This window comes from Azoarcus indigens (genome assembly GCF_004361735.1).
Classification (GTDB): domain Bacteria; phylum Pseudomonadota; class Gammaproteobacteria; order Burkholderiales; family Rhodocyclaceae; genus Azoarcus; species Azoarcus indigens.
Genome location: NZ_SNVV01000009.1, coordinates 112,416 through 209,221, shown reverse-complemented (window position 1 = coordinate 209,221; position 96,806 = coordinate 112,416). Strand labels below are relative to the sequence as shown.

Sequence of the window (96,806 nt, the reverse complement as noted above, 5' to 3'; positions counted from 1 at the left end):
TCTGCTTCTTCTTGGCGGCGTACTCCAGGTCGGAAAAGCTCGATTGCATCGGTTGAGGTCTCGTCGTGGCCCAGCAGCCGCCATTATCTCAAAGGTACTCCGCCAGCCGGGCTGGTGGCGGACGAATAAATCAGCGGTTCCTTAAGGTGTCTCCCGTGTCCCAGGATTCGCCAAGGTGGGCGGATAGATTCTTAATGTCGTTGACGGCATTAACTAGTTCGCCGGCGTTTGCTGTCGCGCTCATTTTATCTTCCCCCAATAATCATGATTATTCCAAAGGCCGAGATATTGCCGAATAAAGTGGTTAGTAGAATGGTGCATAAGATATATATGAGTTCTGATGAGGTCGGGTTTTGGGTTTGATGGATTCTTTTCAAGAGGATTTCTTTTTCATTTTTTTGTGGCGTTGCTGCAGGAATTTTTGCCGATTTTTTTGCGATCAGTCCTACTGCTGTAATGCCAGTAAAAAGGCTCATCGAAATGATGAACCCTCTTTGTATGGAGGCTAAATCTTGATGGAGCGCTGAGAGTGATGCAGCGAGTAATGCGCCTATGATCAAGAGGGAAATGTCTATGGCGTATTTATGGGATAGGAGAAAAAGGGCTGCTCTTGTCAGCGGTTTTGATGTTTTATGGTTTTTCATGAAGTGAGCTTGTCCTAGGTTGCTTGATGTTGTTTATGGGTTTCGGCATAAGCTGATGTCTGATTGGGCCGAGTTCATGTTTTCAGCGCTTCCTGCAATCGCGGTAAGCACATTTACAGTGTTAGAAGTAGTCATGGTTAAGCCCCTGAACTGGCGTTAAAGGCGCCCCAGAGGGAAATCAAAATTCCAATAGCGAGGAGAGCTTTTCCATGGTGGTATTTCTTCCATAAATCGGTTTTTTTAGCCCTTCTATAAACGTAATATAGTCAGTTTCTCGGTCCGATTTTTTCTTGTATGCACTTGATGCGCTGTACATCTGTACTCCACCAAAAATTGTGATCAGGTTTCCAAGAAATAGCGCTGCTAGCTCAATTGACATTTTTTTCTGAGTGGTTTGTGATTTAAGTTCGTATCCTTGGCTGCTTGCTGTTGTCTATGAGTTGCGGCATAAGTCACTGTCTCATTTAGCAAGCTGAAGCAAATTGCCGGCAGTATTGATGTCAACTCCCATTTGGTTTGCTAGCGACTTTCCTGCGCTCCAGGCGTCTCCCCCATTTGCAGCATACTCACCCACGGTAATTATCAGATTTCCCATTTTTTATCTCACTGGAAAAAAGGAGAAGAAGAAAAAAATCCTACTACTGCTGTGAGTAGGAAGTAGAGTAAATGCCCCGATATTCTTGAAAGCTGACCAAGTAGTACTTGATTGTTTTTTCTCTCTGCTATCGTCTTAATTAAGGCAAAGAGCGATGAGCAGGCGAGGGCTGCGCCGGTAATGAGGCGGCGCAATGTGTCTGTGAAAGATGCAGGAGGGCTTGATCCTGAAAGCCAATCGATATTGAAACGTATCGCAGCTATGAAAATTAAGGTGATCGATGTAATCAGAGTGTTGATAATGAATTTTTTCATGGCGGTCTTAGGGTGAAGGGGGCTTATTTCTTGTCTCCAGGGAAAACTAGTAGCTTTGAGACAAATAAGATTGCAGCGCCTAATGCCGCGGATGGAAGAAATCCAAACCTCATCGGCGGTGAAAGCCACAGTGCTAAAGCAGCTAAGGCTGCAAGTAGTATGGACAGCAGGGTGGCTCCAATCAGGTCGCCGCGCCGTATTTCTTTCCCGTCGCTGCTTGTCGGGCCTCCTCGCTCTGCTTTCTCGTTATGGAGTGGCTCGTCATCTACTTCTGTCTGATCGCTGTTCATTTATAAGAAAAATATAAATACGAGGTGTTTGCATCACCGCTCGCCCAGACTCTCATCGACGGTCTGCAGGACCGGGCTGAGGAAATACTCAATCACGCGCCGGTGCCCGGTCTTGATCTCGGCGGTGACCGCCATGCCGGCGGCCAGATTCACCGTGCGCTCGTCCACCTGCAGGGTGGCGCGCTCCAGTTTCAGCCTCACCGGGAACACCAGGCCGCGCTGCTCGTCGGCCACCGCGTCGTTGGAGATGAAGCTCACTTCGGCGGGGATCGTGCCGTAGCGGGTGAAGGGGAAGGTTTCGACCTTGATCTCGGCGCGCTGGGCTTGCTTGACGAAGCCGACGTCCTTGTTCTCCAGCACTGCCTCGATTTCGGCGGCGTAGTCGTGGGGGACGATGACCATCAGTTGCTGGGCGGGGGTGACGACGCCGCCTTCGGTGTGGATGGCCAGCTGCTGGACGGTGCCGGCCACCGGGGTGGTGAGGCGCATCAGGCGGGATTTGTTTTCGGTCTTGGCGACTTCGGCTTGCAGGCTGGCGGCTTGTTGTTCGGCTTCGGTGCGCTCGGCGCTGATGCCGCGCAGGAATTCGGCTTGCCAGGCGGCCCGGTTGGCCCGGCCCTGGGCGATGGTCTGGTCGAGTTCGAGGAGTTTGGCGCGCTGGTAGGCGAGGTCGCGTTCGATCTCGATGCGGGCTTGTTCCTGTTCGAGGTAGCCGTGCTGGGAGACGAAGGCGCGGTCGACGAGGTTCTTGTAGTCGGCTTCGCGGCGGCGGGCGATGGGCAGCGTGGCGTCCAGTTTGGCGACGAGTTCGCGGGTGGCGGCGTGTTCGGCCTGGGCGCGGGCGATTTCGCCGTCGAAGGCCTGGACGCGGGTGCGGTATTCGGCGAATTGGCGGGCGAGGAGTTGGGTTTCGGCGAGGTGGCGGCTGGCGGGGACGTCGTCCAGGGCGGGGAGCGTGGGCAGGCGGTTGCCGGCATGCGCGCCTTCGAGGCCGTCGAGCAGGCTCACGGCGCGGGCGGCCTTGAGCCGGGCGGTGGCCCAGGCTTCGCGGGCCTGGGCGTCTTCGGCGCCGGCGGCGGTGGCGTCGAGTTCGACGAGGAGGTCGCCGGCCTGCACGGTCTGGCCGTCGGCGACGTGGATGCGGCGCACGGCGGCGGTTTCGATGGGTTGGATGATCTGGGCGCGGGTGCTGGGGATGATCTTGCCGGTGGCGGTGGCCACGGTGTCGATGTGGCCGAAGATGGACCACAGCAGCAGCACGGCGAAGGCGGTGACGAGGAGGCCGATGAGCACACGCGGCAGCGGGCTGGGCGGGGTGTCCTGCAGTTCGAGGGCGGCGGGGAGGAACTGGCGTTCGAGCGGGCCGCGGGCGGTGGGGGCCAGTTGGTGGCGGGCTTGCCAGGCGGCGGCAAAGACGCGCTTGTAGCGACCGAGCAGGTCCAGGGTGGCTTGGGCACGCATGGTTCAGGCCTGCTGCAAGGCGTAGAGCTTGGCGTAGGTGCCGTTGGGGCGTTCCTTGAGTTCGCCGTGGTGGCCTTCTTCGATGAGTTCGCCGTGATCCATGACGAGGATGCGGTTGGCGTCTTTCACGGCGGAGAGGCGGTGGGCAATGATGATGACGGTGCGGCCGCGGCAGATGTCGCGCATGTTGTCCTGGATGATGCGTTCGGATTCGTAGTCGAGGGCGCTGGTGGCTTCGTCGAGGATGAGGATGCGCGGGTTGGTGAGCAGCGCGCGGGCGATGGCGATGCGCTGGCGCTGGCCGCCGGAGAGGGTGGCGCCGTGTTCGCCCACCGGGGTGTCGTAGGCCTGGGGGAGTTGCATGATGAAGTCGTGGGCGCCGGCGAGCTTGGCGGCGGCGATGACGTTCTCGAGGGGGGCGCCGGGGTCGGTGAGGGCGATGTTGTCGCGGATGGAGCGGGCGAAGAGCATGTTCTCTTGCAACACGACGCCGGTCTGGCGGCGCAGCCAGACCGGGTCGGCGAGCGCGAGATCGACGCCGTCGACGAGCACGCGGCCGCGCTCGGGGACGTAGAGGCGCTGGATGAGTTTGGTGAGGGTGCTCTTGCCGGAGCCGGAGCGGCCGACGATGCCGATGACGTCGCCCGGGGCGATGGTGAAGGAGACGCCCTTGAGGATTTCGGCGCCGTCGGCGCGGTAGCGGAAGCGCACGTGTTCGAATTCGATGCGGCCCTGCATGGCCGGCAGTGCCGCCCGGCTGGCGGGCAGTTCGGTGCGGGTGTTGAGGATGTCGCCAAGCCGGGCCATGGAGATGCCGGTCTGCTGGAAGTCCTGCCACAGGTTGGCGAGCCGCATGATGGGCTGGGAGACGCGGCCGGCGAGCATGTTGAAGGCGATGAGGCCGCCGACGGTGAGGGCGCCGTCGATGACCTGGTAGGCGCCCAGCCAGAGGATGGCGACGGTGGTGAGCTTGCCGATGAGGCCGACGCTCTCGGCGGCCCAGGCGCCCAGGCGGGTGACGCGGAAGCCGGCGGCGACGTAGCCGGCGAGTTGGTTGTCCCAGTGGCGGGTGAATTGGGGTTCGACCGCCATGGCCTTGACGGTGTGGATGTTGGAGACGGATTCGACGAGGAAGGCCTGGTTGTCGGCGCTGCGCTGGAATTTCTCGTTGAGACGGCCGCGCAGGATGGGGGTGATGCCGATGGAGAGCGCGGCGTAGATCGGCAGGGTGGCGAGCACGACCAGGGTGAGCCAGATCGAGTACCAGGCCATGACGGCGATGAAGACGATGGAGAAGAAGAGGTCCAGCACCAGGGTGAGGGCCTGGCCGGTGAGGAACTGGCGGATGTTCTCGAGTTCGCGCACGCGGGCCACCGAGTCGCCCACCCGGCGGGCTTCGAAGTAGGCGAGCGGCAGGTTGAGGAGGTGGCGGAAGAGGCGGGCGCCGAGTTCGACGTCGATGCGGCTGGAGGTGTGGGCGAAGAGGTAGGTGCGCAGCGCCGAGAGCAGGCTCTCGAAAAGGTTGACGGCGACCAGGCCGATGCCGATCACGGTGAGGGTGGCGTAGCCCTTGTGCACCAGCACTTTGTCCATCACCACCTGGAAGAAGAGCGGGGTGACGAGGGCGAAGAGCTGGAGGAAGAAGGAGGCGACCAGGACTTCGCCGAGCAGCCGCCGGTATTTGACGATGGCGGGGATGAACCAGGAGAAGTCGAAGCGGGCGAGTTCGGCGGCGAGCGAGGCGCGCGAGGCGAGCAGGACGAGGGTGCCGTCCCAGCGGGCGAGGAATTCGGCTTCGGGGAGGATCTGGGGCCGACCGCTGGCGGGGTCCTGGATGAGGACACAGCGCTCGGGCACGGGGGCGGTGCCGAGGGCATCGTTGCGGGCGTCGGTGCCGCTGTCGATGCGGGCGAGGATGAAGAAGCCGCCGTTACGGTCGCAGGCGATGGCCGGCAGTGGGGTGGTGGTGAGGGCTGCTGGCCGGAAGCGGCCGTGTTTGGCTTTGAGTCCGAGTTCCTTGGCGGCAAGCAGCACGGCGGAGAGGGGAAAACTGCCGTCCGCTGCGCCATGGCGATGGAGGAGCGCCTCCGTGTCCGCCGCCACGCCGTGCAGCCGCGACAGCATCGCCAGACACGCCAGCCCAGAGGCCGGCTGAAGGGTGTTCATGACTCTGGTTCCAGGATTTGAAATTCCAAAACAATATCCTATTCGAGTCGTTCGGGGCGTGATTTAGTCGCGCTTTTACCCCTTTGTTATAAGCCCGCGTGCATGATTTACACAGAGGGCGCAAGAAATCGCTTGCCTTGCCCATTAGGCTTCATTTTTAATTACTGACTGGTTAGTAATTAAATCCATGGCGCAGCCAGGGGGATGGTGTGGCGGGCACGGCGGGGAAGACTCTTCCGACGGCGGCGAAGGCTGGGGCTGAGGTCCGGCCGCGGCGTCGGCGCAAGGATGCGCGGCCGCAGGAGTTGACGGCGGCCGCGCTGGCCTTGTTCGTGGAGAAGGGCTTCGCGGCTACGCGGCTGGACGAGATCGCGGCGCGGGCCGGGGTTTCCAAGGGCACGCTTTACCTCTACTTCGACAGCAAGGAGGCCTTGTTCAAGGCGGCGATCGAAGAGGGCGTGCTGCCGGCGATCGAGGCGGGCGAGGCCTTGCTGGACGAGTACGGTGACGACCCGGTGGGATTGGTGCGCGGCTTTCTGCGCGCCTGGTGGGAGCAGATCGGTAGCACCGCCTATGGCGGCATTCCCAAGCTGATGTTCGCCGAGGCGGCCAATTTCCCCGAGGTAGCGCGCTATTACAACGAGGCGGTGATACAGCGCGGCGTGGCCTTGCTGCGCACGGCTGTGGCGCGGGGCATTGCCAGCGGAGTGTTCCGCCCGGTGGAGCTGAGCGTGATCTCGCCGCTGCTGATTTCTCCGCTGATCCATCTCGCCACCTGGCGGAACTCCATTGCGCCCTTGTGCGGCGCCGGCGTGGACCCCGACTGTTACCTGGAAACCCATATCGATCTGGTGCTGCACGGCCTGTGCGCCGGCAAGAAGCCCGACGGAGAACAACGATGACGAAGAAACGACTGCGGCCCTTGCTGCTGCCGCTGGCCCTGGCGATGCTGCTGGCGGGATGTTCCAGGCCGCCGGAGGCGGAGGCGCCGCCGCGCGCGGTGCTTGTGCGCACGCTGGACGGGGCCGTCGGCACGGCCGCTGCCGAGGTCTATACCGGCGACGTGCGGGCGCGTTATGAGACGGACCTGGGTTTCCGCATCGGCGGCAAGATCGTTACCCGCCTGGTGGATGTCGGCGCCCAGGTGAAACGTGGCCAGCCCCTGGCTCGGCTTGATCCGCAGGATGCCTGGCTTGCCGCCGGCGCCGCGGCGGCCCAGGTAGCGGCGGCGGAGGCCGACCTGGCGCTGGCGAAGGCGGAGTTCGACCGGGCGACCGGCCTGCGTGCGCAGAACTTCATCAGCGCTTCGGCGCTGGACAGCCGCCGCACCTCGCTGCAGGCGGCGGAGGCCAGGCTGCGGCAGGCGCGCGCCGAGGCAGCGACGGCGAACAACCAGGCCGGCTATACCACGCTGGAAGCGGATGCCGACGGTGTGATCACCAGCGTGACGGCCGAGGCCGGCCAGGTGGTGGCGGCTGGCCAGGCGGTGATGCGGCTGGCGCGACCGGGCGAGCGCGAAGTCGAAATCTATCTGCCGGAATCCCGCGTGGGCGGGGTGGCGCCGGGCGCGGAAGTGGAGGTGCGCTCCTGGATTTCTCCCGAGCGGCGCTACGCCGGCACGGTGCGTGAGGTGGCGCCGGCGGCGGACGCGGCAACCCGGACCTACGCGCTGCGGGTGAGCGTGCCCCAGGCGGACGACGCGCTGAAGCTGGGCTCCACCGCCAGTGTCGCGTTCCTGCGCGGCAGCGCCGGGCAGATGGTGCTGCCCTCGCCGGCGGTGACCCAGGTGGAGGGCCGCCAGGTGGTGTGGTTGGTGGGCGAGGGCGACGTGGTGCGGCGGGTGCCGGTGGAGGTGGCCAGTTTCCGTGAGGACGGCGTGGTGATCAGCGGCGGCCTGCCGCAAGGCGCGCGGGTGGTGGTGGTCGGCGTGCACAAGCTGATCGAGGGCCAACAGGTGCGGCCGGTGGCGGAAGATGCGCCGGTGGCGCTGGATGTACGTCGATGAGCGGCGGCAAGGCGCCGCTGGAGCGGCGGCATCGCTTCAATGTGTCGGAGTGGGGCTTGTCCCATCCGTCCATGGTGCTTTTCCTGCTGATCGCGCTGACGGTGATCGGCCTGGCGTCCTACACCAAGCTGGGGCAGTCGGAAGATCCGCCCTTCACCTTCAAAGTGATGGTGGTGCGGGCGGAGTGGCCGGGTGCCAGCGCGCGCGAGATGGAGCTGCAGGTCACCGACAAGATCGAGAAGAAGCTGCAGGAGATTCCGCAGCTGGATTTCGTGCGCAGCTTCTCCAAGCCGGGGGTGACGCAGGTCTTCTTCCTGGCGCGGGATTCCACCCCGCCCAGGCAGATGCCGGACGTGTGGTACCAGGTGCGCAAGAAGATAGGCGACATCCGCGGCACGCTGCCGGAGGGCGTGCAGGGGCCGTATTTCAATGACGAGTTCGGCGACACCTACGGCAACATCTTCGCGCTGGTGGGCGAGGGCGTTTCCCAGGCGGAACTGAAGCGCCACGCCGAGGCCATCCGCAGCGAACTGCTGCGGGTGCCGGACGTGGCCAAGGTGAGCTTCTTCGGCGAAGAGCCGCAGCGGGTCTACATCGAACTCTCCAACACCAAGCTGGCGACCTTCGGCCTGGCGCTGACCGACATCGTCGCCGCGCTGCAGGAGCAGAACGCCAAGGCCGGCGCCGGCTTTTTCGAGACTGCCGACGAGCGCATCTGGCTGCGCCCCAGCGGCCAGTTCGACAGCCTGGAGGCGATCGCCGGCACGGTGATCCGCGCCCGCGGCCGCGCCTTCCGCCTGGGGGATGTCGCCGAGGTGAAGCGCGGCTACGCCGATCCGCCTGGCGAGCGCATGCGCTTCATGGGCCAGGAGGCCTTCGGCATCGGTGTGTCCATGCGCGATGGCGGCGACATCGTCGCCCTCGGCCATCACCTGGACGAGGCGGTGAGCCGGGTGGACCGGCAGCTGCCGGTGGGCATCAAGCTGGAGCGGGTGGCGGACCAGCCGCGGGCGGTGCGCGTCTCGGTGGGCGACTTCGTCAAGGTGCTGATCGAGGCGGTGGTGATCGTGATGGCGGTGAGCCTGCTGTCGCTGGGCCTGCGCACCGGCATCGTGGTGCTCATCATCATTCCGGTGGTACTGGCGATCACCTTCCTGTTCATGCATCTCTTCGACATCGGCCTGCACAAGATCTCGCTGGGCGCGCTGATCATCGCCCTCGGCCTGCTGGTGGACGACGCCATCATCGCGGTGGAAATGATGGCCACCAAGATGGAGCAGGGCTGGGAGCGGGTGAAGGCGGCGAGTTTCGCCTACACCTCCACCGCCATGCCCATGCTCTCCGGCACGCTGGTGACCGCGGCCGGCTTCCTGCCCATCGCCACCGCCGCCTCGGCCACCGGCGAATACACCCGCTCCATCTTCCAGGTGACGGTGATCGCGCTGCTGGTGTCCTGGGTGGCGGCGGTGCTGTTCGTGCCCTACCTCGGCTACCACCTGCTGCCGGACTTCGCCGCCAACCGTGGCAAGCCCTCCTGGTTCGCCAAGCTGGTCGGGCGCTTTTCGCCGCGGCTGGGCGAGCGGCTGGCGGAGCGTTCCGCCCATGCCTTCGACCAGCACGACGAACACGCCATCTACCACACCGCCTTCTACGTGCGCTTCCGCTCGGTGGTCGACTGGTGCGTGGGCCACCGCTGGATCGTCATCGTGGTGACGCTGCTGCTCTTCGTCGGCTCGCTGGTGGTGTTCGGCCGCTTCGTGCCGCAGCAGTTCTTCCCGGACTCGACCCGGCCGGAACTGCTGGTGGACCTGCGCCTCACCGAAGGCGCCTCCCATCAGGCGACCGAGCGGGAGGTGAAGCAGCTGGAGCACTTCCTCGGACAGCAGCAGGGCATAGAGAACTATGTCGCCTGGCTGGGCACCGGCAGCCCGCGCTTCTACTTGCCGCTGGACCAGCAGCTGCCGCAGACCAATTTCGCCCAGTTCGTCATCCTCACCACCGGTCTGGCCGAGCGCGAGGCGCTGCGCACTGCGCTGATCCGCCACTTCGCCGAGCAGCCCGGCGGTGTGCAGGCGGTGATCAACCGGCTGGAGAACGGCCCGCCGGTGGGGTTCCCGGTGCAGTACCGGGTGAGCGGCTTCGATGTGGACAAGATGCGCGAGATCGCCCATCAGGTGGCCACGGTGATGCGGGCGGACAGCCGCCTCTCCAATGTGCAGCTGGACTGGGAGGAGCCGTCCAAGACCGTGCGCTTGCACATCGACCAGGACAAGGCCCGGCTGCTGGGCATCTCCAGCCAGGATATCTCCAACCTGCTGGCGACCTCGCTGCAGGGCACCACGGTGACCCAGTACCGCGAAGGCACCGAGACCATTTCGGTGGTGCTGCGCGGCGCCGAGTCCGAACGGGTGCATCTGGGCCTGCTGCCCGATCTTGCCATCCCCACGCCCGGCGGCCGCAGCGTGCCGCTGGCGCAGGTGGCGACGCCGGAGTACGGCTTCGAGGACGGCGTGATCTGGCGCCGTAACCGGGTGCCGACGGTGACGGTGCGGGCCACCCTCTACGGCACGGTGCAACCGGCGGTGATCGTCGCCCAGCTGCAACCCCGTATCGACGAGATCGCCAGGGCCACGCCGCTGGGCTTCCATGTGGACGTCGGCGGTTCGGTGGAGGAGAGCAGCAAGGGCGGTTCCTCGGTGGCCGCCGGCGTGCCGTTGTTCATCCTCACCGTGCTCACGGTGCTGATGCTGCAGCTGCAGAGCTTCTCCCGCACCGCCATGGTGGTGCTCACCGCGCCGCTGGGCATGATAGGCGTCACCGCTTTCCTGCTCGCTTTCAACAAGCCCTTCGGCTTCGTCGCCATGCTGGGCACCATCGCGCTGTCGGGCATGATCATGCGCAACTCGGTGATCCTGGTGGACCAGATCCAGCAGGACATGGCCGCCGGCCACACGCCCTGGCATTCCATCGTCGAATCCACCGTGCGCCGCTTCCGCCCCATCATGCTCACCGCGGCGGCGGCCATCCTGGCGATGATCCCGCTGTCGCGCAGCGCCTTTTTCGGGCCGATGGCGGTGGCCATCATGGGCGGGCTGACGGTGGCGACCCTGCTCACCATGCTGTTCCTGCCGGCGCTGTACGCCGCCTGGTACCGGGTGCGCAAGACGCCGGACGACGAGGCCGAGATGCGCGAAGGGGCGACGGCATGAAAGCATGCGCCGGAGGCCGTCGGAGGCAGGGGACTGCGCTAGAATGCGAAGGTTTTTCTTCAGATTCGCTATCGACTAGCGTGTCACCAGCCTGCGACGGGAGCCCAAGATGAATTTCGAGAAAGCGCGCTTCAACATGGTCGAGCAACAGATCCGCCCCTGGGAGGTGCTGGATCCGGATGTGCTGGACCTCCTGATGACCGTAAAGCGCGAGGAATTCGTGCCCGCGGCCGCCCGTTCCCTGGCCTTCGCCGATGTGGAGATCCCCATCGGCTGCGGTCAGGTCATGCTCAAGCCGGTGATCGAAGGCAAGATCCTGCAGGCGCTGCAGCTGCATCGTTCCGACTCGGTGCTGGAGATCGGCGCCGGCTCCGGCTACTTCGCCGCCCTGCTGGCCGCGCGTACCGAGTGGGTGCGCACGGTGGAGATCGAGCCGGCGCTGGTCCGCTTCGCCCATGAGAACCTCGCGCGCTATGGCGTGGAGAACGTGATCGTCGAAGAAGGCGATGCGGTGCAGGGCTGGGCCAGCCGCGCGCCCTACGACGTCATCGTCGTCTCCGGCGGCCTGCCGGAAGTGCCGAAATCGCTGCTGGAACAGCTCAAGGTTGGCGGCCGCCTGTTCGCCTTCGTCGGCAGCATGCCGGTGATGAAGGCGCGCCTCATCACCTGCGAGGCCGAGGGCCGCTTCCGCACCGAAGACGTTTTTGAAACCCTGGTGCCCATGCTGCGCAACACGCCGCCGCAGGACACATTCCGCTTCTGAAGGACGCCATGCGCCAGATCACGCCCGTCGAACTCGCCGACTGGATCGGCAACCCCGAAAAGACCCCGCCTTTGCTGCTGGACGTGCGTGAGCCCTGGGAATTCCAGCTGTGCCACATCGCCGGTTCCGAACCCATGCCGATGGGCACGGTGCCGGCCCGCATGGCGGAGCTGGACCCGGAGCGGGAAACCGTGGTGATCTGCCACCACGGCGGGCGCAGTGCGCAGGTGTGCATGTACCTGGAGCACCAGGGCTACGGCAAGGTGATCAACCTTGCCGGCGGCGTGGCCGGATGGGCCGCCCGCGTCGATCCCTCCATGCCGCAATACTGAGGCGGAGGCCGCGATGAAACGTGCGCTGGCTATCGGCCTGGCTGCTCTCTTTTCGTCCGGCGCAGGTGCGGCGGACCTGATGCAGATCTATCGGGAGGCGGTAGCGAACGATGCCAAGTTCGCCTCCGCCCGGGCCCAGTACGAGGCCGGGCAGGAGAAAGTGATCCAGGGCCGCGCCGGCCTGCTGCCCAATATCGGCGCCTCCGCCAACACCACCTGGAACGACGTCGAGGCCAGCACCAGCGCCGGCTCCGTCAGCCGCAACTACAACAGCAATGGCTATACGGTGCAGCTCACCCAGCCGCTGTTCCGCTGGCAGAACTGGGTGCAGTACAAGCAGGGCGAACTGCAGACGGCGCTGGCCGAGAGCCAGTTCGGCCAGGCGCGGCAGGACCTCATCCTGCGGGTGGCGGAAGCCTATTTCAACGTGCTCAACGCCCAGGACACGCTGGACTCGGTGGTCCAGCTGCGTACCGCCGCGGCGGAGCAGCTGGAGCTGGCGAAGAAGAGCTTCGAGGTCGGTACCGTCACCATCACCGACGTGCATGAAGCGCAGTCACGCTTCGACCTCGCCTCGGCGCAGGAGATCGCCGCCGGCAACGAGCTGGACGTGCGCCGGCAGACGCTGGCCCAGGTCATCGGCCGCGAGCCGGAACCGCTGGCTGGCCTGCGCGCCGGCGTTGGCCTGCAGCGGCCGCAGCCGGACGACATCGCTGCCTGGGTGCGGGCGGCCGAGCAGGACAGCTTCGGCGTGCAGGCGCAGCAGTTGAACCGGGAGATCGCCGGTCGGGAAGTCGAACGCGTGCGCGCCGGCCATCTGCCGACGGTGGACCTGGTCGCCACCCGCGGCAACAACGCCCGCCCCTCGGTTTCCACCGACCGCAGCGAAGGCACGACCATAGGCCTGCAACTCACCGTGCCGCTCTACCAGGGCGGCGGTATTTCCTCCCAGGCCCGGGAGGCGGCCGCGCTGAAGGTGAGGGCGGATGCCGACCTTGAAGACGCGCGCCGCAGCGCTGCGCTCGCTGCCCGTCAGTCCTACCTCGGCGTTACCAGCGGCATGGCCCAGGTGCGCGCGCTGGAAGCGGCGCGGGTGTCTTCCACCTCGGCGCTGGAGGCGAACAAGCTGGGCTACGAAGTGGGCGTGCGCATCAACATCGACGTGCTGAACGCCCAGACCCAGCTGGCAGACACCTTGCAGCAGCTGTCCCGTGCGCGTTATGACACGCTGCTCGCTCAACTCCGGCTGAAGGCCGCCGCCGGTTCGCTCGACGAGGCCGACGTGCAGGCGATCAACGCGCTGCTGGCGCAGTGATCGCTTCGGCCGGCTGAACCGGCTGGCCGCCTATCTTCCTGAAGCCTGTCCTGCTTGATGGGCAGGTTCCGCGCGGACGGTTGAATACCGGTTCCCGGTTACGCCTGTTCCACCTGTGCCGGCATGGTCTTCAGCACCGCCACGGTGCGTGCCGTCGCCCCGCGATGGGCCAACGAGAACTGGGCCCCGGCCTGGGCCATGCGGGCGCGGCGGTCCGGATCTCCGAGCAGGGCCAGTGCTTCCTTTACCCCACCTTCCGCATCCGGTAGCCGTTGCGCCGCGCCGGCGGCAATCGCCTGCTCCGCCACCTGCAGGAAGTTGTAAGTATGCGGCCCGAGCAGCACCGGCGTGCCGACCGCGCAGGCCTCGATCGGGTTCTGGCCGCCGAAGGGCAGCCAGCTGCCGCCGATGAGGGCGACGTCCGCCGCGGCGTAGTAGGCGAACATCTCTCCCATCGAATCGCCCAGCCAGACCCGGGTGTCGGCCGCGACCGGGGCGTTGTCGCTGCGGCGTTGCAGCTTCAGCCCGCGGGACTGGACCAGCCTGGCGACTTCGTCGAAACGCTGGGGATGGCGGGGTACGAGCGCCAGCAGCACGTCGGTGTTGGCGTGCTGCTTGAAGGCCTCCAGCAGCAGCGCTTCTTCCCCGTCGCGGGTGCTGGCGGCCAGCAGTACCGGGCGCTGGTCGAAGCCGCTGCGGAATTGCCGGGCGAGCTCCAGCTGTGCCGCAGGTGGTGTGATGTCGAACTTGATGCTGCCGGTGACGCGGGGCTGCGGTGCGCCCAGCGCGTTTAGCCGGCGGGCATCGTCTTCGGTCTGTGCCGCCACCGCCGACAGCGCGCCCAGGGTGAGTTCACTGAGCGCCGGCAGACGGGCGTAGCGTCGGGCGGAACGCTCGGACAGCCGGGCGTTGACCAGCGCCACCGGCACACCCTGCCGCCGGCAGGTGGCGAGCAGGTTGGGCCACAGCTCGGTCTCCATGATTACGCCGAAGCGTGGGCGGAAATGCCGCAGGAAGCGCGCCGACAGCCAGCCCAGGTCGTAGGGCAGGTAGGCGAGCAGCACCCGCGGCTCCTTGCCGAACAGCGCTTCCGCCGTCTCGCGGCCGGTGGGCGTCATCTGGGTGAGGAGCACGCCGTGGTCCGGCCATTGGGCCAGCAAGGCCCGCAGCAGCGGCTCCGCGGCGCGGGTTTCGCCCACGGACACCGCATGTACCCAGATCAGCTTCTCTGGCGGCTTGCCGGCGTAGCTGCCGAAGCGTTCGCCCCAGTGCCTCAGGTAGTCAGGCTGCCGCCGTGCCCGCCACAGCAGGCGGAGCAGCACGAAAGGGAGGGCGAGGATCCAGAGCAGGGTGTAGGGCAGGCGGGCGGACATCGGCAGCAACGGGAAAGGCGAGTGCAGAGTATAGCGGCGGGCCCGTTCCGGTACGGGCAGGGCGGCGGCGCCGGCGGACGCGGGACAGCGGCGGAACGGTGACGTGCCGGTCATGCCGCTGTGCGATAATCCCGTGCTTTCAACCTCCTGCGATGAATCGGTCATGAAAGTTCTCGTCACCGGTGCGGCCGGCTTCATCGGCATGCATACCTCGGAACGTCTGCTTGCCCGTGGCGACGAAGTCGTCGGTCTGGACAACCTGAACGATTACTACGATCCGCGCCTGAAAGAGAGCCGGCTCGCCCGCCTGTCGCCGAATCCGGCCTTCCGCTTCGTGCGCATGGACGTGGCCGATCGGGCCGGCATGGAGCAGCTGTTCGCCGACGAGAAGTTCGACCGCGTGATCCACCTCGCCGCCCAGGCCGGGGTGCGCTACTCGCTGCAGAACCCGCACGCCTACATCGACAGCAACCTGGTGGGCTTCACCAACATCCTGGAGGGCTGCCGCCACAGCAAGGTGCAGCACCTGGTGTACGCCAGCAGCTCTAGCGTCTATGGCGGCAACACCCGGATGCCCTTCTCCGAGCACGACAGCGTGGACCATCCGGTCAGCCTGTACGCGGCGACGAAGAAGGCCAACGAGCTGATGGCGCACACCTACAGCCATCTCTACGGCCTGCCGACCACCGGCCTGCGCTTCTTCACGGTCTATGGCCCCTGGGGCCGGCCGGACATGGCGCTGTTCCTGTTCACCAAGGCCATCCTGGAAGGGCGTCCGATAGACGTCTTCAACCACGGCAAGATGAAGCGCGACTTCACCTACATCGACGACATCGTCGAAGGCGTGATCCGCACGCTGGATCGCGTCGCCGAGCCGGATGCCGGCTTCAACGCCGACCAGCCGGACCCGGGCCGCAGCAACGCGCCTTATCGTGTGTTCAACATCGGCAACAACAATCCGGTGGAGTTGATGGGCTTCATCGAGGCGATCGAACAGACCCTGGGCAAGACCGCGGAGAAGAATTTCCTGCCGCTTCAGGACGGCGACGTGCCTGCTACCTATGCCGATACCGACGAACTCAACGCCTGGGCCGGCTTCGTACCGGCGACCAGCGTGAGTGAGGGCGTAGGGCGCTTCGTACGCTGGTACCGCGAGTATTACCAGGCCTGACCCCGCCTTGAAACCGTGCTGCCGGATGCTGGCTGGGGCCTTGGGTTGAGAGTCTGCACATGTTGAGTTGGAAGGTCGGCCTGGCGCTGGTCGTGGCTTTTCTGGCGGCATTGGGCCTGACTGGCCTGCTGCGGCGCTATGCACTGGCGCGCAGCCTGCTGGACGTGCCGAATGCGCGCAGTTCCCACTCGGTGTCGACGCCGCGGGGCGGCGGACTGGCCATCGTTGTGGTCTTCCTAGGTGCGCTGGTGTGCCTGTATCTGAGTGGCAGCCTGCCCCCTGCGCCGGCGCTGGCCATGCTCGGCGCCGGGGGCCTGATCGCCGCCATCGGCTTCTTCGACGACCACGGACATATTCCCGCACGCTGGCGCCTGCTGGTCCATTTCTCCGCCGCGGCCTGGGTGCTCTACTGCCTGGGTGGGGCTCCGACGCTGCAGGTGTTCGGGACGGCTGTGGAACTGGGCAACTGGGGCAGCGTGCTGATGGTGTTCGGCCTGGTGTGGCTGACCAACCTCTACAACTTCATGGATGGCATAGACGGCATCGCCAGTGTCGAGGCGATTTGTGCCGGGCTGGGGGGTGCGGTGCTGTGCTGGCTGGCGGGCCTGCCGTGGCTGGTGGCGCCGGCCCTGTTGCTGGTTGCCGCGGTCGCCGGGTTCCTGTGGTGGAATTTTCCACCGGCACGCATCTTCATGGGCGACGCCGGCAGCGGTTTCCTGGGGGCGATGCTAGGCGCGATGGCGCTGATCGCGGGCCATGCCGCACCGCAGTTGCTGTGGGCCTGGCTGATCCTGCTGGGCGTCTTCATCGTCGATGCGACATGGACGCTGCTGCGACGCCTGTTGCGCGGAGAGAAGGTCTACGAGGCGCACCGCAGCCATGCTTACCAGGTGGCTTCTCGACGGTATGGCCGGCATCTGCCGGTTACGCTGGCGGTGGGGGCGATCAATCTGCTCTGGTTGTTTCCGCTTGCAACCCTGGTGGCAATGGGCAGGCTGGACGGTATTCCCGGATTGGGGCTGGCCTATGCGCCGTTGATTGTGCTGGCTGTGTATTCTGATGCAGGCGGCGGGGCCGCCATATGATGTTTCAAGGCATGCATCCTGAATGGGCCGGTCCTGCCGTGGGTTAGAATCCACCGCTTCCGGTTTCCGATACGCGTGGCTGCCGCGCCCCAAATATGATCTCCACCGGTTCAAATCGCGTTGTGCTGGTGTTCCTTTTCGATCTGGCTGCAGCACTGGCTGCCTGGATCGGTGGCTTTCTGCTGCGTTTCAATTTCGAGTGGCCGGCCGGGTATGAGCAGGTGATTGCGCTCGGAGCGGTGGTGTTGCTGCCGGTACATGGTCTTGCGTGCTGGCGAGCGGGGTTGTACCGCGGGCTTTGGGTGTTTGCCAGCCTCCCTGATCTCAAGCGTGTGCTTACGGCGGTGGGGTTTTCGACCTGTATCGTGGTGCTGTACACCGCACTGTACCGGCAGTCGCCGGTGGTCCCCCGTTCTCTGGTGGTGCTTTACCCGCTGCTGCTTGTCGCCATCATGGCAGGCGGCAGGGCGGCCTACCGAATGTGGAAGGAACACCGTCTTTATGGCGCCTTGATTGCCCAAGGCAAGCCGGTGGTGGTGGTCGGCGCGGGACGTGGCGGAGCGATGCTGGTTCGGGAACTGGAGCGCAGCGCCGATTGGCGGGTGGTGGCGCTGGTGGATGACGATGCGTCCAAATGGGGGCGGGAACTGGGCGGGCACCGGGTGGCGGGCGCGGTGGATTCCCTGCCGGAGGTGCTGGCGGCGGAGAAAGCCCGGCATGTCATCCTGGCGATGCCTTCGGCTGCCCGCGAGACCAGCCGGCGTGCCGCGGACCTGGCGGTGCAGGCGGGCGCCCAAGTCTTCACCGTGCCTGGCCTGGAAGACGTCATGAGCGGCCGGGTCGCCCTGTCTGCGATGCGGCCGGTGGAGATCCAGGACCTGCTCGGTCGCGAGCCAGTGACGATAGATGCCGAATATGTGCAAGGCATGCTGGCTGGCCGCATGGTTCTCGTCACCGGCGCGGGCGGTTCCATTGGCAGCGAGCTTTGCCGCCAGCTGGCCCGTTTCCAACCCCGGCAGTTGTTGCTGTTCGAGGCAAGCGAGTTCGCGCTGTACACGCTGGAGCAGTGGTTTTCCACCCATTGCCGGGATGTCTCCATCGTGCCGCTGGCCGGGGACGTGAAGGACGCAGCCCGGCTGGAACAGGTATTTGCCCAGTATGCGCCGGAGGTGGTTTTCCACGCCGCGGCTTACAAGCATGTGCCGCTGATGGAAGTGGGCAATGCCTGGCAGGCGGTGCGCAACAATGTGTTTGGCACATATCGGGTCGCCGAATGCGCCGCGCGCCACCGGGTTGAGCGCTTCGTGCTGATCTCCACCGACAAGGCGGTCAATCCCACCAATGTGATGGGCGCGAGCAAGCGGCTCGCCGAAATGGTCTGCCAGGCGTTCCATGCCCGGGGAGAGAGCACCCGCTTCCAGGTGGTGCGTTTCGGCAATGTGCTGGGCAGTACCGGCAGCGTGATTCCCAAGTTCCAGGAGCAGATCGCCCGCGGCGGTCCGGTGACGGTGACCCACCCGGAGATCAACCGCTATTTCATGTCCATTCCGGAGGCGGCCCAGTTGGTGCTGCAGGCGGCGGCCATGGGCAGCGGCGGCGAGATCTTCGTGCTCGACATGGGCGAGCCGGTGAAGATCGTGGATCTGGCGCGCAACATGATCCGCCTCTCCGGGTATAGCGAGAGCGAGGTTCGCATCGAATTCACCGGTCTGCGGCCCGGCGAGAAACTCTACGAAGAGTTGCTCGCAGATGCGGAGGAAACCCTGGAGACCCCGCACCCCAAACTGCGCATCGCCCGGTCGCGGGCGGTGCAGGAGCGTTTCCTCGCGGACCTGTTGGCGTGGCTGGTACAGGAGGCTCCGGTTCCGGATGAAGGGGTTCGGCAGGCGCTGCAGGAGTGGATTCCGGAATACGTTCCCAGCGGCGGGGGCCGGCCGAATCTGAAGGTAATCGCCAACCCGGAAGCCGAACGGCGGAAGCGGGTGAGTTGAGACATGGCGACTTACGCGATTGGTGACATCCAGGGCTGTTACCAGCCCCTGCTGGCCCTGCTGGAACGTTGCGCCTTCGACCCTGCGCGTGATCGCCTGTGGGTCGTGGGCGACCTGGTGAATCGGGGCCCCGACTCACTGCAGGTGCTGCGCTTCCTTCGAAGCCTGGGGCCGGCCGCCACCGTGGTCCTTGGCAACCATGATCTCTACCTGCTGATGGTGGCGGCCGGCTATGCCCGACGAGAGAAGGACGACACCCTGTTCCAGGTGCTGGAGGCGCCGGATCGCGATGCCTTGCTGGCCTGGCTCGCAGCCTGCCCGCTGATGCATGTGGAGGGCGACTATGCGCTGCTGCACGCAGGTCTCCTGCCCGGCTGGACCGTGGCCCGGGCGCTGGCGCTGGCGGAGGAGGTCGGGCAGGCCCTGCGTGGGCCGGATATGCGAAAGCTGCTGCAGAACTTGCCGGGGAACCAGCCGGATGGCTGGCAGGAGAGTCTCAAAGGGTGGGATCGCCTGCGGGTGGTCGTCAATGCGCTCACCCGCATGCGCTTCTGCACCCCGGAGGGCGAGATGACGCTGCGCGCCAAGGGGCCGCCGGACAAGGCGCCACCAGGGGCGGTGCCCTGGTTCCGGGCGCCGGGGCGGCTGTCCCGCACCCATACGGTTGTCTGCGGACACTGGTCGGCGCTGGGCTTTCATCGCGGCGACGGGGTGATCGCCCTGGATTCCGGCTGTGTCTGGGGGGGCAAGCTGACCGCTGTCCGCCTGGAAGACGGCGAGGTGTTCCAGGTTCAGGGCTGAGCGGCAGCGGCCGCGCCGGGCGCTTCTGCTGCGGTAGCGGGCTCGGTGGCCGGTGGGGCGCTCAGGCCCGCCATCCGGATGATGTCGGCACGTGCTGTTTCTGCCAGATCCCGACGATGGCGTGCCGTGGTCTCCATTGGCGCGGCCGCGCATAGGCGGGCGGCGAGGCGGCGGTGGGCGAGGATGTTGGCCAGGCAGCCACCCAGGCTGAGGTCGCCGTCGTAGGCCGGTGCCGCCGTGGGATGCCCCTCGCCGTCGAGGTAGGAAATGGCGAGTGCTTGTACCGGCCGCCCGGCGGAGACTGCCGGCTGCAGCAGCGCGGCATGGAAATGGAGCACCTGGCTGCCATCGGTCGTCGTTCCTTCCGGAAACACCGCGACATTGCGCCCCATGGCGAGCACCTGGTCTATTTCCTGATTCACGATGCGGGCATGTCCGCGGCTGCCGCGCCGCAGGAAGATGGTGCTGTTGCGCGCCGCCAGCCAGCCGATCAGTGGCCAGCCCCGCACTTCCGCCTTGGAGACGAAGGCGCTGGGCGCCACGGCGTTGATGACGTAGATATCCAGCCAGGAGACATGATTGGCCACCAGCAGCGCGCCCGGCTGGGGTAGTCCGTCATGGCTGAGCTCGATTCCCAGGATGGTCAGCAGGCGCCGCGACCAGCGCTGTCGCAGCCGATCCTGCTGTCTCTCGGTGCAGAAGCGATAGAGCAGCGCGATCGTGAGTGCGCCCTGGAGGATATGCAGGCCCAGCCGCAACCCACGCCAGCCACGTAGCAGCGCTGGGCTGGCGTCGGAGGGGGAGGGCCGGCGGGCGGCAGCAGTGCTCGGGGCGGTATTCAGTCCTGGCGTCCCATGAAGTGTTTGGCGTAGCGGCCGTCCAGCTGAGCCATAGGCAGCAGGATGGGCAGGTCGGCGGTGTTGAAGTCCGGATCCCACGCGGGCTCGCCGCAGATCCACGCGCCGGCGCGCAAGTAGCCCTTGATCAGCGGCGGCGCATCGGTCGACAGGTCGGCGCGCAGGGAGGCCAGCGGCAGCGGGCAACGGGGGAAGACGCGATACTCCAGTGGCGAGAGGTGGGCGTCCTGCAGCCGATTATACAAGCTGGCCGCGGTATGCCCGCCGTCCGCCATGCTGATGGAGGCGCAGCCGATGAGGTAGGTGTAGCCGTTCTCACGCATATAGCGGGCGAGGCCGGCCCACAGCAGGGTGATGACCGCGCCGCTGCGGTAGTCCGCGTCTATGCAGGAGCGGCCGATTTCCACCAGCTGCGGGCGTAGGTGCTGCAGCCGGGTGAGGTCGAATTCGTTCTCGGAGTAATAGCCGCCCACCTTGCGCGCGGCGGCGGGCGACAGGATGCGATAGGTGCCCACGATGCGGCCGGCGTCTTCATCGCGCACGATCAGGTGGTCGCAGTAGGGATCGTAGATGTCGCGATCCACGCCCGCCGTGCGGCTGGGAAGGCGGGCGCCCATTTCCTCGCCGAACACCCGGTAGCGCAGCTTCTGGGCTTCCAGTATCTCGGTCTCGCAGGTGGCGATCCCGACATGCAGATTACGTCCGGGGCGTTGGGCGATTGACTGGCTCTTCTGCAGCATGGGGAGGTTCCTTTGCCTCTGTGGGTGCCGGCATTTTCGAAACTGCGCGTTGCGCCGCGGTGACGCGGTGATGACGCCGATGTGACACTGCCCCGCTCGTCCCGGCGTCACCGAAACGTCACTTCGCCGTCATGCCGCTGTCGCCACGGCGGGGCAGGCTGGCTGCATGGACGATCCGCTCACCCTGCAGCATCTCTCCAGTGCCGCCAGGCAACTGCGCGTTGCGGTGGTCACCGAAACCTATCCGCCCGAGGTCAACGGCGTGGCGATGACCACCGGCCGTCTGGTCGATGGCCTGCTCGCGTTGGGGCACCGGGTACAACTCATCCGGCCGCGCCAGGGGGCGGATGACCGTGCTGCGGTGGGCGAGAGCTTCGAGGAAGTGCTGGCGCGGGGGCTGCCGATACCGCGTTACAACCACCTCAAGATGGGGTTGCCGGCGCGCAGCGCCCTGATCCGGATGTGGTCGCTACGGCGGCCGGATGTGGTGCAGGTGGTGACGGAGGGTCCCCTGGGCTGGTCCGCGGTGGCTGCCGCGCGCAAGCTGCGGCTGCCGGTGGTGACCGAGTTCCACACTAATTTCCATACCTACAGCCGCTACTACGGCATTGGCTGGCTGAAGCAGCCGGTGGCCGCCTATCTACGGCGTTTCCACAACAAGGGCGGCCTGTGCCTGGTTCCTACGCCGGCGCTGGCGGAGGAGCTGAGGGCAGGCGGCATCCGCAGGGTGGAGGTGGTGGCGCGGGGCGTGGATACCACTCTGTTCACCCCGGCCCGGCGCGACGAGGCCCTGCGGCGCAACTGGGGTGCGACGCCGGATACGCTGGTGCTGGCGGTGGTGGGCCGGGTGGCGCCGGAAAAGAACCTTGGGCTGGCACTGCGGGCCTTTGCCGCACTCCGGGTACAGCAGCCCGACGCGCGCTTGCTCATCGTCGGCGATGGTCCGTCGAGGGCGGTGCTCGAGCGGGCGGAGCCGGATGCCATCTTCGCCGGCATGCGCAGCGGCGCTGATCTGGCCGCCCACTACGCGAGCGCGGATCTCTTCCTTTTCCCCAGCCTCACCGAAACCTTCGGCAACGTCACCACCGAGGCGCTGGCGAGCGGCCTGCCGGTGGTCGGCTTCGACTACGCCGCCGCTGGAGAGCGGGTACGCAACGGAGTGAACGGCTGGCTGGCCCCGCCGGAGGATGAAGACGCTTTCATCGCCGCTGTCTGCCGCCTCGGCCTGGACCGGCAAGCCTGCCAGGAGATGGCCCGGGCCGCCCGGGTCAGCGTGATGGATGCCGATTGGGCTGCGGTGAGCGGACGCCTGGCGAGTCTGCTGGAGGGGGAGGTGGAGGCCCACGAGAGCGGGGCGGCGGCTGGCGGACGGGTGGCAACTGCCTGAAAGGCGCGGGGTTGCGGTGAGCGCTCATCTCCGGCCGCCGCCTATAATGCCGGATCTTCACCTCAGCAAGGTCCGACATGTCCATTCTCGTCTGCGGCTCGATGGCCTATGACTCGATCATGGTCTTCCATGATCGCTTCAAGAATCACATCCTGCCCGAGCAGATCCACATCCTGAACCTCTCCTTCCTGGTGCCGGAGATGCGGCGGGAGTTCGGAGGCTGCGCCGGCAACATCGCCTACAACCTCCGCCTGCTCGGTGCCGATCCGCTGATCGTGGCGACGGTGGGCGACGATGCCGCACCCTACTTCAAACACCTGGACGAGCTCGGCCTGCGGCGCAACCACGTGCGCCAGGTGGAGGGCAGCTTCACCGCCCAGGCCTTCATCACCACCGATCTGGACGACAATCAGATCACCGCCTTTCACCCGGGCGCGATGATGCATTCCCAACTCAACCGGGTGGCCGACATCCCCGGTGCCAGCCTGGGCATCGTCTCGCCTGACGGGCCGGAGGGCATGCTGGCGCACGTCGAGGGCTTCGCTGCCGGCGGCGTACCCTTCGTCTTCGATCCGGGCCAGGCCCTGCCCATCCTCAGCGGCGAACAGTTGCTGCGCTGCTTGAAACTGGCCCGGTACTGCACGGTCAACGATTACGAAGCCCGCCTGATGAGCGAGAAGACTGGCCGCTCCATCGCCGAGATGGCGGCGGAAGTGAAGGCGCTGGTGGTGACCTTGGGTGGCGACGGTTCGCAGATCTACGTGGACGGCGAGTGCCTCCAGATCCCGGCGGTGAAGGCGGATGCGATTGCCGATCCCACCGGCTGCGGCGACGCCTATCGCGCAGGTCTGCTCTACGGGCTGGCTCAGGGTTGGGACTGGCCCCGCACCGGCCGTCTGGCGGCGGTGATGGGGGCGATCAAGATCGCCAGCCGCGGTCCGCAGAACCATCGTCCCTCGCGGGAAGACATTGCCGAGCGTTACCGCTCGGCCTTCGGAGAATTGCCATGGTAGTCGGGAAATCCGTCAGGAGCCGCGCCTTGCTGGGCGCCTTGATCGCAGTGCTGACGCTCTCGGGTTGCGCTTCCGGCCTGGGGGGCGGGACCTATTCACGCGGCGAGGCGCGGCGGACGATGGTGGTGCAGTTCGGCACCATCGAGTCGGTGCGCATGGTGCAGTTGGAAGGCACCAAGACGCCGGTGGGCACCGTTGCCGGCGCCGCGGTCGGCGGCATCGCCGGCAGCTCGGTGGGCGGTAACCGCGGTTCGGCCATCGGTGCAGTGCTGGGTGCGGTGGCCGGCGGCCTGGCCGGCTCCGCCGTTGAGGAAGGGGTGACGCGCACCCAGGGTGTCGAGGTGACGGTTCAGCTGGAAAGTGGCCAGTACCTTGCGGTGGTGCAGGAGGATGGCGGCGAGCAGTTCCGCCCCGGCGAGCGGGTGCGCATCCTGCGCGATGCCGGTACTACGCGGGTTACCCGCTGAGTCTGCCACCGCGGCTGGCTAACGTTGCCCGGCCGCGGTGTTCCTCCCGCGAGGCAATCTCCTTGCCCCGTCCGGGCATGCTCTCAGCCGAACAGGACCAGTCCCCACACCAGTGCCAGATTGAGCAGCGCCAGCAGCACAGCGGCGCTGCCGATGTCCTTTGCGCGTTTGGCCAACTGGTGACGCTCCAGCGACACCCGGTCCACTGTCGCCTCCACTGCCGAATTCAGCAACTCCACGATCAGCATCAGTAGCGTGCTGCCGATCAGCAATGCCTTGCCGGTGCCGTCGGTGGGCATGAAGAAGGCGAGGGGAATCAGTACCGCCGCGAGCAGGCATTCCTGGCGGAAAGCGTCCTCATGCCGAAGGGCGGCGCGCAGGCCGGCAAGGGAGTAATGGAAGGCGTTCCAGATCCGCTTGATTCCCGTCTTTCCCTTGAAAGGGCTTTCTGGCGGGAGAGGGGCGTGAGGTTCCATTGAGAGTGTTCTGTTCAGGGGACGGGCGTGGGCCGTGCAGTATCAGCCCTGGCGATTACGGCGGCTTGACGCCGTGGGTCTGCCGCATTTACGGGGGAGAGGGCTGGGCTCGTTCAGGGGTAGAAGAGATAGACCCGGTAGCCGGTGGGGACCAGCCCGGGGGCGTCAAAGGGCAGGCGCAGGCTGATGTCGCCGCGGCCGGGGAGGCCGCTGGGCAGGCGCTCTGGCGGAGCCCATTCTTCCGGCGCCAGAACGCGCCTGACTACCGGGTTATCGGCCGCGTCGGTCAGGGTGAGCTCCAGGTGCGGCCACGCCTGGGTATAGGCGGCGTGATTCTTCACGGTGGCGTAGAGGATGTAGCGCCCCGGGCGGCCGGGTTCGGACTGCAGTTCGGCGTTGATGTTGAGCTTGTCGGCGGCCTGCGGCAGCGGCATGGCGCATTCCAGGCGCTGGCAGGCGGCGACCAGCAGGGGGCGCAGGCCGGGCAGTTCGCGGGCGATGTCGAGGCGGAAAATGTAGATCGCCTGGGCGGCGAGCCCTATCGCCAGCACGCTGGAGAGGAGGCCGAGCGCCGTGCGCTGCACGCGCTGGCTGCCGGGGGCCGGGCCGTAGGCCTTGTCCAGGCGGTCGAGGTCGGGGCCAGAGTATCCGGGGGCTCCGTGCTCGTCTTGCGCTTGCTCCGGCGGTGGCTCCTTGTCTAGCCCGGGGGCTGGCGTTCCGTCCTCCGGATTTTCCGCCGGAGCGGCTTCGCCAGGCTCGGTGCGCAGGGCGGTGCGGCGTCCGGGGTAGGGGCGGCGTTCGCTACGGATGACTTCCGGTGTCGCCGGCGGTACCGCCGCTGTGGATTCGGGAGGCAGAGCAGGCGCGGCCTCTCCCAAGGTCGGCTCGATGAAATCCTGGAGCGGGGGAAAGGGCGGCACTTGATGGGGCAGGAAGCTCCGGGACGCTGGCGGTTCCTCCTGTGGCTCGGCAGGGAGGTCCACCGGCTCCAGGCGCAAGGCCTCGGGCTGATCCGCCCTCACGAGGGCCGGGGGGGCGTCAGGAGCCGGCGTGGCGGGTTGCCAAGCGTCGAAGGAGTCCTCCTCATGGAGTGGCGCGGCCCGCGTCCACACTGGCTCCTGGCGCTCTGGCAGCAGGGACTCCGGAACCTCGAAATCCAGATCGTTGAACGAGGTCTCAGCCGGCGTAAAGGGCGGCGTTGGCAGGGGCGTTTCGAGAGCCGTGCCTTCGGCCTTCACTTCTGCCGCTACGTCTGGTGGCGTTTCGGGGCTGTCGCCAATACGATGGGTGAGGGCATTGAAAGGGTTGAAGCAATGGCCGCAGCGGACTTCGCCACGCCGCGCCTGCACTTGCTCCGGCCGCAGCCGGAACACCGTCTGGCAGGCCGGGCAGCGCGTGAGCATCATGGTCGGCCGGCCCTTACCGCTGTCCTTCCAGGCGGACCCAGCCATCCAGGCTGGCGCCGACTTTCAGTTCGATGTAGGGCGCCCACGCGGCGATGACTTGCTCGGCCTGAGGTTCCAGCACGCCGGAGAGGGCAACCCGCCCACCCGGCGCCACATGGGCGGCGATCGCCGGTGCGAGTACGCACAGCGGATTGGTGAGGATATTGGCGACGACGATGTCGAAGGCGGTATCCAGCGGCTCCCGGGAGTGCTGCAGGCGCAGCCTTACCTGATTGCGGCTGGCGTTGTCCGCCGCCGCCTCGATGGCCTTGTCGTCGATGTCGACGCCGAGCACCTCGGCAGCGCCCAGTCGCGCGGCGGCGATGCCGAGGATGCCGGAGCCGCAGCCATAGTCCAGTACCGTCTGGCCGGGCTGCACCGCATCGCACAGCCACTCCAGGCACAAGCGGGTGGTGGGATGGGAGCCGGTGCCGAAGGCCATGCCGGGGTCCAGTTCGATATTGATCGCGTCACCGTCGGGGGCTTCATGCCAGGACGGCACGATCCACATCCGGTCGGTGATCCGTATCGGTTCGAACTGGCTCTGGGTAAGTTGCACCCAGTTCTGCTCGGCTACGGTCTCGGTGGTATAGGACGGCACGCTGGCCAGCCCGGCGGCGGCCGAGGCTGCCGCCAGCAGAGCGGGCAGATCGGCATCCGCATCCAGCAGCGCGATGACGCGGCTGTGGTCCCACAGCGCGGTCGGCAGATGGCCGGGCTCCCCGAACTGAGGTTTCTCGGCCTCGGTTCCCGCGTCCGCATCCTCGATGGAAACCGACAGCGCGCCGGCCTCCATCAAGGCGTCGGAGAGGGCTTCGGCCTTGGCGGCTTCCGCCTGCAGGGTTACCGAGATCCACATGATGCTAGGTCAGCTCTTTTTGACTTCGTTGCGGTCGGCGAGCTTGTGCTCCAGATAGTGGATGCTGGTGCCGCCCTCGATGAAGCGGGCGTCCAGCATCAACTCCTGGTGCAGCGGAATGTTGGTCTTGATGCCGCCGACCGCCATTTCCGACAGCGCAATCCGCATGCGGCGGATGGCTTGCTCGCGGGTGTCGCCGTAGGTGATCAGCTTGCCGATCATGGAATCATAGTGCGGCGGTACGGTGTAGCCGTTGTAAACATGCGAATCCACCCGCACGCCCGGGCCGCCCGGCGTATGCCAGTTGGTGATCTTGCCGGGGGAGGGAGTGAACTTGAACGGGTCTTCGGCGTTTACCCGGCACTCGATCGCATGGCCGCGGAACTCGAGGTCGCGCTGCTTGAACCAGAGCTTTTCGCCTGCGGCGACGCGGATCTGAGTCTGCACGATGTCGATGCCGGTGATCATCTCGGTAACCGGGTGCTCGACCTGCACCCGGGTGTTCATCTCGATGAAGTAGAACTCGCCGTTCTCGTACAGGAACTCGAAGGTGCCCGCGCCGCGATAGCCGATCTTCCTGCAGGCTTCAGCGCAGCGTTCGCCGATCTTGGCGATCAGCTTGCGGTCTATGCCCGGCGCCGGGGCTTCCTCGATCACCTTCTGGTGGCGGCGCTGCATGGAGCAGTCGCGCTCGCCGAGGTAGACCGCGTTGCCATGCTGGTCCGCCATCACCTGGATTTCCACGTGGCGCGGATTCTCCAGGAATTTCTCCATGTAGACGGTCGGATTGCCAAAGGCCGCGCCGGCTTCGGAACGGGTGGTGGTCACTGCGTTGATCAGCGCTGCCTCGGTGTGCACAACCCGCATGCCGCGACCGCCACCGCCACCGGCGGCCTTGATGATCACCGGATAGCCGATGCCGCGAGCGATCTTGACGATCTCCTTCGGATCGTCCGGCAGGGCGCCGTCGGAGCCGGGCACGCAGGGTACGCCGGCAGCCTTCATCGCATCCTTGGCGGAAACCTTGTCGCCCATCAGGCGGATGGTGTCCGGCCGGGGGCCGATGAAGACGAAGCCGGATTGCTCCACCCGCTCGGCAAAGTCGGCGTTTTCGGATAGGAAGCCGTAACCGGGGTGGATGGCTTCGGAGTCGGTAACCTCGGCGGCGGAGATGATGGCCGGCACGTTGAGATAGCTCAGCCCGGAGGGCGCCGGGCCGATGCAGACGGATTCGTCCGCCAGCTTGACGTACTTGGCTTCGGTGTCGGCCTCGGAATGGACCGCGACGGTCTTGATGCCGAGTTCCCGGCAGGCGCGCAGCACGCGGAGCGCGATCTCTCCGCGGTTGGCGATCAGGATCTTCTCGAACATGGCGGATCAGCCGATGACGAACAGCGGCTGGCCGTATTCCACCGGCTGGCCGTTCTCGACCAGGATGGCCTTGATCGTGCCGCTGGCGTCGGACTCGATCTCGTTCATCAGCTTCATCGCCTCGATGATGCACAGCGCCTCGCCTTCGGACACGCTCTGGCCGACATCGACGAAGGGCTTGGCGCCGGGGGCGGAGGAGCGATAGAAGGTGCCCACCATGGGCGACTTGACGACATGACCGCTGGGCAGCGCGTCGGCAGCGCTCTCCGCCGGAGCCACTGCGGCCACACTGGCAGCCGGGGCGGCCATCGCCTGGGGCGGCGGCGCGTAGCTCACCGGGGCCGGGGAGGCAAGATGCTTGGCGATACGGACCTTTTCCTCGCCTTCGGTGACCTCCAGTTCAGAAATACCCGACTCCTGGACGAGGTCAATCAGTTTCTTGAGCTTGCGCAGATCCATGCTGTTCTCCGGACATGACGGGGCGCCGTTGCCAGCGGCCGTCTTGGACGACTAGTTTTTGTGTTCCCGCAGCCGCGGGAGTAGGAATTCGAGGGCCGCCATATAGCCATATGCACCCAGTCCGCAGATCACACCCAGGGCCTTGTCCGAGAAGTACGAATGGTGACGGAAGGGCTCGCGGGTATGGATGTTGGAAAGGTGCACTTCCACGTAGGGAATGCTGACAGCGGCCAGCGCGTCGCGCAGGGCCACGCTGGTGTGCGTGTAGGCGGCGGGGTTGATGATGATGTAGTCCACCCCTTCCGCAGCTGCCGCCTGGGCGCGGTCGATCAACTGGCCTTCGTGGTTGCTCTGGAATGATTCGAGGACGACGCCTTCCGCGCGAGCACGTGAGTCCATTGCGGAATGGATGTCTGCAAGCGTGGTGCGGCCGTAGATATCAGGTTCACGGGTGCCGAGGAGATTCAGGTTCGGGCCGTGGAGAGTGAGGATCCGGCCCTGGGGTGGTGGGGGCGGTTCCGTCTTTTGGCTGCGTTTTGGGCGCGTCATGGCGGCGAGTTTGCCGCAAATCGCAACAATCTGTCCAGCAGCGAATGGTACGCCGGAAGCGCTAGCTTGCCAGCAGCGGGCGGATTTTGCCTTCCAGTTCGCTGCGCTTCAAGACCCCCAGCTTGATGGCCGAAACCTTGCCTCGGCGGTCTATGATCACCGTGAAGGGTAGGGCCTGGGCGGTGTTGCCGAACAGGCTGGCAAGCCCGAGCGCCTGCGGGCCGGCGACCAGCAGGGGATAAGGCATGGGCGTCGCTTGTTCGAACTTGAGGATGTTCGTTGCAGAATCTATGCCGACGCCGATGAACTGCACGCCTTCAGCTGCATATTGCTGGCTGACCTCGGCGAACTCTGGCATCTCGACGCGGCATGGGGCGCACCAGGTGGCCCAGAAATTCACTACCAGGATCTTGCCGCGCCATTGAGCAAGGGCTTGTTCGTTGCCGCGGGCGTCCGGAAAGCTCTGCCTGAACAGCGTTTCGGAGGCGGCCTTGAGGTCGGCTGGCGCAAGGGTGACGCCAAGTGGCTTGGCGGTCTCCGGGGCGAGCAGCGAGCGGCGCGCAAAGTCTCCGGCGATGGCCAGGGCGACGGCGGCGCAGGCGATCACCGCCCAGAGCATGGTTTTCTTCATTACGCGGGTTCGCTCGGGCGGGAGGTATTGAGCAGGGCCTCGACCTGGCTGAGGCGGGCCCTTTCCTGGCTGCGGCGGCCGCTGCGCTCGGCGCCGGCGGAATACAGGGAGAGGCGCACCGGTACGTCGTTCCAGTCGAAGCTCAGTATTGCTTCCGGCGTATTCGGCGCGGGTCGCCGGGGCTCCCGGTGTTCGTAGGGGAAGTCCTGGTTCAGGAAGAAGATCTCGACTTCCTTGGCGCTCTCCGGGTAGGCCTCGATCTCCAGTTCGGAATAGCGGCCAGCGGTGCCGTCCAGCGCGCCGCCGGTGAGGTAGGGGCGGAACGGTGTGAGCAGCCGCATGATCTCCACCGCGGCGCTGCGCATCTCGAGCAGCCGCTCGGCCTGCTCCTCGTCCTGGTACAGCGCCTGCCAGGCGCGGAGCTCGGCTTCGATTTCGGCGTTGGTGGGCAAGGCTTCAGATTCGGTGGCCCCGAGTTGTCGCGCGGCTTTGCGCTTGGCGAAGCCGAAGTCGGCGATGCCGTCTTCGGCCATCATGCGGGCGGCCAGGGCTGCGATCTCGCGGCGGAGATTTCCGGTGCGGGGAGGGGCGGGGCGCGAAGGCATGGCTTGGGGGAGGCCGGATCGCCATCGGGTAGAATGGCGGCCATTCTACACGGGCCGGTTTGAAACGCATCCAGGCCTATCCGGAGTCTTCATGCACATCCATATCCTGGGTATTTGCGGCACCTTCATGGGCGGGGTGGCGCTGCTGGCGCGTGCGGCAGGCCATACCGTCAGCGGCTGCGATGCCAACGTCTATCCCCCGATGAGTACCCAACTGCAGGAACAGGGCATAGGCCTGACCGAGGGCTATGACCCGGCGCAACTGGAGATTGGTGCGGACGTGTATGTGGTGGGCAATGCGATTTCCCGCGGCAACCGGCTGCTTGAGGCCATCCTGGACCGCGGCTTGCCCTATGTCTCCGGGCCGCAGTGGCTGGCCGAACATGTGCTCGCCGGCAAATGGGTGCTGGCGGTGGCAGGCACCCACGGCAAGACGACGACCACTTCGCTGCTGGCATGGATGCTGGAGGACGCCGGCTTGAATCCCGGCTTCCTGGTGGGCGGCGTGCCGAAGAACTTCGGTGTGTCGGCACGGCTTACCGACTCATCCTTCTTCGTCATCGAGGCGGACGAGTACGACACCGCCTTCTGCGACAAGCGCTCCAAGTTCGTCCATTACCGGCCACGCACCGTCATCCTGAACAACCTGGAGTTCGATCACGCGGACATCTTTGCCGATCTCGCCGCCATCGAGACTCAGTTCCATCACCTTGTGCGCACCCTGCCGCGCAGCGGGCGCATCGTCGCCAATGCGCGGGAAGAGAGCCTGAAGCGGGTGCTGGCGCGTGGCTGCTGGTCCGAGCTGGAGTGGTTCAACGACGCCGCGGGTTGGTCCGCCGCCGCGGGGACGGACGAGGCGGAGGCGGTGTTCTCGCTCGCGGGGCGGGAGGTGGGGCGGGTCGGCTTTGCCCTGGCAGGGAGCCATAACCGGGAGAACGCGCTTGCCGCCATGGCTGCGGCCCGTCATGTGGGGATCACGCCGGCCCAGGCGGCGTCCAGCCTGGCGCGCTTCGACGGCATCAAGCGCCGGCTGGAGCTGCGAGGGCAGGCGAGGGGCGTCAGCGTGTATGACGATTTCGCGCACCATCCCACTGCCATCGCGCTGACGCTGGAGGGCCTGCGCCGTCGCCAGCCGCGGGGGCGCATCCTGGCGGTGCTGGAGCCGCGCTCGAACACGATGAAGCTGGGTGTGATGAAGGCGCAACTTCCAGCCAGTCTCGCGCTGGCGGACGAGGTCTATTGCTACGCGGGCAGCCTGGGCTGGGACGCGGCGGAGGCGCTGGCGCCGCTGGGGACGAAAGCCCGGGTGTTCGAGGATCTGGAGGCGCTGGTGGCCGCGGTGGCGGCTTCGGCAGCGGCCGAGGACCATGTGCTGGTGATGAGCAATGGGGGCTTCGGCGGGGTGCATGGCAAGCTGCTGAGCGCGCTTGCCGCTTGAGACGTTGGTAACACAAGCGAGGGGCGGCGGGCGCCGCCCCGCCAGGGCTCAGCGGCTTTCGGTGTTGCTGCGCAGGCCGCGGTCGATCCGGCGGGCCTCATCGTCGCTGATGTACTCGAACACGCGCACCACCTTGCGTACCCCCTGGCTGGTACGGGCGATCTCGGACGCGGCGTCGGCCTCGGCGCGGGTCACGAGGCCGAGCAGGAAGACTACGTTGGCCTCGGTGACAACCTTGACGTGATTGGCCGAGAAGCGCTGGCTGTCGACGAAGCGGGCCTTCACGTTGGACGTGATCAAGGTGTCGTTGCCGCGCGCGGTCAGCGAGGAATTCCCGGCGACTACCGCCTCGTTGATGATGCCGCGCACGTTTTCCACGCCGGCGGCGATGCGCTCGATCTCGGCCCGGATGGTCTCGTTCGGCACCTCGCCGGTCAGCAGCACGTTGCGGTTGTACGAGGTGACGTTGATGTGGATGGCGTCGCCGAAGCGCTCGCTGAGCCGGCTGGAGGTTTTCCACTCGATGCCCTGGTCTTCCACGTAGGCACCGCTGGTGCGGCGGTCGGTGGCAATCGCCGCGCCGGCCACCGCGCCTCCGGCCACTACCGGGAAGCAGCCCTGCAGCAGCGGCAGCGAACTGGCGGCCAGCAGGGCGAGTAGCAGGGTGCGGCGGCTGTTGGCGGGTCTCAGGCTAGTTTCCATCATCAGTCTTCCACTCCGAGTAAGAGGCAATCGATGCCGTCGCACAGGCAGTGCAGGGCCAGCAGGTGAACCTCCTGGATGCGCGCGGTGCGATCGGCGGGAACGCAGATGTGGATGTCGTTCTCGCCGAGTAGTTCGTTCATTTTGCCGCCGCCTTTGCCGGTCAGCGCCACCACCCGCATCTCGCGCTCGTGGGCAGCGGTGATGGCGTCGATCACATTGGGCGAATTGCCGCTGGTGGAGATCGCCAGCAGCACGTCGCCCGGTTGACCCAGTGCCCGTACCTGCTTGGAGAAGACCTGGACGTAGTCGTAGTCGTTGGCGATGGACGTCAGCGTCGAGGTGTCGGTGGTGAGCGCGACGGCGGCCAGAGGAGGCCGTTCCATCTCGAAACGGTTGACCAGTTCGGCGGCGAAGTGCTGGGCGTCCGCCGCCGAGCCACCATTGCCGCACGCGAGAATCTTGCCGTTGTTGAGCAGGCTGCCGGTCATCGCTTCAACCGCCTGGGCAATCGGCGCGGCCAGCCACTCGATGGCGGCAAGCTTGGTCTGGGCGCTGTCTTCGAACTGGCGGGAGATGCGGTCGATGAGGTCCATGGCGGGGGACGGGGTGCGATCGGGGGCGAAAGTCTAGCACGCAGGGTGAGGTCGGCTCGCGCGCGCGCCGGGCGTCGGCAGGCGGGCAGTGTGCCTCCTTGGCGTCGCCGCCGGGAGGAAATTACCGCCGCTTACGCTTTGTGCGGGTTGGTGATCGGCGGTGGGGCTGGTGTGGGAAGGCGCCCGGCTCAGCTGGCGTCGAAGGCGGCGCGCAGCCAGACTGGCGAGGGCGGGGTCAGGGTGTCCAGCAGCACTGCGTCGAAGCGACAGGGGCGGTGGGCATGCTTGCGCCCCGCGCCTAGCAGCCAGTGTTGGGCGGCGAGGATGACGCGGCGTTGCTTGCCCGGCGTGATGCTCTCGGCCGCGCCGCCGAAGCGGCTGTTGCCACGCAGCCGCACTTCGATGAAGACCAGGGTGTCGCCGTCCAGCCCGATGAGATCCACTTCGCCGCCCCGGCAGTGCACGTTGCGGTCCAGCAGGCGCAGGCCCTGCCTGCCCAGGTAGGCGGCGGCGATCTCCTCCGCGGCCCGGCCGCGGGCTTGCGCCGGTGTTGGCTGCACGCCCACAATCGGCGCCCGCTCCCCCTTTCGGCTGCTGCTCATGACTCTTTCCTCCGCCACCGGCGCATCGCCGCTTTCCAGGACGCCGTCATTGTATGTGGTGGCCACGCCGCTCGGGAACCTGCAGGACATCACGCTGCGGGCGCTGGCGGTGCTGCGCGATGTAGACATGATCGCCGCCGAGGACACCCGTCACAGCCAGCGCCTGCTGGACGCTTGCGGCATCAAGACGCGTCTGCTGGCGCTGCATGAACACAACGAGCAGCGCGCCGCCGGCCAGTTGATCGAGCACCTCGAGGCCGGAAAGCACATCGCGCTGATCACCGATGCCGGCACGCCCGCAGTTTCCGACCCGGGGGCCCGGGCGGTGGCCCAGGTGCGCGCTGCCGGGCATCCGGTGGTACCGGTACCGGGGCCGAGCGCGGTGGCGGCGGCACTGTCGGTTGCCGGTTTCGTCGCCGAGGCGGGCTTCCGCTTCGTCGGTTTCCTGCCGCCGAAGCAGGCGGCGCGGCGGGCGCAGATCGCCGCGCTGCAGGATGATGCCGCGGTGCTGGTGTTTTACGAGGCGCCTCATCGCGTCTGTGAATGCGTGGCCGATCTTGCTGCGGAGCTCGGCGGGGAGCGTGAGTTGCTGGTGGCGCGGGAGATGACCAAGCTGCACGAGGAGATTGCCCGCATGCCCTTGGGCGAGGCGGCGGCCTGGTTCGCCGCGGACAGCAACCGGGTGCGTGGCGAGTTCGTGCTGGCGGTGGCCGGAGCGCCCAGGCGCGAGGGCGTGGACGGCGAGGCCGAGCGGGTGCTGAGCCTGCTGCTGGCCGAACTGCCGCTGAAGACGGCGGCCAGGCTTGCGGCCGAGATCACCGGCGTCTCGCGCAACGCGCTCTACAGTCGTGCCCTGGAACTCAAGCAGGGCTGAAGCCCGCCTATAATCCGGCTTTGCCTTGCAGAAAAGCCTCGAGAGAAGTGCGCATGAACACCTTGACCCTGACCCGCCCCGATGACTGGCATCTGCATGTGCGCGACGGCGCCGCCCTGGCTGCAGTGGTACCGCACACCGCGGAGCGTTTCGGCAGGGCGCTGATCATGCCCAACCTGAAGCCACCGGTCGTCACCACAGCCCAGGCGCTGGCTTACCGGGATCGCATCCTGGCGGCGGTGCCTGCGGGCAGCAGCTTCCAGCCATTGATGAGCTTGTACCTCACCGACAACATGCCGGCGGACGAGATCGACCGCGCCAAGGACAGCGGCCACATTATCGCCGCCAAACTCTATCCGGCCGGGGCGACGACCAATTCCGACGCCGGTGTCACCGCCATCGAGAAGATCCACCCGGTGCTGGAGCGGATGGAGTCGCGTGGCCTGGTGCTCTGTGTACACGGCGAGGTGGCGGGTGACGTGGACGCCTTCGACCGCGAGCGGGTGTTCATCGAGAAGGTGCTGTCACCGCTGGTACGCCGCTTCCCGGCGCTCAAGGTGGTGTTCGAGCACATCACCACCGCGGAGGCGGCGCAGTTCGTCCGCGCTGCGGGCGGCAACGTTGCTGCCAGCGTTACCCCGCAGCATCTGCTGTTCAACCGCAATGCGCTCTTCGCCGGCGGCATCCGCCCGCATCATTACTGTCTCCCGGTACTCAAGCGCGAAACTCACAGGCTGGCGTTGGTGGAAGCGGTCACGTCGGGCAACAGCCGTTTCTTCCTGGGTACCGATTCCGCGCCCCATGCCCGCAGCACCAAGGAGGCGAGCTGCGGCTGTGCTGGCTGCTACTCCTCGCATGCGGGTATCGAACTGTATGCGGAGCTGTTCGACTCGGTCGGTGCCTTGGACCGCCTCGAAGCCTTCGCCAGCCTCAACGGCGCCGCTTTCTATGGGCTGCAGCCAAACCCGGACAAAATCAGTCTGCAGCGCGAAAGCTGGACGGTGCCGGCTGCCTACGATTATCTGCCGGGCGATCCGCTGGTGCCCCTGCGCGCCGGCGAGTCGCTGGGCTGGAAGCTGGCAGCCTGAGGCTGCTCCGGCTCACGCCGCGATCCTCTCGAGACCTCCCATGACCTCAGCTCTGCCGCGCATCCTGCTTGCCCTCGCCGCCCTCCCGCTGCTGACGGCCTGCGAGAACAATGCCACCGCTTATTCCATCGATGGCAGCCAGCACGCGCTGATCCTGGTGCGTGAGCAGCGCTGGCTGTGGGATAGCAGCGTGGAGCAGGCGGTAGTGGCCTCCCGTCTCCCGGATTGCCAGCGCAAGGTGACCATACATCCGGGGCCGACGGTGATGGAGGAGATGCAGGTCTACGAGGCTGGCGACCGCTTGTGGGCGCTGCATCAGGGCAATCGCTGGTATCTGGCGGGAACCGACCGTTGCCTGGTGCAGGACTGGGACAATGCGGGCGGCGAGCCGCCGGGGCCGCTGGTTGGGCGCTTCCAGCTGCGGGATGGCGCTCCCGTTTTCACTCGCGAGGCTACCCCCGCCGCGCAATGAAGCACCGGGTTGGTGCCGGCTCCGCGTATAATCCGTGTCGGGAAGTTCGCCAGGCAGTCGCTGCGTACCTCGGTGCGTGGAGGAAAGTCCGGGCCCCGCAGAGCAGGATGCCGGCTAACGGCCGGGCGCCGTGAGGCGACGGAAAGTGCAACAGAAAGCAAACCGCCGATGGCCAGATCTGCCGCCGCAAGGCGGCAGTGTCTTTTGGAGCGCAAGCTCCGGCACAGGCAAGGGTGAAACGGTGGGGTAAGAGCCCACCGCAGGACTGGCAACAGGACCTGGCACGGTAAACCCCATCCGGGGCAAGGCCAAATAGGGGAGCATTGGCGTGGCTCGCGTCGCTCCCGGGTAGGCTGCTAGAGCGGCGCGGTAACGCGTCGCCCAGAGGAATGACTGCCCGACGTTGCTGGCGAAAGCTGCAGCGTTCGACAGAACCCGGCTTATCGGCGAACTTCCCAATTCGCTTCTTCCCCCTCCGGTTCAAAGGCGCCGCCTGTGGCGTCGCGGGACCTTTTCTGGTCCCGTTTCCCACTTTTCTCCACTTTGAATCCCCCGCGGGCGGATGCGCTGCCCGCATTGCGCCGCTTTGTCCTATTTGCCTTGTTTTTCATGGGCTTCGACGCACTTCTGAAGGTGGCGTTAAGTCATTGTGTAACAACGGAAAACCCAGGGCGTCTCGCTTGACCGTGCACTGGCTTTGCTCTAGAGTGGGGCTTAGTGGTGAAAAGTGGGTGAACGTGGAAGAAACTGCGTCACCCTTCCGGTTCAGGGGGGAAAATGTTCCAGGGAGCCAGCGCGCTCAGTCTCGATGCGAAGGGTCGCCTTGCGATTCCGGCGCGGCATCGTGACGCGCTGACGCCGGACGGCGCTCCGCTGGTGATGACGGTGCACCCGCACCGCTGTCTGCTGGTCTATCCCCTCGCCGCCTGGGAACCCATCCGTGACCAGATCACCCGCATGCCCGGCATGGATCAGGGCACGCTCACCTTCAAACGCATGCTGATCGGTTTTGCCCAGGAAGAAGTCCTGGACGGCGCCGGCCGGGTGCTGGTTGCGCCCTCGCTGCGCAAGTTCGCCGAGCTGGACAAGCAGGTCTGGCTGGTCGGCCAGGGCAGCCACTTCGAACTGTGGTCCGACGAAGGCTGGCAGCGGCAGCAGGACGCCATGCTGGCGCTGGCGGGCGGCGAACTGCCGCCGGGCCTCGAGAGCCTCGTCCTGTGAGTGGCCCGCTCTCCCATGTCACCGTTCTGCTGGCCGAGGCCGTGGAGGCGCTCGCCGTGAAGCCGGACGGTATCTATGTAGATGGCACCTTCGGCCGCGGCGGGCACAGCCGCGCGCTACTCGCGCGTTTGGGCGAGCGCGGTCGTCTCATCGCCTTCGATCGCGATCCGGCTGCCATTGAGGCCGGCAAGGCGCTGGCGGACGCCAGGTTGACCCTGGTGCATGCGCCTTTCAGTGCGCTGGATGCGGAACTGGGCCGCCTGCGCGTGGAGCGGGTGGATGGCGTGTTGCTCGACCTGGGGGTGTCTTCGCCGCAGCTGGACGATGCCAGCCGGGGGATGAGTTTTCGCTTCGATGCGCCGCTGGACATGCGCATGGATACCAGCCGTGGGCAGACCGCGGCGGAGTGGCTGGCGGAAGCCTCCGTCGCCGAGATTACGGAGGTGCTGAGAGATTATGGGGAAGAACGGTTTGCTTATGCGATTGCAAAGGCGCTTGCAGCTGCTCGGGCAGGGGGGGCTGTTGCGACCACTGGACAACTTGCCGCGATCGTGGAGAAAGCGGTCCGGACACGCGAGCCGGGGCAGCATCCAGCGACGCGCAGCTTCCAGGCTCTACGGATTTTCATCAATCAGGAGCTCGAAGAGCTGAGCCAGGTGTTGCCGGCCTGCGTGGAGCGCCTGCGGGTAGGGGGGCGCTTGGTCGTCATCAGCTTCCACTCGCTGGAAGACCGCATCGTGAAGCGCTTCATGCGTGATGAGGCGCGGCCGCAGCAACTGCCCTCTCGCCTGCCGGTGCGGGCGAGCGAGCTGCCGCAGCCGCGTCTGCGGCTGGTGGGAAAGGCGGTGCGCCCGGGCGAGGCCGAGGTCGCCGTCAATCCGCGTGCGCGCAGCGCGGTGATGCGGGTTGCCGAGCGCGCGGAGGCCGCATGATCCGTTTCGATGCCCTGCTCGTGGCCCTGGTTGTTGCCAGTGCGCTCGGCGTGGTTGCCGCCCAGCATCAGGCGCGCAAGCTCTTCACCGAGCTGGAGCGCCAGCAGGCGCGGGCGCATGGCCTGGAGGTGGAATGGGGCCAACTGCAACTGGAGCAGAGCACCTGGGCGGCGCATGCCCGGGTGGAAAAGCTGGCGCGTGAAAAACTGGGGATGCGGCCGCCGGTTTCGGCCCAAGTCATCGTGGTGGAGCCGCAGTCGTGAGCAAGCAGCGTCCTGTCACCTTCAACCACAATCCGCTGCTGAAGCGGGAACTGCCGGCCTGGCGTCCCCGCTTCGTGCTGCTCGCTCTACTGGGTTGCTCGCTTGCGCTGGTCGGCCGGGCGGCTTATCTGCAAGGCATCAATAACGCCTTCCTGCAAGCCAAGGGCGAGTCGCGCTACGCCCGGGTGATCGAGGTGCCGGCTACCCGCGGCCGCATCACCGACCGCAATGGCGACATGCTGGCGGTCAGCACGCCGGTGCGTTCGGTCTGGGCGATTCCCGCCGACGCCAAACTGGAGCCGGCGGATGCGCGCAGGCTCGCAGCGCTGCTGGAGATGAACGTCGCCGAGTTGAACGACAGGCTGTCCAGCGGTCGCGACTTCGTCTACCTGAAGCGTCAGCTGTCGCCGGATCTGGCGGAGCGCATTGCCGCACTGAAGCTGCCCGGCATCCATCAGCAGCAGGAGTACCGCCGGTATTACCCGGGCGGCGAGGTGACCGCCCACATGCTGGGCTTCACTGGCGTCGAGGACAAGGGCCAGGAAGGCATCGAACTGGCCTACGAGAAGATCCTGGCCGGCGCGCCGGGCTCGCGCAGGGTGATCAAGGACAGGCGTGGCCAGATCGTGGAGGATGTCGAGTCCATCCGTCCGCCGCGTGAAGGTGAGGATGTGGTGCTGTCCATGGATGGCAAGATCCAGTACCTCGCCTACACCGCGCTGCGCGACGCCATGCAGGAGCACAAGGCCAAGGCCGGCGCTGCAGTGGTGCTGGACGCCCGCACCGGCGAGGTGCTGGCGCTGGCGAATGCGCCTACCTACAACCCGAACAACCGCAGCAACCTCACCGGCGCGCAACTGCGCAATCGCGCCTTCACCGATGCCTTCGAGCCTGGTTCGGTAATGAAGCCCTTCATCGTCGGCATGGCGCTGGAGCGCGGCAAGGTGAAGCCGACCACGGTGGTAGATACCGCCCCCGGCCGGATGACCATAGGCACTGCCACCATCTCCGACTCGCACCGCATGGGCGCGCTGACGGTGGCGGAGGTGATCCAGAAGTCTTCCAACATCGGCACGGTGAAGATCGCGCTGCAATTCACGCCGGACGAAATGTGGCACTTGTTCGAGCAACTGGGCTTCGGCGCGCCGCTGAACCTTGGCTTTCCCGGCGAGACCGGAGGCCGTGTGCGGCCAGCCAAGACCTGGCGACCGATCGAGCAGGCCACCATGTCCTATGGTCACGGCATTTCGATGAGCCTGATCCAGATTGCGCGCGCCTATATGGTGTTCGCCCGCGACGGTGAGCTCATCCCGCTGTCCCTGACCAAGCTGGACGGTCTGCCTTCCAATGGCCGCCGCGTGTTCTCGCCGCAGACGGTGAAGGAGATGCGCGCCATGCTGGAGACGGTGACCGAGGCGGGTGGCACCGCTACCCGCGCCAACGTGGCCGGTTACCGCGTCGGCGGCAAGACCGGTACCGCGCTGAAGATCGAGGGGGGCGTCTACACCAAGAAGTACGTGGCGTCCTTCGTCGGTTTTGCCCCGGCTTCCAACCCGCGGCTGGTGGTGGCGGTGATGATCGATGAGCCCACCGCCGGCGGTTATTACGCCGGCACGGTGGCAGGCCCGGTGTTCTCCCGCATCATGGAAGGTTCGCTGCGTACGCTGGGCATTGCGCCGGATAAGCCGCTGGCGCCGTTGCAGCTGGCGCGCAAGCCGGGCGAAGCCACCCCTGCCACCCAGGCGCGGGAGAACATGTGAGTACGCCCGCCCTCCTGCTCCTTGATGAGTTGCGCAAGGCCGGCGTGGCGCCGACCGGCATTACCGCCGACTCCCGGCGTGTCGGGGCCGGCGACGTCTTCGCCGCCTGGCCCGGTTTCACCACCGATGGCCGCCGCTATCTGCGCGCTGCGGTGGAGAAGGGCGCCGCCGCAGTGCTGTGGGAGAACGGTGATGGTTTCCAGGCCGAAGCGCTGCCGGTGCCTTCGCTGCCGGTGACCGGCTTGCGCGAGTTGTCCGGTCATGTGGCGGACGAGATCTGTGGCCGCCCCTCCGCCCACCTGTGGCTGGCAGGCGTTACCGGCACCAACGGCAAGACCACGGTGAGCCAGTGGCTGGCACGGGCGCTGGAAGACCTGGGCACTCGCTGCGGCATTGTCGGCACACTGGGCTGCGGCTTCCCGGGCCAATTGGAGGCGGGCGCCAACACAACGCCGGATGCGCTGGAATTGCACCGCATGCTGGCCGGCTTCCTGGCCGCCGGCGCCGGTGCCGCCGCGATGGAGGTGTCCTCAATCGGCCTCGACCAGGGGCGGGTGAATGGCGCGCGCTTCGACGTTGCCATCTTCACCAACCTCACCCGCGACCACCTGGACTACCACGGCACGATGGAAGCCTACGCGGCGGCCAAGGCCCGGTTGTTTGCGCTGCCCGGCATTTCCAGCGCGGTCATCAACTTCGACGACGGCTTCGGTCTCTACCACGCCCGCCGGCTGGCGGATGCCGGCACCGAAGTCATCGGCTATACCCAGGTTGCCTCCAATGCAACGGCGGTGGCGGGCGCCCGGGTGCTGGTGGCCGACCGGGTGCAGACCTCGGCCGCTGGCCTGCGCTTTGCCCTGCAATGGGAGGGCGAGAGCGCCGAGATGCAGGTGCGCATGGTGGCGCCCTTCAATGTCTCCAATCTGCTGGCGGTCATCGGTGCCTTGCTCGCCCGTGGCATTCCGCTGCCGGAAGTGCTGGCGGTGGCCGGCCGGCTGACGCCGCCGGAGGGGCGCATGCAACTGGTCGGCGGCGTCGGCGAGCCGCTGGTGGTCATTGACTACGCCCACTCGCCGGACGCGCTGGCCAAGGTGCTGGAGGCGGTGAGGGAAACCGCTCGCGCCCGCGGCGGCCGGCTCATCTGCGTGTTCGGCTGCGGTGGTGACCGCGATCCCGGCAAGCGGCCGATGATGGGCGAAGTGGCGCGTCAACTGGCCGACCGCATCGTCGTCACCAGCGACAACCCGCGCAGCGAAGATCCGGCTGCCATCGTCGAGGCGGTGGCGGGTGGTGCCGGTGCGGCAGCCGAACGCATCATCGATCGTGCTGAGGCGATACGCGCGGCCATCGGTGCGGCTGGTGCGGATGACGTGGTCGTCGTCGCCGGCAAGGGCCATGAGCCCTATCAGGAAATTCACGGCAAGCGCCTGCCGTTCTCCGATCTGGAGCAGGCCCGGGCAGCGCTTGCGGCATGGAACACCATGGGGCCGACGTCATGATGACGCTGCAGGAAGCTGCAAAGGAACTCTCCAGCCGGGCCGCGCAGGCGCAGGGCGACGCGCGCTTCGAGAGCGTGGGCACGGACAGCCGGGCGATAAGGCCGGGCCAGCTCTTCGTCGCCCTTCGCGGCGAGCGCTTCGACGGCCATGATTTCGTGCTGGCCGCGCTACAGGCCGGTGCCGCTGCTGCCATGGTGGATAGCGCCTGGCGCGCGGAAGGCGATTACGCCGCGCTGCCGCTGCTGGTGGTGGACGACACCCGGCTGGCGCTGGGTGCCCTGGCGGCGGGTTGGCGTGCCCGTTTCGCCATTCCGCTGCTGGGCATTACCGGCAGCAATGGAAAGACCACCGTCAAGGAAATGTGCGCCGCCATCTTCCGTGCCCAAGTTCGCCTGGACGGCTATGGCGACGAGGCAGTACATGCCACCCGTGGCAACTTCAACAACGACATCGGCCTGCCGCTGACGTTGCTGGCGCTGGCGCCGATGCATCGCGCCGCAGTGATCGAGATGGGTATGAACCATCCGGGCGAGATCGGCTATCTGACCCGTCTCGCGCGCCCGACCGCCGCCCTGGTGAACAATGCCCAGCGCGCTCATCTGCTCGGCCTGGGGAATCTGGCCGAGGTCGCGCGTGAAAAGGGCACGATCTACGACGGACTGGGCGAGGATGGCGTCGCGGTGGTGAATGCCGACGACGCCCATGCCGCTTACTGGCGCACGCTCAACGCCGGTCGGCGGATTGTGACATTCGGTATCGATAGCGCGGCGGACGTACAGGGCCGGTGTACCCTCCACGGCCTCGGCTCGCGGCTCGATATCGACACGCCGCAGGGAAAAATAGACATCTCGCTCCAGGTTCCCGGTTTGCATAACGCGCGCAATGCCGTCGGCGCAGCAGCGCTCTGCCTCGCAGCCGGCGCGACGCCGGAAGCGGTCGCCGCCGGGCTGGCCGCCTATGCCGGCACCGGCGGCCGCCTGCAGCGCCGCGCCGGTCCCAAGGGCTCCACCGTACTGGATGACAGCTACAACGCCAACCCGGACTCCATGCGGGCAGGCATCGACGTGCTGGCCTCCACGCCGGGTCGCAAGGTGCTCGTGCTCGGCGACATGGGCGAGGTCGGCGATGCCAGCGCCCAGGTCCATGACGAAATCGGCGGCTATGCCAAGAGCAAGGGCGTTGACCTGCTCTACGCCCTGGGTGAGATGAGCGCGGTGGCGGTGAGTAATTTCGGCGACGGCGGCCAGCATTTTGCCGACCCGGAAGCCCTGGTGCAGGCCCTGCTCGCCCACCTGGATGCGGATACGGTAGTACTGGTGAAAGGCTCGCGTTTCATGCGCATGGAGCGAGTGGCGGACCGACTTGCGGCGCTGCACAATGGCGCCCCCCAAAAGGACTCGGATTCGTAAATGCTGCTCGAACTCGCCCTCTGGCTTGGCCAGGACATCCGCGGTTTCAACGTCTTCGGCTACATCACGCTGCGCACGGTGCTGGCCGCGCTGACCGCGCTGGTGATCTCCCTGGTGGCCGGTCCAGGCGTCATCCGCTGGCTGGCGGCAAAGAAGATCGGCCAGGCGGTGCGCGACGACGGGCCCAAGTCGCACCTGACCAAGGCCGGAACGCCCACCATGGGCGGTGCGCTCATCCTCATCGCCATTGCCGTCACCATCCTGCTGTGGGGCGATCTGCGCAACGCCTACGTCTGGGTCACCCTGCTGGTCACGCTGGGCTTCGGCGCAGTGGGCTGGGTGGATGACTGGCGCAAGGTGGTACATCGCGACCCCAAGGGCCTGCCCAGCCGCTGGAAATACCTGTGGACTTCGCTGATCGCGCTGGCCGCGGCCATCTTCCTCGGCATGACCGCCGACACCCCCAGCCACACTGAACTGATCGTGCCCTTCTTCAAGGCGGTGGCCTACCCGCTGGGCATTTTCGGCTTCGTCGCGCTGACCTATTTCGTCATCAACGGCACCAGCCATGCGGTGAACCTCACCGATGGACTGGATGGTCTTGCCATCATGCCGACGGTGATGGTGGCCGGTGCGCTGGCCATCTTCGCCTACGTGGCCGGCCACGCCGGTTTCTCGAAATACCTGGGCGTGCCCTACATCGCCGGTGCGGGCGAGCTGGCGGTGTTCTGCGGCGCGATCTGCGGCGCGGGCCTCGGATTCCTGTGGTTCAACGCTTATCCGGCGGAAGTCTTCATGGGCGACGTCGGCGCACTGGCGCTGGGCGCGGCGCTGGGAACGATGGCGGTCATCGTCCGCCAGGAGATCGTGCTCTTCATCATGGGCGGCCTGTTCGTGGCCGAGACCCTGTCGGTGATGGTGCAGGTGCTGTACTTCAAGGCCTCCGGCGGCAAGCGCATCTTCCGCATGGCACCGCTGCACCACCACTACGAATTGAGCGGCTGGAAGGAAACGCAGGTGGTGGTCCGCTTCTGGATCATCACCCTGATGCTGGTGCTGTTCGGGCTGTCGACGCTGAAACTGAGATGAGTTCTCTCGCGGGCAAACACGTTCTGATCCTGGGGCTGGGTGAATCCGGCCTGGCGATGGCGCGCTGGTGCGCCAGGCAGGGCGCACGCCTGCGCGTGGCCGACAGCCGCGCCCAGCCGCCTGGGCTGGACGTGCTGCGGGCGGAAGTGCCGGGTGCCGAGATCATCACCGGCGCCTTCGACGTCGCGGTGTTGAACGGTATCGAGCTGGTGGCGGTCAGCCCCGGCCTGGATACCCGTGCCGGTGTGGTGCCGGAGGCGCGTCGCCGCTGCATCGAAGTCACCGGCGAGATGAGCTTGTTCGCCCAGGCGCTGGACGAAGCAGGCGTGCGCGGAGAAACGCGCATCCTCGCCATCACCGGCACCAACGGCAAGACCACCACCACTGCGCTAACCGCCGCGCTGGCCGCGTCCGCAGGCCTGGACGCGGTGGCTGCGGGCAATATCAGCCCGGCGGCGCTGGATGTGCTGATGAGCCGGCAGGACACCGGCCGGCCGTGGCCCCAGTGCTGGGTACTGGAGCTCTCCAGCTTCCAGATCGAGACCCTGCATGGCCTGAACCCGGAGGCGGCGACGGTACTGAACGTGACCGACGACCACCTCGACCGCTACGCCGACCTCGCCGACTACGGCCGCACCAAGGCCCGCATCTTCCAGGGCCAGGGCGCGCAGGTGCTGAACGCGGATGACGACCATGTGGCCGCCATGCTGCTGCCCGGGCGCAAGGCCATCCGTTTCGGTCGCGGCGCGCCGGCTGCCGGCGATTACGGCCTGGTCAACAAGGACGGCCAGACCTGGCTGGCGCGGGGCGATGAAGCGCTGATCCCGCTGGATGCGCTACCGCTGGCTGGCCTGCACAACGCCGTGAACGCGCTGGCCGCGCTGGCCCTGTGCGAGGCCGGCCTCGGCCTGGCGCCGGCCAGCCTGCTGTCGGAGCTGCGCTCTTTCCACGGCTTGCCGCACCGGGTTGAACTGATCGCCGAGCGCGCGGACGGCGTGCGTTTCTACGACGACTCCAAGGGCACCAACGTCGGCGCCACCGTTGCCGCGCTGGAAGGCCTGGGCCGCAAGGTGGTGCTGATCGCCGGCGGCGACGGCAAGGGCCAGGACTTCTCGCCGCTGAAGCCGGTGCTTGCCCAGCATGCCCGCGCGGTGGTGCTCATCGGCCGCGATGCGGGGGTGATCGAGAAGGCAATCGCGGGCTGTGGCGCAGTGCTGGAACACGCTGCCGACTTGCCGGCCGCGGTGGCGCGCGCCCACGCCCTGGCCCAGCCGGGCGACGCGGTGCTGCTGTCGCCGGCCTGCGCCAGCCTGGACATGTTCCGCAACTACGCTCATCGCGCCCAGGTCTTCATCGACGCGGCGCGGGCGCTACCGCAGGTGAGCCCGCGATGAAGTTCGGCGCCACCCTTTCCGGCCTCTTCGCTTCCCGCCGCACGCCGGTCGGCAGCGAAACCAGCCGTGCAGTGAATCGCCTGATGCCGCCGGGGGCGGCGGTGCGCGAGCTGGACCTGCTGCTGATCTGGTCTGCCGTCGGCTTGCTGCTGCTCGGCCTGGTGATGGTGTATTCCGCCTCCATCGCCATCGCCGAAGGCAGCCGCTTCACCAATTACCAGTCGCATTACTTCCTGATGCGGCATTCGGTCTTCCTCGCTGTTGGCATCGGCTTCGGCCTGGTCGCTTTCCAGTTGCCAATGACGCAGTGGCAGCGGCTGGCGCTGCCGCTCTTCGTCGGCGGCGTGGTGCTGCTGATCGTGGTGCTGATTCCCGGCATCGGCCGCGAAGTGAACGGCGCTCAGCGCTGGCTCTCGCTCGGGCCGGTGAACCTGCAGCCGTCCGAGCTGATGAAGATCTTCGCCGCGCTCTACGCCGCCGACTACACGGTGCGCAAGCTGGATGCGATGAGCAGCTTCAAGCGCGGCTTCCTGCCGATGATGGCGGTGATCCTGTTCGTCGGCTTCCTGCTGCTGCGGGAGCCGGATTTCGGCGCCTTTGTTGTCATCACCACCATTGCCTTCGGCGTTCTCTTCCTTGGCGGGGTGAACGTGCGGGTGTTCGCCCTGCTGGCAGTGTTCGCGATCATCGGCTTCATCATCCTCATCTGGACCTCGCCCTACCGGCGAGAGCGCATCTTCGGCTTCATGGACCCCTGGCAGGATGCCTTCGGCAAGGGCTATCAGCTCTCCCACGCATTGATCGCCTTCGGCCGCGGCGAGTGGTTCGGCGTCGGCCTGGGTGCCAGCGTCGAGAAGCTCTTCTACCTGCCGGAAGCGCACACCGACTTCCTGCTGGCGGTGATCGCCGAGGAGCTGGGTTTCGCCGGCGTGGTGCTGGTGGTTGGCCTGTTCGCGGTGCTGGTGCAGCGCGCCTTCGTCATCGGCCGCGAGGCGATCAAGCTGGAGCGCTACTTCTCCGGCCTCGTCGCCCAGGGCATCGGCCTGTGGATGGGTGTGCAGTCCTTCATCAACATGGGCGTGAACATGGGCCTGCTGCCCACCAAGGGCCTGACGTTGCCGATGATGAGCTTCGGCGGTTCCGGCATCGTCGCCAACTGCGTCGCCCTGGCCATCCTGCTGCGCATCGACTGGGAAGTCCGGCAGATGAAGCGGGGGGCGGGCTCGTGAAGACGCTGATGGTCATGGCCGGTGGCACCGGTGGCCACATCTTCCCCGGTATCGCGGTGGCCGAGGCGCTGCGCGAGAAAGGCTGGCGCATTGTCTGGATGGGCAATCCGGACGGCATGGAGGCGCGCATCGTGCCGGCGCGCGGCTACGACACCGCCTGGGTACGCTTCGGCGCGCTGCGCGGCAAAGGCTTGGTGCGCAAACTGCTGCTGCCGCTGAACCTGCTGTCCGGCTTCTGGCAGGCGCTGCGCGAGCTGCGCCGGGTGAAGCCGGACGTGGTGCTGGGCATGGGCGGCTACATCACTTTCCCTGGCGGCATGATGGCGGCGCTCGCAGGTCGGCCGCTGGTGCTGCACGAACAGAACTCGGTGGCGGGGCTGGCCAACCGGGTGCTCGCCGGCGTGGCGGACCGGGTGCTGTCCGGTTTTCCCGGCGTACTGAAGAAAGCCGGCTGGGTGGGCAACCCGGTGCGTGCCGAGATCGCCGCGGTGGCGGCGCCTGAGGCGCGCTTCGCAGGCCGCGAAGGCCCGCTCAAGGTGCTGGTGGTCGGCGGCAGCCTCGGCGCGGCGGTGCTCAACGAAACCGTGCCGCAGGCGCTGGCCCGACTGCCGCAGGAACAGCGTCCGCGGGTGCTGCACCAGGCGGGCGAGAAGCAGATCGAAGCGCTGCGGACGGCCTATGCCGGCGCCGGCGTGGAGGGCGAACTGCGCCCCTTCATCGACGACATGGCGGCGGCCTATGCGGAGGCGGACCTGGTGATCTGCCGCGCCGGCGCGCTCACCGTGGCGGAGCTGGCCGCGGTCGGCGCCGCCAGCCTGCTGGTGCCTTTCCCGCATGCGGTGGACGACCACCAGTCGGGCAATGCCCGCTTCCTGGCCGACCGCGGCGCGGCCTACCTGCTGCCGCAAACCGAACTCAACGCCGAACGACTGGCCGGCATTCTCGCCAGTCTCGACCGTCCGCGCCTGCTGCAGATGGCGGTCCATGCCCGGGCGCAGGCCAAGCCGCGCGCAACCGAGGCAGTGGCCCGCATCTGCGAGGAACTGGCTGCGGGGGGAAAAGCATGAAGAAGCACAGCAACAGCCAACTCCATATTTCTCGCCGGGCGGCATCCTCCGCGCGGCCCTCGCTTTGCGGGAGCCGCCGTGAAGCATAAGGTCAGGCACATCCATTTCGTCGGCATCGGCGGCTCCGGCATGAGCGGCATCGCCGAAGTGCTGGTGAACCAGGGCTTCACCGTCAGTGGTTCCGACCTCGGCGACAACGCGGCGGTACGCCGGCTGAAGGCCATGGGCGCGAGGGTGGTGCTGGGGCACGATGCAGCCAATATCGCCGGCGCGGACGCGGTGGTGGTTTCCACCGCGGTGAAGGAAGGCAACCCGGAAGTGATGGCGGCGCGCGAGGCGCGGGTGCCGGTGGTGCCGCGGGCGCAGATGCTGGCCGAGCTGATGCGGCTCAAGCAGGGCATCGCCATCGCCGGCACCCACGGCAAGACGACTACCACCTCGCTGGTCGCCAGCATCCTCGCCGAAGGCGCGATGGATCCCACCTTCGTCATCGGCGGCCGGCTGAACGCCGCTGGCGCGAATGCGCGCCTGGGCAAGGGCGACTTCCTGGTGGCCGAGGCGGACGAGTCCGACGCCTCCTTCTTGATGCTGAGCCCGGTGATTTCGGTGGTCACCAACATCGACGCCGACCACATGGACACCTATGGCCACGACTTCGGCCGTCTCAAGCAGGCCTTCGTCGACTTCCTGCAGCGCCTGCCCTTCTACGGCGTGGCGGTGTTGTGCGACGACGACCCGCAGGTGCGCGAGATCATTCCGCAGGTCTCCAAGCAGGTGGTGCGATACGGCTTCGGCGAGGGGGTGAACATCCGTGCCGAAAACGTCCGTGCCGAGGGCAGCCGCATGCTGTTTGACGCGGTGCGCATCAACGGCACCACTACCCGGCTGCCTATCGTCCTGAACCTCCCAGGCCGGCACAACGTGCTCAACGCCCTGGCGGCCATTGCGGTGGCGACCGAGGTGCAGGTGCCGGACGCGGCCATCGTCAAGGCGCTGGCGGAATTCCGTGGCGTTGGCCGGCGCTTCCAGCGCTATGGTGAGGTGGCGGCCAGCAACGGCGGCAGCTTTACCCTGATCGACGACTACGGCCACCACCCGGTGGAGATGGCGGCCACCATCGCCGCCGCCCGCGGTGCCTTCCCCGGTCGCCGGCTGGTGCTGGCCTTCCAGCCGCACCGCTACACCCGCACGCGCGACTGCTTCGAGGATTTCGTCAAGGTGCTGTCTTCGGTGGATGCGCTGCTGCTGGGCGAGGTCTATGCCGCCGGCGAACAACCCGTAGTCGCCGCGGACTCGCGCTCCCTGGCGCGCGCGCTGCGCGTGGCCGGCAAGGTGGAGCCTGTGTTCGTCGAGGACATCGCGGCCATGCCGCAGGCGATTCTGGATGCCGCGCGCGACGGCGACGTAGTGATGACCATGGGTGCGGGCAGCATCGGCGCGGTGCCGGGCAAGCTCGCCAGCAGCGAGGAATTGGTGTGAGCGCGCACTTCGGCAAGGTAGCGGTTCTGTTCGGCGGCTCGTCGGCCGAACGCGAGGTGTCCCTGATGTCCGGGAAGGCGGTGCTCGCCGCGCTGCAAGGCGCCGGCGTGGACGCGCACGCCTTCGATCCGGCCGAACGCGATCTGCACATCCTGAAGGAAGAAGGCTACGACCGCGTGTTCATCGCCCTGCATGGCCGCGGCGGCGAGGACGGCACGGTGCAAGGTGCGCTCGAACTGATGGGCATCCCGTACACCGGCAGCGGCGTGATGGCTTCTGCGCTGTCCATGGATAAGTGGCGGACCAAGATGGTGTGGCTGGCCAACGGCCTGCCCACTCCGCGCTACGCCATCCTGGAAGCGGATACCGATTGGGATGCGGTGGTGCACGAGCTTGGCCTGCCCATCTTCGTCAAGCCGGTGCATGAAGGCTCCAGCATGGGCGCGACCAAGGTCACCCAAGCCGGCCAGCTGCGCGCGGCCTGGGAACTGGCGGCGCGCTACGACAGCCTGGTGATCGCCGAGGAGTTCATCAGCGGCGCCGAACTGACGGCGCCTTTCCTGAACGACCGCGCCCTGCCGCTGGTGCGCATCGTCGCGCCCGACGGCAACTACGACTACCAGCACAAGTACTTCACCGACGACACCCGCTACGACTGCCCCTGCGGCCTGCCGGAGGCGGAAGAGCAGGCGCTGCAGGCGCTGGTGATGAAGAGCGCGCGGGTGCTGGGCTGCCGCGGCTGGGGCCGGGCCGACCTGATCCTCACCGCGGACGGCCGCCCCTACCTGCTGGAGATGAACACCTCGCCGGGCATGACCGGGCACTCGCTGGTGCCGATGTCGGCCCGCGTCGCCGGAATGTCCTTCGAGGCGCTGTGTCTCGCCATCCTCGCGGAGAGCCGCCTTGGCTGATGTCCGTTCCCGCTCCGCCAACGCTGCAGCACGCCCCGCCGGGCGGGCCGCGGCCGCGCGCGGGAAGGAGAATGGCATCTGGCACCGGCCGGCGTTGCTCAACCTCATTTCCGATCTGCTGATGCTGTTCGCCGCCATCGGCCTCGGCTGGGCGCTGGTGACCTGGTTCGTCACCCGGCCACTGTTCCCCTTGCGCGAGGTGGTGGTCACCAGCCAGCCGGAGCTGGTCACCGCCTCCCAGCTGGAATACGTAGCCCGCACCGCGATCCAGGGCAATTTCTTCACCGTAGACCTGGAAACGGTGCGCTCCGCCTTCGAGAAGCTGCCCTGGGTGCGCCGCGCCGAAGTCCGCCGCCGCTGGCCGGACGGGTTGGAGCTGAAGATCGAGGAACATCAGGCTGTCGCGTACTGGACGGTCTCCGACAGCGGCGACAGCCGCTTGGTGAACCGCCAGGGCGAGGTCTTCACCGCCGCCAGCAACGCGCCCATGCCGCAGTTCTCCGGCCCGCAGGGCTCGGCCGGCTGGTTGCTGGCGCGCCATGCCGAGTTCTCCACCGCGGTGCAGCCGCTGGGCGCCAAGCTGGTAGGCCTGGCACTGTCGGCGCGCGAAGCCTGGCAGCTGACCCTGGATAACGGCCTGGTGATCATGCTCGGCCGCGAGCAGGACAAGTCGCCGCTGGACAAGCGCCTGGCCCGCTTCGTCGCCGCCTGGCCGCGGGTCAAGGACAACATCGGCGTACAGGTCGCGGTTGCAGACCTGCGCTACCCGAACGGATTCGCTTTGACTCCCACCGACGCCACACCCGCTGCGAAAGGCAAGAAATGAGCAAGGAATACAAGGACCTGATCGTCGGCCTCGACATCGGCACCGCCAAGATCACCTGCATGGTGGCTGAGCTGCGGCCGGACGGACGGCTGAACGTGGTCGGCCTGGGCACCCAGCCCACCAACGGCCTGAAGCGCGGCGTGGTGGTGAACATCGAGGCGACGGTGGATGCGATCTCCCGCGTGATCCAGGAGGTCGAGCTGATGGCCGACTGCAAGATCCACGACGTCTATACCGGCATCGCCGGCAGCCATATCAAGAGCTTCAACTCCAACGGCATGGTGGCGATCAAGGACAAGGAAGTCACCCCGCTGGACGTGGAGCGGGTGATCGAGGTCGCCCGCGCGATGCCCATCCCGGCGGAGCAGCAGATCCTGCACATCCTCACCCAGGAATTCATCATCGACGGCCAGGGTGGCGTGCGCGAGCCCATCGGCATGAGCGGGGTGAAGCTGGAGGTGAAGGTGCACATCGTCACCGGCGCAGTATCCGCCGCCCAGAACGTGATCAAGTGTGTGCGCCGCTGCGGCTTGGAAGTGATGGACCTGATCCTGCAGCCGCTGGCCTCCAGCTACGCGGTGCTCACCGAGGACGAGAAGGAACTGGGCGTGTGCCTGGTGGACATCGGCGGTGGCACTACCGACATCGCGGTGTTCACCCAGGGCGCCATCCGCCATACCGCGGTGATTCCGGTCGCCGGCGACCAGATCACCAACGACATTGCCATGGCGCTGCGCACGCCCACGGCTGAGGCGGAGGAAATCAAGATCCACCAGGGCGTGGCCATGCACCAGCTGGCCGACCCGGAAGACATGATCGAAGTGCCCGGCGTGGGCGATCGGCCGCCGCGCAAGCTGTCGCGCCAGGCGCTGGCGGATGTGATCGAGCCGCGGGTGTCGGAGCTGTTCGAGCTGGTGCAGGCGGAGCTGCGCCGCAGCGGTTACGAGGAGCTGCTGTCGTCGGGCATCGTGCTCACCGGCGGTTCGGCCATCATGCGCGGCATGGTGGAACTGGGCGAAGAGGTGTTCCACATGCCGGTGCGTGTCGGTTCGCCGCAGTACGACGGCGGCCTGGCCGACGTGGTCTGCCAGCCGCGCTACGCCACCGCCATGGGGCTGGTGATGGAAGGCGCGGCGCAGCGCCGACGCGGCATACAGGCGCGGGAAACTCGCTCGGTGCGGCAGATCTTCGGCCGCATGAAGTCCTGGTTTGAAAAGAATTTCTGATCCGGCGGAGGGCCGTCGGGTCATTTGAATGATTACCTGTTGCTGATGCCGTATTTAGTAGTAGACTTTTCTGCTAGTACTAGATCTGGGTCGGTCGGGTATTCGAAGCGTAGCAGGGCCGTTTATCAAGGAGGCGAGGCATATGTTTGAAATCGTTGAGAAGGAACCGACCGGAACCGTGATCAAGGTGATCGGCGTCGGCGGCGCGGGTGGCAACGCGGTGGATCACATGATCCGCGAGGGCGTGCAGGGTGTGCAGTTCATCGCCGCCAACACCGACGCCCAGGCGCTGAGCCGCTGCCTGGCTCCGACCAAGCTGCAGCTGGGCTCCAGCGGCCTGGGCGCCGGCTCCAAGCCGGAGGCGGGTCGCGCTGCGGCGCAGGATTCGCGCGAAGCCATCATGGAAGCGCTGGAAGGCGCCCACATGTGCTTCATCACTGGCGGCATGGGCGGTGGCACCGGCACCGGTGCCGCGCCCGTGGTGGCCGAGGTGGCGAAGGAAATGGGCGTGCTGACGGTGGCTGTGGTCACCAAGCCCTTCGACTTCGAGAACCGCCTGCGCGTGGCCGAGAGCGGCGTCGAGGAGCTGACCCGCAACGTCGACTCCCTGATCGTGGTGCTCAACGACAAGCTGCTGGAAGTGTTCGGCGACGACGCCGGCTTCGAGGAGTGCTTCCGCTCCGCCGACAACGTGCTGCGTTCCGCGGTCGGTGGCATTGCCGAGATCATCAATGTGCCGGGCCTGGTGAACGTGGACTTCCAGGACGTGCGCACCGCGATGGCCGAGATGGGCCGTGCGATGATGGGCTCCGCCGAAGCCTCCGGCATGGACCGCGCCCGCATTGCCGCCGAGCAGGCCGCGGTGTCCCCGCTGCTGGAAGGCACCGAGCTTTCCGGCGCGCGCTGCGTACTGATCAACATCACCGCCAGCAAGTCGCTGAAGATGTCCGAAGTGCGCGACGCGGTGAAGACGGTGCAGGCTTTCGCCGCGCCGGAAGCCTTCGTCAAGTACGGTACCGTGTTCGACGAGTCGATGGACGACCGCATCCGCATCACCGTGGTCGCCACCGGCCTGGGCACGCCGCGCTCCGCTCGCCAGCCGGTCATGCAAGTGGTGCAAGGCACCGGGACTTATGGTCCGGCTGTTGGTGGTGTCGACATGAACAACCTGGACGTGCCGGCAGTGATCCGCAGCGGCCGCCGTACCACGGTTGAGGCGATGAGCACGAACGGCATGGGCACCTACGACATCCCGGCCTTTCTGCGTCGCCAGGCCGACTGAGCCTTTCCGCTCGACGGCCTGTCCGACGACGGGCGTTTGCAGGAGCCGCCGCCTCCGGTTCCTGCGAACGCCCGTCTCCGTTTTTTCCTGCGCGCCCGTGACGGGCTGCGGGCTAGCCGGTCCGGGCTGCGGGGTTGCATCAGGGGCCGCGTGTTAGAATCGCGCCCTTACAGGACGGCAACAAAATGATCAAGCAGCGCACCCTCAAATCGGCAGTCAAGGCGACTGGCGTCGGTCTGCATGGCGGCAGAAAGGTCAATCTGACCCTGCGCCCGGCCGCGCCGGACACCGGCATCGTGTTCCATCGCGTCGATCTCAACCCGCCGCTGGACTTGCCGGCCGATCCCTACTCGGTGTGCGACACCCGGATGTGCTCCGGCCTGGAGAAGGGCGGCGAGAAGGTGGGCACGGTGGAACACCTGATGTCCGCGCTGGCCGGCCTGGGCATAGACAACCTGCATGTGGATGTCGATGCGCCGGAAATTCCCATCCTGGATGGCAGCTCCGGCCCCTTCGTCTTCCTGCTTCAGTCCGCCGGCATCGAGGAGCAACCCAAGCCCAAGCGCTTCATGCGGGTGAAGAAGGCGGTCGAGTACCGCGAGGGCGACAAATGGGTGCGCCTGGAGCCTTATGAAGGTTTCCGCCTGGATTTCTCCATCGTCTTCAACCATCCCGCCATCGACAGCACCGCGACCTCGGTGACGGTGGATTTCGCCGAGCACTCCTACGTGCGCGATGTTGCCCGTGCACGCACCTTCGGTTTCATGCAGGACGTGGAGTTCATGCGTGCCAACGGCCTCGCGCTGGGCGGCAGCCTGGACAACGCCATCGTGATGGACGAGTACCGCGTGCTCAATGCCGATGGCCTCCGTTATGCGGACGAGTTCGTGAAGCACAAGGTGCTGGACGCCATCGGCGATCTCTACCTCTGCCGCCACCCCTTGCTCGCCGCCTACTCGGCACACAAGGCCGGCCACGCGCTGAACAACCAGATCCTCCGCGTCCTGCTGGAGGATGCTTCCGCCTGGGAACTGGTGAGTTTCGAGCAGGAGGCGGCAACGCCCGCCGCGGTGGCGCACCAGTTCGCCCCGGTAGCGTTGGCGGCTTGAACAGCCCAGCATGTTGATCCTGCGCCTCTGTGCAGTGCTGGTCGCGCTGGGCATCGGCGGCTCGCTGCTGCTCTGGCTGTTCACCGGTAACCCGCGCTACCGGCGCTGGGCCTGGAACATGTTCCGGGCCGGCGTCGTGGTGCTCTTCGTCTTCCTGGCCTTGTTCGCGCTGGAGCGGGTGCTGGCGCCCATGCTCTGAGGCTGGCGACGCGCTGCGGGGGCTCAGCCTTCCTTGCTGCGCCTGGCCAGCCGCTCCAGCGAGATCCGCAGCGGCGAATCCGGCGGCAGCGTGGCGGCGAAGTCGGTGAGGGTGTTGCGTGCTTCGGCGGATATCCGGCGGTCCACCGGTGGCTTTACCCAGGGCTGCTGCTGGGGCGTGGCCACTTTCACCTTGATGTCGCTGATCATGTGGCCCGCGCGGGCCAGATGTTCGATCAGGCTGGGCGCCATCTGCTTCAGCCTCACCGCGACCGCGCCGCCATCGGCGCTTATCACCAAAGTCTGATCCTTGAGGTTGGCCACCCGGCAGGCGGAGGCCAGTTGCGGCGGCAGGCCGCGGGCGAGCGCGTTCTGCAGGCGCAGCAGCCGGGCTGCATGGTCCTGCAGCCTCGCCAGGGCGTCGCCGCTGCCCAGGTAGCCTTGAAGAAGTCGCGTCATCGGATGGGTATCGGGAGGAAGGTCGCTCAGAGAGCGGATTTGCCCGACATGATAAACTCGCCGCTTTGCCGAATCGACGACGAACGTCACTCCCACACATGATCTCCGGTCTGCTCAAGAAAATCTTCGGTAGTCGCAACGACCGCCTGGTCCGCCAGTATTCCCAGAAAGTGCGGCGGATCAACGAACTGGAGCCGGAAATCTCTGCGCTTTCTGACGAGGCGCTGCGGGGCAAGACCAACGAATTCCGCCAGCGCCTGGCCCAGGGCGAGACGCTGGACGCGCTGCTGCCGGAAGCCTTCGCCGTGGTCCGCGAGGCCGGCAAGCGGGTGCACGGCATGCGCCACTTCGACGTCCAGCTGATCGGCGGCATGGTGCTGCACGACGGCAAGATCTCCGAAATGCGCACTGGCGAAGGCAAGACACTGATGGCGACCTTGCCCGCCTACCTGAATGCGCTGGCCGGCAAGGGCGTGCACGTCATCACGGTGAACGACTACCTCGCTTCCCGCGATGCCGAGTGGATGGGCCGCATCTACGGCTTCCTCGGCCTCACCACCGGCTGCAACCTCTCGCGCATGGCGCATGCCGAGAAGCAGGCCGCCTACGCAGCGGACATCACCTACGGCACCAACAACGAGTTCGGCTTCGACTACCTGCGCGACAACATGGTCTATGCGCTGTCGGAGCGGGTGCAGCGCGGCCTGAACTTCGCCATCGTCGACGAGGTGGACTCCATCCTGATCGACGAAGCGCGTACGCCGCTGATCATCTCCGGCCAGGCCGAGGATCACACCGAGCTCTATCTGAAGATGAACCAGGTGGCGCCGCTGTTGAAGAAGCAGGAAGGCGAGGGCGACAACGTCACCGATCCGGGCGACTACACGGTGGATCTCAAGGCGCACCAGGTGCTGCTGACCGAGCAGGGTCACGAGAATGCCGAGCAGATCATGGTGCGCATGGGCCTGCTGGCCGAAGGCGCCGGCCTGTACGAGCCGGGGAACATCCTGCTTGTGCATCACCTCTACGCCGCCCTGCGGGCGCATGCGCTGTACCACAAGGATCAGCACTACGTGGTACAGAACGGCGAAGTCGTCATCGTCGATGAATTCACCGGCCGCCTGATGGCAGGCCGTCGCTGGTCCGACGGCCTGCACCAGGCTGTGGAGGCCAAGGAAGGCGTGCGCATCCAGGCCGAGAACCAGACACTGGCCTCCATCACCTTCCAGAACTACTTCCGCATGTACGCCAAGCTGGCGGGCATGACCGGCACGGCGGATACCGAGGCCTTCGAGTTCCACTCCATCTACAGCCTGGAGACGGTGGTCATCCCGACCAACCGGCCGACCCAGCGCAAGGACGAGAACGACAAGGTCTACCGCACCGCCAAGGAGAAGTGGGATGCGGTGATCGCCGACATCCAGGACTGCGTCAAGCGCGGCCAGCCGGTGCTGGTGGGCACCACCTCCATCGAGACCAACGAATACCTGTCCGCGCTGCTGAAGAAGGCCAAGGTCGAGCACCAGGTGCTCAATGCCAAGCAGCACGATCGCGAGGCGGAAATCATCACCGAGGCCGGCCGCCCCGGCGTGGTCACCATTGCCACCAACATGGCCGGCCGCGGCACAGACATCGTGCTCGGCGGCAACATCGACAAGCTGGTGAGCGCGGTGCGTGATGATGCCAGCCTGCCGGACGAGCGCAAGGAAGCGCGCATCGCCGAGCTGCGCAGCGAATGGAAGAAGGTGCATGACCAGGTGCTGGCCGCTGGCGGCCTGCACATCATAGGCACCGAGCGCCACGAGTCCCGTCGCATCGACAACCAGCTGCGTGGCCGCTCCGGCCGCCAGGGCGATCCGGGCTCCAGCCGCTTCTACCTGTCGCTGGAAGATCCGTTGATGAAGATCTTCGCCGGCGAGCGCCTCAACGCCATCATGGTGCGGTTGAAGATGCCCGAGGGCGAGGCCATCGAGCACGGCATGGTCACCCGCTCGTTGGAGTCCGCCCAGCGCAAGGTGGAGCAGCGCAACTTCGACATCCGCAAGCAGTTGCTGGAATACGACGATGTCGCCAACGACCAGCGCAAGGTCATCTACCAGCAGCGCAACGAACTGCTGGAAAGCGAGAACATCTCCGAAACCATCAACGCCATGCGCCAGGGCGTGCTCAGCGACGTGTTCCGTACCTATGTGCCGCAGGAAAGCGTCGAGGAGCAGTGGGACCTGGCGGCGCTGGAGCAGGTGCTGGCCTCGGACTTCGGCCTCAAGCTGCCGCTGACCGAACTGGCCAAGGCCGAGCAGGAGCTGGACGACGAGTCGCTGCTGAGGCGCATCATTGACGCGGCGGAGGAGAGCTACGCCGCCAAGGTCGCCCAGGTGGACGTCGCCGCCTGGCAGCAGTTTGAGCGCAACGTCATGCTGCAGAGCCTGGACACCCACTGGCGTGAGCACCTGGCGGCACTGGACCATCTGCGTCAGGGCATCCACCTGCGCGGTTACGCGCAGAAGAACCCCAAGCAGGAATACAAGCGCGAGGCCTTCGAGTTGTTCGAGAGCCTGCTGGATATGGTGCGCAACGACGTCACCAAGCTGCTGATGACGGTGCAGATCCGCACCGAGAGCCAGCTGGAAGAGGTGGAGCCGCCGGCCGAGATGGAGAACGTGCAATACCATCACGCCGACTACGACGAAGCGTTGGCGGCGGCGAATGCCGAGACGGGTGCTCAGCCGGCAGTGTCCGGGCCCAAGGTCGGCCGCAATGATCCTTGCCCCTGCGGCTCCGGCAAGAAGTACAAGCACTGCCACGGCAAGCTGAACTGATACCGCGGACGGCCCTTCGGGGCCGTCTTGCATTAGTCGCTCCGGCGGCCGCCTGCGGGCGGCGACCGGAATCCGCTATCATCCTCGACCCCATTCCGGCACGCCTTTGCTGCGTCCCCCTGTTGCGTCTTTTTCTCCGGAGAATCGCATGGCCGTCAATCTGAGCACCCCGAATCCCGCCGATCTGCTGCCTGTTCCCGGCGTTCGCCTCGGCGTCGCCGAAGCGGGCATCCGCAAGGCCAATCGACGCGACCTGACGGTGCTCGAGCTGGCCGAGGGTAGCCGGGTGGCCGGCGTTTTCACCAAGAACCGCTTCTGCGCCGCGCCAGTGCAACTGTGCAAGGAGCACCTGCCCCAGGGCGGCATCCGTGCGCTGGTGATCAACACCGGTGTGGCGAATGCGGGCACCGGCGAAAGCGGTCTCGCCCATGCGCGCCAGACCTGCGCTGCACTGGCCACCGAACTGGGCGTGGCGCCGCAACAGGTGCTGCCCTTCTCCACCGGCGTGATCCTGGAGCCGCTGCCGGTGGACCGGCTGGTGGCTGGCCTGCCGAAGGCCGTCGGCGCGCTTAGGACGGACGGTTGGTTCGACGCCGCGCACGCCATCATGACCACCGACACGCTGGCCAAGGCAGTGTCCGCCCAGGTCCAGATCGGCGGTCGCAGTGTCACGCTGACCGGCATGAGCAAGGGCGCCGGCATGATCAAGCCCAACATGGCTACCATGCTGGGCTACGTAGCCTGCGACGCGGCGGTGAGCCAGCCGCTGCTGGACGAACTGGTGAAGGAGGCGGCGGATCTGTCCTTCAACAGCATCACGGTGGATGGCGATACCTCCACCAACGACTCCTTCATTCTCATCGCCACCGGTCAGGCGGGCAACGCAGAGATCGTCGATGCCGCGGGCGCGGACTACAAGGCGCTGCGCGACGCCGTGGTATCGGTCGCGATCCGCCTCGCCCAGGCCATCGTGCGTGATGGCGAGGGTGCGACCAAGTTCATGACCATCGCGGTGGAGGGCGGCCGCAGCCGCGAGGAATGCCGCCAGGTGGCATACGCGGTGGCGCAGTCGCCGCTGGTGAAGACCGCCTTCTTCGCTTCCGATCCCAACCTCGGCCGCATCCTGGCTGCCGTCGGCTATGCCGGCGTGGATGACCTGGACGTTTCCGCCCTGCGGGTCTGGCTAGGCAATCCGGACGAGTCGGTGTTGGTGGCGGAGCATGGCGGCCGCGCCGGCAGCTACAAGGAAGAAGCCGGTGCGCGCATCATGGCGCACGCCGAACTCACGGTGCGCATCGACCTCGCGCGAGGCGACAGCGCCGCCACCGTGTGGACCTGCGATTTCTCCTACGACTACGTGAAGATCAACGCCGACTACCGTTCCTGAGCGCGAACCCGCGCCGGCCGCGTTGCTGCGTCAGTGCAGCACGCGCGGCATTGCCAGCACGAAGGTCGGGATCTCGGCGTTGAAGCGGTGGCCGTCGGCGGCGGTCATCTGGTAGCTGCCGTGCATGGTGCCCACCGCGGTTTCCAGCACGCAGCCGCTGGTGTATTCGAAAGTCTCACCCGGGGCCAGCGTCGGCTGTTCGCCCACTACGCCCTGGCCGTGTACTTCCTGCACATGGCCGGTACCGTCGGTGATGATCCAGTGGCGGCTCAGCAGCTGGGCGCCGACCTTGCCGACGTTGCGGATGGTGATGTGGTAGGCGAAGACGTAATGATCGTCGTCCGGATTGGACTGCTCTTCCACGAACTCGGCGACGGCTTCGACCTCGATCCTGTAGTTGTCCGATGTACTCACTCGCTTGCCTGTGTCTTGATGAAGGGGAGTGCCGGGAAGCAGGCTGCGCCTGCCAGCCTAGGCGTCTTTCTCCAGCAAGAATTCTGCCCGCCGACGCCCGGTCTGTTTTTTGCCCGCCGCGTGGCGGAGCCTCGGCGGTAAAATAGCATTTTGTCCGGAAGTTCTGTCATGTCCCTCGCTGTGCCCTCCGCCCTTACCGCACTGTCTCCGCTCGATGGCCGTTACCACGGCAAGGTTTCGAGCCTGAGGGACCATTTTTCCGAGCACGGCCTCATCCGCAACCGTGTCCGCGTCGAAGTCGAGTGGCTGAAGGCGCTGGCGGCCGAGCCGAGGCTGGCGGAGATTGCGCCTTTTTCTGCGGCCACCATCGCCGAACTGGACGAAGTGGTGGCCACTTTCGCGCCGGCGGACGGTGAGGCGGTCAAGGCCATCGAGGCCACGACCAACCACGACGTGAAGGCGATGGAGTACTGGCTCAAGAAGCGCCTGGGCCACAATGCCGAAGTGATGAAGGTGTCGGAATTCATCCATTTCGCCTGCACCTCGGAGGACATCAACAACACCTCCCACGCGCTGATGCTGAAGGCCGGCCGAGACGAGGTGCTGCTGCCGGCGCTGGATGCGGTGATCGCCCGTTTCCGTGAGCTCGCACACCAGCATGCGGCGCTGCCCATGCTGTCGCGCACTCATGGCCAGCCAGCCAGCCCGACTACGCTGGGCAAGGAGATGGCCAATATCGCCGCCCGCCTGCTGCGCGCCCGCGCAAGCATTGCCGCGGTGGCGCTCACCGCCAAGTTCAACGGCGCGGTCGGCAACTACAACGCCCACCTCTCCGCCTGGCCCGAGTTCGACTGGGAAGGCTTCAACCGCCGTTTCGTCGAGTCCCTCGGCCTGAGCTTCAACGCCTACACCATCCAGATCGAGCCGCACGACACCATGGCCGAGCTGTTCGACGCCATCGCGCGACTGAACACCATCCTGATCGACGCCTGCCGCGACATCTGGATGTACATCTCCTTCGGTTACTTCAAGCAGCGCCTGAAGGAGGGCGAGGTCGGCTCCTCCACCATGCCGCACAAGGTCAATCCGATCGACTTCGAGAACGCCGAGGGCAACCTCGGCATCTCTACCGCCATCCTGCGCCACTTCTCCGACAAGCTGCCGATCTCCCGCATGCAGCGCGACCTCACCGACTCCACCGTGCTGCGCAATATGGGCATCGGTTTCGGCCACACCGTGCTGGCGCTGGACAGCGCGCTGCGCGGCCTGGGCAAGCTGGAGGCGGACCCGCAGCGCCTGGCGTCCGACCTGGACGAATGCTGGGAGGTGCTGGCTGAGCCGGTGCAGACGGTAATGCGCCGCTTCGCCATCGAAAACCCCTACGAACAGCTGAAGGCGATGACCCGCGGCAAGGGCATTACCCGCGATGCCCTGCATGAGTTCATCCGCAGCCTGGCCATTCCGGAGGCTGACCGCGAGCGCTTGCTGGCGATGACGCCGGCAAGCTACATCGGCAAGGCGATCGAACTCGCCCGGGCCATCTGAACCGTCGGCCGCCGGCGTTCACGCCGCGCAGCCCCCTTTATTCCGGCGCCCCGCCCTGACGGCCGGGCGCCGTTTCCATTCCGACGAGGAGCATCCATGGCCTTTGCCGAAAACCTCAAGCAGCTGCCCGGCGTTTCCCACCTGGCGGCGATCAACCTGCTCAACGACGCTGGCGAAGTGCTGGCGACGATAGAGAACAAGCCTGGCCAGGCCGGTTCCCTGGCGGTGTACAACCACTTGGCGCAGTTGCATGGCGCGATCACGCCGGAAGCGGCGCGCAAGGGCCTGGAACTGTACGCCGAGCACACCGAGGACGCCCGCCTGAACCCGGGCAAGCATCCCAACATCGACCGCCTGATCGGGCTGATCGAGCGCGGCGAGACGATGAAGGTGAAGCAAGTCTTCGCCATCTGAGTGTTCGCCGTCTGCTGCTTCAGGCGGGGTGTGAGGCAAACAAAAGGGGCGCCCCGGCGCCCCTTTTTTCTCGTCCGGCGAATCCGGTGGATCAGACCACTGCCTCCTCCTTCTCCTTCTTCACCTTGATGAACTGCTCACGGGAGACGCCCAGCCACATCGCCAGCGGACTGGCGACCAGTACCGAGGAGTAGATGCCGAAGCAGATGCCGATGGTCAGCGCCATGGCGAAGTAGTGCAGCGTCTCGCCGCCGAACAGCAGCATGGAGAGCACCATCATCTGGGTGCTGCCGTGGGTGATCACGGTACGCGAGATGGTGCTGGTGATGGCGTGGTTGAGCACTTCCGGTGTGCTCATGTTGCGCTTCTTGCGGAAGGTTTCCCGCACGCGATCGAACACCACTACCGATTCGTTCACCGAATAGCCCAGCACCGCCAGTGTCGCCGCCAGCACCGCCAGCGAGAACTCCCACTGGAAGAAGGCGAAGAAGCCGAGGATGATGACAACGTCGTGCAGGTTGGCAATGATGGTGGCCACGCCCAGGCGCCACTCGAAGCGCATCGCCAGATAGACCACGATGCCGAAGATCACCAGCAGCAGCGCCATCGCACCGTCGCTGGCGAGTTCCTTGCCCACCTGCGGGCCGACGAACTCCACCCGGCGCAACTCCGGCTGCTGGGCGGATGCCTTTTGCAGCGTGCCCATGACGCGCTCGGCCAGGCCGTTGCTGTCGGCGCCTTCCTTGTTCGGCAGCCGGATCATGATGTCGCGGGCGCTGCCGAAGTTCTGCACCAGGGTATCGGTGTAGCCGTCGGCTGCCAGCGCCTCGCGCAGCGGCTCCAGCGGCTGGGCCTCGGCATAGGTCACTTCGAGCACGGTACCGCCGGTGAACTCCACCGACAGGTTCAGGCCGCGGGTGGCCAGGAAGAACACCGCCAGCAGGAAGGTGAGCAACGAGATGACGTTGAACACCAGCGCATGGCGCATGAAGGGGTAATCCTTCTTGATGCGGAAAAATTCCATGATTGCTTGTCCTCTTTTCCGCGATCAGTTGCCCGGCTTCCAGACCTGGCCGATGGAGAGTTTGTCGATCTTGCGGCGGCGGCCGTAGATCCCGTTGATCAGCATCCGCGACACCAGGATGGCGCTGAACATGGAGGTCAGCAGGCCCAGGCAGTGCACCACCGCAAAGCCGCGCACAGGACCGGAGCCGAACACCAGCAGCGCGATGCCGGCGATCAGGCTGGTGACGTTGGAGTCCAGGATGGTGCCGAAGGCCCGGTCGTAGCCGGCGGCGATGGCCGCTTGCGGGCTGGAGCCGTTGCGCAGTTCCTCGCGGATGCGCTCGTTGATCAGCACGTTGGCGTCGATCGCCATACCCAGCGTCAGTGCCATGGCGGCGATGCCAGGCAGCGTCAGCGTGGCCTGCAGCAAGGAGAGCAGCGCTACCAGCAGCAGCAGGTTGGCCGCCAGCGAGATGGTGGAAACCAGTCCGAACAGTGCGTAGTAGATGCACATGAACACCGCGATGGCGATGAAGCCCCACAGCGTGGAGTGGAAGCCCTTGGAGATGTTGTCCGCGCCAAGGCTGGGGCCGACGGTGCGCTCCTCGATGATCTCCATCGGCGCGGCCAGGCTGCCGGCGCGCAGCAGCAGGGCGACGTCGGTGGCCTCGGTCGTGCTCATGCGGCCGGAGATCTGCACCCGGCCGCCGCCGATCTCGGTGCGGATCACTGGTGCGGTCACCACTTCGCCCTTGCCCTTCTCGATCAGCAGGATGGCCATGCGCTTGCCCACGTTCTCGCGGGTCAGGTCGCGGAAGATGCGGGCGCCGGCGGCGTCCAGGGTGAGGTGAACCGCCGGCTCGTGGGTCTGGCCGTCGAAGCCGGGCTGGGCATCGGTGAGGCGGTCGCCGGTCAGCACCACCTGCTTCTTCACCAGCAGCGGCAGGCCGCCACGTTCGGTGTAGAGCTCGGTGCCGAAGGGCACGTTGCCGGCCATCGCCTGTTCCAGCGCGCCCGGGGTGTCGTCCACCATGCGTACTTCCAGGGTGGCGGTGCGGCCGAGGATGTCCTTGGCCTTGGCCACGTCCTGCACGCCGGGCAGCTGCACCACGATGCGTTCTGCGCCCTGCTGCTGGATCACCGGCTCGGCGACGCCCAGTTCGTTGATGCGGTTGTGCAGGGTGCCAATGTTCTGCTTGATGGCGAAATCGCGCATCGTCTGCAGCGCCTGCGGCGTCAGCGTGGCGACGAGGCGGAAATCGCCGGCGCCGTCGTCGCGGTTGGCGAGCTGCAGGTCGGCGGTGGAGGCCTGGATCGCGCTGCGCGCGGCGTCGCGCTCGGCTTCGCTGCGGAAGCGGATATGCACGCTTTCGCCTTCGCGGTTGATGCCGGCATGGCGGACGTTCTTGTCGCGCAGCACGGTGCGCAGATCGCCGCTCAAGGAGTCCAGGCGCTTGGTCAGCGCGCCCGGCATGTCCACCTGCAGCAGGAAGTGCACGCCGCCGCGCAGGTCGAGGCCGAGGTACATCGGCAGCGCATGGATGGCGGTGAGCCAGGAGGGCGAGGCCGGCAGCAGGTTCAGCGCGACGACATAGCCGGGATCTTGCGGATCGGGGTTCAGGGCACGCTCGATGGCGTCCTTGGCGCGGATCTGCTCGTCAGTGCCGGCGAAGCGGGCGCGCACGCTGGTGGCGTCGGAGAAAATGCCCTGGCTGTCGATGCCGGCTTCACGCAGGGCGTTGGCGACGCGGTCGGTCGCGGCGGCCGGGTCCAGCTTGACGGTGGCCTTGGCGCTGGAAACTTGGACTGCGGGTACCTCGCCATAGAAATTCGGCAGGGTGTAGATCAGGCCCCAAAGGAGAATCAGGCCGATCAGTAGGTTCTTCCAGAGTGGATAGCGATTCATCGTAGACGAGGTAGGCAGGCTTGGAGCTGTTCGGGAGGACCAGGGCTGGCCGCGGAAACGGGCGCCCCGGCCCGTTTCCGCCCGGCGGATTACAGCGCCTTCAGCGTGCCCTTCGGCAGCACGGTGGCGACGGCTTGTTTCTGGACGATGATGTTGACCTTCTCGGCGACTTCGAGGTGAACGAAGCCGTCGCCGATCTCGGCAACGCGGCCGGCGATGCCACCCTGGGTCACGACTTCGTCGCCCTTGGACAGCGCTTCCACCATGGCCTTGTGCTCTTTGGCGCGCTTCATCTGCGGACGGATCATCAGGAACCAGAGCACCACGAACATCAGGATCAGCGGCAGGATGCCCATCAGGCCTCCGGTCGGATCCTGGCCGGCGGCCTGGGCGTAAGCGTTGGAAATCAGCACGGTCTACTCCAGAGTTTGCAAAAAGCGGTCGATTATAGCAGCAGCGTTTTTTCCCTTGCCCTGAGCGGCTTGCAGCCGCGCTTGAGGCGAGGGCGGAATGCTCCGACAATGTGCGCTGCAATATGTTCGGAGCACGCGTGGTGATCGACGAAGAGAAGACGCTGGAGGAACTGGTGGGGCGGGGAATCCGCATACCGCCCCAGCCGGACATTTTGGTCGAGTTGAGTGCGCGCCTGCAGGATGGGGACTACGACGCCGCCTCCCTGGCCGCCCTGATTTCACGCGATGCCGCAATTGCCGCCATGCTGTTCAAGGTGGCGCGTAGCCCGCTTTTCTCCCGCGGGCGAGCGCCGGACAACCTCGAGCAGGTGCTGGTGCGACTGGGGCTGAAGCAGACGATCAATTTGGCGCGTGCGGTTGCCCTGTCGGCCAGGATCCCCGAAGGCAGCAAGGCCATCCTGCACCGTTTCTGGACCCGCTCCCGCGAGATTGCCCAACTGGCAGCGCTGGTCGCGGAAGACCGGGTATCGGTATGCAACGTTTTCCCCGACCAGGCCTATATGGCGGGAATCTTCCTGGAGTGCGGGGTGCCCGTGCTGATGCAGCGCTTTCCGGACTACGCCGCCGGCCTGCTCAGCAGCGGGAGCTTCGACCTGCCCAGCGTCAAGGACGAAGACCAGCGCTTCAACGTCGATCACTGCACCATCGGCTATCTGGTGGCGCGACACTGGCGGCTGCCGGATTTCGTCGCCCAGGCCATCCTGCACCACTATGAGATTCCGCGCGAAGAACTGGGCGCGGTGCGCACCGTGGTGGCCATCCTGCAACTGGCCATCCATTGCCACCATGGCATCAACGGCACCGAGAACAGGGTGTGGTACCGGGTTGGCGCCGAAGCCCTGAACGAACTCGGCCTGCACCCCGATGGCCTGAGCGAGTTCCTGGACGAGATCCGCGAGGCCTTCCACGCCCGCGGCGTGTAGGAGGACCTCCGCTCAGGCGGTGCCGCGGGCGCGGTCCGCCGCGAATCGCTGACGGAAGCCGTCGAAGTCGCCGGCGGCGATGGCTTCCCGGATTTCCGCCGTCAGGACCTGGTAATAGCGCAGGTTGTGGATGGTGTTCAGCATGCTGCCGAGGATTTCCCCGGTGCGATGCAGGTGGTGCAGGTAGGCGCGGCTGAAGTTGCGGCAGGCATAGCAGTCGCAACTCGGATCCAGCGGCCGGGGATCGGCCTTGTGCACCGCGTTCTTGATCTTCAGGTCGCCGTAGCGGGTAAACAGCCAGCCGTTGCGGGCATTGCGGGTGGGCATCACGCAGTCGAACATGTCGATGCCGGCCGCCACGCCGGCGACGATGTCTTCCGGCGTACCGACGCCCATCAGGTAGCGCGGCTTTTCCCGCGGCAGGCGCGGCGCGGTGTGCGCCAGGATGCGTGCCATGTCTTCCTTGGGCTCGCCCACCGAGAGGCCGCCGATGGCGAAGCCGTGAAAGCCGATCTCCTGCAGCGCTGCCAGGGACTCGTCCCGCAGGTCCTCATACATCCCGCCCTGGACGATGCCGAAAAGCGCATTGGCGTTGCCAAGGCGGTCGAACTCGTCGCGGGAGCGGCGTGCCCAGCGCTGGGACAGGCGCATCGACTTGGCCGCTTCGTCCCGGCTGGCGGGGTAGGGCGTGCACTCGTCGAAGATCATCACCACGTCGGAATTGAGCGTGTGCTGGATCTGCATGGAGACTTCCGGCGTCAGGAACAGGCGGGCGCCATCTATCGGGCTGGCAAACTTCACGCCCTCCTCGCTGATCTTGCGCAGCGCCCCTAGGCTGAACACCTGGAAACCACCGGAATCGGTGAGGATGGGTTTGTCCCAGCCCATGAAGCGATGCAGGCCGCCATGGGCGGCGACCACTTCCAGTCCCGGCCGCAGCCACAGGTGGAAGGTGTTGCCCAGGCAGATGCTGGCGCCGATGTCGTTCAGTGCGGCGGGCGTCATCGCCTTCACCGTGCCATAGGTTCCCACCGGCATGAAAACGGGCGTTTCCACCGTGCCATGGGCGAGGGTGAGGCGGCCGCGGCGGGCGCTGCCGTCGCTGGCGAGGAGATCAAAGTTCATCGTTGCGGCTCAGGAACATGGCGTCGCCATAGCTGAAGAAGCGGTAGCGCTGGGCAACGGCGTGGGCGTAGGCGCGGCGGATGGGCGCCATGCCGGCGAAGGCCGAAACCAGCATCAGCAGGGTGGACTTCGGCAGGTGGAAATTGGTGATCAGCGCATCGGCAACCTGGAAGCGGAAGCCGGGCAGGATGAAGATCTCGGTCTCCGCCGCGCCGGCACGCAACTCGCCGCCCTGCGCCGCGCCTTCCAGGGCGCGCAGTGAGGTGGTGCCCACGGCGATTACCCTGCCGCCTGCGGCGCGGGTGCGGGCGATGGCGTCGGCGGTTTCCTGCGGGATCACATAGTGCTCGCGGTGCATGCGGTGCTCGGAGAGGTCGTCCACCCGCACCGGCTGGAAGGTCCCGGCGCCCACATGCAGCGTCAGCCAGGCGAAGTCCGCCCCCCTCGCCTTCAAACCGGCCATTACCGCGTCGTCGAAATGCAGGCCGGCGGTGGGGGCGGCGACCGAGCCGGGGTGGCGGGCGAACACCGTCTGGTAGCGGGCTTCGTCATCTTCGCCTGGCTTGCGTTCAATATACGGCGGCAGCGGCAGGCTGCCGTGCCGCTCCAGCAGGTCGAACAGCGCCTGCTCCGCCGGGAAGCGCAGGTGGTAGAACTCGCCACTGCGGCCGAGCACCTCTACATCGAAGGCCCCCGCGAGGCGCAGTCGGCTGCCGGCCTTGGGGGATTTGCTGGCACGTATCTGCGCCAGCGCCTCATGCGGACCAACCGCCCGCTCTATCAGGACTTCGACCTGTCCCCCGCTTGCCTTGACGCCATGCAGACGCGCATGGATGACGCGTGTGTCATTGAAAACGAAAAGGTCGCCGGGGCGGACCAGCGCCGGCAAGTCCGAGAAGCTGCGGTCCACCAGGTTCTCGAGCTGGACTTCCAGCAGACGGCTGGCGCTGCGCGTGGGCAGGGGCGCCTGCGCGATCAGTTCGGGCGGAAGGAAATAATCGAAGTCGTTGAGCGTCAGAGACATCTTGCTTGCTGCGGAAGGGGGGATTCGAGGATAATGCGCGCCTTCGCAACCGGCAGGCACTTCCTGCGGCCACCCCGGGCGGAACCGGCAATTCTAGCATTGCCGGCTTTGCGGCGAAAACAAGGCCGGGCGGCGACAGTCCCGGCCAGCCTCCACGGCAAGCGTTCCGGCTTGCCGATCCCGGGCCGGGATGGCGGAATCGGTAGACGCAGCGGACTCAAAATCCGCCGCTGGCGACAGTGTGAGGGTTCGAGTCCCTCTCCCGGCACCAAGAACCTTAGCAAATTGCAGCGCCGAAAGTATCAATCGTTTCATTTCAGGCACTTAGCGGCCTGCCGTGAAACGTAATTGACGCGTGGTTACGCAATTTGCACAATGCCATTCCCCATTTTTTCCCCGCAGCACTCCCCACGGAATGGCATCCATCAAACCGACGGCCAAGGGCTACCGCGTCCAGGTCTATGTCAAAGGGGTCCGAGATTCGGCCTCGTTTCGCACCAAGCGTGAGGCTGAGGCCTGGGGCGCCAGGCGCGAAACTGAGATCCGAGAGGCTTCGGCCTCGCCGGCGCCGCCTGGGCAGCGCGTCACGCTGCGGGAAGTCATGGCCCGCTACGGGGAAGAGGTGTCGCCAACCAAGCGGGGGTGTCGCTGGGAGCTGCTGCGGTTGGGCATGCTCGGCGACATGCCCGAGCTGCGCGCTGATGAGCCGGTCGCGGCGCTGTCGGCGGAAAGGCTGGGGCAGTGGCGGGACGCTCGGCTGCGAACTGTCCAGTCCAGTACGGTCATCCGAGAGGCTAATCTCTTGGGGGCGCTGCTGGAGCACGCGCGGCGCGAATGGCGGCTCATTGACATCAACCCCATGCGCGACATGCGCCGCCCCAGGGCGCCCGATCACCGAGAGATTGTGATTACCCGGCGGCAGATCCGGGCGATGTTGAAGGCGCTGGACTATCGCCCGTCGCGGCCGCCGACGTCGGCCCGGCATGCGGTGGCGGCCTCGTTCCTGGTGGCGCTACGCACGGGGATGCGTGCGGGCGAGATAGCTGGATTGCAATGGAGCCGGGTGCATGGCGATTACTGCAGCCTGGACCGGACAAAGACCACCCCGCGGAAGGTGCCATTGCCCTACGGGGCGCGCCGCGTTGTCGAGTGGATGCGGGGGTGGGATGAGGAATTTGTGTTTGGCGTCAATCGCGCATCGCTGGACGCCCTCTTCCGAAAGTACCGCGACCGGGCGGGGCTGAGTGGCTTTACCTTCCACGATTCGCGGCACACCGCGGCGACCTGGTTGGCCAGGCGCCTCGATGTGCTGGATCTGTGCAAGATGTTTGGCTGGAAGAGCCCCAAACAGGCGCTGACTTACTACAACCCCACCGCGTCGGACATCGCACAGCGGCTTACGAGCGGTCGGCGGCCAGCACGCGATCAATCTCGCTGATCGGGATCAGGCCGCAGCCGTTAAGGCGCAGGGTGCCGGCGCGCACCATGCGCGACACGGTGGCGCGCGAGATGCCGAGCATTTCTGCCGCCTGGCTCTGCGTTACCTGGGGCGGCCGAGGGTGGGATTCAGCGTAAGCGCGGATGGCTTCCAGCACCACCGCGCGAACTTCGGTGCTTGCCATCATCCTTGGCCCCCAGCCTTGCGGGGCTCGGCGGCTTCCAGGGCGGCCGCGCAAGCAGCAATGCTGTCCTGCACCTTGAGCGGGTCGCAGTGCTCTACGGCGTCGCGCATCAACTGCCGGCACGCCAGGCTGACCTGCCGCATCGCTTCCTGCGCGGACTGGTGCTGCTTGCAGGCCTCGGCGATGGCCTCCTTGGCGTCCTCCAGGACGGATTGGATGTGGCGCTGGCTGCAGGTCGCTGCGATGGTGGCTGGGTCGATCTTGCTCCAGCGGCCGGCGATTGCGGTAACGTCCTTGGCGTCCTGGCTCATTCCCACACTCCCTGCAGCCAGGCGTCTATGCGCGGCGCCGCGATGCGGCGGTTCCGCTCCCGCTCCGTCTCGTTCGTGACGCTGCAGAGGGGCATCTCCTCGCCGTCGCGCTTCAGATGCGTCCATTCCGCGCCGTCGAAGTTGCAGTGGATGCATACCGCGTCATAGTCCCATTCGTGCCTGGTGCTCATGCCCGCACCTCCTGCTGCCCCTGCGTAGCCGTTCCGCCGGCGCCGAGTTCGGGGAAGGCCTCGGCGATCATGTCTATCGTGCGCGTGTCGCGCTCGGCATCGTCGCCGGCGCTGGTGGTCGCGGCGGTCTTCTCCTTCCTCTTGGCCGGGCTTGCCCGGCCACTATCCTTCGCCTTTTCCTTCGGTTTTTTCGCCGCGGTAGCGGCCTCTTTCTTGCCTTTTCCGGCGGAGGTTTTCCCGCTTGCCGGCGCAGCTTTTTTCGCGCGAGCGGGTTTCGCGGGCGCGGGTTCGGCGGGGGGAGCAACCGCCGCCGGCGCAGCCTGGGGAGGGGTAGGAGTGGTTTTCGGCGCTGTTTCGGCCGCAGTGAAGGCGGGCTGTCCGCCTTGCACTTCCGCGCGTACCTGGTCGATGTCGATCCCGTAAAGCGCGGCGAGGTTGGCGAGGCCTTCCGGCATATCGTGGGATTCCTCGTTCCAATAGGCCGCGCGCCAGGTGGAACTATCCAGCACGTCGGCCTCGATCAAGAGGCCGAGTATCCGGGTGGGCGGTGCGCTATTGAGCCAGGTGAGCATGGCCTCTATTGCTTGCTCTTGGTCGCCTTCGTGGGCGTCTGGTGCATAGTGCTTCGCCGTATCCTCATCCAGTCCCATTTCGAGCAGATGGTGGCGGGCGATGGTCATCAGGGCGGCTCGCAGGTCGATCTCTGCCACCCTGCAGGCCGTCCGGATCCGCCCCACGATTTCTTCACGCACTTCGTTTTCCTGCTCGATCTTCCGTTCTTTCGCGGCCCGTTCGGCTTGCCGCTGCTCGCGTTCCGCTACCACCGCCGGCGGCTCGTCCGCCGCCGCTGCGCGGTCCAGCTCCCAAAGCGACTCGCGCCCCACGCACTCCACCAGCTCGCCCGTCCGGACGTCCTCAATCCAGGTGTGTGGCACGGTGTCCAGGCGGTCGCCGTAGGCCTCGGTAACGGTCTGACGCTTCCCCTGGAGCCAGTCTTCGCGCGCCACCGGGATGTATCCGTTATGGATATACAGATCGGTGCCGCTCGGGGCGACGTTGCGCGCCTCGGCGCCGATCAATACCCGCTGGCCTTGCGCGCTGAGCTGTTCCGCCCGGCGCAACAGGTGTGCAGAGCGCTTGCCCGCGAAGCACTCCTGGTTGGTGCAGACGTCTGGACTGATATCCGCGTGCTGCTCGCGGTCCGTGCTGGAGTTGGAGGCGCAGCCCAGGCACGCCGGCAGGCCGGCGAAGGCCTCATCCAGCGGCCAGCTGGCCCGCTCCAGCTGCAGCATGTAGTTGTTTTCCTGCAGGTGCCTTGCTGCCTGGCGGGCGGACATATCGGCAGCGACAATGCAGGCGGTGGCCCGCGCTTGCAGGTCGGCGGTCGGAAGGCGGGCGATCAATAGGGCAACGCTGGCTTTGATCTGCCCCGCCCTGAAAGCCTCGCGCGGCGCCTCGGTCATGTCGCACAGCTTGAGGCGCGAGTAGATGTAGGCGCGGCTTCTGCCCACCTTCTCGGCCAGCTGGTCGGCCGTATAGCCGTAGTCGCGCATCATGAGGGCGTAGCCCTCGGCCTCTTCCAACTCGGAGACTTCTTCGCGCTGCAGGTTTTCGATTACCTGGATCTCCACAACCTGGCGCGTGCTCAGATCCCGGATGATCGCGGGGATGTCGGGGGCGTTGGCGAGCACTGAGGCGCGGTAGCGCCGCTCTCCGGCCACAATCTCATAGGCCGGGCGCGTGTCGCGGCCGGCGGGTGTCTCGTACTCGTCCGGCCAGGCGCGGACAATGATCGGCTCGATGACGCCGTGGTCGCGGATGGTTTCTGCGAGTTCGGCGAGCCGCGCCGGGTCGAAATACTTGCGGGGGTTGGTCGGGCTCCCGGCGAGGCCGGACAGTTCGAGATGGATGAATTCGGCCATGTCTGCCTCAGTGGAAGTTGGCGACGCGGCAGACCAAATCGCGGATGCCCTGGGGGCTTCCGCTGCGGCCTACGCAGATGTTCTTGGGGGTCTGCTCGCGGTAGAGCAGATAACGGATGCCGCGGGCGTCGGGCTTTTCCACGACAAACAGGCCGTGGTCCTTGGCGATCTGCTTGGCTTCGCGCACAAGCTGGCGGGGGTCGCGTTCGCGGGGCATCAGGTGGCACCCCCCTGCTTCCGGCGGCGCAACCCAGTCAAGGCAATCTTCCCGCGCCCCGCTCGCATAATCTTGCGGAGGTTTGTCTTGTCGAAATCGTCAAGGCCAGAACAATCTGCTTTGCTAAGCCCCAGTTCGTTCAGCACGTCGGCGGCCGCGGTGGGTTCGTCGTGCGTAGCAACTAAAACGGAAACGGCCATCAGAACGCCTTCCGCCCATTCGCCCAGGTTCTTCCCGGCGGTGGGGCTGCCGAGCTTGGGCGCGCTGGGTCGCGTTGCGGCCTGCGCCTGCTCCAGGGCATCGATGCCGGCGGCGAATACCGCGTCGGCCAGGTCGTTGTCCGTGGCGCTGGGGCGCTCTTCGCGCAGCTGGGCGAGCAGCATGTTCAGGCGGCTGAGCTGGGCGTTACTGACGCCCACGGTGATCAGGGCGGGTTCGGTGGTGTCGTGCGCGCTCATCGCAGCACCTCCGCTTTGATCTGCAGGCTGGTGCGGCGCGCGACGTCTGCCGCGAATTCCTGCTGGGCCTGGGGGTAGTTGAGGTGCCACCGCAGGGTGCGGATCTGCGCCTGCAACTCGCGCTTGCGCTCGGCGTACTCCTCGCGCAGCTGGTCGGCCTCGGCCTGGGCGGCCTGGGCGGCGGCCTCGGCTGCGGCGATGCGCTCTTCCGCGACCAGATCCAGGCGCAGGGCGTCGTACTCCAGCGCTTCCAGGTGGCGGCCGCGGATGGCGGTAAGGATGCTGCGGGCAAGGCCGATGCGTGCCAGGGCGCCGCCGGCGCTGGCGATGAGGCGGGCGATGTGGGTGCTCATACCGGCAGGCCCTCCGCGCGGCGCTGCAGGCGGCGACACGCCAAAAATGCCAGCTCGTTGACGAACGCGCGCCGCTGGATGTCGTCGATGATGTCCAGCATCCATAGCGCATTCATCGCGCCGCGGTGGTACTCGGCATCCACACCGTGCGCGATGCATGTCCGCATGTCCTGCAGCGCGCGGTCATATACGTAACTGGCGGTTTGCCGCATGCGCTCCAGCCGCTGGCGGGGGGATAGGGGCGTGGCCATGATCAGACCTCCTCCGCGCTGCGGCCGATGAGGCGCAGCAGCTGGTCGGCGGTGTTGAGGGCGACGATTTCGACGTGCGGGGGCACGTCCAGCTCGTCGGGGTGGATGTGGGTGAGCGCCAGGGTGTCGGGGCGCAGGGGCTGGGAGCCGTCGAACTCGTCCAGCACAAAGCGGCGGTCCAAGGCGTCGGCCAGCTGCTGGGCGTAGCGGGTTTTGCCCGTGCCCTGGGGCGCGGTAACGATGATGGGGTGCTTCATGCGGCCACCTCGCTGCGGCGGGTGGATACGTCTGCACTGCCCAGCCAGGTGATGGTCAGGCGCCAGCCGGCGGGGTGGTGCCATACCCCGGCGTCGGGATACGTCGGCCAGCTGGTCTCCCGGAAGCCGGCGTCTTGCAGGCGGTGGGCTCCGAGGTTGCGGGCGTCGGCTGCTGCGGTGGCGGCTACTTCGAATTCCGCGCAGCAGGTGATAGCGAGCGAGCCGCGGAAGCGGACGGCCTGCAGCACCAGCAGCAGGCCGGCATTCTGCAGGGCGCTAAGCGTTTCCTGGATGCCGGCCAGCTTCTTGGCGCGGCTGTTGATGTCCTGGCGTTCGCGGCTGTGCCTGGCGTCGGCCGCGTCCAGTGCGAGTGTGAGCAGGTCCATGATTGCTCCGGTGCTAAAGTGCTCAGTCCTATGTCAAAGGAGTGAGCAATGAGTGTTGGCAAATACAGTGGCTATCGCGTTTTCATGCCGTACTGCCTGAGGCGTATCAGCGACGGCCGTTACATCGTTCTCAACCGCGACTACAAGCCGCTGGGCATTCCGAGTTGCGATAACGTTGATCTCGCCTCGCATCCCACCGTCCATGCCATCAAGATCACCCCCGCCGTCGCGCGAAAACTGTCGTGGGAGGGGAAGGACGATTTGGACTGCATCTATCTGCATGGCGGGGGCAGCACGCCCAAGGGCGAAGCCCTTAAGGCTTATTCGGAACGTCTGGCCGTACTGATGGCAATCCACATTGAAGTGGAGCGGCCCTACAGGTTGCCGGCCATCGGCGAACTGGGCTGACTGGCCTCGTTCGTCGTGCCGGCGAACACCACCTCGCAGGCGATCTGCGAAGGGGTTGGGGGATAGAAGCGCTTCGGGGGGAACAGCACATCCCATCCGAACTCCGGCCCCGGGCCGGGCTGCGGCGCTTTTGCGTAGGGCGGCCGGTGCTGCGCCGGGATGCCCAGCGCATTGACGAGTGCGTCGAACCCCGCCTGGGTGTTCGCGGTGATGGTCAGATCGCCGCCGCCACCATCAACGTTGATAACAAGGGCGCCGTCATGCGGAATGACGGCGCCCTCTTCTTTGGGCGCGCCGTTCACGTCGTCGCCGTCGAGGCAGTGGGTGCAGCCCAGGCGCTTGGTGAGCGCCGCGGCGAACAGGCTCTTGCCGATGCCTTGGGGGCCGAGCAGAACGAGGGTGGGGCGTCCGGGGATGCGGGAGATAGGGGTGTCTTGCGGGTAGTCCATTGTTGCCTCCAGTGGCCGCCGCCCGGGTGGGTGGATCGGCGATGTAACTATGGTTACGTCGAGGCGGAATGTAAACTGTAGTTACCAGATCGCGCAAGCGAAAAACCGCACAGAGGCGGTTTCGCCTATTCAGATGGGGCCGGGCGGGGAGGGAACTGGTAGATGCGCGCTGACTTCAGTGGCGAGATCACGCGGCCGTTTGCTTAGATCGTTCGCCGTGCATCTGGCGGGCAGTCTCAATCGCTAGCTTGAGCTGGATGCGTACCAGCTCCTGGCCTTGATCGGTGAGATTCCGATAAGCCATTTCCATGTCGGCGGGGAATGTGCGTGATTGCTCCGATGCTGCCCAACTTGGTGCATTCACGCTGTGACGCGGGTCATGGGCTTCTACAGGAACCGTGGTCTGCCGCATGTCGTATGCCGTAAGCGATACGCCCGCAGAGGTGCCTGATAGGAATTGATCGACGGATAGGCCGAAGAGTCGGCAAAGGCCGGTGAGGTTATCCAGCTTTAAGTTGGAAGTCTCGCCCGACTCCCATTTGGTCACGGCAACCCGCGACACCCGCAACTCATCCGCCAATTGGGCTTGGGTAAGGTTGCGTTCGCCGCGCAGGCGTTTGATCCGCTGGCTAAGTTCTTCCATGAAACCATAGTTACACGGAGCAAGGAAACTATAATTTGCTTTGGCGATGTAACTATAGTTACCATATGTCCCATGGACACTTCGCCCGCTTCCGCAATCATCGACGCCCTTGGCGGCCCGACCGCTATCGCCCGTCGATACGACATCACTCCCCAATACGTCAGCAAGTGGAAGCGTAAGGGCATCCCCCGCCCCTGGCTGCTGCTGCTCAGGACGCAGCACGCCGAGGTTTTCGCCGTCCTGGAGCGACCGCCCCCCGCTGGTCACTGACGATTCTTCCCCGGGCTGCTCTGCAGCGCCTTGAAGGTGATAGCTCGATGCGTTTCGCATTGCAGCCCGGCCCCTTTTTGTCTGTCGTTGTTTGGTAGTGGCGCAAGTATGGGCAGTGCCGCTGCCGATGTTTACTGAGGATCAGGCTATATGTCTCAGGATACTTTTGTCATAAAACGTGATCCGGTGCGCGCCCTGCGCGACGCCCTGGAGGCGACGCCGGAGGGGATCGCCGGTCACGCGAAGGTGGTCGCCCGCTCGCCGGGCGTGATGTACAACAAGTTCTCGGACGCGGATGAGCGCTACGAGGTGACGGTGCGCGAGGCCTTGGCGCTGTCCCGCTCGGCGGACACGCTAGTGTTCGCGGAAGCGGTGGCGGAGCAGTTCGGCGGGGTGTTTGTGCCGCTGCCGCTGGCGGCGCCCACCCAGTTCGACCTGCAGGAAGCGTTTGGGGATGTGCAAATAGAGGTGGGCAAGGTGTTTGCCGCCCACAAGCTGGCCCGCGCGGACGGGGTGGTGACGCCCCAGGAGTTCGCCGAGATTGAAGACCAGGCGTACGACGCGGTGGCAACGCTGCTGCGCCTGGTGGCGGAGATACAAGCCACGGTGCGCCCACTGCCGCCCCTGCAGGTGGTGCCGCAGGCTGACGAGCGCGCGGCGTAGCGATGTCGGACCGTATCGACTTCGCGCGGGTCGCAAAGGATGCCCTGCAGCGCTCGGAACAGCTGGTGCCCCTGTGGCTGCCCGATGGCGCCAAGGTCGGCCACGAATGGAAGTCCGTCAATCCAACCCGGTCCGACTCTCACGCCGGGTCTTTCTCGATCAATCTGAATACCGGCGCCTGGGGCGACTTTGCCACCGGCGACAAGGGCGGCGATCTGGTGTCGCTGCTGGCCTACCTGTTTCACGCCGGCGACCAGGTTGCCGCGGTGCGCGAGCTGGCCGAGCTGCTGGGCATACCCGACGCGGTGCCGGCGCCGAAAAAGGGCAAGCCGAAGAAGGCGGAGCGCAAGGCGCCGGTGCTGCCGGCGGACGCGAAGCCACCGAAGCCGAAGGCGCCTGTCGTGGCCTGGGAACCGGTGGTGCCGGTGCCGGCCGATGCGCCGCCGCCGCCGGCTGCGCATGAGTTCCGGGGCATCCCGACCGTGCGGTGGACTTACCGCGACCAGGCCGGGGAGGTGCTGGGCTATGTGTGCCGGTTTGTGAAGAGCGATGGCAGTAAGGAAGTGCTGCCGCTGACTTTCTGCCGCCACCCTGGCACGGGGCTGACTTGCTGGCGGTGGATTACCTGGGAGGTGCCGCGGCCTTTGTATGGGCTGGATCGGCTCGCGGCCCGTCCCGATGCCCCGGTGCTGCTGGTTGAGGGCGAAAAGTGCGTGGATGCCGCGGTGCCTGCGCTGCCGGAGTTCGTTCCGGCGTGCTGGTCCGGCGGTAGCAATGCGGTGTTCAAGGCGGATTGGTCGGCGCTGGCCGGCCGGACGGTGTTGATTTGGCCGGACTGCGATGCGCAGCACGAAAAGCTGACGCCGGTTGAAAAGGCGGCGGGGATCGACCCGAAATCCAAGCCGCTGCTGCCGGAGACAAAGCAGCCAGGGGTAAAGGCAGCGGAGTCTATCGCGGCCGTTCTGCTGGCGCTCTCACCGCCGGCGAAGGTGCGCATTGTTGCCATTCCCGCGCCTGGAGAGAAGCCGGCGGGATGGGACATTGCGGATGCGCTTGAAGAGGGGTGGAGCGCCGAGGATCTGAAGGCGTTCATGCGCCGGCAGAGGCACGCGCAAGCGGAGATGAGCGCGGTTCCGTCCGCGCCTGCGGCCGCGTCTATTCCCGCGTCTGTGCTCGCTTCCCTCCAGGCTGCGCCGCCGGCGGTGAAGGCTTCTGACGCGATTATTGCTGCCGCGGGGGAGGGTGGGGCTCCGCCGCCGGTGGATGGGCAGGGGGGCGATGATGAGCCGCCGGACAAGGATTGGGCGCTGGGTCTGTTGCGCAAAAAGGGCGAAATCTCGGCCTGCCTCGCCAATGCGGAGTTGATCCTCGCGCACATGGATGAGTGGCAGGGCGTGATTGGGTATGACGAGTTCGCAGAGCGCACGGTGCATCGCGCAGCCTTGCCGTGCGACAAGCGCGGGCCGAGCTATGGGGATTGGGTCGACCACCTGGACGCGACGGTGGCGATTCACCTGCAGCGGCAGTGGGAGGTGGAGTTTTCCCCGGCCACGGTGGGGCAGGCGGTGGAGGTTCTGGCGCGCCGGCGGCGCTTCCACCCAGTGCGGGAGGCGCTGGCGGCGCTGCCGCCCTGGGATGGCCGGCGCCGGAATGCCTATTGGCTAAGCGACTTCCTCGGCGTGGCGCCCTCGCCCTATGTGGAGTTGGTGGGGGCGTTCTTTCTGCGCGGCATGGTCAAGCGGGTGATGGAGCCGGGCTGCAAGTTCGATTACTGCTTGGTGTTGGAGGGCGAGCAGGGCAAGGGCAAATCGACCGCCGCGAAGCTGCTTTCCTGGCAGTGGTTCGCGGACACTGACTTGGACCTCAACAACAAGGATTCGCTGTTGGCCTTGCCTGGGCACTGGGTCTATGAGATATCCGAAATGGGTTCTCTGATGAAGGCCGAGGAGCGCAAGCAGAAGTCCTTCCTGAGCCGGCAATGGGATGAGTACCGCCCCCCTTACGGTAAGCGTCTGGTGAAGGTGCCGCGCCAGTGCGTGTTCGTGGGTACGACCAACGAGGATGAATACCTCAAGGACGCGACCGGCGGCCGCCGCTTCTGGCCGGTGATGTGTGGAGATGAGCTGAACCTGGAGGGGTTGGAGGCGGCGCTGCCGCAGATGTACGCGGAGGCGCTGCACGACTACCGGGAGGCGGAGCGCTGCTGGCCGACCAAGGAGGAGCAGGACCGCTACTTCACCCCCGAGCAGGCCGCCCGTGGGATGCCTGAGCCGTTTGAAGACATCTTGGGAGAGTGGGTGAGCAAGCAGGGCACGCCGTTCTCAATGGCGGATGCGGCCATGGCCGGGCTGAATCTCACCGCGGACAAGCTGACGCCTGCCGTAGTGACGCGCCTGGGCATCGTGCTGACCAAGCGCCTGGGCTGCACCAAGCGGGAGGACCGCAACGCGCCCCCCGGCCGCCGCAGGCTGTATCTGTCGCCCTCGTTGGCCGCAAAGCAGGGGGGCAAGCCGCTGCCACGCGCAGCTGCTCCAGCGGTCGACGACGATGTGCAGGGGGGCGCCGGTGGCTACTTCTGACTTGCTTTGCGCAGCCCTTAAGCACGAGGCGTGCCATCGTGTTTTTGCCCAGCCTCTGCCCAACGTGGCGCGTCAGGCTGGGAACCGCAGTTCGTTGATTCGAAAGCGGTTTCCCAGCCTTCCCAGCCTTCCCAACCTCGGCCCCGTGCGTGCGTGGGCACGCCCACCCCCGCCCGCGCGCGCCTTTGCGCGCGAGAGAACCGAAAAACGTTGGGAAGGTTGGGAAGGCTGGGAAGAGGCAGCAGGATCAAGGGCTTATGACTCCCAGCCTTGTTCGAAGGTTGGGAAGAGGTTGGGAAGGGAGGAAAGGGCGATGGATCAGCGCATGAAGCAAATGGTGGACAAGATGCGGGCGGACTTCGCCAGGGTGGTCGCGGTGCGAAAGGAGCGCGGGGAATGGACTCAGACCGAGGAAAAGGAGATCGGCGAGGCGATAGCGGCCGCGGTAAAGGCGGAAGACCCAGACATGATTGTGAGTTGGTCTTGCTGGCTGGCGGATATCTCGGCGGCCTATGCGGCTTTCGACTTGATCACGCGGGGCTCGATGGCGCGGATGCGCGTGCAGGCGCGGCAAGAGCGCGAGGACCGCGAAGCGGCGGCAGCAGTAGCACGAGGGGGCAAGCGGTGATCCTCTACGCTGATCGTTTGCTTTGCGCCTGGGGCGCGTGGTCCCGCCGGCAGGCGGCCCGCGCAGTGGGCTATCCCTCGGTGTCGCCGATGTTCAAGGATGCGCCGGCGGGCGAGTGCTACGACTCCAAACCGCCCCTGGGCGTGGATGAGTCGGACAACGCGGCCACGGATGCTGCTATCCAGCGCCTATGCCCGGATGAGCGGCGCCTGTGCGTGGAGGTGTATCAGATCGGGGGTAAGACGGTGGAGATAGCAGCCCGCTTGGGCTGGCACCGCCAGCGCGTGCCCGAGCGGCTAGACCGGATGCAGCAGCGCTTGCTCGGTCACCTCAACGATATTGCAGCAGGGGGTTGACGGCATCCGGTCACTTTTGGCACAGTTCGGGCAAATTTGCATTCGTGCGTCCGCAAGCCCGCCCAGGTGTTCCTCGGCGGGCTTTTTGTCGTCTGTGCTTCCCATGCCTCGAAAGGAGGTGATCCATGCCCACCGCCGCACCCAAGCCCTGTCGGCATCCTGGCTGCGGCGCGCTGGTTCGCGATGGCGGCCACTACTGCGAGGCGCACAAGCGCCCGGCCCGTGGCTCCTTCGCGGACCCTGCCCGAGGGTCACGCCATGAGCGTGGCTACGGCAGCAAGTGGGACCAGATCCGGGCGCGCATCCTGGCGCGTGACTGCGGCCTGTGCCAGGCGTGCTTGAGGCAGGGGCGCGTGACTGCGGTGGGCGACCGGCCTTACTCGGCCTACTGCGACCACATCGTGCCCAAAGCCGAAGGCGGCACCGACGACGACACCAACCTGCAGACGCTGTGCCGCCCCTGCCACAAGGCGAAGACCGACGCCGAGAAGGCGCGCGGCGCCGCCCGCGCCCGCGTCTGAGGTGGTCGCCCGCCCGCCCCGCGCCCCTGGCCGCCCGGCTGGCGTCGCACCAAGATGGTGCATTTGCGGCGTTTCGGGCGGGGCGCACCAAGATGGTGCATTTGCGGCGTTTCGGGCGGGGGGGGGGGCGGATCAAATCTCTACAGCGCCTCCCCTCGGGACCGAGCGCCTAGTGAAATTTTCATTCGCGGGAGTTTCGGGGGAGGGGGTACCCCCACCCCGCTTGACCAAGGATCACGCCATGGGAACAAGAGGCCCGAAGCCGCTGCCGGCGAACGTGCATATGCTGCGCGGCAACCCGAGCAAGAAAGGCGCGGCCGCCCTGATGGATGAGTTCCGCCCCGAGGTGGAGATTCCGGACGCGCCGAGCTGGATCTGGCCGGAAGCGAAGAAGGAATGGAAGCGCCTGGCCGCCGAGCTGGAACGCTATGGACTGGTGTCCCGCCTGGACCGTGCCGCCCTGGTGCTGTACTGCCAGGCCTGGGCGAAGATGGTGTGGGCGGAAAAGCGCCTGTCCGCCGAAATGAAGCGCGCGGAAGAGGCTCGCGCGAAGGCCGAGGCCGCCGGGCGGGAGTATGAGGGCGGCGACGGAATCATGATCCGCACTGCAAACGGCAATTTCACCTACTCGCATCACTGGGTGGTTGGCAAGCAGGCCGCGCAGCAGGTCAATCAGTACCTGGCGCTGTTCGGCCTGTCGCCCAGCTCGCGTTCGCGCGTCACCGCCAGCGACAACCGCCAGGGCAGCCTGTTCGACGGCCCGGCCGGCGACGATGCGTGGGGTGCGCTGTGACGGCGGCGGCTGTCGCCCCGCTTGCCCAGTCGCCCACTCACTTTGCCGACATTGCCACCGCCTACGCCCGCGACGTGGTGGAGGGCCGGATAGTCGCCTGCAAATGGCACCGCCTCGCCTGCGCCCGCCACCTGAAAGACCTGGAGCGCTTCGCGGCGGACGATAGTGCATACGTCTGGACACCCGAGCTGACAGACGCCAGCGGCAAGGCCTACCGGCCTGCGGAGCGCGTCTGCCGCTTCGCGGAGTTGATGCCCCACATCAAGGGCGATTGGGCTGCGCGAGGCCAGCGCATCAAGCTGGAGGCCTGGCAGGTCTTCGTCCTGGCGAGCGTGTTCGGCTGGGTGAATCGGACTACGGGCAAGCGCCGGTTTCGCGTCGCGGATCTCTTCGTCCCGCGAAAGAACGCCAAATCGACCATCGCGGCCGTTATCGGCAACTACATGCTGGCGGTGGATGGCGAGTTTGGCGCCGAGGTGTATTCCGGCGCCACTTCGCAGGACCAGGCGCTGGAAGTGTTCCGGCCCGCGCTGCTGATGGCGCGGGCAACGCCTGGCTTCGTGGGGCGCTTCGGCGTGACGGCCAACGCCTCAAACCTCGCCGTCATCGCCACCAACTCGAAATTCGAACCGGTGATCGGCAAGCCTGGCGATGGTGCCTCGCCCAGCTGCGCAATCGTGGATGAGTACCACGAACACAAAACGTCCGAGCTGTACGACACGATGGTCACCGGCATGGGCGCTCGGTCGCAGCCGCTGATCCTGGTGATCACCACGGCCGGCGCCGATATCTCCGGCCCGTGCTACCAGCACCAAACCGAGCTGCAGAAGATACTGGAAGGCGTGATCGAGAACGATCAGCGCTTCGGCATCATCTTCGGCATCGACGAGGATGACGACTGGACCACCGAGCTGGCGCTGCGAAAGGCGAATCCCAACTATGGGATATCGGTCGATGCGGAGTTCCTGCAGCTGCAGCAGCGCGACGCCATGGCGGACCCGCGCAAGCAGAACGTCTTTAAAACGAAGCACCTGAATATCTGGGTGGCTGCGGCCTCGCCCTGGCTCAACCTGTACAACCTGCAGCAGGCCGGCGACCCCTCGCTAACCCTGCTCTCCCACGAGTGGGACGGCTGCATCAACGGGCTCGACCTGGCGAGCAAGCAGGATATCGCCTCATCCGTCTGGCTCTGCTGGCTGGGCGATGGCGATGAGCGGCACTACTACGCATTCAGCCGGAACTACGTCCCGGAAGCTGCGGTGGAGAAACCCGAGAACGGCCACTACCAGGGCTGGGTGAACAGCGGCCACCTCATCCAGACGCCGGGCAACATGATCGCGCTGGAGCAGATCGAAGAGGACGTGCTGGCGTCGCCCGTGCCAATCAATGAGGTGGCGAAAGACCCCTGGGGCGGTCACCAGATGGGGGCGAACTTGCAGGCGGAAGGCCTGGAAGTAATCGATATCCCCCAGCAGACCAGCTACCTCTCGGAGCCGATGAAGCAGATCGCGGCGCTGGTCGATGCCGGCCGCTTCCATCATGACGGAAACCCGGCCTACGTGTGGATGCTGAGTAACGTCGAGTGCAAGCCCGACCGCAACGAAAACGTGTTCCCGCGGAAGTCTCGCGCGGGTAACAAGATCGACGCCGCGGTGGCGACCATTACCGCGATGAATCGGGCGATGTCCGGCGACGTGAGCACGGCCGAGAAGTCCTTTTGGGAATGAGGTGTAAAGGTGAAGTTTCTAAGCCGGTTGTTCGGCCGCAAGGCCGCGCAGCTCACCTATGACCAGATCGCCGGACTGATCGACGGCAGCTGGGCCGGCAAGGTGGCTGGCGTAGCGGTCACTGAGAAAACAGCGCTGCAGGTTTCCACCGTGCTGGCTTGCGTCAAAGCCATCTCAGACGGTTGCGCCACGCCGGATCTGCACGTCTATCGGGAGATGCCGGACGGTACGTCCAGGCGCGCAACCGACGTGCCTGAGTACCGCCTGCTATCACGCCGGCCGAACGAGTGGCAAACCAGTTTCGAGTGGCGCCGGCAGATGACGCTGCATGCCGCGCTGACGGGGGCGGCGCTATCGATCAAGGTGCGCGGCCCTGGCCGGCGGTTGCGCGAGCTGATTCCTGTGCGGCCCGAGAACTGGGATGTGCGCCGCCTATCGCGTTACGAGGTGCGCTATCGATGCTGGGATGAGTTCGGCCTGATTGGCGAGTTCGCGCCGGACGATGTCTTTGTGCTGCACGGGCTGCAGTGGGATTCGGTCGAGATCACGAACGCGGTAGCACTGGCGCGTACCGCCATCGGGCTATCGATTGCCACCGAGCGCAGCCAAGCCTCTATGCATGAGAACGGATTGCAGACCACCGGCACCTATTCGGTGGAGGGCACGCTCAACAATGAGCAGCACGAGCGGCTTACGGCGTGGCTTGCTCAGTATTCCGGGCCGGAGAACGCGGGCAAGCCACTTGTACTGGACCGCAATGCCAAGTGGCTTGGGACTGCCATGTCCGGGGTTGATGCCCAGCACGTCGAAACGCGCCGGCTGCAGATTGAGGAAGTGTGCCGGGCGTTCGGTGTGTTTCCGATCATGGTCGGCCACTCCGACAAGTCGGCCACCTTTGCCAGTAGCGAAGCGTTCTTTGCTGCCCATCTGAAGCACACCCTGACGCCCTGGCATAGAGCCTGGCGTGATCGGCTGGACGAAACAGTGCTGGATGGCTCCGGTCCGCTCTTCGTTAAGTTCGACACGCGCTACATGACGGAAGGATCGATCAAGGATCGCGCCGTCTGGATTCGCGCTGTGGCTGAAACCGGCACCTGGGCGCGGAACGAGATCCGAGAAGAAGAGGGGTTGGGGCCGCTGCCCGGCCTGGACGAGCCGCTAACCCCCATGAACATGGTCGCAGGCGCGGCCGACGACGATGAAGGACAGGACGATGACGACAAGACCGAGGCTTGAGCGCCGTGAAGCCGGGCGTGGCCGTGAGGTTCGATCCTTCGCCCTGCAGATCAAGGCCGCAGGGGAGGACGGAAAGATCGAAGGCTATGGCAGCGTCTTCGGCGTGCGAGACAGCTACGACGACGTAATTGCTGCAGGCGCTTTTGCCGCCACGCTGGCTGCGCACAAGGCCGCCGGCACGATGCCCGCGATGCTGTGGCAGCACGATGCCGATAGGCCTATCGGCATCTGGACCGATATGGGCGAGGACGAGCGGGGGCTGCGGATGCAGGGCCAGCTCGCCCTGGAAACGGTGCTCGGCAAAGAAGCGCACGCCCTGCTGAAGCTCGGCGCTCTTAATGGCTTGTCCATTGGATTTGTCTCGAAGCAGTGGGCCTATGACCGCGATTCGGACATCCGGACCCTTACCGAAATCGAGCTGTGGGAAGTGTCCCTGGTGACCTTCCCCGCGAACACTGCTGCGCGCGTCACAGGTGTTAAGTCGTCTGAGGACATCGCAGCACCGAAAGACGCTGAGCGAATCCTGCGCGATGCCGGGTTCAGCAAGGCAGACGCGACGGCTTTCGTCAGCCGTTGCATGCGAATGGGCGAAGCGCGGAGAGATTCTGCCGATTCGGCCGCCGCGGCATTGCAGGCTGCTCAACGCCTGCTCAAATCCCTCCAGCCCTGAAAGGAGCCACGTCCATGAAGCAAACCAACCTCACCGCCGCCATGTTTGGCCATCTCGCTGCGCTGCGCGCCAAGATGGCAATCTGCGGCGCCTATGAGAAGCGCGAAGAGCCCACCCTGAAGTCCGTGGCCGAGGCCATTGACAAGATCGCCGGCACCTTCGAGCAATACAAGCAAGCCAACGATGCCCGCCTGGAGGCCATCAAGGCGGGCAAGAGCACGTCCGACTATGACGCCAAGCTGGCGGCCATGGATGAGCGCATCGCCCAACTGGATGAAATGAAGTCCCAGCTGGAAAAGATGGAAACCAAGCTCGCCCGCCCTGGCGCCCAGGCTGGCGGTAAGGAGGAAGGCGAAAGCCGGGAAGCGGCCGAGTACCGTGGCGCCTTCGTCTCGTGGTTGCGTGCCCCCACTGATGCGGGTCGCCAGCAGCGTTGTGCTCAGGCGCGCGCCGCGCTGGAGGCAAGGCAGGCCGCAGAGGCTGCAAGCGGGCTGGAAATCCGCGCAACTCAGACCACCACCACAACCGGCGCTGCGGGTGGCTACGCCGTGCCGGAGGTTATCGAGCGCTCCATTCTGCGGCTGTCGGTGGACATCTCGCCGATCCGCCAGATTGCCACCGTGCGCACGGTTGGCAGCACGGATTACAAGGAGTTGGTGGATATCGGTGGCGCCGGCTTCGAGTGGGTGGGCGAAACCGACGCCCGTGCCCAGACCAATACGCCGGACCTCGTAGAGGTGCAGCCGACATTCGGCATGGCCTCGGCCAAGCCGCAGGCATCCGAAGAGTCGCTGGATGACATGTTCTTCAACGTGGAGGACTGGCTGATCAGTTCGGCGTCTGAGGCTATCGCCCAAGGCGAAGGCGCCGCGTTCGTGTTGGGCAACGGCGTCAAGAAGCCGACCGGCATCCTGGCCGGACCTGCTCCGGTGGCGACAGGTGATGCGACGCGGGCTTTTGGCACCCTGCAGTTCTTCGCTTCCGGTGCGGCTGCCGCCATGCCGGCCAGCGCGGACATTTTCCTGGATATCGTCTATTCGCTGCGGGCGCGTTATCGCAGCAACGCGAACTGGTTGACGAACAAGGTGGTGCTCGCAGCGCTCCGGAAGTACAAGGATTCCACCGGCCAGTATTTGTGGCAGCCGGCCATGACTGCGGGACAACCGTCTTCTTTCCTCGGCTACAGCATCGTAGAGGCAGAAGATATGCCCACTGTTGCGGCGAACGCATTCCCGCTCGCCTTTGGTGACTTCCGCGAGGGTTATCTGATCACCGACAAGGTGGGGATGCGCATGACCCGCGACGAGATCACCACGCCGGGTTTCGTCAAGTTCTACGTGCGCAAGCGCACTGGCGGAAAGCTGCGCAACACCCAGGCCATCAAGCTGCTGAAGATCGCCGCCTAACCATCAACATTGCGCGGGCGCCTGAAGGCTGGGCGCTCGCGGGAGAAAACAATGAACTTGAAGGCAAAGAAGGCGTTTTCCTGGGCGCATCGTGGCGTGGAGGTCGAAAGCTTCGAAGAGGGGCAGCTGATCGAAACCGAGGACGAAGACCTGATCCGTGTTGCGCTCGCTGAGGAGTGGGCGGAAGAGGTCAAGGAAGGCAAGTCCGCCAAGAAATAGCCGCCTGCTCTCGGCTTGGCCGTGCAACCAAGGGCCCGCTAAGAGCGGGCCTTTTCATCCTCAGGAACTCCAATGAAATCCACCCGCAACCTCTGCGCCGCCCTGGCCCTGGGCCTCTGCCTGGCGCTGTCCTCGGTCGCCTCTCTGGCGGCCGGCGTGGCCGACTACCTGGAAAACAAGATCGTCGACCACGTCCTGCGCGGCATCAGCTACACCGCGCCCACCAGCGTTTGCGCCGCCCTGCTGACTGGCGCGCCGGATGACGCCAGCACCGGCGCCACCCTGGCCGAGGCCGCATGGACGGGCTATTCCCGCGCCCAGCTCAACCCCTCGGCCAGTAACTGGACCAGTACCCAGGGCGGCACCTCCGGGGCTAGCACTGGCACCGGCGGCACCACCAGCAATGCGGTGCTGATGACGTTCGGCACTGCCCCCAGCACCGGCCCTACGGTGGTATCGCACCTCGCCATCCTGGATAGCTGCACGGCCGGTGCCGGCAACGTGCTGTTTTACGCCCCGCTAGCTGCGTCCAAAACCATCAACGCGGGCGATCCGGCGCCGACCGTGCCGGTAGGCGCCATCACCGTGCGCCCCACGGACTGACGCCATGACGCCCGCACAGCAAAGCGCCCTCGCCCAGCTGGCCGGGCGGGCGCTTGATGCGGCGGAGCTGGCCGCCCTGGCGCCCCTGGTCCAGGCCCGCAACGACGTGGCCGTGGCCGCGCTGCTGAGCGTAGGCCGGGTGGTGATCGAACCGCGCGAAATCGGCGTGGGCACCATCCTCGCCGTCCTCGGTGGCGAGTGGCTGGACCAGCTCGCCACGCTCGGCGATGCCGACCGCACCGTGTATTGGGCCATGGAGCTGATCCGCCAAGGCCGGCTCGATATCGGCATGGCCGAAACCCGCGCCCGCGTCACCGCCCTGGCCGCGCTGCAGCCCGGCTTGGCCGAAGGCCTGCACCAGCTGCTCGCCCTCGCCGAGGTGGCCGCGCCGCTGCACCACGCCGCAGTATCCGCAGCCCTGGAGGCCGCAGCATGATCCTTGGTCGCAACTATCGCTTTGCCATCAACAACCAGGCCGGCGTAGCGGTGGCGGTCACCCTGCAGGCGCGCCGCTGGCGCTTTGACGCCACCGGCGCCCTGGAGTGGGATGCCGAGGCCGAAGTGCTCAACGCCAGCGGCATCGCCTCCAGCGCCACCGCCTGGACCACCGGCGCCGGAATCGACAACTCCGGCGGCAAGTGGCTGGGGGCGGACCTGGAGCTGGTGGTAACGCCCAGCGCATCCGCCTCCGGCTCGGTCACGCTGCAGATAGAGCACAGCACCGATGGCGGCGGCACCTGGCCGACAGCGGGCGGTGGTGTTGTCCTCGGCGGCGCCACCTTTTCCGCCTCGGCGGTGGCGCAAACCAAGTCCATCCGCCTGGAGTAAGCAATGCCCGCCATCCTGCTGCCCCGGCGCTACGCCCGCCAGCCCCACGGCGCGGTGGGGCTGGCCGAGGGCTGGGAGTGGGGCTGGCTGCCGTACTGGTGCAGCGGCGGCATTACCCCGCCGGCCAGCTATCACAGCGAGCGGCACTCGCCCGAGGGCGTGGAGATTGCCTCCGCGGCCTCGGCGGGCGTCGGCCTGCTCATCGCCCCGGCAATGGACCCGCTGTGGGACTTCGGCACGGGGCCGTTTGTCGTGGCGGCCGTGATTCGCATGGGCGACATCACGGCCAACACAACGGAATCAACGCTGCTCGGCTCCGGCTCGGCAACGAACCACTGGCGGCTGTACGTGCGCAGCAGCGGCAGCGCGTGGACGGTGCGTGCCGCGCAAGGCCTCACGTCCTCCACGGACTACACCCTGGCGCCGGGCGACACCGCCGTAATCGTCACCGGCCGGCGGCGGGATGGCAGCACCTACCTCCTGCGACGCAACCTCACCAGCGGGCTGATCGCCGAGCGCACCGGCACCGATACCACAAGCTGGTACCTGCGCCGGTCGGACTACGCCCTGCGCCTGATCGGCCAGGGTAGCGAGGGCTTCCCCGGCGGCGTCCTGGCCGCCGGCATGCGGCGCGGCGACTACGCCGACCCCCTTGGGCTCCTGCTGGAGCCCTGGCAGATGTTCCGCGGTGCCCGCCGGGCGCTGGCGCTGCCCGCCGCCGGCGGCCAGGCGGCGGAGATCGGCGGGGCGGTAGCCGGTGCCGGATCGGTCGCGGCCGATATCCACACGCAAATCGACGCCGCGGCGGTAACCCTGGGCGTCGGCGCTGTCGGTGCAAGCCTCGCAACCGCCATTCCGCTGGCCGCCCAGGTGCAAGGCGTCGGCGACGTGGCCGGCGGCCTGGCGGTGCAGATCCGCGTCAGTGCCGAGGTGCTCGGCGCCGCCCTGGTGCAGGCCGGGCTGGCCACCCGCATCGATGCCGGTGCCGTGGTGCTCGGCGAGGGCGCGGCGCAGGCCGCCCTGTCCGTGGGCGTCAGCCTTGGCGGCGACGTCTTGGGCGATGCCCTGGTGCAGGCCGGGCTGGCAACCCGCATCGATGCCGCCGCCGCGGTCCAGGGCGATGGCGCGGTGCAAGCCTCCCTCGGCGGCGCTGCGGCCCAGCTCGGGGCGGTGGTGCTCGGGGGCGGCCAGGTGCTGGCCGGCATCACCACCCGTATCGACCTCGGCGCCCAGGTGCTGGGCGCGGCGCTGGTGTCCGGCGCGCTGCAGGTGTCGGTGCCGGTGGCCGCGGCCATCGCCGGCGCTGGCCAGATCCAGGCCAGCCTGGGCAGCGCCATCACCGCCTCCGCCGAGGTGGCGGGCGTCGGCGTGGTTGAGGCAAGGATAGAGATTGCGGTGCTACGGGTATCCGCCCCGCGCATCGCGCACAACAACCTGCAGTCCGGGCACCGCCCGGCGAACCTGCAAACCGGCGGCCGGCGCAATGTGCAGATCGGCCGCCGACCGGGGGCAAGATGAGTATTCGGCGGATCGCCACCCTGCAGCAGCCCATTCCGCTGGAAGCGGCAAAGCTCCACCTCCGCGTTGATGGGGATGCAGAGGATGCGGACATCGCCCTCAAGCTCGCGGCGGCTGTCGCTGCGGCCGAGCATGAGACCGGGCGCAGCATCGCCCGCACCCGCTGGGAGCTGCGCCTGGATGCCTTCCCGCGCGAGATCCGGTTGCCGCGCCCGCCGCTGGCCGAGGTCGAAAGCGTGGAGTACATCAACGCGGACCGCCAGCTGGTCACTCTGGCGCCCGAGGCCTACGTGCCAGACGACGCCAGCGAGCCCGCCTGGTTGCTGCCCGCCTTCGGCGGCGCCTGGCCGGATACCGCACGGGCGGCGAATGCCGTGCGGGTGCGCTACGTCGCCGGCTACGGCGAGGCCTGCCCGCCCAACCTCGCCGCGTGGATCTTGATCCGCCTGGGCGATATGTACCGGCAGCGCGAGTCCATCAACATCGGCGGCAGTCAGCGTATGGACTCGGTCGCGTATCACGACCGCCTGCTGGACGAATACCGGATCTGGAGTGCCTGATGCTGCGCGACCCTGCTGCCGGCGAACTGAATCGCCGCGTGATCATCCGCCGCCGGCTGGATGTGCCCGCCTTCGGGCCGGGCGTCGAAAGCGAGTATCCGGAGCGGTCGCCCCGCTGGGCGAAGATAGAGCCCGTGGGCACGGCAGCCTATGCTAACGGCGTGCAGACGGACACCAAGATTACCCACCGCGTGTGGATACGCTGGGGGCTGCAAGTGGATGACGCCTGCGAAGTGGTGGAGCTGAGATCCACCGGCAACATCGTCTATCGGGTGCAGCGCTGCGCCGAACTGGGCGGTGGCCGTACCTTCCTGGTGTTGGAGGTTGAGGAATTGGGGGTGGAGCGTGTCTAACTCGGCGGGTGTGCAGACGTATATACACATCGAAGGCTTCGACAGCTTTGAGCGTGACGCCTTCAACCGCGCCAAGGTCCGCGCGGGCTTCCGTAAAGCGGGGCGCGTGGTCGCCCGGCGCGCCCAGCTGAACCTGGCGCTTGCACGCGGCGCGCAAAACTACCCGCTGCCACGTACCGGGGAGCTGGTGCAGTCGGTCAATTTCCGCGTGTCGCGGGCGGGCTTCCTGGTGCGGGTGGCACCGGACAAAACGGCCGGCATGAAAGAGTATTACCCCGCCTATCTGTACTACGGCGTAAAGGCCGGCGGCCGGGTGGGGCGTGCTGCGCCGGGTGAGGGTGTGGGCAAGAGTAACCGCCGCCGCCGAGGCCAACGGGCCGCCGCGCTGGCCGCTCGCGCCGGCTCCGGGTGGCGGATTGCGCCCCGGGCGAACTACATGGCGGATGCGCTGCAGGATGAAAGTCAGCGTGTCCGTGACATATTGACGTCGGCATTTGCCGCAGCCCTGCGCTAGACTCCGCCCCTTTCGGGTAATGCGAAGGGAGTAGGCCGGATGAAAGAGCTGCTGATTCTGCTGTTGCTCGTTGGCGTCTGGGGTGGCTGCTGGGTGCTGGTCGTCAAGCGTACGAAAATGCGCCGCTGGTTGGCGCACCTCTGCGGCTTCCTGGCGGGCTGGGTGGTGGCGCCCGTGGCAATCCTTCCGTTTCTTCCTCCGTCCGCCCCGAGTGAAAAGGATGCCGCGCCGGTTGCCGCTGAAGCGCCGCCTCCGGCGCGTGATGTGCTGGCAATCTCGGCAGAGGATATCGGCGCCGCCTGGCCGCTCACTATTCAAGGTGGTCGCTTCGGCTGCGGGGAGGCGTCGGCCTTATTGCTTGAGCATGGCGGTGTGGTATATGCGCTCAATGGCACCGCGCGGGGAAGAATCAAGAACAACCCGGATTGGCGTGATATCGACGCTGTGTGGGACAAGCAGCGCCAGGGCGGCAATATTGGCGAGGTGATCAGCCGCGGAATCGAGGCCTGCAAGCAAGCAGGGCTTTGGAATGCCGACCGGCAGTTGGCGAAGCCGGCCCCCAATAACTCCGGCATGGCGGCCATTATTTGTGCCGGGTATGTTGAGGATCGCTTGCTCGCGCCTAAGAGCGCTGATTTCCCGTGGGGCAAGGATGCCCGGGGGGTTTGGCAGATGCCTGATCAGGTCTATGTGATCAAGTCCTATGTGGATTCGCAGAACGCGTTTGGCGCCATGGTCCGCACGAACTATCGGTGCGAGATAAAGGCCGCGAAAGGCGGAAGCGGTGATCCTGGAGATTGGCGGCTGATAAAGCTGGATTTCGAGCAGTAGAGGTTTCACCCTTTTGACAACAAACCCGCTTCGGCGGGTTTTTTTATGCCCGGACCAAATGAAGCTAACCCCCTTGGTAAATCAGATCCGGGATCGCTGCCCGACCTTCGGCGGCCGTGTCGCTGGCGGCCTGGACTGGGACCCCGCCATGGCGGCCAGCGCCAAGATGGCCCTGCCTGCGGCTTACGTGGTGATGACGGGCGACGAGGCCGCACCGTCCCAGGCGGACAACGTGGTCCAGCAGGACATCGCCGATGAGTTCGACGTGTGTGTGGTGCTGGACCAGGAGGACGAGGCGGGCGTGATCGCGGCCGATGCGGTGCACGACATCCGCGCCCAGCTGTGGCGGGCGCTGGTGGGCTTCCGCCCCTCGCCCGAGCTGGAGCCTATCCAGTACGACGGCGGCGGCCTGCTGCTCATCAACCGCGCCCGCGTGGTCTATCGATTCGGCTTTTCCTCGGCGTTCCAGCTCGGGCGCAATGATGGCGCCGACCCGGCCGAGACCTGGCAGGAATGGGAGCTGGACGGCCTGCTGCCCCTGGAGGGGCTGGATATCGCCCTGGATGCCGTCGATCCGATGGCCGACAAGAACCTGCAGTACCCCGGCCCGGATGGCCGGATTGAAGCTGGCATCACCCTGAACCTACCCGAGGAAACCCCATGACTACCGTCACCCTGTACCCGGTGGCGGGTCGCGCTGTGCCCGATCCGGCACGGGGCGACCTGCTGCCCGAGTCCGGCCGCCCTGTGCCGCTGGATGCCTACTGGATGCGCCGCCTGCAGGATGGCGACGTCACCGAAACCGCGCCGGGCGACGTGCCGAAGGCTGCGAAGAAGGGGGCTGAGTAATGTCTATCTCGTTCAACGATATCCCCTCGAACGCCCGCGTTCCGCTGTTTTACGCCGAAGTCGATAACTCGATGGCGAACAGTGGTGGCACCACTTTGCGCCGCTTGATCATCGGCCAGGTGAATGACGGTCAGGTGCCCGAAGAGCTGGGCAAGCTCACCCTGGTCTCCAGCCAGTCGCTGGCAAACGCCATCGGCGGCCAAGGCTCCATGCTGGCCGCGATGTATGCCGCGCACCGGCTCTCCGATCCCTTTGGCGAGGTCTGGTGCTTGCCGCTTCCCAAAGGCGTCGGCGCTGCAGCGGCGGGCACGGTCACCATTACCGGCCCGGCCACCGCTAGCGGCCTGCTGAGTCTGTACATCGCTGGCACGCGGGTTCAGGCCGCGGTGGTGGCGGCAGATGTTGCGGCCACGGTAGCGACGGCGTTGGCGGCTGCGATCAATGCCAACCCGGATCTGCCGGTAACCGCCTCGGCGGCGGCCGGCGTCGTCACCGTCACCGCCAAGTTTGCGGGCGTCCTGGGCAACGATATCCGCATGGTCCTCAACTTCCTGGGGCGGGATGCGGGGGAGAGTATCCCCGCAGGGCTTGGCATCGTCATCACGGCAATGGCAGGTGGCGCGGGCGCGCCCGACATGGCTGCAGCCACGGCCGCCTTAGGCGATGAGGAGTTCGAGTTCATCACGTTGCCGTGGTCTGACACGGCAACGCTTGATGTGTGGCAAGTGGTGATGGGCGACAGCAGCGGCCGCTGGAGTTGGATCAAGCAGCTTTACGGCCATGTGTACAGCGCGAAGCGGGGCACGCTGGGCGCCCTGGTGGCCGCCGGCCAGCTGCGCAACGATCAGCACGTTACGGTGGTGGGTATGGAGACCACGGCCCCGTCGCCGGTGTGGGTCGAAGCGGCTGCCTATGCGGCCCGTACGGCGGTGTTTATCAGCGCCGACCCTGCCCGACCGACGCAAACCGGCGAACTCACAGGTTTGCGCCCAGCCCCTGCGAGCGACCGCTTTACCAAGATGGAGCGGCAGAGCCTGCTTGGCTATGGCATCGCGACGCGAACCTATGAGGGCGGTGCGCTGCGGACCGAGCGGGCGGTTACCACGTATCAGAAAAACGCATACGGCCAGCCGGATGACAGCTACCTGGACTCCGAGACCATGCACCAGACGGCGCACATCGTGCGCTATCTGCGGTCCCGCATCACCAGCAAGTACGGCCGCCACAAGCTCGCCAACGACGGCACCCGCTTCGGCGCCGGGCAGGCCATCGTCACGCCGAGCGTGATCCGGGCCGAGCTGATCGCCGCTTACTACGAGTTGGAGCAGGCGGGTATCGTGGAGAACGCCGACCTGTTCGCGAAGAACCTGATCGTGGAACGCAACGCCAGCAACCCGAACCGGCTGGATGTGCTCTTCCCGCCGGACTACGTCAATCAGCTGCGCGTGTTCGCGCTGCTCAACCAGTTCCGCCTGCAGTACCCGGCGGCGGCCTGATCGGGCCGCACAGCACCAACCAAGCCCGCCTCGGCGGGCTTTTTATTTTGAGGTGGCCACATGGGTCAGAAGATCGCCGGCACCGCCTACGTCAAGGCGGACGGCACGCAGTTCACGGTTACGGGCGCGGTGGAGGCGCCCGTGTCGCCCTACATCCGCGAGTCCATCGCGCCGGGCGTGTTCAAGGAAGAGGACAGGGTTCCGTTCGTGGTGGTGGAGGTTGCCCACACTGCGGACCTGCCAATTGAAACCCTGGCCGAGGCCACGAATATGACGGTTACCGTCGAATTCAAGAATGGCCGGGTCTATACGCTCACGGGCGCTTACTTGGTGGAAGAGCCTTCCACCAGTAGCGACGAAGGCAAGATCCAGTACCGGTTTGAGGGTGTGAAGGGGGTGTGGCAATGAAACTCACCTGCCCGCTAACCCACGGAGATGAAACCATCACCGAGCTGAACCTGCCGCGGCCCACCACCAAGCAAGTCCGGAAGATCGGCCGCCTGCCCTACAAGATCCAGTCCGACGAGTCAGTGACGCCGGACATGACGGTCGTCTGCGCGTACGTGGCTGAGCTTTCCCAGCTGCCGCCCAGCGTGATCGATGGACTGGACCCCGTCGATATCAACCAGCTGGCCTGGGAGGTCTGCGGTTTTTTCATGACGGCCCCGACTGCGTCTTCGGCAGCGTCGAAGAGCTGACCGCCAGGGCGTACGACCTTGCTTGGTTCTGGCGTACGTCTCCAGCGGAAATGCTGGACTCCCCTCTTGATGTCCTGAGCGAGCACGCCGAGCAGGCGCGCCGCATCAACAAGCTCGCAGGTGCCACCAATGGCGGATAAGTTCCAGCTGAAAGCGCTCATCACGGGCGTCGACAAGCTCACGCCCGTGTTGGGCGACGTCAGAAGGAAGGTGGCCGGGTTTCGCAAGGAGCTGGTGAGTAGCGGCCTTGGCAATATCGACATCATGGATATTGCCAAGGGCGGGGCTTTTGCCTACCCCTTCGTCAAGGGCATCAAGGAGGCCATAAATTTCGAAAGCGCCATGTCCGACGTGCGGAAGGTGGTCGATTTCGAGACTCCTGCTCAATTCCAGCAGATGGGCGACGACATCACAAAAATGTCGTATCGCCTGCCGATGCTGGCAAAGGAGATATCTGCAATTTTCGCCGCCGGCGGCCAGGCCGGTTTCGCCCGCGAAGAGCTGGCCGGCTTTGCCGAAGATGCCGTCAAGATGGGCATTGCCTTCGACCAGACCGCCGACCAGTCCGGCGAGATGATGGCGAAGTGGCGCACCAGCTTCAAGCTGACCCAGGCCGGAGTGGTGGATCTGGCCGACAAGATCAACTACCTGAGCAACAACGGCCCGGCTAGCGCGCAGCAAATCTCGTCCATCGTTACCGCCATTGGTCCGCTGGGCAAGGTGGCTGGCTTGGCGTCCAGCCAGATCGCGGCGATGGGCGCCACCCTGGCCGGCGTGGGCGTTAAGGAGGAAGTGGCCGGAACGGGCATGAAGAATTTCATGCTCACGCTGACGGCCGGCGCCGCGGCAACGAAGCAGCAGCGGCAGATGTTTGCCGCCCTGCGGATGGATTCCAAGCAAGTGGCGGCGGCCATGCAGAAGGACGCCCAGGGCACCATCATCAAGGTGCTCACCGCCATCAGCAAGGTGGACAAGGCGCAGCAGGCATCGGTGCTCACCACGATGTTCGGCCGCGAGTCCATCGGCGCTATCGCGCCCATGCTGACCAATCTGGATCTGCTCAAAAAGAACTTCGAAATGGCGGGGGATGCTGCGGCCACCGCCGGCAGCATGGAGAAGGAATACGCCGCGCGGGCGGACACTACCGCGAACTCCCTGGTACTGCTGCAGAACCGGGCGCTAGGCCTCGCCAAGGCGGTCGGCAACGTATTCACGCCGGGTATCCGCGAAGGGGCGGCCGCCTTCGGCCCGATCATCGAACAGACGGCAGAGTTTGTGAAGGCGAACCCCTGGGTTATCAAGGGGCTGGTGGGGGCCGCCGTGGGCTTCGCGGCCCTGCGGATTGGCGTCCTCGGCCTCACAGTGGCGCTGAAGGTGATGAACGCGGTTACCGCCATGAGCCCGCTTGGTCTCCTGGTGCGCGGCATCGCGCTCGGGGCGGGCTTGATCATCGCCAACTGGAGCGACGTCGGCCCGTGGTTTGGCA

General features: G+C 66.2%; 104 protein-coding genes, 1 tRNA gene and 1 other RNA gene (1 of these 106 only partly in view). 69 read left to right on the top strand and 37 right to left on the bottom strand.

Annotated features, from left to right (window positions below; translation table 11 throughout):
- Positions 1–245: 245 nt before the first annotated feature.
- The 4 genes from C7389_RS12450 to C7389_RS12435 all read right to left on the bottom strand — a co-directional run bounded on the left by C7389_RS12450 (position 246) and on the right by C7389_RS12435 (position 5,470).
- Positions 246–644, bottom strand: coding sequence for a hypothetical protein (locus C7389_RS12450; protein WP_133591839.1), 399 nt, complete (start codon positions 642–644; stop codon positions 246–248).
- Between the two features lie 603 nt (positions 645–1,247).
- A complete protein-coding gene (locus C7389_RS12445) occupies positions 1,248–1,553 on the bottom strand; it encodes a hypothetical protein (RefSeq protein WP_133591837.1) in 306 nt (101 codons plus the stop codon).
- A gap of 323 nt (positions 1,554–1,876) precedes the next feature.
- Positions 1,877–3,304, bottom strand: coding sequence for an HlyD family type I secretion periplasmic adaptor subunit (locus C7389_RS12440; RefSeq protein ID WP_133591835.1), 1,428 nt, complete (start codon positions 3,302–3,304; stop codon positions 1,877–1,879).
- 3 nt (positions 3,305–3,307) lie between these two features.
- A complete protein-coding gene (locus tag C7389_RS12435) occupies positions 3,308–5,470 on the bottom strand; it encodes a type I secretion system permease/ATPase (protein ID WP_133591833.1) in 2,163 nt (720 codons plus the stop codon).
- Between the two features lie 305 nt (positions 5,471–5,775).
- Between C7389_RS12435 and C7389_RS12430 the strand changes: the two genes are divergently transcribed.
- From C7389_RS12430 to C7389_RS12405, 6 genes are all read left to right on the top strand, one after another.
- Positions 5,776–6,372 carry a TetR/AcrR family transcriptional regulator gene (locus tag C7389_RS12430; protein WP_211168278.1) on the top strand — a complete coding sequence of 199 codons (597 nt, stop codon included), beginning with the start codon at positions 5,776–5,778 and terminating at the stop codon, positions 6,370–6,372.
- Complete coding sequence (locus C7389_RS12425) at positions 6,369–7,475, top strand: efflux RND transporter periplasmic adaptor subunit (RefSeq protein ID WP_133591829.1); 1,107 nt, start codon at positions 6,369–6,371, stop codon at positions 7,473–7,475. The genes C7389_RS12430 and C7389_RS12425 overlap by 4 nt, the downstream gene beginning before the upstream one ends.
- Positions 7,472–10,684 carry an efflux RND transporter permease subunit gene (locus C7389_RS12420; protein WP_133591827.1) on the top strand — a complete coding sequence of 1,071 codons (3,213 nt, stop codon included), beginning with the start codon at positions 7,472–7,474 and terminating at the stop codon, positions 10,682–10,684. The genes C7389_RS12425 and C7389_RS12420 overlap by 4 nt, the downstream gene beginning before the upstream one ends.
- A gap of 109 nt (positions 10,685–10,793) precedes the next feature.
- A complete protein-coding gene (locus C7389_RS12415; protein ID WP_133591825.1) occupies positions 10,794–11,447 on the top strand; it encodes a protein-L-isoaspartate O-methyltransferase family protein in 654 nt (217 codons plus the stop codon).
- A gap of 8 nt (positions 11,448–11,455) precedes the next feature.
- Positions 11,456–11,779, top strand: a complete 324-nt coding sequence (locus tag C7389_RS12410) for a rhodanese-like domain-containing protein (RefSeq protein WP_133591823.1) — start codon at positions 11,456–11,458, stop codon at positions 11,777–11,779.
- A 13-nt stretch (positions 11,780–11,792) separates the two neighbouring features.
- Positions 11,793–13,094 (top strand): TolC family outer membrane protein, encoded by a 1,302-nt coding sequence (locus tag C7389_RS12405; RefSeq protein ID WP_133591821.1) that lies wholly within the window; start codon positions 11,793–11,795, stop codon positions 13,092–13,094.
- A gap of 98 nt (positions 13,095–13,192) precedes the next feature.
- Here the strand turns inward: C7389_RS12405 and waaA are convergent, their stop codons facing one another.
- Positions 13,193–14,467: a lipid IV(A) 3-deoxy-D-manno-octulosonic acid transferase gene (gene waaA, locus C7389_RS12400; protein WP_133591872.1), complete on the bottom strand. Its 1,275-nt coding sequence runs from the start codon at positions 14,465–14,467 to the stop codon at positions 13,193–13,195.
- A 163-nt stretch (positions 14,468–14,630) separates the two neighbouring features.
- Between waaA and C7389_RS12395 the strand changes: the two genes are divergently transcribed.
- The 4 genes from C7389_RS12395 to C7389_RS12380 all read left to right on the top strand — a co-directional run bounded on the left by C7389_RS12395 (position 14,631) and on the right by C7389_RS12380 (position 19,515).
- Positions 14,631–15,638 (top strand): NAD-dependent epimerase, encoded by a 1,008-nt coding sequence (locus tag C7389_RS12395; RefSeq protein ID WP_133591819.1) that lies wholly within the window; start codon positions 14,631–14,633, stop codon positions 15,636–15,638.
- A gap of 59 nt (positions 15,639–15,697) precedes the next feature.
- Entirely contained in the window at positions 15,698–16,723 is a 1,026-nt protein-coding gene (locus tag C7389_RS12390; RefSeq protein ID WP_133591817.1) for an MraY family glycosyltransferase, read from the top strand.
- A 95-nt stretch (positions 16,724–16,818) separates the two neighbouring features.
- Positions 16,819–18,714 (top strand): polysaccharide biosynthesis protein, encoded by a 1,896-nt coding sequence (locus tag C7389_RS12385; RefSeq protein ID WP_133591815.1) that lies wholly within the window; start codon positions 16,819–16,821, stop codon positions 18,712–18,714.
- Positions 18,715–18,717: 3 nt separating this feature from the next.
- Positions 18,718–19,515 (top strand): symmetrical bis(5'-nucleosyl)-tetraphosphatase, encoded by a 798-nt coding sequence (locus C7389_RS12380; protein WP_133591813.1) that lies wholly within the window; start codon positions 18,718–18,720, stop codon positions 19,513–19,515.
- Here the strand turns inward: C7389_RS12380 and C7389_RS12375 are convergent.
- Positions 19,506–20,273 (bottom strand): lysophospholipid acyltransferase family protein, encoded by a 768-nt coding sequence (locus tag C7389_RS12375; protein WP_246034735.1) that lies wholly within the window; start codon positions 20,271–20,273, stop codon positions 19,506–19,508. The two genes, C7389_RS12380 and C7389_RS12375, sit on opposite strands and share 10 nt — an antisense overlap.
- Before the next feature lie 80 nt (positions 20,274–20,353).
- A complete protein-coding gene (locus tag C7389_RS12370) occupies positions 20,354–21,112 on the bottom strand; it encodes a GNAT family N-acetyltransferase (RefSeq protein WP_133591811.1) in 759 nt (252 codons plus the stop codon).
- A gap of 166 nt (positions 21,113–21,278) precedes the next feature.
- Here C7389_RS12370 and C7389_RS12365 point away from each other — a divergent pair, with 166 nt between their 5' ends.
- The 3 genes from C7389_RS12365 to C7389_RS12355 all read left to right on the top strand — a co-directional run bounded on the left by C7389_RS12365 (position 21,279) and on the right by C7389_RS12355 (position 23,979).
- Entirely contained in the window at positions 21,279–22,499 is a 1,221-nt protein-coding gene (locus tag C7389_RS12365; protein ID WP_133591809.1) for a glycosyltransferase family 4 protein, read from the top strand.
- A 77-nt stretch (positions 22,500–22,576) separates the two neighbouring features.
- Complete coding sequence (locus C7389_RS12360; protein ID WP_133591807.1) at positions 22,577–23,512, top strand: carbohydrate kinase family protein; 936 nt, start codon at positions 22,577–22,579, stop codon at positions 23,510–23,512.
- A complete protein-coding gene (locus tag C7389_RS12355) occupies positions 23,506–23,979 on the top strand; it encodes an outer membrane lipoprotein (RefSeq protein WP_133591805.1) in 474 nt (157 codons plus the stop codon). The genes C7389_RS12360 and C7389_RS12355 overlap by 7 nt, the downstream gene beginning before the upstream one ends.
- An 83-nt stretch (positions 23,980–24,062) precedes the next feature.
- Here the strand turns inward: C7389_RS12355 and C7389_RS12350 are convergent, their stop codons facing one another.
- From C7389_RS12350 to C7389_RS12315, 8 genes are all read right to left on the bottom strand, one after another.
- A complete protein-coding gene (locus C7389_RS12350) occupies positions 24,063–24,455 on the bottom strand; it encodes a diacylglycerol kinase (RefSeq protein WP_133591803.1) in 393 nt (130 codons plus the stop codon).
- Positions 24,456–24,568: 113 nt separating this feature from the next.
- Positions 24,569–25,906: a DUF3426 domain-containing protein gene (locus C7389_RS12345; protein ID WP_133591801.1), complete on the bottom strand. Its 1,338-nt coding sequence runs from the start codon at positions 25,904–25,906 to the stop codon at positions 24,569–24,571.
- Positions 25,875–26,759 (bottom strand): 50S ribosomal protein L11 methyltransferase, encoded by an 885-nt coding sequence (prmA, locus tag C7389_RS12340; protein ID WP_133591799.1) that lies wholly within the window; start codon positions 26,757–26,759, stop codon positions 25,875–25,877. Before prmA ends, C7389_RS12345 begins: the two co-directional genes overlap by 32 nt.
- Positions 26,760–26,768: 9 nt before the next feature.
- Positions 26,769–28,130: an acetyl-CoA carboxylase biotin carboxylase subunit gene (gene accC, locus C7389_RS12335; RefSeq protein ID WP_133591797.1), complete on the bottom strand. Its 1,362-nt coding sequence runs from the start codon at positions 28,128–28,130 to the stop codon at positions 26,769–26,771.
- 6 nt (positions 28,131–28,136) lie between these two features.
- Complete coding sequence (accB, locus tag C7389_RS12330) at positions 28,137–28,589, bottom strand: acetyl-CoA carboxylase biotin carboxyl carrier protein (protein WP_133591795.1); 453 nt, start codon at positions 28,587–28,589, stop codon at positions 28,137–28,139.
- Positions 28,590–28,640: 51 nt separating this feature from the next.
- Positions 28,641–29,138, bottom strand: a complete 498-nt coding sequence (aroQ, locus tag C7389_RS12325) for a type II 3-dehydroquinate dehydratase (RefSeq protein WP_133591793.1) — start codon at positions 29,136–29,138, stop codon at positions 28,641–28,643.
- Between the two features lie 61 nt (positions 29,139–29,199).
- Positions 29,200–29,757: a TlpA family protein disulfide reductase gene (locus C7389_RS12320; protein WP_246034734.1), complete on the bottom strand. Its 558-nt coding sequence runs from the start codon at positions 29,755–29,757 to the stop codon at positions 29,200–29,202.
- Between the two features lie 11 nt (positions 29,758–29,768).
- Positions 29,769–30,305: a hypothetical protein gene (locus C7389_RS12315; protein ID WP_246034732.1), complete on the bottom strand. Its 537-nt coding sequence runs from the start codon at positions 30,303–30,305 to the stop codon at positions 29,769–29,771.
- 160 nt (positions 30,306–30,465) lie between these two features.
- Here C7389_RS12315 and mpl point away from each other — a divergent pair, with 160 nt between their 5' ends.
- Positions 30,466–31,812: a UDP-N-acetylmuramate:L-alanyl-gamma-D-glutamyl-meso-diaminopimelate ligase gene (gene mpl / locus C7389_RS12310; RefSeq protein ID WP_133591788.1), complete on the top strand. Its 1,347-nt coding sequence runs from the start codon at positions 30,466–30,468 to the stop codon at positions 31,810–31,812.
- Between the two features lie 48 nt (positions 31,813–31,860).
- Here mpl and C7389_RS12305 read toward each other — a convergent pair whose 3' ends face one another.
- The 3 genes from C7389_RS12305 to C7389_RS12295 form a co-directional block, all read right to left on the bottom strand.
- Positions 31,861–32,517 carry a BON domain-containing protein gene (locus C7389_RS12305; RefSeq protein WP_211168277.1) on the bottom strand — a complete coding sequence of 219 codons (657 nt, stop codon included), beginning with the start codon at positions 32,515–32,517 and terminating at the stop codon, positions 31,861–31,863.
- Positions 32,517–33,110, bottom strand: a complete 594-nt coding sequence (locus C7389_RS12300) for a phosphoheptose isomerase (RefSeq protein WP_133591786.1) — start codon at positions 33,108–33,110, stop codon at positions 32,517–32,519. The genes C7389_RS12305 and C7389_RS12300 overlap by 1 nt, the downstream gene beginning before the upstream one ends.
- 188 nt (positions 33,111–33,298) lie before the next feature.
- Positions 33,299–33,712 (bottom strand): YraN family protein, encoded by a 414-nt coding sequence (locus C7389_RS12295; RefSeq protein ID WP_133591784.1) that lies wholly within the window; start codon positions 33,710–33,712, stop codon positions 33,299–33,301.
- Here C7389_RS12295 and rsmI point away from each other — a divergent pair.
- The 21 genes from rsmI to C7389_RS12190 all read left to right on the top strand — a co-directional run bounded on the left by rsmI (position 33,711) and on the right by C7389_RS12190 (position 55,041).
- Positions 33,711–34,586, top strand: a complete 876-nt coding sequence (rsmI, locus tag C7389_RS12290) for a 16S rRNA (cytidine(1402)-2'-O)-methyltransferase (RefSeq protein ID WP_133591782.1) — start codon at positions 33,711–33,713, stop codon at positions 34,584–34,586. The two genes, C7389_RS12295 and rsmI, sit on opposite strands and share 2 nt — an antisense overlap.
- A gap of 53 nt (positions 34,587–34,639) precedes the next feature.
- A complete protein-coding gene (gene pyrC / locus C7389_RS12285) occupies positions 34,640–35,674 on the top strand; it encodes a dihydroorotase (RefSeq protein ID WP_133591780.1) in 1,035 nt (344 codons plus the stop codon).
- 40 nt (positions 35,675–35,714) lie between these two features.
- The gene (locus tag C7389_RS12280; protein WP_133591778.1) at positions 35,715–36,146 is read left to right on the top strand and encodes a hypothetical protein; all 432 of its coding nucleotides are present in this window, start codon (positions 35,715–35,717) and stop codon (positions 36,144–36,146) included.
- Between the two features lie 41 nt (positions 36,147–36,187).
- Positions 36,188–36,605: RNase P RNA component class A (gene rnpB, locus C7389_RS12275), an RNA gene on the top strand.
- 318 nt (positions 36,606–36,923) lie between these two features.
- Positions 36,924–37,367 (top strand): division/cell wall cluster transcriptional repressor MraZ, encoded by a 444-nt coding sequence (gene mraZ, locus C7389_RS12270; RefSeq protein ID WP_133591776.1) that lies wholly within the window; start codon positions 36,924–36,926, stop codon positions 37,365–37,367.
- A complete protein-coding gene (gene rsmH, locus C7389_RS12265; RefSeq protein ID WP_133591775.1) occupies positions 37,364–38,299 on the top strand; it encodes a 16S rRNA (cytosine(1402)-N(4))-methyltransferase RsmH in 936 nt (311 codons plus the stop codon). Before mraZ ends, rsmH begins: the two co-directional genes overlap by 4 nt.
- Positions 38,296–38,562: a cell division protein FtsL gene (gene ftsL / locus C7389_RS12260; protein ID WP_133591773.1), complete on the top strand. Its 267-nt coding sequence runs from the start codon at positions 38,296–38,298 to the stop codon at positions 38,560–38,562. The genes rsmH and ftsL overlap by 4 nt, the downstream gene beginning before the upstream one ends.
- On the top strand, positions 38,559–40,322 hold the full coding sequence (locus C7389_RS12255; protein ID WP_133591771.1) for a peptidoglycan D,D-transpeptidase FtsI family protein: 1,764 nt from the start codon (positions 38,559–38,561) through the stop codon (positions 40,320–40,322). Before ftsL ends, C7389_RS12255 begins: the two co-directional genes overlap by 4 nt.
- The gene (locus C7389_RS12250) at positions 40,319–41,821 is read left to right on the top strand and encodes a UDP-N-acetylmuramoyl-L-alanyl-D-glutamate--2,6-diaminopimelate ligase (RefSeq protein WP_133591769.1); all 1,503 of its coding nucleotides are present in this window, start codon (positions 40,319–40,321) and stop codon (positions 41,819–41,821) included. Before C7389_RS12255 ends, C7389_RS12250 begins: the two co-directional genes overlap by 4 nt.
- Positions 41,818–43,230, top strand: a complete 1,413-nt coding sequence (locus C7389_RS12245) for a UDP-N-acetylmuramoyl-tripeptide--D-alanyl-D-alanine ligase (protein ID WP_133591867.1) — start codon at positions 41,818–41,820, stop codon at positions 43,228–43,230. The genes C7389_RS12250 and C7389_RS12245 overlap by 4 nt, the downstream gene beginning before the upstream one ends.
- Positions 43,231–44,319 (top strand): phospho-N-acetylmuramoyl-pentapeptide-transferase, encoded by a 1,089-nt coding sequence (mraY, locus tag C7389_RS12240; protein ID WP_133591767.1) that lies wholly within the window; start codon positions 43,231–43,233, stop codon positions 44,317–44,319.
- Positions 44,316–45,713: a UDP-N-acetylmuramoyl-L-alanine--D-glutamate ligase gene (gene murD, locus C7389_RS12235; RefSeq protein WP_133591765.1), complete on the top strand. Its 1,398-nt coding sequence runs from the start codon at positions 44,316–44,318 to the stop codon at positions 45,711–45,713. The genes mraY and murD overlap by 4 nt, the downstream gene beginning before the upstream one ends.
- Complete coding sequence (gene ftsW, locus C7389_RS12230) at positions 45,710–46,942, top strand: putative lipid II flippase FtsW (protein WP_133591763.1); 1,233 nt, start codon at positions 45,710–45,712, stop codon at positions 46,940–46,942. The genes murD and ftsW overlap by 4 nt, the downstream gene beginning before the upstream one ends.
- A complete protein-coding gene (murG, locus tag C7389_RS12225; RefSeq protein ID WP_133591761.1) occupies positions 46,939–48,009 on the top strand; it encodes an undecaprenyldiphospho-muramoylpentapeptide beta-N-acetylglucosaminyltransferase in 1,071 nt (356 codons plus the stop codon). Before ftsW ends, murG begins: the two co-directional genes overlap by 4 nt.
- Before the next feature lie 78 nt (positions 48,010–48,087).
- Complete coding sequence (murC, locus tag C7389_RS12220) at positions 48,088–49,488, top strand: UDP-N-acetylmuramate--L-alanine ligase (protein WP_133591759.1); 1,401 nt, start codon at positions 48,088–48,090, stop codon at positions 49,486–49,488.
- Positions 49,485–50,399, top strand: a complete 915-nt coding sequence (locus C7389_RS12215; protein WP_133591757.1) for a D-alanine--D-alanine ligase — start codon at positions 49,485–49,487, stop codon at positions 50,397–50,399. The genes murC and C7389_RS12215 overlap by 4 nt, the downstream gene beginning before the upstream one ends.
- Positions 50,392–51,225 carry a cell division protein FtsQ/DivIB gene (locus tag C7389_RS12210; RefSeq protein ID WP_133591755.1) on the top strand — a complete coding sequence of 278 codons (834 nt, stop codon included), beginning with the start codon at positions 50,392–50,394 and terminating at the stop codon, positions 51,223–51,225. The genes C7389_RS12215 and C7389_RS12210 overlap by 8 nt, the downstream gene beginning before the upstream one ends.
- A complete protein-coding gene (gene ftsA / locus C7389_RS12205; RefSeq protein WP_133591753.1) occupies positions 51,222–52,451 on the top strand; it encodes a cell division protein FtsA in 1,230 nt (409 codons plus the stop codon). Before C7389_RS12210 ends, ftsA begins: the two co-directional genes overlap by 4 nt.
- A gap of 142 nt (positions 52,452–52,593) precedes the next feature.
- Positions 52,594–53,733, top strand: a complete 1,140-nt coding sequence (gene ftsZ, locus C7389_RS12200; protein WP_133591751.1) for a cell division protein FtsZ — start codon at positions 52,594–52,596, stop codon at positions 53,731–53,733.
- A gap of 185 nt (positions 53,734–53,918) precedes the next feature.
- Positions 53,919–54,842, top strand: coding sequence for a UDP-3-O-acyl-N-acetylglucosamine deacetylase (gene lpxC, locus C7389_RS12195; protein ID WP_133591749.1), 924 nt, complete (start codon positions 53,919–53,921; stop codon positions 54,840–54,842).
- Positions 54,843–54,852: 10 nt separating this feature from the next.
- Positions 54,853–55,041, top strand: coding sequence for a hypothetical protein (locus tag C7389_RS12190; RefSeq protein WP_133591747.1), 189 nt, complete (start codon positions 54,853–54,855; stop codon positions 55,039–55,041).
- A 23-nt stretch (positions 55,042–55,064) separates the two neighbouring features.
- Here the strand turns inward: C7389_RS12190 and C7389_RS12185 are convergent, their stop codons facing one another.
- Positions 55,065–55,499 carry a DciA family protein gene (locus tag C7389_RS12185; protein WP_133591745.1) on the bottom strand — a complete coding sequence of 145 codons (435 nt, stop codon included), beginning with the start codon at positions 55,497–55,499 and terminating at the stop codon, positions 55,065–55,067.
- A gap of 98 nt (positions 55,500–55,597) precedes the next feature.
- Here C7389_RS12185 and secA point away from each other — a divergent pair, with 98 nt between their 5' ends.
- Both secA and argJ read left to right on the top strand, forming a co-directional pair.
- A complete protein-coding gene (gene secA, locus C7389_RS12180) occupies positions 55,598–58,318 on the top strand; it encodes a preprotein translocase subunit SecA (RefSeq protein WP_133591743.1) in 2,721 nt (906 codons plus the stop codon).
- A gap of 148 nt (positions 58,319–58,466) precedes the next feature.
- Positions 58,467–59,705 (top strand): bifunctional glutamate N-acetyltransferase/amino-acid acetyltransferase ArgJ, encoded by a 1,239-nt coding sequence (gene argJ, locus C7389_RS12175; protein ID WP_133591741.1) that lies wholly within the window; start codon positions 58,467–58,469, stop codon positions 59,703–59,705.
- Between the two features lie 30 nt (positions 59,706–59,735).
- Here argJ and apaG read toward each other — a convergent pair whose 3' ends face one another.
- The gene (apaG, locus tag C7389_RS12170) at positions 59,736–60,119 is read right to left on the bottom strand and encodes a Co2+/Mg2+ efflux protein ApaG (protein WP_133591739.1); all 384 of its coding nucleotides are present in this window, start codon (positions 60,117–60,119) and stop codon (positions 59,736–59,738) included.
- Positions 60,120–60,287: 168 nt separating this feature from the next.
- On the opposite strand from apaG, the gene purB reads away from it, so the two are divergent.
- Both purB and C7389_RS12160 read left to right on the top strand, forming a co-directional pair.
- On the top strand, positions 60,288–61,664 hold the full coding sequence (gene purB, locus C7389_RS12165; RefSeq protein WP_133591737.1) for an adenylosuccinate lyase: 1,377 nt from the start codon (positions 60,288–60,290) through the stop codon (positions 61,662–61,664).
- Between the two features lie 96 nt (positions 61,665–61,760).
- Positions 61,761–62,078, top strand: a complete 318-nt coding sequence (locus C7389_RS12160; protein WP_133591735.1) for a DUF2322 family protein — start codon at positions 61,761–61,763, stop codon at positions 62,076–62,078.
- A gap of 91 nt (positions 62,079–62,169) precedes the next feature.
- Here C7389_RS12160 and secF read toward each other — a convergent pair whose 3' ends face one another.
- The 3 genes from secF to yajC form a co-directional block, all read right to left on the bottom strand.
- Positions 62,170–63,102 (bottom strand): protein translocase subunit SecF, encoded by a 933-nt coding sequence (gene secF / locus C7389_RS12155; protein ID WP_133591733.1) that lies wholly within the window; start codon positions 63,100–63,102, stop codon positions 62,170–62,172.
- 24 nt (positions 63,103–63,126) lie between these two features.
- Entirely contained in the window at positions 63,127–64,989 is a 1,863-nt protein-coding gene (gene secD, locus C7389_RS12150) for a protein translocase subunit SecD (RefSeq protein WP_133591731.1), read from the bottom strand.
- 89 nt (positions 64,990–65,078) lie between these two features.
- The gene (yajC, locus tag C7389_RS12145; protein WP_133591729.1) at positions 65,079–65,402 is read right to left on the bottom strand and encodes a preprotein translocase subunit YajC; all 324 of its coding nucleotides are present in this window, start codon (positions 65,400–65,402) and stop codon (positions 65,079–65,081) included.
- A 137-nt stretch (positions 65,403–65,539) separates the two neighbouring features.
- Here yajC and C7389_RS12140 point away from each other — a divergent pair, with 137 nt between their 5' ends.
- Positions 65,540–66,385, top strand: a complete 846-nt coding sequence (locus C7389_RS12140; protein ID WP_246034731.1) for an HDOD domain-containing protein — start codon at positions 65,540–65,542, stop codon at positions 66,383–66,385.
- 12 nt (positions 66,386–66,397) lie between these two features.
- Here the strand turns inward: C7389_RS12140 and tgt are convergent, their stop codons facing one another.
- Positions 66,398–67,510 (bottom strand): tRNA guanosine(34) transglycosylase Tgt, encoded by a 1,113-nt coding sequence (tgt, locus tag C7389_RS12135; protein WP_133591727.1) that lies wholly within the window; start codon positions 67,508–67,510, stop codon positions 66,398–66,400.
- Entirely contained in the window at positions 67,500–68,534 is a 1,035-nt protein-coding gene (gene queA / locus C7389_RS12130) for a tRNA preQ1(34) S-adenosylmethionine ribosyltransferase-isomerase QueA (protein WP_133591725.1), read from the bottom strand. The genes tgt and queA overlap by 11 nt, the downstream gene beginning before the upstream one ends.
- A gap of 184 nt (positions 68,535–68,718) precedes the next feature.
- Between queA and C7389_RS12125 the strand changes: the two genes are divergently transcribed.
- Together C7389_RS12125 and C7389_RS12120 are read left to right on the top strand one after the other, a co-directional pair.
- Positions 68,719–68,805, top strand: a tRNA-Leu gene (locus C7389_RS12125).
- 144 nt (positions 68,806–68,949) lie between these two features.
- Complete coding sequence (locus tag C7389_RS12120) at positions 68,950–69,972, top strand: tyrosine-type recombinase/integrase (protein WP_133591723.1); 1,023 nt, start codon at positions 68,950–68,952, stop codon at positions 69,970–69,972.
- On the opposite strand, the gene C7389_RS12115 is transcribed toward C7389_RS12120, so the two are convergent.
- The 10 genes from C7389_RS12115 to C7389_RS12070 are packed head-to-tail and all read right to left on the bottom strand — an operon-like array spanning position 69,932 to position 74,502.
- Complete coding sequence (locus tag C7389_RS12115) at positions 69,932–70,159, bottom strand: helix-turn-helix domain-containing protein (RefSeq protein ID WP_211168275.1); 228 nt, start codon at positions 70,157–70,159, stop codon at positions 69,932–69,934. The two genes, C7389_RS12120 and C7389_RS12115, sit on opposite strands and share 41 nt — an antisense overlap.
- Positions 70,156–70,467, bottom strand: coding sequence for a hypothetical protein (locus C7389_RS12110; protein WP_133591721.1), 312 nt, complete (start codon positions 70,465–70,467; stop codon positions 70,156–70,158). The genes C7389_RS12115 and C7389_RS12110 overlap by 4 nt, the downstream gene beginning before the upstream one ends.
- Complete coding sequence (locus tag C7389_RS12105) at positions 70,464–70,658, bottom strand: hypothetical protein (RefSeq protein WP_133591719.1); 195 nt, start codon at positions 70,656–70,658, stop codon at positions 70,464–70,466. Before C7389_RS12105 ends, C7389_RS12110 begins: the two co-directional genes overlap by 4 nt.
- Positions 70,655–72,580: a ParB/RepB/Spo0J family partition protein gene (locus C7389_RS12100; RefSeq protein ID WP_133591717.1), complete on the bottom strand. Its 1,926-nt coding sequence runs from the start codon at positions 72,578–72,580 to the stop codon at positions 70,655–70,657. Before C7389_RS12100 ends, C7389_RS12105 begins: the two co-directional genes overlap by 4 nt.
- Before the next feature lie 7 nt (positions 72,581–72,587).
- Positions 72,588–72,797 (bottom strand): hypothetical protein, encoded by a 210-nt coding sequence (locus C7389_RS12095; RefSeq protein WP_133591715.1) that lies wholly within the window; start codon positions 72,795–72,797, stop codon positions 72,588–72,590.
- The gene (locus C7389_RS12090; RefSeq protein WP_133591713.1) at positions 72,797–73,255 is read right to left on the bottom strand and encodes a hypothetical protein; all 459 of its coding nucleotides are present in this window, start codon (positions 73,253–73,255) and stop codon (positions 72,797–72,799) included. Before C7389_RS12090 ends, C7389_RS12095 begins: the two co-directional genes overlap by 1 nt.
- Positions 73,252–73,608, bottom strand: coding sequence for a hypothetical protein (locus C7389_RS12085; protein ID WP_133591712.1), 357 nt, complete (start codon positions 73,606–73,608; stop codon positions 73,252–73,254). Before C7389_RS12085 ends, C7389_RS12090 begins: the two co-directional genes overlap by 4 nt.
- Positions 73,605–73,859 carry a hypothetical protein gene (locus tag C7389_RS12080; RefSeq protein ID WP_133591710.1) on the bottom strand — a complete coding sequence of 85 codons (255 nt, stop codon included), beginning with the start codon at positions 73,857–73,859 and terminating at the stop codon, positions 73,605–73,607. The genes C7389_RS12085 and C7389_RS12080 overlap by 4 nt, the downstream gene beginning before the upstream one ends.
- A 2-nt stretch (positions 73,860–73,861) precedes the next feature.
- Entirely contained in the window at positions 73,862–74,116 is a 255-nt protein-coding gene (locus C7389_RS12075; protein ID WP_133591708.1) for a hypothetical protein, read from the bottom strand.
- On the bottom strand, positions 74,113–74,502 hold the full coding sequence (locus tag C7389_RS12070; protein ID WP_133591706.1) for a hypothetical protein: 390 nt from the start codon (positions 74,500–74,502) through the stop codon (positions 74,113–74,115). Before C7389_RS12070 ends, C7389_RS12075 begins: the two co-directional genes overlap by 4 nt.
- A 48-nt stretch (positions 74,503–74,550) precedes the next feature.
- Here C7389_RS12070 and C7389_RS12065 point away from each other — a divergent pair, with 48 nt between their 5' ends.
- Positions 74,551–74,910 carry a hypothetical protein gene (locus C7389_RS12065; RefSeq protein WP_133591704.1) on the top strand — a complete coding sequence of 120 codons (360 nt, stop codon included), beginning with the start codon at positions 74,551–74,553 and terminating at the stop codon, positions 74,908–74,910.
- Here C7389_RS12065 and C7389_RS12060 read toward each other — a convergent pair.
- Positions 74,877–75,359: a hypothetical protein gene (locus C7389_RS12060; RefSeq protein ID WP_133591702.1), complete on the bottom strand. Its 483-nt coding sequence runs from the start codon at positions 75,357–75,359 to the stop codon at positions 74,877–74,879. The two genes, C7389_RS12065 and C7389_RS12060, sit on opposite strands and share 34 nt — an antisense overlap.
- Positions 75,360–75,546: 187 nt before the next feature.
- Complete coding sequence (locus tag C7389_RS24870; RefSeq protein ID WP_162851727.1) at positions 75,547–76,002, bottom strand: helix-turn-helix domain-containing protein; 456 nt, start codon at positions 76,000–76,002, stop codon at positions 75,547–75,549.
- A 72-nt stretch (positions 76,003–76,074) separates the two neighbouring features.
- Between C7389_RS24870 and C7389_RS24865 the strand changes: the two genes are divergently transcribed.
- From C7389_RS24865 to C7389_RS11935, 26 genes are all read left to right on the top strand, one after another.
- Positions 76,075–76,272, top strand: coding sequence for a helix-turn-helix domain-containing protein (locus tag C7389_RS24865; RefSeq protein WP_162851726.1), 198 nt, complete (start codon positions 76,075–76,077; stop codon positions 76,270–76,272).
- 150 nt (positions 76,273–76,422) lie between these two features.
- Positions 76,423–76,935 carry a phage regulatory CII family protein gene (locus tag C7389_RS12050; RefSeq protein ID WP_133591698.1) on the top strand — a complete coding sequence of 171 codons (513 nt, stop codon included), beginning with the start codon at positions 76,423–76,425 and terminating at the stop codon, positions 76,933–76,935.
- Between the two features lie 2 nt (positions 76,936–76,937).
- Positions 76,938–79,514, top strand: coding sequence for a VapE domain-containing protein (locus tag C7389_RS12045; protein ID WP_133591697.1), 2,577 nt, complete (start codon positions 76,938–76,940; stop codon positions 79,512–79,514).
- A 313-nt stretch (positions 79,515–79,827) separates the two neighbouring features.
- Complete coding sequence (locus C7389_RS12040; RefSeq protein WP_133591695.1) at positions 79,828–80,142, top strand: hypothetical protein; 315 nt, start codon at positions 79,828–79,830, stop codon at positions 80,140–80,142.
- Positions 80,139–80,498: a hypothetical protein gene (locus C7389_RS12035; protein ID WP_133591693.1), complete on the top strand. Its 360-nt coding sequence runs from the start codon at positions 80,139–80,141 to the stop codon at positions 80,496–80,498. Before C7389_RS12040 ends, C7389_RS12035 begins: the two co-directional genes overlap by 4 nt.
- Positions 80,499–80,623: 125 nt before the next feature.
- Positions 80,624–81,019 carry an HNH endonuclease gene (locus tag C7389_RS12030; protein WP_133591691.1) on the top strand — a complete coding sequence of 132 codons (396 nt, stop codon included), beginning with the start codon at positions 80,624–80,626 and terminating at the stop codon, positions 81,017–81,019.
- Between the two features lie 241 nt (positions 81,020–81,260).
- Positions 81,261–81,812, top strand: a complete 552-nt coding sequence (locus C7389_RS12025; RefSeq protein ID WP_133591689.1) for a P27 family phage terminase small subunit — start codon at positions 81,261–81,263, stop codon at positions 81,810–81,812.
- On the top strand, positions 81,809–83,539 hold the full coding sequence (locus C7389_RS12020; RefSeq protein ID WP_211168274.1) for a terminase large subunit: 1,731 nt from the start codon (positions 81,809–81,811) through the stop codon (positions 83,537–83,539). Before C7389_RS12025 ends, C7389_RS12020 begins: the two co-directional genes overlap by 4 nt.
- A gap of 9 nt (positions 83,540–83,548) precedes the next feature.
- Entirely contained in the window at positions 83,549–84,775 is a 1,227-nt protein-coding gene (locus C7389_RS12015) for a phage portal protein (RefSeq protein WP_133591687.1), read from the top strand.
- On the top strand, positions 84,753–85,445 hold the full coding sequence (locus C7389_RS12010; protein WP_211168273.1) for an HK97 family phage prohead protease: 693 nt from the start codon (positions 84,753–84,755) through the stop codon (positions 85,443–85,445). Before C7389_RS12015 ends, C7389_RS12010 begins: the two co-directional genes overlap by 23 nt.
- A 14-nt stretch (positions 85,446–85,459) precedes the next feature.
- Positions 85,460–86,851, top strand: a complete 1,392-nt coding sequence (locus C7389_RS12005; RefSeq protein ID WP_133591683.1) for a phage major capsid protein — start codon at positions 85,460–85,462, stop codon at positions 86,849–86,851.
- Between the two features lie 51 nt (positions 86,852–86,902).
- Positions 86,903–87,070 (top strand): hypothetical protein, encoded by a 168-nt coding sequence (locus C7389_RS24860; RefSeq protein ID WP_162851725.1) that lies wholly within the window; start codon positions 86,903–86,905, stop codon positions 87,068–87,070.
- A gap of 72 nt (positions 87,071–87,142) precedes the next feature.
- A complete protein-coding gene (locus tag C7389_RS12000) occupies positions 87,143–87,673 on the top strand; it encodes a phage tail fiber protein (protein ID WP_133591681.1) in 531 nt (176 codons plus the stop codon).
- A 4-nt stretch (positions 87,674–87,677) separates the two neighbouring features.
- On the top strand, positions 87,678–88,109 hold the full coding sequence (locus C7389_RS11995) for a hypothetical protein (RefSeq protein ID WP_133591679.1): 432 nt from the start codon (positions 87,678–87,680) through the stop codon (positions 88,107–88,109).
- The gene (locus tag C7389_RS11990) at positions 88,106–88,501 is read left to right on the top strand and encodes a hypothetical protein (protein WP_133591677.1); all 396 of its coding nucleotides are present in this window, start codon (positions 88,106–88,108) and stop codon (positions 88,499–88,501) included. Before C7389_RS11995 ends, C7389_RS11990 begins: the two co-directional genes overlap by 4 nt.
- Before the next feature lie 3 nt (positions 88,502–88,504).
- Positions 88,505–90,019 (top strand): hypothetical protein, encoded by a 1,515-nt coding sequence (locus C7389_RS11985; RefSeq protein WP_133591675.1) that lies wholly within the window; start codon positions 88,505–88,507, stop codon positions 90,017–90,019.
- Positions 90,016–90,579 (top strand): head-tail connector protein, encoded by a 564-nt coding sequence (locus tag C7389_RS11980; protein WP_133591673.1) that lies wholly within the window; start codon positions 90,016–90,018, stop codon positions 90,577–90,579. The genes C7389_RS11985 and C7389_RS11980 overlap by 4 nt, the downstream gene beginning before the upstream one ends.
- Positions 90,579–90,932: a head-tail adaptor protein gene (locus C7389_RS11975; RefSeq protein WP_133591671.1), complete on the top strand. Its 354-nt coding sequence runs from the start codon at positions 90,579–90,581 to the stop codon at positions 90,930–90,932. The genes C7389_RS11980 and C7389_RS11975 overlap by 1 nt, the downstream gene beginning before the upstream one ends.
- Positions 90,925–91,446: a hypothetical protein gene (locus tag C7389_RS11970; protein ID WP_162851724.1), complete on the top strand. Its 522-nt coding sequence runs from the start codon at positions 90,925–90,927 to the stop codon at positions 91,444–91,446. The genes C7389_RS11975 and C7389_RS11970 overlap by 8 nt, the downstream gene beginning before the upstream one ends.
- Before the next feature lie 39 nt (positions 91,447–91,485).
- Entirely contained in the window at positions 91,486–92,277 is a 792-nt protein-coding gene (locus tag C7389_RS11965) for a DUF2511 domain-containing protein (protein ID WP_133591670.1), read from the top strand.
- A gap of 58 nt (positions 92,278–92,335) precedes the next feature.
- Complete coding sequence (locus tag C7389_RS11960) at positions 92,336–92,941, top strand: phage tail terminator protein (RefSeq protein WP_133591668.1); 606 nt, start codon at positions 92,336–92,338, stop codon at positions 92,939–92,941.
- Positions 92,938–93,126, top strand: a complete 189-nt coding sequence (locus tag C7389_RS11955; RefSeq protein ID WP_133591666.1) for a DUF2635 domain-containing protein — start codon at positions 92,938–92,940, stop codon at positions 93,124–93,126. Before C7389_RS11960 ends, C7389_RS11955 begins: the two co-directional genes overlap by 4 nt.
- Entirely contained in the window at positions 93,126–94,622 is a 1,497-nt protein-coding gene (locus C7389_RS11950) for a phage tail sheath subtilisin-like domain-containing protein (RefSeq protein ID WP_133591664.1), read from the top strand. The genes C7389_RS11955 and C7389_RS11950 overlap by 1 nt, the downstream gene beginning before the upstream one ends.
- A 60-nt stretch (positions 94,623–94,682) precedes the next feature.
- Complete coding sequence (locus C7389_RS11945; RefSeq protein ID WP_133591662.1) at positions 94,683–95,030, top strand: phage tail tube protein; 348 nt, start codon at positions 94,683–94,685, stop codon at positions 95,028–95,030.
- Entirely contained in the window at positions 95,027–95,320 is a 294-nt protein-coding gene (locus tag C7389_RS11940; protein ID WP_133591660.1) for a phage tail assembly protein, read from the top strand. Before C7389_RS11945 ends, C7389_RS11940 begins: the two co-directional genes overlap by 4 nt.
- A 129-nt stretch (positions 95,321–95,449) precedes the next feature.
- Positions 95,450–96,806: the 5' portion of a phage tail tape measure protein gene (locus C7389_RS11935; RefSeq protein WP_133591658.1), read on the top strand. Its footprint extends 413 nt past the window's final position; 1,357 of the gene's 1,770 nt are visible here — the first part of the coding sequence; it begins with the start codon at positions 95,450–95,452; the stop codon falls past the right edge of the window.

What these genes read in the sequence shown, in the direction of transcription:
- C7389_RS11990 (WP_133591677.1), top strand. Translation starts at nt 88,106, where the DNA reads ATGATCCTTGGTCGCAACTATCGCTTTGCCATCAACAACCAGGCCGGC.
- pyrC (WP_133591780.1), top strand. Translation starts at nt 34,640, where the DNA reads ATGAACACCTTGACCCTGACCCGCCCCGATGACTGGCATCTGCATGTG.
- ftsA (WP_133591753.1), top strand. Translation starts at nt 51,222, where the DNA reads ATGAGCAAGGAATACAAGGACCTGATCGTCGGCCTCGACATCGGCACC.
- C7389_RS12100 (WP_133591717.1), bottom strand. Translation starts at nt 72,580, where the DNA reads ATGGCCGAATTCATCCATCTCGAACTGTCCGGCCTCGCCGGGAGCCCG.
- C7389_RS12425 (WP_133591829.1), top strand. Translation starts at nt 6,369, where the DNA reads ATGACGAAGAAACGACTGCGGCCCTTGCTGCTGCCGCTGGCCCTGGCG.
- C7389_RS12090 (WP_133591713.1), bottom strand. Translation starts at nt 73,255, where the DNA reads ATGAGCGCGCACGACACCACCGAACCCGCCCTGATCACCGTGGGCGTC.
- C7389_RS11950 (WP_133591664.1), top strand. Translation starts at nt 93,126, where the DNA reads ATGTCTATCTCGTTCAACGATATCCCCTCGAACGCCCGCGTTCCGCTG.
- C7389_RS11955 (WP_133591666.1), top strand. Translation starts at nt 92,938, where the DNA reads ATGACTACCGTCACCCTGTACCCGGTGGCGGGTCGCGCTGTGCCCGAT.
- rsmI (WP_133591782.1), top strand. Translation starts at nt 33,711, where the DNA reads ATGACTCTTTCCTCCGCCACCGGCGCATCGCCGCTTTCCAGGACGCCG.
- C7389_RS12160 (WP_133591735.1), top strand. Translation starts at nt 61,761, where the DNA reads ATGGCCTTTGCCGAAAACCTCAAGCAGCTGCCCGGCGTTTCCCACCTG.
- C7389_RS12345 (WP_133591801.1), bottom strand. Translation starts at nt 25,906, where the DNA reads ATGGCTGGGTCCGCCTGGAAGGACAGCGGTAAGGGCCGGCCGACCATG.
- C7389_RS12110 (WP_133591721.1), bottom strand. Translation starts at nt 70,467, where the DNA reads ATGAGCCAGGACGCCAAGGACGTTACCGCAATCGCCGGCCGCTGGAGC.
- C7389_RS12060 (WP_133591702.1), bottom strand. Translation starts at nt 75,359, where the DNA reads ATGGACTACCCGCAAGACACCCCTATCTCCCGCATCCCCGGACGCCCC.
- C7389_RS12185 (WP_133591745.1), bottom strand. Translation starts at nt 55,499, where the DNA reads ATGACGCGACTTCTTCAAGGCTACCTGGGCAGCGGCGACGCCCTGGCG.
- C7389_RS11940 (WP_133591660.1), top strand. Translation starts at nt 95,027, where the DNA reads ATGAAACTCACCTGCCCGCTAACCCACGGAGATGAAACCATCACCGAG.
- C7389_RS12365 (WP_133591809.1), top strand. Translation starts at nt 21,279, where the DNA reads ATGGACGATCCGCTCACCCTGCAGCATCTCTCCAGTGCCGCCAGGCAA.
- C7389_RS12445 (WP_133591837.1), bottom strand. Translation starts at nt 1,553, where the DNA reads ATGAAAAAATTCATTATCAACACTCTGATTACATCGATCACCTTAATT.
- C7389_RS11995 (WP_133591679.1), top strand. Translation starts at nt 87,678, where the DNA reads ATGACGCCCGCACAGCAAAGCGCCCTCGCCCAGCTGGCCGGGCGGGCG.
- secA (WP_133591743.1), top strand. Translation starts at nt 55,598, where the DNA reads ATGATCTCCGGTCTGCTCAAGAAAATCTTCGGTAGTCGCAACGACCGC.
- C7389_RS12115 (WP_211168275.1), bottom strand. Translation starts at nt 70,159, where the DNA reads ATGATGGCAAGCACCGAAGTTCGCGCGGTGGTGCTGGAAGCCATCCGC.
- C7389_RS12380 (WP_133591813.1), top strand. Translation starts at nt 18,718, where the DNA reads ATGGCGACTTACGCGATTGGTGACATCCAGGGCTGTTACCAGCCCCTG.
- C7389_RS12245 (WP_133591867.1), top strand. Translation starts at nt 41,818, where the DNA reads ATGATGACGCTGCAGGAAGCTGCAAAGGAACTCTCCAGCCGGGCCGCG.
- C7389_RS12010 (WP_211168273.1), top strand. Translation starts at nt 84,753, where the DNA reads ATGACGACAAGACCGAGGCTTGAGCGCCGTGAAGCCGGGCGTGGCCGT.
- C7389_RS11945 (WP_133591662.1), top strand. Translation starts at nt 94,683, where the DNA reads ATGGGTCAGAAGATCGCCGGCACCGCCTACGTCAAGGCGGACGGCACG.
- C7389_RS12385 (WP_133591815.1), top strand. Translation starts at nt 16,819, where the DNA reads ATGATCTCCACCGGTTCAAATCGCGTTGTGCTGGTGTTCCTTTTCGAT.
- C7389_RS12410 (WP_133591823.1), top strand. Translation starts at nt 11,456, where the DNA reads ATGCGCCAGATCACGCCCGTCGAACTCGCCGACTGGATCGGCAACCCC.
- aroQ (WP_133591793.1), bottom strand. Translation starts at nt 29,138, where the DNA reads ATGACGCGCCCAAAACGCAGCCAAAAGACGGAACCGCCCCCACCACCC.
- C7389_RS12315 (WP_246034732.1), bottom strand. Translation starts at nt 30,305, where the DNA reads ATGATGGCCGAAGACGGCATCGCCGACTTCGGCTTCGCCAAGCGCAAA.
- secD (WP_133591731.1), bottom strand. Translation starts at nt 64,989, where the DNA reads ATGAATCGCTATCCACTCTGGAAGAACCTACTGATCGGCCTGATTCTC.
- C7389_RS12000 (WP_133591681.1), top strand. Translation starts at nt 87,143, where the DNA reads ATGAAATCCACCCGCAACCTCTGCGCCGCCCTGGCCCTGGGCCTCTGC.
- C7389_RS12440 (WP_133591835.1), bottom strand. Translation starts at nt 3,304, where the DNA reads ATGCGTGCCCAAGCCACCCTGGACCTGCTCGGTCGCTACAAGCGCGTC.
- lpxC (WP_133591749.1), top strand. Translation starts at nt 53,919, where the DNA reads ATGATCAAGCAGCGCACCCTCAAATCGGCAGTCAAGGCGACTGGCGTC.
- ftsL (WP_133591773.1), top strand. Translation starts at nt 38,296, where the DNA reads ATGATCCGTTTCGATGCCCTGCTCGTGGCCCTGGTTGTTGCCAGTGCG.
- C7389_RS12005 (WP_133591683.1), top strand. Translation starts at nt 85,460, where the DNA reads ATGAAGCAAACCAACCTCACCGCCGCCATGTTTGGCCATCTCGCTGCG.
- C7389_RS24870 (WP_162851727.1), bottom strand. Translation starts at nt 76,002, where the DNA reads ATGGAAGAACTTAGCCAGCGGATCAAACGCCTGCGCGGCGAACGCAAC.
- C7389_RS12190 (WP_133591747.1), top strand. Translation starts at nt 54,853, where the DNA reads ATGTTGATCCTGCGCCTCTGTGCAGTGCTGGTCGCGCTGGGCATCGGC.
- C7389_RS12080 (WP_133591710.1), bottom strand. Translation starts at nt 73,859, where the DNA reads ATGGCCACGCCCCTATCCCCCCGCCAGCGGCTGGAGCGCATGCGGCAA.
- mpl (WP_133591788.1), top strand. Translation starts at nt 30,466, where the DNA reads ATGCACATCCATATCCTGGGTATTTGCGGCACCTTCATGGGCGGGGTG.
- C7389_RS12040 (WP_133591695.1), top strand. Translation starts at nt 79,828, where the DNA reads ATGGATCAGCGCATGAAGCAAATGGTGGACAAGATGCGGGCGGACTTC.
- C7389_RS12120 (WP_133591723.1), top strand. Translation starts at nt 68,950, where the DNA reads ATGGCATCCATCAAACCGACGGCCAAGGGCTACCGCGTCCAGGTCTAT.
- C7389_RS11975 (WP_133591671.1), top strand. Translation starts at nt 90,579, where the DNA reads ATGCTGCGCGACCCTGCTGCCGGCGAACTGAATCGCCGCGTGATCATC.
- secF (WP_133591733.1), bottom strand. Translation starts at nt 63,102, where the DNA reads ATGGAATTTTTCCGCATCAAGAAGGATTACCCCTTCATGCGCCATGCG.
- accC (WP_133591797.1), bottom strand. Translation starts at nt 28,130, where the DNA reads ATGTTCGAGAAGATCCTGATCGCCAACCGCGGAGAGATCGCGCTCCGC.
- ftsW (WP_133591763.1), top strand. Translation starts at nt 45,710, where the DNA reads ATGAAGTTCGGCGCCACCCTTTCCGGCCTCTTCGCTTCCCGCCGCACG.
- C7389_RS12435 (WP_133591833.1), bottom strand. Translation starts at nt 5,470, where the DNA reads ATGAACACCCTTCAGCCGGCCTCTGGGCTGGCGTGTCTGGCGATGCTG.
- C7389_RS12395 (WP_133591819.1), top strand. Translation starts at nt 14,631, where the DNA reads ATGAAAGTTCTCGTCACCGGTGCGGCCGGCTTCATCGGCATGCATACC.
- C7389_RS12070 (WP_133591706.1), bottom strand. Translation starts at nt 74,502, where the DNA reads ATGGACCTGCTCACACTCGCACTGGACGCGGCCGACGCCAGGCACAGC.
- C7389_RS11965 (WP_133591670.1), top strand. Translation starts at nt 91,486, where the DNA reads ATGAAAGAGCTGCTGATTCTGCTGTTGCTCGTTGGCGTCTGGGGTGGC.
- C7389_RS12065 (WP_133591704.1), top strand. Translation starts at nt 74,551, where the DNA reads ATGAGTGTTGGCAAATACAGTGGCTATCGCGTTTTCATGCCGTACTGC.
- C7389_RS12415 (WP_133591825.1), top strand. Translation starts at nt 10,794, where the DNA reads ATGAATTTCGAGAAAGCGCGCTTCAACATGGTCGAGCAACAGATCCGC.
- C7389_RS12305 (WP_211168277.1), bottom strand. Translation starts at nt 32,517, where the DNA reads ATGATGGAAACTAGCCTGAGACCCGCCAACAGCCGCCGCACCCTGCTA.
- C7389_RS12320 (WP_246034734.1), bottom strand. Translation starts at nt 29,757, where the DNA reads ATGCTCTGGGCGGTGATCGCCTGCGCCGCCGTCGCCCTGGCCATCGCC.
- waaA (WP_133591872.1), bottom strand. Translation starts at nt 14,467, where the DNA reads ATGTCCGCCCGCCTGCCCTACACCCTGCTCTGGATCCTCGCCCTCCCT.
- C7389_RS12295 (WP_133591784.1), bottom strand. Translation starts at nt 33,712, where the DNA reads ATGAGCAGCAGCCGAAAGGGGGAGCGGGCGCCGATTGTGGGCGTGCAG.
- C7389_RS12350 (WP_133591803.1), bottom strand. Translation starts at nt 24,455, where the DNA reads ATGGAACCTCACGCCCCTCTCCCGCCAGAAAGCCCTTTCAAGGGAAAG.
- mraY (WP_133591767.1), top strand. Translation starts at nt 43,231, where the DNA reads ATGCTGCTCGAACTCGCCCTCTGGCTTGGCCAGGACATCCGCGGTTTC.
- purB (WP_133591737.1), top strand. Translation starts at nt 60,288, where the DNA reads ATGTCCCTCGCTGTGCCCTCCGCCCTTACCGCACTGTCTCCGCTCGAT.
- C7389_RS24860 (WP_162851725.1), top strand. Translation starts at nt 86,903, where the DNA reads ATGAACTTGAAGGCAAAGAAGGCGTTTTCCTGGGCGCATCGTGGCGTG.
- C7389_RS12095 (WP_133591715.1), bottom strand. Translation starts at nt 72,797, where the DNA reads ATGCCCCGCGAACGCGACCCCCGCCAGCTTGTGCGCGAAGCCAAGCAG.
- mraZ (WP_133591776.1), top strand. Translation starts at nt 36,924, where the DNA reads ATGTTCCAGGGAGCCAGCGCGCTCAGTCTCGATGCGAAGGGTCGCCTT.
- C7389_RS12105 (WP_133591719.1), bottom strand. Translation starts at nt 70,658, where the DNA reads ATGAGCACCAGGCACGAATGGGACTATGACGCGGTATGCATCCACTGC.
- C7389_RS11980 (WP_133591673.1), top strand. Translation starts at nt 90,016, where the DNA reads ATGAGTATTCGGCGGATCGCCACCCTGCAGCAGCCCATTCCGCTGGAA.
- queA (WP_133591725.1), bottom strand. Translation starts at nt 68,534, where the DNA reads ATGTCTCTGACGCTCAACGACTTCGATTATTTCCTTCCGCCCGAACTG.
- argJ (WP_133591741.1), top strand. Translation starts at nt 58,467, where the DNA reads ATGGCCGTCAATCTGAGCACCCCGAATCCCGCCGATCTGCTGCCTGTT.
- C7389_RS12390 (WP_133591817.1), top strand. Translation starts at nt 15,698, where the DNA reads ATGTTGAGTTGGAAGGTCGGCCTGGCGCTGGTCGTGGCTTTTCTGGCG.
- ftsZ (WP_133591751.1), top strand. Translation starts at nt 52,594, where the DNA reads ATGTTTGAAATCGTTGAGAAGGAACCGACCGGAACCGTGATCAAGGTG.
- C7389_RS11985 (WP_133591675.1), top strand. Translation starts at nt 88,505, where the DNA reads ATGCCCGCCATCCTGCTGCCCCGGCGCTACGCCCGCCAGCCCCACGGC.
- C7389_RS12280 (WP_133591778.1), top strand. Translation starts at nt 35,715, where the DNA reads ATGACCTCAGCTCTGCCGCGCATCCTGCTTGCCCTCGCCGCCCTCCCG.
- C7389_RS12420 (WP_133591827.1), top strand. Translation starts at nt 7,472, where the DNA reads ATGAGCGGCGGCAAGGCGCCGCTGGAGCGGCGGCATCGCTTCAATGTG.
- C7389_RS12075 (WP_133591708.1), bottom strand. Translation starts at nt 74,116, where the DNA reads ATGAAGCACCCCATCATCGTTACCGCGCCCCAGGGCACGGGCAAAACC.
- murD (WP_133591765.1), top strand. Translation starts at nt 44,316, where the DNA reads ATGAGTTCTCTCGCGGGCAAACACGTTCTGATCCTGGGGCTGGGTGAA.
- C7389_RS12360 (WP_133591807.1), top strand. Translation starts at nt 22,577, where the DNA reads ATGTCCATTCTCGTCTGCGGCTCGATGGCCTATGACTCGATCATGGTC.
- prmA (WP_133591799.1), bottom strand. Translation starts at nt 26,759, where the DNA reads ATGTGGATCTCGGTAACCCTGCAGGCGGAAGCCGCCAAGGCCGAAGCC.
- C7389_RS12025 (WP_133591689.1), top strand. Translation starts at nt 81,261, where the DNA reads ATGGGAACAAGAGGCCCGAAGCCGCTGCCGGCGAACGTGCATATGCTG.
- C7389_RS12045 (WP_133591697.1), top strand. Translation starts at nt 76,938, where the DNA reads ATGTCGGACCGTATCGACTTCGCGCGGGTCGCAAAGGATGCCCTGCAG.
- C7389_RS12355 (WP_133591805.1), top strand. Translation starts at nt 23,506, where the DNA reads ATGGTAGTCGGGAAATCCGTCAGGAGCCGCGCCTTGCTGGGCGCCTTG.
- C7389_RS12085 (WP_133591712.1), bottom strand. Translation starts at nt 73,608, where the DNA reads ATGAGCACCCACATCGCCCGCCTCATCGCCAGCGCCGGCGGCGCCCTG.
- accB (WP_133591795.1), bottom strand. Translation starts at nt 28,589, where the DNA reads ATGGATCTGCGCAAGCTCAAGAAACTGATTGACCTCGTCCAGGAGTCG.
- C7389_RS12030 (WP_133591691.1), top strand. Translation starts at nt 80,624, where the DNA reads ATGCCCACCGCCGCACCCAAGCCCTGTCGGCATCCTGGCTGCGGCGCG.
- C7389_RS12405 (WP_133591821.1), top strand. Translation starts at nt 11,793, where the DNA reads ATGAAACGTGCGCTGGCTATCGGCCTGGCTGCTCTCTTTTCGTCCGGC.
- C7389_RS12050 (WP_133591698.1), top strand. Translation starts at nt 76,423, where the DNA reads ATGTCTCAGGATACTTTTGTCATAAAACGTGATCCGGTGCGCGCCCTG.
- C7389_RS11960 (WP_133591668.1), top strand. Translation starts at nt 92,336, where the DNA reads ATGAAGCTAACCCCCTTGGTAAATCAGATCCGGGATCGCTGCCCGACC.
- tgt (WP_133591727.1), bottom strand. Translation starts at nt 67,510, where the DNA reads ATGAACTTTGATCTCCTCGCCAGCGACGGCAGCGCCCGCCGCGGCCGC.
- C7389_RS12300 (WP_133591786.1), bottom strand. Translation starts at nt 33,110, where the DNA reads ATGGACCTCATCGACCGCATCTCCCGCCAGTTCGAAGACAGCGCCCAG.
- C7389_RS24865 (WP_162851726.1), top strand. Translation starts at nt 76,075, where the DNA reads ATGGACACTTCGCCCGCTTCCGCAATCATCGACGCCCTTGGCGGCCCG.
- C7389_RS12450 (WP_133591839.1), bottom strand. Translation starts at nt 644, where the DNA reads ATGAAAAACCATAAAACATCAAAACCGCTGACAAGAGCAGCCCTTTTT.
- C7389_RS12370 (WP_133591811.1), bottom strand. Translation starts at nt 21,112, where the DNA reads ATGCTGCAGAAGAGCCAGTCAATCGCCCAACGCCCCGGACGTAATCTG.